Source organism: Enterococcus casseliflavus, assembly GCF_029215545.1.
GTDB lineage: Bacteria > Bacillota > Bacilli > Lactobacillales > Enterococcaceae > Enterococcus_D > Enterococcus_D casseliflavus.
Genome location: NZ_CP119393.1, coordinates 37,501 through 152,843, shown reverse-complemented (window position 1 = coordinate 152,843; position 115,343 = coordinate 37,501). Strand labels below are relative to the sequence as shown.

General features: G+C 42.0%; 94 protein-coding genes, 4 pseudogenes and 1 riboswitch (2 of these 99 only partly in view). Of the genes and pseudogenes, 18 read left to right on the top strand and 80 right to left on the bottom strand.

Annotated features, from left to right (window positions below; translation table 11 throughout):
- The 9 genes from P0G38_RS00705 to P0G38_RS00665 form a co-directional block, all read right to left on the bottom strand.
- Positions 1–116, bottom strand: partial view of an MFS transporter gene (locus P0G38_RS00705; protein ID WP_086338809.1) — the beginning only. The gene continues 1,072 nt to the left of window position 1, outside the view; only the first 116 of its 1,188 coding nucleotides appear in the window; the start codon lies at positions 114–116; its stop codon lies off the left edge, out of view.
- Positions 117–673: 557 nt separating this feature from the next.
- Positions 674–2,824 carry a hypothetical protein gene (locus P0G38_RS00700; RefSeq protein ID WP_275853631.1) on the bottom strand — a complete coding sequence of 717 codons (2,151 nt, stop codon included), beginning with the start codon at positions 2,822–2,824 and terminating at the stop codon, positions 674–676.
- Positions 2,817–6,317: a hypothetical protein gene (locus P0G38_RS00695; RefSeq protein ID WP_275853629.1), complete on the bottom strand. Its 3,501-nt coding sequence runs from the start codon at positions 6,315–6,317 to the stop codon at positions 2,817–2,819. Before P0G38_RS00695 ends, P0G38_RS00700 begins: the two co-directional genes overlap by 8 nt.
- Before the next feature lie 306 nt (positions 6,318–6,623).
- The gene (locus P0G38_RS00690) at positions 6,624–7,553 is read right to left on the bottom strand and encodes a ThiF family adenylyltransferase (protein ID WP_275853627.1); all 930 of its coding nucleotides are present in this window, start codon (positions 7,551–7,553) and stop codon (positions 6,624–6,626) included.
- Positions 7,550–9,124 carry an ATP-binding cassette domain-containing protein gene (locus P0G38_RS00685; protein WP_275853625.1) on the bottom strand — a complete coding sequence of 525 codons (1,575 nt, stop codon included), beginning with the start codon at positions 9,122–9,124 and terminating at the stop codon, positions 7,550–7,552. Before P0G38_RS00685 ends, P0G38_RS00690 begins: the two co-directional genes overlap by 4 nt.
- The gene (locus tag P0G38_RS00680) at positions 9,117–10,055 is read right to left on the bottom strand and encodes a radical SAM protein (RefSeq protein ID WP_159161213.1); all 939 of its coding nucleotides are present in this window, start codon (positions 10,053–10,055) and stop codon (positions 9,117–9,119) included. The genes P0G38_RS00685 and P0G38_RS00680 overlap by 8 nt, the downstream gene beginning before the upstream one ends.
- The gene (locus P0G38_RS00675) at positions 10,048–10,866 is read right to left on the bottom strand and encodes a hypothetical protein (RefSeq protein ID WP_159161214.1); all 819 of its coding nucleotides are present in this window, start codon (positions 10,864–10,866) and stop codon (positions 10,048–10,050) included. Before P0G38_RS00675 ends, P0G38_RS00680 begins: the two co-directional genes overlap by 8 nt.
- On the bottom strand, positions 10,850–12,136 hold the full coding sequence (locus P0G38_RS00670) for a radical SAM/SPASM domain-containing protein (RefSeq protein ID WP_159161215.1): 1,287 nt from the start codon (positions 12,134–12,136) through the stop codon (positions 10,850–10,852). Before P0G38_RS00670 ends, P0G38_RS00675 begins: the two co-directional genes overlap by 17 nt.
- 66 nt (positions 12,137–12,202) lie before the next feature.
- Positions 12,203–12,349 carry a hypothetical protein gene (locus P0G38_RS00665; RefSeq protein WP_159161216.1) on the bottom strand — a complete coding sequence of 49 codons (147 nt, stop codon included), beginning with the start codon at positions 12,347–12,349 and terminating at the stop codon, positions 12,203–12,205.
- Between the two features lie 260 nt (positions 12,350–12,609).
- On the opposite strand from P0G38_RS00665, the gene P0G38_RS00660 reads away from it, so the two are divergent.
- Positions 12,610–13,461, top strand: a complete 852-nt coding sequence (locus P0G38_RS00660) for an Rgg/GadR/MutR family transcriptional regulator (protein WP_159161217.1) — start codon at positions 12,610–12,612, stop codon at positions 13,459–13,461.
- A gap of 234 nt (positions 13,462–13,695) precedes the next feature.
- Here the strand turns inward: P0G38_RS00660 and P0G38_RS00655 are convergent, their stop codons facing one another.
- From P0G38_RS00655 to P0G38_RS00640, 4 genes are read right to left on the bottom strand one after another with little or no spacing between them, the layout of a single operon-like run.
- Positions 13,696–14,511 (bottom strand): carbohydrate ABC transporter permease, encoded by an 816-nt coding sequence (locus P0G38_RS00655; protein ID WP_008381786.1) that lies wholly within the window; start codon positions 14,509–14,511, stop codon positions 13,696–13,698.
- Positions 14,508–15,389 carry a carbohydrate ABC transporter permease gene (locus tag P0G38_RS00650; RefSeq protein WP_275853619.1) on the bottom strand — a complete coding sequence of 294 codons (882 nt, stop codon included), beginning with the start codon at positions 15,387–15,389 and terminating at the stop codon, positions 14,508–14,510. Before P0G38_RS00650 ends, P0G38_RS00655 begins: the two co-directional genes overlap by 4 nt.
- A 22-nt stretch (positions 15,390–15,411) precedes the next feature.
- A complete protein-coding gene (locus P0G38_RS00645; RefSeq protein ID WP_123834765.1) occupies positions 15,412–16,707 on the bottom strand; it encodes an ABC transporter substrate-binding protein in 1,296 nt (431 codons plus the stop codon).
- The gene (locus P0G38_RS00640; RefSeq protein ID WP_275853614.1) at positions 16,704–19,751 is read right to left on the bottom strand and encodes a glycoside hydrolase family 2 TIM barrel-domain containing protein; all 3,048 of its coding nucleotides are present in this window, start codon (positions 19,749–19,751) and stop codon (positions 16,704–16,706) included. The genes P0G38_RS00645 and P0G38_RS00640 overlap by 4 nt, the downstream gene beginning before the upstream one ends.
- Before the next feature lie 735 nt (positions 19,752–20,486).
- Here P0G38_RS00640 and P0G38_RS00635 point away from each other — a divergent pair.
- A pseudogene (locus P0G38_RS00635) lies at positions 20,487–20,615 on the top strand (helix-turn-helix transcriptional regulator); the annotation flags it as partial.
- Here the strand turns inward: P0G38_RS00635 and P0G38_RS00630 are convergent.
- Positions 20,598–20,831, bottom strand: a complete 234-nt coding sequence (locus tag P0G38_RS00630) for a helix-turn-helix domain-containing protein (RefSeq protein ID WP_016621137.1) — start codon at positions 20,829–20,831, stop codon at positions 20,598–20,600. The pseudogene P0G38_RS00635 and the gene P0G38_RS00630 sit on opposite strands and share 18 nt — an antisense overlap.
- A gap of 461 nt (positions 20,832–21,292) precedes the next feature.
- On the opposite strand from P0G38_RS00630, the pseudogene P0G38_RS00625 reads away from it, so the two are divergent.
- A pseudogene (locus tag P0G38_RS00625) lies at positions 21,293–21,709 on the top strand (ISL3 family transposase); the annotation flags it as partial.
- A gap of 631 nt (positions 21,710–22,340) precedes the next feature.
- Here P0G38_RS00625 and P0G38_RS00620 read toward each other — a convergent pair.
- From P0G38_RS00620 to P0G38_RS00600, 5 genes are all read right to left on the bottom strand, one after another.
- Positions 22,341–23,285, bottom strand: a complete 945-nt coding sequence (locus P0G38_RS00620; protein WP_275853609.1) for a hypothetical protein — start codon at positions 23,283–23,285, stop codon at positions 22,341–22,343.
- Positions 23,275–23,901 carry a hypothetical protein gene (locus P0G38_RS00615; RefSeq protein ID WP_275853607.1) on the bottom strand — a complete coding sequence of 209 codons (627 nt, stop codon included), beginning with the start codon at positions 23,899–23,901 and terminating at the stop codon, positions 23,275–23,277. The genes P0G38_RS00620 and P0G38_RS00615 overlap by 11 nt, the downstream gene beginning before the upstream one ends.
- Before the next feature lie 131 nt (positions 23,902–24,032).
- The gene (locus tag P0G38_RS00610; RefSeq protein WP_275853605.1) at positions 24,033–24,842 is read right to left on the bottom strand and encodes a hypothetical protein; all 810 of its coding nucleotides are present in this window, start codon (positions 24,840–24,842) and stop codon (positions 24,033–24,035) included.
- Positions 24,829–25,290, bottom strand: a complete 462-nt coding sequence (locus P0G38_RS00605; RefSeq protein WP_275853603.1) for a TFIIB-type zinc ribbon-containing protein — start codon at positions 25,288–25,290, stop codon at positions 24,829–24,831. The genes P0G38_RS00610 and P0G38_RS00605 overlap by 14 nt, the downstream gene beginning before the upstream one ends.
- 352 nt (positions 25,291–25,642) lie before the next feature.
- Positions 25,643–26,686: an XRE family transcriptional regulator gene (locus P0G38_RS00600; RefSeq protein ID WP_275853601.1), complete on the bottom strand. Its 1,044-nt coding sequence runs from the start codon at positions 26,684–26,686 to the stop codon at positions 25,643–25,645.
- On the opposite strand from P0G38_RS00600, the pseudogene P0G38_RS00595 reads away from it, so the two are divergent.
- Positions 26,634–27,244: pseudogene (locus P0G38_RS00595) on the top strand (site-specific integrase); the annotation flags it as partial. The gene P0G38_RS00600 and the pseudogene P0G38_RS00595 overlap by 53 nt on opposite strands.
- Before the next feature lie 480 nt (positions 27,245–27,724).
- On the opposite strand, the gene P0G38_RS00590 reads toward P0G38_RS00595, so the two are convergent.
- The 6 genes from P0G38_RS00590 to rplM all read right to left on the bottom strand — a co-directional run bounded on the left by P0G38_RS00590 (position 27,725) and on the right by rplM (position 32,970).
- Positions 27,725–29,044 (bottom strand): ATP-binding protein, encoded by a 1,320-nt coding sequence (locus P0G38_RS00590; protein WP_275853599.1) that lies wholly within the window; start codon positions 29,042–29,044, stop codon positions 27,725–27,727.
- 156 nt (positions 29,045–29,200) lie between these two features.
- Positions 29,201–30,700, bottom strand: a complete 1,500-nt coding sequence (locus P0G38_RS00585) for an RNA-directed DNA polymerase (protein WP_275855199.1) — start codon at positions 30,698–30,700, stop codon at positions 29,201–29,203.
- A 263-nt stretch (positions 30,701–30,963) separates the two neighbouring features.
- On the bottom strand, positions 30,964–31,278 hold the full coding sequence (locus P0G38_RS00580; protein WP_275853596.1) for a hypothetical protein: 315 nt from the start codon (positions 31,276–31,278) through the stop codon (positions 30,964–30,966).
- 271 nt (positions 31,279–31,549) lie between these two features.
- Entirely contained in the window at positions 31,550–31,849 is a 300-nt protein-coding gene (locus tag P0G38_RS00575) for a hypothetical protein (protein WP_275853594.1), read from the bottom strand.
- Positions 31,850–32,115: 266 nt separating this feature from the next.
- Positions 32,116–32,508 (bottom strand): 30S ribosomal protein S9, encoded by a 393-nt coding sequence (gene rpsI / locus P0G38_RS00570; protein WP_003128901.1) that lies wholly within the window; start codon positions 32,506–32,508, stop codon positions 32,116–32,118.
- A gap of 15 nt (positions 32,509–32,523) precedes the next feature.
- Positions 32,524–32,970: a 50S ribosomal protein L13 gene (gene rplM, locus P0G38_RS00565; protein ID WP_301280258.1), complete on the bottom strand. Its 447-nt coding sequence runs from the start codon at positions 32,968–32,970 to the stop codon at positions 32,524–32,526.
- Between the two features lie 406 nt (positions 32,971–33,376).
- On the opposite strand from rplM, the gene P0G38_RS00560 reads away from it, so the two are divergent.
- Positions 33,377–34,591, top strand: a complete 1,215-nt coding sequence (locus P0G38_RS00560) for an argininosuccinate synthase (protein ID WP_005230386.1) — start codon at positions 33,377–33,379, stop codon at positions 34,589–34,591.
- Positions 34,592–34,645: 54 nt separating this feature from the next.
- Positions 34,646–36,025, top strand: a complete 1,380-nt coding sequence (gene argH / locus P0G38_RS00555; RefSeq protein WP_275853588.1) for an argininosuccinate lyase — start codon at positions 34,646–34,648, stop codon at positions 36,023–36,025.
- A 40-nt stretch (positions 36,026–36,065) separates the two neighbouring features.
- Here argH and P0G38_RS00550 read toward each other — a convergent pair whose 3' ends face one another.
- Entirely contained in the window at positions 36,066–36,554 is a 489-nt protein-coding gene (locus P0G38_RS00550; protein ID WP_005230382.1) for a Dps family protein, read from the bottom strand.
- A 125-nt stretch (positions 36,555–36,679) separates the two neighbouring features.
- Between P0G38_RS00550 and P0G38_RS00545 the strand changes: the two genes are divergently transcribed.
- Positions 36,680–37,351: a prepilin peptidase gene (locus P0G38_RS00545; protein WP_275853584.1), complete on the top strand. Its 672-nt coding sequence runs from the start codon at positions 36,680–36,682 to the stop codon at positions 37,349–37,351.
- An 81-nt stretch (positions 37,352–37,432) separates the two neighbouring features.
- On the opposite strand, the pseudogene P0G38_RS00535 reads toward P0G38_RS00545, so the two are convergent.
- Positions 37,433–43,626, bottom strand: a pseudogene (locus P0G38_RS00535) (Spy0128 family protein).
- A 295-nt stretch (positions 43,627–43,921) separates the two neighbouring features.
- Between P0G38_RS00535 and P0G38_RS00530 the strand changes: the two are divergent.
- On the top strand, positions 43,922–45,337 hold the full coding sequence (locus tag P0G38_RS00530; RefSeq protein ID WP_115233008.1) for an AcpB/EbpR/MafR family transcriptional regulator: 1,416 nt from the start codon (positions 43,922–43,924) through the stop codon (positions 45,335–45,337).
- Between the two features lie 62 nt (positions 45,338–45,399).
- Here P0G38_RS00530 and P0G38_RS00525 read toward each other — a convergent pair whose 3' ends face one another.
- The 8 genes from P0G38_RS00525 to rpoB form a co-directional block, all read right to left on the bottom strand.
- Positions 45,400–46,299: a ketose-bisphosphate aldolase gene (locus tag P0G38_RS00525; RefSeq protein ID WP_005230365.1), complete on the bottom strand. Its 900-nt coding sequence runs from the start codon at positions 46,297–46,299 to the stop codon at positions 45,400–45,402.
- A 21-nt stretch (positions 46,300–46,320) separates the two neighbouring features.
- Positions 46,321–47,175, bottom strand: coding sequence for a class II fructose-bisphosphate aldolase (locus P0G38_RS00520; RefSeq protein WP_115233009.1), 855 nt, complete (start codon positions 47,173–47,175; stop codon positions 46,321–46,323).
- Between the two features lie 17 nt (positions 47,176–47,192).
- Complete coding sequence (locus tag P0G38_RS00515) at positions 47,193–48,272, bottom strand: PTS fructose transporter subunit IIC (RefSeq protein ID WP_010748879.1); 1,080 nt, start codon at positions 48,270–48,272, stop codon at positions 47,193–47,195.
- 46 nt (positions 48,273–48,318) lie between these two features.
- Positions 48,319–48,633: a PTS fructose transporter subunit IIB gene (locus P0G38_RS00510; protein ID WP_005230357.1), complete on the bottom strand. Its 315-nt coding sequence runs from the start codon at positions 48,631–48,633 to the stop codon at positions 48,319–48,321.
- A 16-nt stretch (positions 48,634–48,649) separates the two neighbouring features.
- Positions 48,650–49,147: a PTS sugar transporter subunit IIA gene (locus tag P0G38_RS00505; protein WP_005230355.1), complete on the bottom strand. Its 498-nt coding sequence runs from the start codon at positions 49,145–49,147 to the stop codon at positions 48,650–48,652.
- 2 nt (positions 49,148–49,149) lie between these two features.
- Complete coding sequence (locus P0G38_RS00500) at positions 49,150–50,616, bottom strand: BglG family transcription antiterminator (RefSeq protein WP_275853575.1); 1,467 nt, start codon at positions 50,614–50,616, stop codon at positions 49,150–49,152.
- Between the two features lie 244 nt (positions 50,617–50,860).
- Positions 50,861–54,511, bottom strand: a complete 3,651-nt coding sequence (gene rpoC / locus P0G38_RS00495; RefSeq protein ID WP_015510610.1) for a DNA-directed RNA polymerase subunit beta' — start codon at positions 54,509–54,511, stop codon at positions 50,861–50,863.
- Between the two features lie 87 nt (positions 54,512–54,598).
- Positions 54,599–58,216, bottom strand: a complete 3,618-nt coding sequence (rpoB, locus tag P0G38_RS00490; RefSeq protein WP_008381746.1) for a DNA-directed RNA polymerase subunit beta — start codon at positions 58,214–58,216, stop codon at positions 54,599–54,601.
- A 433-nt stretch (positions 58,217–58,649) separates the two neighbouring features.
- Here rpoB and P0G38_RS00485 point away from each other — a divergent pair, with 433 nt between their 5' ends.
- On the top strand, positions 58,650–59,612 hold the full coding sequence (locus tag P0G38_RS00485; protein WP_142974312.1) for a biotin--[acetyl-CoA-carboxylase] ligase: 963 nt from the start codon (positions 58,650–58,652) through the stop codon (positions 59,610–59,612).
- Between the two features lie 277 nt (positions 59,613–59,889).
- On the opposite strand, the gene menA is transcribed toward P0G38_RS00485, so the two are convergent.
- From menA to pplA, 3 genes are all read right to left on the bottom strand, one after another.
- The gene (gene menA / locus P0G38_RS00480; RefSeq protein WP_201705524.1) at positions 59,890–60,843 is read right to left on the bottom strand and encodes a 1,4-dihydroxy-2-naphthoate polyprenyltransferase; all 954 of its coding nucleotides are present in this window, start codon (positions 60,841–60,843) and stop codon (positions 59,890–59,892) included.
- 12 nt (positions 60,844–60,855) lie between these two features.
- Positions 60,856–61,932: an FAD:protein FMN transferase gene (locus P0G38_RS00475; RefSeq protein WP_005230331.1), complete on the bottom strand. Its 1,077-nt coding sequence runs from the start codon at positions 61,930–61,932 to the stop codon at positions 60,856–60,858.
- A 264-nt stretch (positions 61,933–62,196) separates the two neighbouring features.
- Complete coding sequence (pplA, locus tag P0G38_RS00470; protein ID WP_016608361.1) at positions 62,197–63,135, bottom strand: extracellular electron transfer flavoprotein PplA; 939 nt, start codon at positions 63,133–63,135, stop codon at positions 62,197–62,199.
- 270 nt (positions 63,136–63,405) lie between these two features.
- On the opposite strand from pplA, the gene P0G38_RS00465 reads away from it, so the two are divergent.
- The 4 genes from P0G38_RS00465 to P0G38_RS00450 all read left to right on the top strand — a co-directional run bounded on the left by P0G38_RS00465 (position 63,406) and on the right by P0G38_RS00450 (position 67,529).
- Positions 63,406–65,346 carry an NAD(P)/FAD-dependent oxidoreductase gene (locus P0G38_RS00465; RefSeq protein ID WP_005230327.1) on the top strand — a complete coding sequence of 647 codons (1,941 nt, stop codon included), beginning with the start codon at positions 63,406–63,408 and terminating at the stop codon, positions 65,344–65,346.
- A gap of 206 nt (positions 65,347–65,552) precedes the next feature.
- A complete protein-coding gene (locus tag P0G38_RS00460) occupies positions 65,553–65,960 on the top strand; it encodes a NusG domain II-containing protein (RefSeq protein WP_010748871.1) in 408 nt (135 codons plus the stop codon).
- Positions 65,961–65,970: 10 nt separating this feature from the next.
- A complete protein-coding gene (locus P0G38_RS00455) occupies positions 65,971–66,531 on the top strand; it encodes a Gx transporter family protein (RefSeq protein ID WP_005232987.1) in 561 nt (186 codons plus the stop codon).
- An 11-nt stretch (positions 66,532–66,542) separates the two neighbouring features.
- The gene (locus P0G38_RS00450; RefSeq protein ID WP_010748870.1) at positions 66,543–67,529 is read left to right on the top strand and encodes a polyprenyl synthetase family protein; all 987 of its coding nucleotides are present in this window, start codon (positions 66,543–66,545) and stop codon (positions 67,527–67,529) included.
- 163 nt (positions 67,530–67,692) lie between these two features.
- Here P0G38_RS00450 and gor read toward each other — a convergent pair whose 3' ends face one another.
- From gor to P0G38_RS00360, 18 genes are all read right to left on the bottom strand, one after another.
- Positions 67,693–69,039 (bottom strand): glutathione-disulfide reductase, encoded by a 1,347-nt coding sequence (gene gor, locus P0G38_RS00445; RefSeq protein ID WP_142973482.1) that lies wholly within the window; start codon positions 69,037–69,039, stop codon positions 67,693–67,695.
- A gap of 93 nt (positions 69,040–69,132) precedes the next feature.
- Positions 69,133–70,374 carry a peptidase U32 family protein gene (locus tag P0G38_RS00440; protein ID WP_008381725.1) on the bottom strand — a complete coding sequence of 414 codons (1,242 nt, stop codon included), beginning with the start codon at positions 70,372–70,374 and terminating at the stop codon, positions 69,133–69,135.
- 13 nt (positions 70,375–70,387) lie between these two features.
- Positions 70,388–71,308, bottom strand: coding sequence for a peptidase U32 family protein (locus P0G38_RS00435; protein WP_074536307.1), 921 nt, complete (start codon positions 71,306–71,308; stop codon positions 70,388–70,390).
- A 269-nt stretch (positions 71,309–71,577) separates the two neighbouring features.
- A complete protein-coding gene (locus P0G38_RS00430) occupies positions 71,578–74,058 on the bottom strand; it encodes an ATP-dependent Clp protease ATP-binding subunit (protein WP_275853561.1) in 2,481 nt (826 codons plus the stop codon).
- A gap of 5 nt (positions 74,059–74,063) precedes the next feature.
- Positions 74,064–74,531: a CtsR family transcriptional regulator gene (locus P0G38_RS00425; protein WP_005230319.1), complete on the bottom strand. Its 468-nt coding sequence runs from the start codon at positions 74,529–74,531 to the stop codon at positions 74,064–74,066.
- Positions 74,532–74,755: 224 nt separating this feature from the next.
- Positions 74,756–76,753, bottom strand: coding sequence for a Stk1 family PASTA domain-containing Ser/Thr kinase (gene pknB / locus P0G38_RS00420; RefSeq protein WP_074536309.1), 1,998 nt, complete (start codon positions 76,751–76,753; stop codon positions 74,756–74,758).
- A complete protein-coding gene (locus tag P0G38_RS00415) occupies positions 76,750–77,490 on the bottom strand; it encodes a Stp1/IreP family PP2C-type Ser/Thr phosphatase (RefSeq protein WP_275853558.1) in 741 nt (246 codons plus the stop codon). Before P0G38_RS00415 ends, pknB begins: the two co-directional genes overlap by 4 nt.
- A gap of 14 nt (positions 77,491–77,504) precedes the next feature.
- Positions 77,505–78,863 carry a 16S rRNA (cytosine(967)-C(5))-methyltransferase RsmB gene (gene rsmB / locus P0G38_RS00410; RefSeq protein WP_015510616.1) on the bottom strand — a complete coding sequence of 453 codons (1,359 nt, stop codon included), beginning with the start codon at positions 78,861–78,863 and terminating at the stop codon, positions 77,505–77,507.
- On the bottom strand, positions 78,853–79,806 hold the full coding sequence (gene fmt / locus P0G38_RS00405) for a methionyl-tRNA formyltransferase (RefSeq protein ID WP_275853555.1): 954 nt from the start codon (positions 79,804–79,806) through the stop codon (positions 78,853–78,855). Before fmt ends, rsmB begins: the two co-directional genes overlap by 11 nt.
- Positions 79,799–80,290 carry a peptide deformylase gene (gene def / locus P0G38_RS00400; RefSeq protein ID WP_005230314.1) on the bottom strand — a complete coding sequence of 164 codons (492 nt, stop codon included), beginning with the start codon at positions 80,288–80,290 and terminating at the stop codon, positions 79,799–79,801. Before def ends, fmt begins: the two co-directional genes overlap by 8 nt.
- Positions 80,291–80,300: 10 nt before the next feature.
- Entirely contained in the window at positions 80,301–82,703 is a 2,403-nt protein-coding gene (gene priA / locus P0G38_RS00395; RefSeq protein WP_275853553.1) for a primosomal protein N', read from the bottom strand.
- 128 nt (positions 82,704–82,831) lie between these two features.
- Positions 82,832–83,137: a DNA-directed RNA polymerase subunit omega gene (gene rpoZ, locus P0G38_RS00390; protein WP_005232977.1), complete on the bottom strand. Its 306-nt coding sequence runs from the start codon at positions 83,135–83,137 to the stop codon at positions 82,832–82,834.
- Between the two features lie 5 nt (positions 83,138–83,142).
- On the bottom strand, positions 83,143–83,757 hold the full coding sequence (gene gmk, locus P0G38_RS00385) for a guanylate kinase (protein WP_005230308.1): 615 nt from the start codon (positions 83,755–83,757) through the stop codon (positions 83,143–83,145).
- Positions 83,758–83,881: 124 nt separating this feature from the next.
- Complete coding sequence (locus P0G38_RS00380) at positions 83,882–84,163, bottom strand: hypothetical protein (RefSeq protein WP_275853550.1); 282 nt, start codon at positions 84,161–84,163, stop codon at positions 83,882–83,884.
- A 13-nt stretch (positions 84,164–84,176) separates the two neighbouring features.
- Positions 84,177–85,061, bottom strand: coding sequence for a YicC/YloC family endoribonuclease (locus tag P0G38_RS00375; RefSeq protein WP_128488222.1), 885 nt, complete (start codon positions 85,059–85,061; stop codon positions 84,177–84,179).
- Positions 85,062–85,088: 27 nt separating this feature from the next.
- Positions 85,089–85,304 (bottom strand): YdbC family protein, encoded by a 216-nt coding sequence (locus P0G38_RS00370; protein WP_005230288.1) that lies wholly within the window; start codon positions 85,302–85,304, stop codon positions 85,089–85,091.
- The gene (locus P0G38_RS00365) at positions 85,297–86,961 is read right to left on the bottom strand and encodes a patatin-like phospholipase family protein (RefSeq protein WP_074536315.1); all 1,665 of its coding nucleotides are present in this window, start codon (positions 86,959–86,961) and stop codon (positions 85,297–85,299) included. The genes P0G38_RS00370 and P0G38_RS00365 overlap by 8 nt, the downstream gene beginning before the upstream one ends.
- Positions 86,962–87,036: 75 nt before the next feature.
- Positions 87,037–87,753, bottom strand: coding sequence for a class A sortase (locus P0G38_RS00360; RefSeq protein ID WP_005230283.1), 717 nt, complete (start codon positions 87,751–87,753; stop codon positions 87,037–87,039).
- A 231-nt stretch (positions 87,754–87,984) separates the two neighbouring features.
- On the opposite strand from P0G38_RS00360, the gene P0G38_RS00355 reads away from it, so the two are divergent.
- On the top strand, positions 87,985–88,773 hold the full coding sequence (locus P0G38_RS00355) for a hypothetical protein (protein WP_275853546.1): 789 nt from the start codon (positions 87,985–87,987) through the stop codon (positions 88,771–88,773).
- 55 nt (positions 88,774–88,828) lie between these two features.
- On the opposite strand, the gene thiT is transcribed toward P0G38_RS00355, so the two are convergent.
- The 7 genes from thiT to P0G38_RS00320 form a co-directional block, all read right to left on the bottom strand.
- Positions 88,829–89,401 (bottom strand): energy-coupled thiamine transporter ThiT, encoded by a 573-nt coding sequence (gene thiT, locus P0G38_RS00350; protein ID WP_074934241.1) that lies wholly within the window; start codon positions 89,399–89,401, stop codon positions 88,829–88,831.
- 51 nt (positions 89,402–89,452) lie between these two features.
- Positions 89,453–89,554: riboswitch (TPP riboswitch) on the bottom strand.
- A gap of 181 nt (positions 89,555–89,735) precedes the next feature.
- Positions 89,736–90,710, bottom strand: coding sequence for a ribose-phosphate diphosphokinase (locus tag P0G38_RS00345; RefSeq protein ID WP_008381705.1), 975 nt, complete (start codon positions 90,708–90,710; stop codon positions 89,736–89,738).
- A 116-nt stretch (positions 90,711–90,826) separates the two neighbouring features.
- Positions 90,827–92,200, bottom strand: a complete 1,374-nt coding sequence (gene glmU, locus P0G38_RS00340) for a bifunctional UDP-N-acetylglucosamine diphosphorylase/glucosamine-1-phosphate N-acetyltransferase GlmU (RefSeq protein WP_275853541.1) — start codon at positions 92,198–92,200, stop codon at positions 90,827–90,829.
- A 179-nt stretch (positions 92,201–92,379) separates the two neighbouring features.
- Complete coding sequence (purR, locus tag P0G38_RS00335; RefSeq protein WP_005230273.1) at positions 92,380–93,204, bottom strand: pur operon repressor; 825 nt, start codon at positions 93,202–93,204, stop codon at positions 92,380–92,382.
- A 151-nt stretch (positions 93,205–93,355) separates the two neighbouring features.
- Entirely contained in the window at positions 93,356–94,186 is an 831-nt protein-coding gene (locus tag P0G38_RS00330) for a metal ABC transporter permease (protein WP_005230272.1), read from the bottom strand.
- A complete protein-coding gene (locus P0G38_RS00325; protein ID WP_005232967.1) occupies positions 94,159–94,839 on the bottom strand; it encodes a metal ABC transporter ATP-binding protein in 681 nt (226 codons plus the stop codon). Before P0G38_RS00325 ends, P0G38_RS00330 begins: the two co-directional genes overlap by 28 nt.
- Before the next feature lie 12 nt (positions 94,840–94,851).
- Complete coding sequence (locus P0G38_RS00320; protein WP_034696266.1) at positions 94,852–95,811, bottom strand: metal ABC transporter substrate-binding protein; 960 nt, start codon at positions 95,809–95,811, stop codon at positions 94,852–94,854.
- Positions 95,812–96,117: 306 nt separating this feature from the next.
- Between P0G38_RS00320 and P0G38_RS00315 the strand changes: the two genes are divergently transcribed.
- Positions 96,118–96,297 (top strand): hypothetical protein, encoded by a 180-nt coding sequence (locus P0G38_RS00315; RefSeq protein ID WP_005232965.1) that lies wholly within the window; start codon positions 96,118–96,120, stop codon positions 96,295–96,297.
- 176 nt (positions 96,298–96,473) lie between these two features.
- On the opposite strand, the gene ispE is transcribed toward P0G38_RS00315, so the two are convergent.
- The gene (gene ispE, locus P0G38_RS00310; protein ID WP_275853532.1) at positions 96,474–97,325 is read right to left on the bottom strand and encodes a 4-(cytidine 5'-diphospho)-2-C-methyl-D-erythritol kinase; all 852 of its coding nucleotides are present in this window, start codon (positions 97,323–97,325) and stop codon (positions 96,474–96,476) included.
- Between the two features lie 174 nt (positions 97,326–97,499).
- On the opposite strand from ispE, the gene P0G38_RS00305 reads away from it, so the two are divergent.
- Positions 97,500–97,907 carry an Hsp20/alpha crystallin family protein gene (locus tag P0G38_RS00305; RefSeq protein ID WP_275853531.1) on the top strand — a complete coding sequence of 136 codons (408 nt, stop codon included), beginning with the start codon at positions 97,500–97,502 and terminating at the stop codon, positions 97,905–97,907.
- Between the two features lie 55 nt (positions 97,908–97,962).
- Here P0G38_RS00305 and P0G38_RS00300 read toward each other — a convergent pair whose 3' ends face one another.
- From P0G38_RS00300 to P0G38_RS00290, 3 genes are all read right to left on the bottom strand, one after another.
- Positions 97,963–98,718 (bottom strand): DUF6681 family protein, encoded by a 756-nt coding sequence (locus P0G38_RS00300; RefSeq protein WP_005230266.1) that lies wholly within the window; start codon positions 98,716–98,718, stop codon positions 97,963–97,965.
- Positions 98,719–98,726: 8 nt separating this feature from the next.
- Entirely contained in the window at positions 98,727–99,161 is a 435-nt protein-coding gene (locus P0G38_RS00295) for a RodZ family helix-turn-helix domain-containing protein (RefSeq protein WP_275853528.1), read from the bottom strand.
- Between the two features lie 182 nt (positions 99,162–99,343).
- Positions 99,344–99,895 (bottom strand): hypothetical protein, encoded by a 552-nt coding sequence (locus tag P0G38_RS00290; protein ID WP_275853526.1) that lies wholly within the window; start codon positions 99,893–99,895, stop codon positions 99,344–99,346.
- Between the two features lie 124 nt (positions 99,896–100,019).
- Between P0G38_RS00290 and P0G38_RS00285 the strand changes: the two genes are divergently transcribed.
- Positions 100,020–100,532 (top strand): type 1 glutamine amidotransferase domain-containing protein, encoded by a 513-nt coding sequence (locus P0G38_RS00285; protein ID WP_010748853.1) that lies wholly within the window; start codon positions 100,020–100,022, stop codon positions 100,530–100,532.
- 135 nt (positions 100,533–100,667) lie between these two features.
- On the opposite strand, the gene P0G38_RS00280 is transcribed toward P0G38_RS00285, so the two are convergent.
- The 7 genes from P0G38_RS00280 to P0G38_RS00250 form a co-directional block, all read right to left on the bottom strand.
- Positions 100,668–100,967: a hypothetical protein gene (locus P0G38_RS00280; protein ID WP_015510628.1), complete on the bottom strand. Its 300-nt coding sequence runs from the start codon at positions 100,965–100,967 to the stop codon at positions 100,668–100,670.
- Between the two features lie 175 nt (positions 100,968–101,142).
- Entirely contained in the window at positions 101,143–102,291 is a 1,149-nt protein-coding gene (locus P0G38_RS00275) for a mannitol-1-phosphate 5-dehydrogenase (RefSeq protein ID WP_275853523.1), read from the bottom strand.
- A gap of 22 nt (positions 102,292–102,313) precedes the next feature.
- On the bottom strand, positions 102,314–102,751 hold the full coding sequence (locus P0G38_RS00270; RefSeq protein WP_005230254.1) for a PTS mannitol transporter subunit IIA: 438 nt from the start codon (positions 102,749–102,751) through the stop codon (positions 102,314–102,316).
- A gap of 15 nt (positions 102,752–102,766) precedes the next feature.
- Positions 102,767–104,539, bottom strand: coding sequence for a PTS mannitol transporter subunit IIBC (locus P0G38_RS00265; RefSeq protein WP_005230247.1), 1,773 nt, complete (start codon positions 104,537–104,539; stop codon positions 102,767–102,769).
- A gap of 312 nt (positions 104,540–104,851) precedes the next feature.
- Entirely contained in the window at positions 104,852–105,286 is a 435-nt protein-coding gene (locus tag P0G38_RS00260; protein WP_005230245.1) for a PTS mannitol transporter subunit IIA, read from the bottom strand.
- A gap of 12 nt (positions 105,287–105,298) precedes the next feature.
- Complete coding sequence (locus P0G38_RS00255; protein ID WP_005230244.1) at positions 105,299–107,329, bottom strand: BglG family transcription antiterminator; 2,031 nt, start codon at positions 107,327–107,329, stop codon at positions 105,299–105,301.
- Positions 107,310–108,992, bottom strand: a complete 1,683-nt coding sequence (locus P0G38_RS00250) for a PTS mannitol transporter subunit IICB (RefSeq protein ID WP_275853518.1) — start codon at positions 108,990–108,992, stop codon at positions 107,310–107,312. The genes P0G38_RS00255 and P0G38_RS00250 overlap by 20 nt, the downstream gene beginning before the upstream one ends.
- Before the next feature lie 200 nt (positions 108,993–109,192).
- Between P0G38_RS00250 and P0G38_RS00245 the strand changes: the two genes are divergently transcribed.
- Positions 109,193–110,488, top strand: coding sequence for an ISL3-like element ISEfa11 family transposase (locus P0G38_RS00245; protein WP_275853516.1), 1,296 nt, complete (start codon positions 109,193–109,195; stop codon positions 110,486–110,488).
- Between the two features lie 161 nt (positions 110,489–110,649).
- Here the strand turns inward: P0G38_RS00245 and P0G38_RS00240 are convergent, their stop codons facing one another.
- The 6 genes from P0G38_RS00240 to rsgA all read right to left on the bottom strand — a co-directional run.
- The gene (locus tag P0G38_RS00240; RefSeq protein WP_275853514.1) at positions 110,650–112,014 is read right to left on the bottom strand and encodes a C40 family peptidase; all 1,365 of its coding nucleotides are present in this window, start codon (positions 112,012–112,014) and stop codon (positions 110,650–110,652) included.
- 185 nt (positions 112,015–112,199) lie between these two features.
- Positions 112,200–112,709, bottom strand: coding sequence for a rod shape-determining protein MreD (mreD, locus tag P0G38_RS00235; protein ID WP_005230239.1), 510 nt, complete (start codon positions 112,707–112,709; stop codon positions 112,200–112,202).
- Between the two features lie 2 nt (positions 112,710–112,711).
- Positions 112,712–113,569 (bottom strand): rod shape-determining protein MreC, encoded by an 858-nt coding sequence (gene mreC, locus P0G38_RS00230; protein WP_034869542.1) that lies wholly within the window; start codon positions 113,567–113,569, stop codon positions 112,712–112,714.
- A gap of 142 nt (positions 113,570–113,711) precedes the next feature.
- Positions 113,712–114,344: a thiamine diphosphokinase gene (locus P0G38_RS00225; protein WP_194185753.1), complete on the bottom strand. Its 633-nt coding sequence runs from the start codon at positions 114,342–114,344 to the stop codon at positions 113,712–113,714.
- Positions 114,345–114,998 carry a ribulose-phosphate 3-epimerase gene (rpe, locus tag P0G38_RS00220; RefSeq protein ID WP_015510634.1) on the bottom strand — a complete coding sequence of 218 codons (654 nt, stop codon included), beginning with the start codon at positions 114,996–114,998 and terminating at the stop codon, positions 114,345–114,347.
- Between the two features lie 9 nt (positions 114,999–115,007).
- Positions 115,008–115,343, bottom strand: the 3' portion of a protein-coding gene (gene rsgA / locus P0G38_RS00215; protein WP_060791853.1) for a ribosome small subunit-dependent GTPase A. It continues 549 nt past the right edge of the window; only the last 336 of its 885 coding nucleotides appear in the window; its start codon lies beyond the right edge, outside the window — the gene reads right to left on this strand; it ends in the stop codon at positions 115,008–115,010.

Here is a 115,343-nt window from a genome sequence, read left to right as displayed (position 1 = left end):
GCAGAGTCCGTCCAGCTAAAAATAGAACTGATAATTGCCACAATATAAATGGTATCCCCGACATTCGCCACTGTTTGGCCAATGATCAATTGGGTAAATCCCTGATTCTTCTTCATTTGTTTTCCACCTTTACTTAGAAATAACGATTGCTCGTTTTTCTAGTTATTGATCGCCATTTGCTAAGTAAAGGATTTTATTTTGACTGATTCATTGTTCGGGCCCCCTCTATTTCTTGTGGGATAGTTTAATTTAGCTTTTCTAATCTGGTAACTTAATAATCTTCAGCGATCTCCATTATAAAACAACATAATAATCAACTAATTATTTTGCGATAACTATCAAGCTGTAGCATCATCTCTTATCTTTTCAACAAAAAAGGATTTTTATTTGCTTTAAAATATTTAATAGAAATATTTATATAGTCTGTTATGGAAAGGCTCTTTGCATACCCATGAAAATAGAAGATAAGCAATAAAATATTATTTATCTTTTGTTTTCTATATCTTATAATATCGGATTCGTTTCTTAATGACTTAGTTTGTGTATATTCATTCTTAAGTTATCGATTGACTGATAATTAGTTTTTGCTAACGTATATCTTCTTCAAGTCTTTATCACTTACAGATGCCACGGTTTAATAAGATATTCAAGGTATTTAGGTCTTTTAAACAAATTAGGACTTTTTTTCTGTATTTATTCTTTTCAGGTTATCAGTGTGTTCTCTAATTAGTTTAAATGGAAATGGATAGACTGTCATTGAACCATTCCTCACCATATCAAAATCAAATAACTTAACAATCTCTTTAAATTGTAATTTTGGGGTACCGCTTACTAAAAATTCTCTCATTCTTGTTGTCCTCGCTACAGGGCTATTCGATATATTATTAGCAAATCCCGCGAAGTAAAAAGTTAGCCCAGATGAATTTGAATCTCGAAATAAGTTGATATTTAAGAGATTTCTATAGACTTCTTGATATTCTACGGTTCGGATAGGTGGCCAAATATAATAACCTAGCTTATTATGAATCTCTTCATTTATTGCTTTGAAAATGGATGGGTTTCCCCTTAAATCATACCCTTCCTTAATTAGTCCAACTTTTTCAATATATCCTAACTTCAATAGATGCTCATAAAATAGCTTGCCCTTTTGGATGTTTGGATGATGCGGGTTTTCCTCTAAGAAGTCATAAACAACTTCCTTTAGTTTAGCAGTGCTAACATCCTTGTCTACAGTCTTAGTATCCAAAAGAATATCATGGATGTATTGATAATCTGCAATCGTTGTCATGTCTGTTTCATAGATCATAGCTAAAGAATGCTCATTTTTCATAACAAAACCTGCAACCTTGCTGTAATTTTCATACTTATCATAAGGTTTTTTTCGTTTGCATCGTAGATTTTCTAGCTTGACCAGCAGTGGAGAAACCCTGTTTTTCACGTTGTCTGAGGAGTAATAAATATATTCCAGCACTCCTCCCTTCGCTATCTTTAGTACACATAGTCCATACTCACTGTCTTGCTCTCGAACATAACAGCCAAAAGTCCAGATATCATCTGTGTTAAAAAAGTCTAACAATGTTAATTCGTTTAACTGCTTTTGATCATTTACTTCCTTTAATATAAGTTCGTGGAATAATTTAAATAACAGAGTTTCTTTTTGCTTCTCATTTGTACTCAAAAAATCAAAGTCCTCGATTGTAATGTGTTGGATAATTTTTCCAGGTTGCATCACTATATAAGGATCTTCTACATTTGATTCCTCTTGGAATTGGTAATACTCCAGATTATGAAGCAAAGCTATGTTATAGCCTTCTCGGACATCATCAGAATACTGGAAATGAATCTCTTCACATCCTTTCATTGTAGTTAATAATTCTAACGTTTTACTCAAAATATCTTTTGATTCAGAAGTTTTTACTAAATCAATCAGATAAATTGTTTTTCCTGAAAAATAATCTGTATATAATTTTTTGTTTTTATTACTCGCACGTTTTGCTGAACTATACGCAACATCATCCATTGTTGAAATGGTTACTGTCATATAATCAGACATATGGGTTTTCATTTCTTCCATGAATGAGTATAAAATCCCCGTTTTTGATTTAAGAAAATCTGTATGCGATTTTAAATCTAAATGGTTCACAGATGCTCTCATACTAGGAACTGCACGATTTGAAAAAACTTTCTCATTCATATCTATAGAAGCATTCTTTATTTGCTTCAATATGCCTTTCTTGTCTTCCCAAATATAAAATTTAGTAGTTTTTTCTCGATTAAACTCAGTTAATTTTGTAAAATTTCTCGCTCGTAATTTGAAGCGGTTATTTTCAAATAACGGTTCGATCATTACACCCATTATTGAATTTTTACGATGCCAACTGCCCTCTTTTTTGGGAAGAAAAAAACAAGTATGTCCATCAATCTGGCCCCAACCGTTTCTGTCACTTAACCTTGGAAGTATTCCAAGAATTAAGCATTTTAAGGGAAAAAAATTTTTTTCAGCGTCAGGATATCTCCCTTGATAGAAAACGTTATAACTTTTTGTTAGGAAAATATCAATTGGTATTTTCCCGAAAAAAACTGAAATTTCATCTAAAAAATCTGAGTTCTGATCGCTTTTCTTCAGTAGAAAGAATGCTTGACCTGATATTATTTTAAGATTGAGTACTTGCGACCAGTACAATGGAATTTTTGTGCAAACAGAGTTGAATTCTTTATGTCCTTCTTTATTGATAATCGTATAGAAATAAAAATCTTGGTCCAATCGTTCAAAATGAAACTGTATATTCCATTGATTATGATATAACTGCGCTTCTTTATTCACTTAGTTCCCCCCATATCATTCGTGCCTGTTTTTTTAATATACTTTGACCGTTTAGATCAATTAAACCAGCAATTTCAATAATTTTTTTGTCATTTGTCATATCAAAATGAAAATTTCCGCTAGTATCAATTAAATTAATTATCCACGCATGTTTCCCACCTATATCGCAAAATTTACTACGTACCTTTTCTCTTGACTCTTCCAGTGAAACTTCAAACGTTAAATTCCAATTTTTAAAGTCATAATAATTTCCTGAATCATCACGATAATCAAATAACTCAAAAGCTGCATCCGTTCTTATTTCGTGCAATGTCGTTTCCAATTCGGCTTCAACAATAAACTTCCCAGCTATCTCCCCGTAAGCTCCCTTAAGTATGGCTTGAAAGAAAATAGGATTTACCATAAATGGTGCTTCGGAAAATGTTTTAGAATAACCTTCTTCTTTAAACAACTCCTTCATTCTCGGATACTTCAAAAGTATAGGTAAATTAGTATTTTCTTTTGACACTCGAAAAATCGACTGTTCTTTCTTTCCTCCAAGCTTTTCCACTTCTAACTTTGTCTTTCCTAAGTAATAATTCCCATAATCATCTTTTGCATAATAGTAAGAGTCTGCCATTCCTCCAGGGCTCTCAATATAGGCACTTGCTAACTCGTCATTAGGTAAGTAGTCCAAGGTTGGGTTAGTCAAGAGTCTTCTTCGTATTAATCGCCACTCTTCTCGTGCTTGCTCACTGTGGTGGATACTTTTAAGAAGCTTATTTAGATAGTTAGCTGCATTTTTCATAACTAAATTGTTTCTTCTATTTCTTTGTACTTCGGCATCCACAACTGGTTCTAACCATTTTTCTTTTTTATGTGCTAGAACTGCTGCCATCTCAGGAGTTATGAGCTTGGTATTTAGACCTGATTCAGTAATGTTTCCGAGTAATTTCGGAGAGATCAAAAATAAGATACGATTGGATTTATTGGTTGTTCGTGTGATTCGACCAACAGCCTGAATAACTAGTTTGGTAGCTTTCAAACGGACACTTATTGTTTTAGAAAGTTCTCTAGTATTGAGCTTGCGCGATTGTCTTGTCGCATAAACTTTTAAAATACTATCAATAAGTTCATTTTTATAGCCTAGATCGATCTCACCTCCTGTATACAAATACTCAATTTCCAAAAGCAAATAAAGAACCTGCTTATTCAACATTTCCCATGGGACATCTACATTCAGATAGGAAAGTAGGTAAGTGATATTTCCTAAGTAAACACCATCAATATCTTTCATTATTGTTTGCAAATCATCTTTAGTAAGTGATGTTTCCATCCTAACAATAGCTTCGGGCTCACAAGCTTTGTATTGGAGATTTTGACCAGCTCCAGTAGTCGCATATGATGTCAATATATACAATTTTTCCCCGCCTGAAAGTCTAGTTAACATTTCTTCTTTTTTCTTCTCAAAGTGATCGCCCTTCAAAATAAAAATGCCTACGGTTATTTCATAATAAGCTACAAGTGCGTTGAAAATTTTTAATAAGATAGTTTCATCAAATTCAGGATGATTTTGTTTTGGTAATGCTGTTTGTAATGCTAGTATTGACTGGTATTGGGAAGAATTAATAAAAATACAAAACGATTCAACGACCTCCATGTATCGATCAGCAAAGTAAGAAGTCTCTTTCTCCTTGATTTGGCTTACTGCATTTTCGATATCTGTTGATATCTCAACGGCAAGTTTTTCTAATAATGTTTCGTCATCGACTTCCTTAAATTCAGAAATTATATTTTTTATTTTTCTTTTTGAAAATGGTTCATCAAAATATTTATCGAAACTATATGTATCAAATAAGATTCTGTTTTTTTCGTACAATGAATACTGCTGACTATATTCTTGCATTGTTTCTTGTGATATCAAATTTTTCTGTTGCGTTGCAATATGAAAATCTGTACCTAACTGTTTCTGTATTCTTCTTAGATCGTAGTTACCAAGTATAGTAGGAACCATTGCTGTTGCCGAAAGGCCAATCACTCGTGCGCGACTTGCCAATGAAACAATTGCTGATTCTGGAATATCATCAATACTTAAAATTTGGATCATCGTTTCAAAATATCTGCTATCTGAATCAACATATTCATACCAACGCATAGTTATTTTTGTTTCGTCAAAATAATAACTGTTATGATTCAGTTGGTTCGCTACTTTTCGATTCAACAAGCGCTTTATTTCATCCTCCGGAAAGTGGAACAGTCGATACAAAGACTCGATAGATTGATTTCTGGTCATGCGACTATCGTTTATGTTGCGATTCGCATTAGTATTGGTTCTTAAAATCTGTGCCCATTGTGTAACAGCGTAATGAAATTTTTCAACAAAGTTGTACAATATCTTTATTGTATTTAAAGGTTTCATCTGCACCCCGCTTTTTACCGACTCACTGTATTCTACTTTTGAAACAAAAGATAATTCCACTTGCTCTTTCTGTTCGTTAACAATGCCAGAAGTCAAATTATTTTCCGCATCATAAGAATAATGATTATCGCCATCAAAGAAAACGACTTTGACCGAATTGGTACCAGTATCTATGGTTTTATATGAAAGATCTAAGCGATTATCCTCATAAATTCCTTCTACTTCTTCAATTAACCCAGGAAATCCATCGCCTTTACCAACGAGAAAACCTCTATTCAATTCTTTATCATACTTTTGTATAATTTTTACGTTCCTAGGATTTGTTAAAGTTGAATGTATTCTTCTGAAGGAATCAAGCAAGTTGCTTTTAGACTTCATAGCAGATTCTACAATCTCATTTAGTAAAACTTGCTTCGTTTCATCAAACTCATCGATAACGATTGTGGCATCTTCTGTAAAATCAGAATTCATAAAAATAAAGCTCGCATCAACAATTGGATCAACAACTTGAATAAACTTTTTAACTGTCATAAAGAAAATACTATAGTTCCAAATATCGGCAGTTGGATATAAAGTTCTTAACCACGCCCACTCATCACTCCTGCTTACAATTTTTTGGCGTTCTTCCAATTTTGAGGGAAGATCGTGCAGTACTAATTTCTTTAGTTCTCTTCTAAATTCGGGTTCCAAATCTTCTCTAATAAAAGTATGCAACTGACGTTTTCTTTCGCCTGATTCATTCTTATACTCATTAATCGCATTTACTATTTTATGATAGATGTCTGTTTTATACTTATCAGGATATGCCAACATCTCATTTAAATTCTCTAACACAAAATCAACGTTCGATTTTACATGAAGCACTTCTTTCTTAAAACAGCACTCTCGACCATCAGATTTGTATAACGCTTTCATTTCTTCGGATGATAAATTTTTAATATTATTTGTTATGAAAATTTGCTTTTTATTTCCTGCTTTACTGTTACGATAAAGCAAATTTCTTGCCGCGTAGCTCTTTCCCTTTCCCGTAGGTGGATCGTATAAGAACAGTCCTCTACTATATTCCATTACCCCTTTTAGATCTCTATATTTCATATGACTCCCCCTATTCAATAATTATTCTAAAATTTTCAGCAAGATGTGCTTCTTGAAATTTGTATATTTAACTCTCCCCACAATGCTTCTTATTAAGCTTATTTCTATTATTTTACCAAACGTGATTTTTTATTCAATAAAAATAAGAAACTCATTGTTTTTAACAATATTTTTGAAAAAATAAACTTTTGGTCTGTGTAAGTATCTTAGTCTGTTATATCGACACACTCTCATAAAAATATGCAAATCCATTCCTTAATTTGAAAAAAAAATAAATAGTCTCCTAACATTCATTTTTTAGCCTTCTTAAGTACCACCTACAAATAAATTTTTCTTATAAAAATCAATGACAAAATTATTTTGATAGGAAAACGTATCTTCCCCAATAAAATAATGAATAATATCATAAGCAATAAAAGCAGCCGTAATCAAATTAGTTGGACAAAAAGATGCTTTCGGTATTTCAGATCTTATTTGACTTCTTTGTACGCTATATTTCGGCTTACGCATAGCATTAAAATGAATAATCCCAAAATTGATTCCTACTCCACCTTCTATACATGGAATATGTTGCTCTGAACAATATTCAGTTATTTTTTGAGGTAGCCCATTAGGTTGATCAATAGCTACGACAACTATATCTGGGTGTTGAATGTCTACACATTTCTTGAAATCATGAATGGTATTGATCTTTTTATCAATTTTTAAAATTTCTGAATCACAATAATATTCTTTGACCAATTCTTCGCACTTATCCGTTTTCTTTTTGCCAATATCACTTGGATAGTAAACCATTTGTCTATTCAAATTAGTTAATTCAACATGATCATAATCAACTAAAGTGTAGTTTTTTATACCCGAACATAATAACTGATGCAACACCATTGATCCAATTCCGCCTAATCCTATGATTGCAATGTGAAGAGTGCTCAAATACTCTTGCACTGCTTTAGGATTAACAGTAAAATCACTTAAATAGTAAAGTTGTCGATTTGTTATGGTTTCCTCATCCTCAAAAAGATAAGTTAACATCCTCATCTCATTTAATTTATCTATCAACAAACAATAGTCTGGATCCATTCTTTCCAGAACTACGGTGTCTACTCCTTCTATAAGAGATTCAACCATTTGTTCTATTCCTTCAAAATGCGCAATTTTCAAAGTTTCTCTATTAATAAAATAAAAAAAGTTTTTGTCTCTCTCGACTGTGATATGGTTTTTCAATCCAATTTTCATATACTTTCTCCAATAATCACTACATCACTAAATTTATCTAATACTAACTGGTCAAAATGATGCAAGGTTAGTAAAACTATTTTATCGTCAATCTTAAGCAAATAGTCCAGCACAACTTCCTCCATTACTTTGTCCAAAGCAGAAAAAGGCTCATCCATAATTAAAAATGACGCGTCTTTATACAAAGCTCTGGCAATTGAGACCATTTGCTTTTGACCACCACTAAGGGCGCTAACCTCTTTCGAGAAAAATTCATCCTGCTCATTAATAAACAATTTTTTTATCTTACGTAGTTTCTCTTCATTCACATCGCTAGAAAAGCCTGTAATGTTGTCGATTACACTACCGTTGTATAGTTTTATGTTTTGTGTCACGGCACTGATTTGAGAAAAATAGCCTTCTTTTTTCAAATGTTGGATGTTTTTACCATTAATCAAAATTTCTCCACGATATTTATTATTAGCCAGCATCAAAGCAGCATATATCGTTGACTTTCCGCTACCATTTTTCCCTATCATTGCATAAGAATTTCCTTTCTCCAAAATAAAACTATTTGGACCAACTTCTCGTTTGTTTTCCATAAGAAAAGTTACATTTTTCATTTCTACTTTATCTATAACAGAATGGAAATCCTCCCGCTTTTGTGAATCTTCTGATTGCAAAAACTCCATCATTTCTTGTCGAATTTCCTTTGAAGAGTAAATATCTGCTAGCGTATTGGAAAACCAGAAAATAGGTGTTGTAATTGTACCAGCAGCTTGTGTGATAGCAATCAATTCCGCAAAAGATAAGCTCTTTTGTGTAATGAGAATAGCACCAATGACATACATACCAATTTGTAATAGCCAAGCAAACGAATCATTTGAGACAGTTACGATTGACTTTTCTTTTTTTAATACAAACATTTTTTTTGCACTCTGTTCACTCGAAGAAGCAAACCGTTTTTCCAAAAAATTATCTAGAAAAAATACTTTTCTAATTATGGAGTGATCAAAAATATCTAGCAAAACGTCTGAGTTATTTCCCAAACTATCATTGTATTTCTTTTGAGAAGGGGATATCTTGTTTGACATTTTTTTCGAGACGAGTAACGAACAAACAGCAATAAGAATCAGATAGCACAGAATAATTTTGTTTAAAGAGAAAATAAGAATCGCACCAAAGCTAAATGACAAACCAAAATATATTAAACTAATCAATGAAGGAATATAATTATCCACGATTAAAGGGATGTCATTACTAAATACCTTGATTAGTTTTGAAACCTTTAATTCTTCTGTCACATGTTTAGCAGCTTTGCTGTAAAACAATTGATTTAACTCGTTTTGTGAACGAGAATAAAATTTAATTGAAAAATATTGTGAAAACCAATTAACTAGACACAAAAGAATCAATACACTCAGATTTATTGTTGTCAATCTAACCAGATCTAAAGCGTACTTACCTTCTGCGACAGACATATTGTATTGAATTAATTTTGATAAAATAGGACTATACGCTGAGTAACATACTAAAAAGAATATCGATAAGAAACCCAAATATTTATTTTTTTTCAATAAAAGTCTAAACATTATTTACCCCCAATATGTATCTTTTATACTGATCTTTCAACATTTGGTGCTGATCTATTACTCCATTTGGATTATCAATATTATTCATCTCATTATTCATCAATAGAAAACGATAGAAAGTAGATTCTTTTATTTTACTATCTAGCAATCCAAGCGAATAAATATCATTTTCTTCACTAGGTAGAGGAAAATGTGAATATATATCATTGTTTCCAATCCATAAAGTTCTAAATAAATTTGTAACTATCGGATTCAAATAGTGCTTCAGTTTTTCTCTTGTACATAGGGATGTATAAATGGGAATTTTAAAAAAATATTTTTGATATACTCTTTTTATTTCTTCAAATATCTTCTCATGTACTTCTATACCTTGTTCGATATGAGCTGCCTTACCATCTGGAATAACAGGATTAATTGTGATTGACTGTGCTCCTAAACTGATTGAAAGCAGATAAACAGCTTCTATTTCTGAAATATTTTTTTCAGAAACAGTCATTGTCGTAGAAAATGGGATTTTTTTAGGGAGATGTTCAAGAAATTTAACAGTCCTTTCATAAGCACCTTTCTTTCCACGCAAAAAATCGTGTGTTTCACTTTCTCCATCAATACTCACGACAAAATGACTTATATATTCGTTTTGATATATTTCTTTATCTAATGTAGTTGTGCCATTTGTTAATACTTGAACCGGCAAAGAAAAATTGTTTGTTACTTTCAAGAATTTATAAAAATCTGGATGGATTGTAGGTTCTCCCCCTGTAAGAATTACTTTCTTCAAACCATAGTCTTTTAATTCATTAATTTTGTTTTCAAAGTAACTAAGATCCATTTTATCTTTATTCGAATACTGAGCAGATGCAAAGCAGAAATTACAACGAAGATTACACCTGTTAGTAATTGGAAAAATAGCAGTTTCTACTATGTTAGGCATACTCAGCCCTCCAATATTTGATAAAATATTCTTTCCAAGGAAAAAACTCATACGGATAGTTCAGTATTTCCTCTGTAAAGATTTTTCCATTTATATTCAAATAATTTTCTTGACTATCATGCAGTAAATCCTTTAAATTGTCATACTTCAAATTACCAATATTACAGTCCGAGAAAATATAAATTCCATAATCAAATTTAAGGTATATATTTTTAGGTAATCCAGTTTTCTTCATATGGCATTCCTTCGCACTACAGGCACCTATATGACAAGGGTGTTGTCTAAGGGAATTCACATGTATATGATTATTAGATAATCGTATATTCTCGTATGGCATTTTAAATATCCATTCAAGAAAATTGGCATACTTATCAATGGCTATTTCATTTTTATAAAAAAAAGGATCAAAGATAATGACGTGTTGATTACAAATTATAAATTTCTCGATTTTATCTTTATCGTAATCCCGAGATAAATTTAATGGAAGGTTTATGAAAGATAAATTTTTATTATCTCGAAAACATAAATTTGGTTGGATCATTTCATAATCGAGCGTTAAGCTATAACTTTGGTTTCTACTCAAAATTGGCATATTTTGAAGATTTTTCAGGTTACATTCAATATTAATATTGTTTGAGGTAAATATATTTTTTAACTCAGCAAAGTTTAGGTTCACATTCCGAGAGTTTTTTATATTAATACTGGCAAAATTAAACTCAACCAAATTGCAAAGTTTTTCTTTGTCCTCATCTCTTTCAAGAAGTTCAGCTTCAATAGTTAAAATAGCATATTCTTCATCGGTAAATCTCATTTTTCCACTCCATCATCTCAGACTTTTCATTTTGATAAATACTACACATGATAGGATCAACTTCTTGAACATCCCCTAAAAAATGGTATGCTCGAGAACGACAACCTCCTAAGCATTGCTTTGAGTAAACACATTCTTGTTCAAATTTACAAGAGACATTTATATGCTTGTTTTTAAAGTTATGCATAATCGTTTCAAAAGAATCTTCTTTTAAATTCCCAAACCAAAATTGTTCATTGTGAGTTTTTCGCATAGATGGACAAATAGTTACATTGCCATGACTATCCACAAACAAAAAACTTTTACCAACACCACAATCGTTGGCATATATGCAAGCTATGTTACACTCTATTTTTTTACTTAAATCTAACTTATGGTCATTCAGAACAGCATCTACTGCAATTTGTTTATATTTAAATGAATTTTCCCACAATTCCGTTAAATTGTTTCTATTTCGCCCTCTTCCTGTAGGTATAATCACATCTGCTATATAGGGAACTTTTAAATCTAATTTTAAAAAGTTGATAATACTCTCGAGTTCAGTATCATCTTTGTTATCAATCATCATATTTACTCTTACTTCGATTGACTCATTTTTTAATTTTTTTATGTTTTTTATAGTAGTATTTAAAGCACCCGTTTTCCCTCTAAAAGCATCGTGTTTTTGGGGATCAATGAAATCGATACTAGTTACAATTTTTATACTGTACTTACTTAAAAGAGCCACTATCCTTTTGGGTAAGAACGTCAGATTAGTAAAGATAGTAATTTTGAATCCGTTTCTTCCTATATAGTCAATAATTTCCTCTATATCTTTCCTAATCAAGGGCTCACCACCTGTAATTTGAAAAATATAGCACCCTTGTCCTTTAGCGTTGTCAATTAAACCTTTTATATCACTATAAGATAAAGCATCCTCCATCAATACTGAAGATTCATTATAACAATGACTACATCTTAAGTTACATTTTTGACTAACTTCCAAAAAAATACGGTTCACACTATAATTTTCTTGGATAAAGACTATATCCATTTTTGTTGTGCAATATGAAACTAGAACTTCCTTTTGAATTAATTCATCTAGTACGTCTATTTTACGAAGATACTCTATAATCTCCTCTGTCATAATATGTTCATAACTTAACTCTATAAGTAAATTAAACATATCTTCATTCATTTTCTCTTTTTCTTCACTTATTTTATTGAACAAGAAAAAATTTTTATTGCCATATTCCTTTACCAATAAAAAGTTTGTATTAAACCAAAACATTGAACTCCTCCTCACAATTTAAAGAAAAGCCCACTATCTTTCGTATAGTGAGCTCCTTAAGCTTCATTAACTTCTGGTTGGGGCTCCACTACAATGACAAGTGCCACAAGTTATGATTGAAGCTTTGGGTTTCTGTGTATCAGATACGAATGCTGGGTTTACTTTTTTGAAAGTAAACTGTACTTTTGTTTCTTTTTTTACTTTCGTTGTCATAATACACACCTCCTTAAATTTTTGTTGGCGATAGATGTACACCAACTACCTTCAGATTAACAAGATTTTATTTTCCAACTACTTTCTGTAAAGATTAATCACTCTTTTACCCGCCAATTAACCATAATGTAAGACTAGATATACACAAAGATAGTATAATATGCATAAAATTCACCCTTTCTTTTTTTGAAAAAGCATATTACACTTTCTTTAGAGAAATTAATTTTGTACAGAGTACTCACTTTTTAAGGAGGTTGTTTATGAGATGGGATGCAGGAAGTATTTACAAAAAGATACGAAAGAGTAAAGGGTTAAGTCAAAACGAGGTTTGTGGCACCAGCATTTCTAGAACAACCTTGTCAAAATTCGAAAATAATAAACTTTCACCTTCCTATGACACGATGGTCTATCTGTTGTTGCAAATTGATATGAGTGAAGAAGAGTTTCAATTTGTATGTAATGACTTCAGCTATGATTTAAGGGATGAAATTATTACTCTTTTCTTTAGACAAACGTCGAACTTAGAAACTGCTCAACTTTTCAGGTTACTTGAAAAAGGAAATAAATATTTGAAAACAGCAGACGATATTTTTATAAGAAACTTGATGAAAATCATTCAAAGTCTCACTCTACTGACTAATGACCAGATTGAGCAAATCGATTGTTTACCAAAAATCATCATAAGTGATGTCTGGTCTAAATTGTCAAAAATGGATGAATGGTACTATAGCGAGCTTCGTCTAATTAATAGCTTTATGTATTACTTTCCGATAGAAACCGTCCTTTCGTTTCTTCCAAAACTGCTTGAAACGGTTGAAAAATATGAAAAATTTACCCCTATGATTACAATTAGACTATCTATTCTATTAAATGTAGGATTACTTTTGATTCAGAACAACCATAAAGAAGTTGCAATTCCTCTACTCAAAGAAGCAATCGATCTAGGAAAAGAAGCGAAACGATATGACTATTTGTCGATTGCCAAAGTACGTTATGCTATCTGCATAGATGATTACAAAATAGCTTGTGAAGGTTTTCTCTTGTTGGAAATGACCGAAGAAAACGATATTTTAGAGCATGTGAAAAAAGAATGGGCAGTTTTCTCTTCTTAATTAAATGCTTACCTATTTCCTTTTATGTACCGATGGACAAAAGACTGAACTAAGCAGAAACCAAAAAGCTATAACAACGTTGATATTCACTTTTTTCCGCCAACTGAAAGAAATTAGAGAAAAAGAGTAAACTCACAAAAATCGTGAATTTACTCCAAATCGATATACGGATCTTCTTTTATGGAATCAAATTTTCTAACGATGAGCTAGTCGTTTCTCGCATATAGCTTCTCCCTACTTCACCGATCCCAACATCCCAGCCACAAAATACTTTTGCAGCGAGAAGAAGACCACCATTGTTGGCAGAGTTGCGATCACGATTGCTAACATCATTAAGCCATAATCTGGATTATTGGCGGCGCCGATGGCAGAAATCATTAGGGGAAAGGTTTGCTTTTCTGGTGATTGAAGGGTGATCAACGGCCACAGGTAGCTATTCCAACTATTGATAAAGGTAATGATGGCAGCGGCCGCATAAGTTGTTTTCATGGTTGGCATGTATATTCGGAAAAACAAGCCTAGTTCCGACAGACCATCCATTCGCCCTGCTTCAAGCAGTGATTTGGAAAACATTTTTGTGTTTTGTCTGAAAAAGAAGATCAGAAATGCGGTCGATAATGTTGGCAAAATGACTGAAGCTACTGTATCGAGTCCGATAAAAGGAATCGTCGTTGAAAAGCTGCCGAACATTCGAAACAGTGGGATCATGGTGGCGGCAAAAGGCAACATCATCGACAAGAGCAAGATATTAAAAAGCATATTTTTTAATCGGCTTTGATAGATTTCAAATCCGTAGCCGGCCAACGAAGCGATCGTCACGGATAATATCGTCTGTAACAACGCAATCCTTGCACTATTAAAGAACACTTGTTTCAAGTCATAGGTTGCGACTAGGTTACGCCAGTTTTCTAGCAAATGGGTACTTGGCAATAGTTTGCCTTGCATGATATTTACGGTAGGATTGGTGATACTCACTAACATGAAATAAAAGGGAAAGGCAAACAGAATGGTAAAAACACCCAAAAATACATACGTGCCTACTTTTTTCATTTGTCCTCTCCTCCGATCTTAAATTGGATCATGGAAAAGAAGATGACCATGACGACAATGGCATAGGAAACTGCAGAGGCGTAGCCAAAATCTGGTGTATAGCGAAAAGAAAGATTATAAATATATTGGGAAATCGTCGATGTGGCATTTCCTGGTCCCCCTTGGGTCAAATTCATCGGTTCATCAAATAACTGTAGTGTGCCAATCGTTGAGGTCACGGCTGAAAACAAAATGACTGGCTTTAGCAAAGGGACGGTGATTTTAAAAAACTGTTTCGTTGGAGAAGCACCATCGATTCTAGCAGCTTCATAAATTGCTGGGTCAATGTTTTGCAAAGCCGATAAAAAGAAAATCATATTGTAGCCGGTCCAGCGCCAAGTGATGGCTAAAATGATAATGACTTTTGCCCAAAAGGGACTGGAGAAAAAGGCGATTGGCTCAGAGACAATCGACAGTCTCACTAAAAGGGCGTTCACCACGCCATTTGTTGCAAACAGTGATTTAAAGACCATGGAGTATGCGACTAATGAAGTCACTGCTGGCAAAAAAATGATCGTCCGAAACAGGCCTTTTAGCTTTAGGGTTTTCTGATTGAGCTGGACGGAAAAGAACATGGCCAACAAGACCATGACAGGCACTTGAAAGCCCAAAAAGATCAAGGTATTTTTCGTGGCTGTCAAAAAGGTTTGATCCGAAAACAGCCGCCGATAATTCGCTAGTCCGCTAAAGGTCAGCCCGTTACCGCTTCCTGATTGCAAGGATAATAGAAACGCTTGGATCATTGGATAAAAAGAGAAAAAGAAGATTAAGAGTGTCGGGATAGCAATAAATAGCCACCCCGTGATCACTCCTTTTTTATAAAATAATTTATTTTTCATCATACATGCCCCTCAGTCCGTGTTAATTCAATTGATTGTCAGCAATCATTTGCGTGTTTTTTAAGACTTCGTCCAAATCTGCTCCATTGACATAGTCCAAAAAGCCTTGATTCATGATGTCTTCCAACGCATATGTGTTTTTTCCAAAGTTTACCGAAGGAATTTCATTTGCCCAGTTCATGAAATCTTGATAGATAGCCTGATCGTCGAAGAAAGGATCTGGTGCATGATACGCATCTCCTTGTGAAGCGGGAACGTAGGAACCGATTGCTCCAACGGTTTGAATCAGCTCTTCGTAAAAGGCGATATTTTTGCCGAATACGTCAGCAATATAGCTCAGGGCTTCTTCTTTCCCATCAATGTCTAACACATAAATTGACGAGCCTCCGAGATTGGTCGCATTGACAGAACCTTCGATCGATTCTTGCTTGGGCACTGGAACGACTGCCCAATCGCCACTTTGGCTTTCTTCTGCTTTCACCGATGGAGTGATCCAGTTGCCTTGTAAAACGCCCGCTACTTCGCCGCTGTTAAAACCTGCTAACATTTGGTCCCAGCCATTGTGCGTTGTCATTACTCCTGAATCAAGCAGCATTTTCAAATCTTCAAGCCCTTGTTTCAAAGAAGGATTGCCGTCAATAAACGGCGTTTCACCATCCTCTGCGGTATACCAATAACCACTGGAATGCATCATCATTCGCAAATGTCCTAGATCATTCATATCGATAGACAGCAATGGTTTGCCAGTTGCTTCTTTCACACGGATCCCCAATTCATTAAAGGTTTGCCAAGTGATATTGGTGAAATCTGACAGTTCCAAGCCCGCTTCTTCAATGATCGATTTTCGCAAGTAAACGCCTGCTACCCCTGAATCAAACGGCATCCCATACTGCTCGCCATCGATCGAAGAAACCTCGATTTTGTAATCCATAAAGTCGTCAACATTTATATACTCAGTCAATGGAACGAAATACTCTGGAAACACTTCTAAAAAATTACGAGCGCGAAAATCTTCAATCAAGACGATATTAGGCAATCCTTGGGTACTGCCTGAACTAAAGATGGTATTCATTTTTTGTACGCTGTCTTGTTGGGAAATCTCGGTGACATTGATTTTGAAATCAGGGTTTTCTTCTTGATGGTATGATTCCGCCAACTCAAAGGCTGCGATATTGAATTTTGGGTCCCACGCCCAAATGGTGATTTCCTCTGCGCCGTTTTGATCGCCCCCCTCACGCTCTGGCGTATCGCTGCCATTCCCACAAGCAGCTAAGCCTCCTAGTCCTATCATTGCCATACATAAAGCTATTTTTTTCATTGTTTTGCTCCTTCCACTTTTTTTTGATAATTCATATGAAAATCAAAGGCAAATGCCTGATTTTGCAATAAATACTTCGGTAAAATACCGGGACCGCAACTGGCGCTTCCTAGTCCTTGCACCCCATAGTCAATGTTGACGGCAACTGCGTCGCTGGTTTCTAATTGATTGGTATGGGTCGCTTGTTCCAAATTGTTCTGGGTGTAGTGATGCACACTAAAATTCAGCGATTTGCTGGAAATAGTCAGTCCCGCTCCAGAAGGCTTAGACAAACGGAAGAATTTGGTCTTCATGCGGTTGCCATTTTCTTGCGGCCGCACATACGGCGTGTGCATCTCTGGAACGGTTCTTTCCCACCAATCGAAAAACCCGCTTTGGCAACTATCAGGATAGGTTTCATGCGGCCCAAGTCCCAGCCACTGCACGTTCTGATGTTCTTTATCAATCATCAGCTGCACACCGATTCGCGGTAGGGTTTTCGGTCCATTGCCAAACGGGGTTCCTTGGACTGCTATACGGATGTCGCCTGCCAATGAAAGACGATACGTAAAGAACAATTCAATTCCCCAGTCGAGGGAAATAGGCATTCTGTTGCGGTGAATCTCGACTTTTATTTCATCAGGGCGCTGTTCATAGGTAAACGCGAGCACACGCTCCTTTAAGTGGCGAATGCGAAACGCTTCCCATTCCTTGGCGATGCTTGCCGAACCAAACTCTTCACTGCCTAACAAGTCGTTGTCAGTCGGTGCCCGCCAAAAGTTCATTTCAAGCGGTTCAGTAAGCAAGGCTTGCCCTTCGATGATCCACTGGCTCAAGGTACCTGTTTTCTTATGAAAAACATAGGTCTGCTCAGCCAAAGTAATACTCAGTTCATCGGCCGTTTCTGAACAGTGAAAGGCATCCGCTTTGGGTATTTGTACGCTCTTTACTGATTGATCAATAATGGCTTGTTCCCAAGCAATTGCGTGATCTAAAGAAAAATCTGGCGCACTTTCTTCAAAGAAAAACAGCGTGACCACTGCCTGTGTTCTTCCTTCTAAATTCAGCATAGCTTCTTCTGGCAGAGAAATAGTTGTTTCTTCCTGAGGCAGAAGGTCGATTCTTGGCAACTCTTGTAAGAAAATCACCTGATCGTCTTCTTTGATTTGCAGGACTGGCTGTAAAGACGCTAAATTTCGAAAGTCGAAACGATTAGTGATGTGACAGGTCTGTTCTGAGAGCTGGAAGGTGATTTTGACAGGCTGAATCACTTTCTTATACTCAACCAATGCTGGCGATGGCGTACGATCTGGAAATAGCAATCCATCAATCACAAAGTTGCCATCATGGATTTCTTCTGCGAAATCACCGCCATACTTGTAGTACGTTTCACCAGAAACGTGATCTATACTCTTGATGCCATGGTCGATCCACTCCCAAATAAAGCCGCCTTGCAACCGAGGATAGCGATAAAACAATTTCAGATAATCACTCAATCCACCTGGACCATTGCCCATCGCATGGCCATATTCACATAAAATATGCGGTTGTGTTAGTGAAAGTTCCCCTTGTTCTGCCATTTCGCCAACAGATGTATACATAGTCGAAATGACATCAGATGCTTGGCACGCTTGCCATTCTCCCAAGGATTTCAAGTGCCGTGCTTCTCCTTCATAATGAACCAGACGACTGGGATCTAATTCCTTGATCAGCTGCGCCATCTTCAAATGGTTTTCCCCATAGCCAGACTCATTTCCTAACGACCAGAAAATGATCGAAGGATGGTTTCTATTTTTTTCGACCATTCTTTTTGCTCGGTCTAAATACGTTGGCAACCATTCCTCACTACTACTCAGTTCATTGATCCTTTGGGTGATATCCATCCCGTGGGTTTCAATGTCTGCTTCGTCAATGACGTATAACCCATAACGATCACACAGGTGATAAAACTTTGTGTCTGCTGGATAATGAGAACACCGTACAGCATTGATATTGAATGCTTTCATCATCTGCACATCTTGTTCCATCGTCTCAACCGTCAGACTTCTACCAGACTCACAATGCCATTCATGGCGATTGACACCCTTCAGAACCACCCGTTTTCCATTGATTTGGAAAATACCGTCAACTATGGAAATCTGTCTAAAGCCGACTTGGAACGGAATGACCTCCAACAGTTCCTCGCCTTGATACTGTTTCACCAAAAGATGGTATAGATATGGTTCTTCTGCGTTCCAAGGAATTATCTCTTCAATGGTTGCAGAAATCGTCCAATCTGCTTTTGCTCCTCGGTGGCGTCTCTCAGCTTTTTTTAAAACGGTTACATTTTCTTTGTTTAGCAATTCGATTTCTATCGTACGTTCTAACTGCTCTGGCGGTGCTTGTTGAAAGAAAAGCGAAACTTCCAAGATGCCATCTTTATATTGATTGCATAAATCTGCTTGGATCGTTACATTTTGAATCGACTGCGGCTTACGGGAAAACAAGTAGACTTCTCTAAAAATTCCGCCAAGCCACCACATATCTTGATCCTCGACATAGCTCATCGCGCTCCACTGCTTCACCTTTACACTAAGCACATTTTTGCCCTTTTGAAGATATGGTGTGATATCAAACTCCGATACCAAGCGACTACCGGTGCTGTAGCCAACATATTGATCATTGATATGCACCTCAAACACCGATTCCACACCTTCAAAGTGAAGCACATGCTCAAGATCAATGTCCTCCACAATAAATGCTTTTCGATAAAAGGCGGTTGGGTTCTCCATCGCAACAAATGGCGGATCAATCGGAAAAGGATACTGAACATTCGTATAGATCGGTTTTCCATGCCCTTGAAACTGCCAATGAGCAGGTACCTCTATTTTTTGTTCATATACAACTTGATTTTCAGTCTCACCCAAATAAAAATCCCATAGACCATTTAATGACTGATACCCAAAAGATGCCTGCGGATCTCCTTGCATAGCTGCTGCGACCGTTTCATAACTAAAAAAACTGGTTCGAGGCGACAAGCGGTTTTCATGTAGTATTGTTGGATTAAATATTTTTTCTTGGTACATAGCTTCCTCCTAATGTGTTTTTCGTACTTCTTTTGACAATCAACTGACTTCTCGCTATTTCTATTTCTTGGCATAGTGATATCGTCTAATCCAAAATGAATTAAGCGCTATCATAAAACCAAATCAGAAATTTCTAGCCGTGTGCATCTAATACCAAGCATATTTTTTCTGTACATCCACCTTAAAAACAACAGAACCTCTTATAGACGAATAGAAACCGAGGCTTGCCGACACTCTGTTTTAGAATTGGAATGCGTCAATCCCCTGTTATTTTAACTTCCCCATTTGAAACACAAAAAAAGGATTGGACGACTGTCCAATCCTTTTGACATAGCGAAATAAGCATAAGGCATCCTGCATAAAATCCCAGAAAATCTGCTTTTCCTACTAGAAAAAGAACAGAATATTAGGTACAATAAACAGGTCGATACCTTAGGGTATTGACTATGGCAACTTGATTAGTCAGTCCGATTGACTTTTCAAGGCCTCGTATTGGAGCGCCAACTCTGATACGGGGTGCCTTTTTTTATTCGGTTTCTATTCCCCTCTATTGTATAGAAACCCGTTTTGGAAAGCAAGACCAAATCTGAGGGAAATGATTTAATAACAGAAAAGATTTATGGTTTTTTGATGTTTTCTTATGCTTTTTGATGGATAATGTAATCGAGTGTGTACAATTTGTTATTATGCTGTAATCTCCTTGACCGTAGTAGTATTATCATATGGGGTGATTTTGTGTATCATAGAATTCGAGACTTACGCGAAGACAAAGACTTGAATCAAGAACAACTTGCTAAACTACTGAATATCAGCCAAACAACTTACTCCCCCTATGAGTCAGAAAAATTAGACATTCCTACTCAACTTTAATATCCTCGAGATATCATCAATCTCCAACGCATCTGCAATCCTTTCAATGTGTTCTAAATAAATTTTTTGTCTTTTTCCATTTGCCAAATTACTTAAATTTGATGGCTCAATTCCCGACAACCTTGCGAGTTCTCTTAAAGACATCTGACGTTCTGCTAATAAATCGTTGATTAGCACTTCCACTTTTCTATCACCTTCATTTTCGTTCATTTATATTTCCTCCTTGTGTTGTCTATATAAACATGGTATAGTACAATAATTTTAGATTGTTGTTCGTATAGACATGAAGTTTATAAATATAGAAGAAGGTACCCTTATGACATCGGAAAATGAAAATAAAGAATTACTGACAAAGAAGAATCAACCGATTAAAACCATTACTCAACAAGATATCAATGCGCTATAAACAACACATGAGCAACTTCGATCATGGTCATCGATGCTAGAGGTATTAATCAAATTATTTGATTGTAAAAAGAACCGATTAATAATGAAAAAATTACTAAAACTTACCATTTGATACGAAAAAGGTTCTACAATATTTAGTGTTGGTGGAAAATCTACGGATTTTCTACTGACACTTTTTTTGTAAAAAAAGATAGAAAAAGAGATAGCCTAACTAGTAGAATTTAGTCGTCTAAAACAAAACTACACCAAGAAAGGGTATCTCCATGGATCATTGTACTAAAAAATTGTTAGTTTTAACAGAAGAATGGTTAGAGACTATAGAAGAAGAGGGGTTTTGCACCAAACTTAGCTATATACCAAGTCATTGCCGTAAATGTGGCATCAAAAATGAAGGACAAACCATCAAAAATGGCTCCCACAAAACGAAGGTCCAACTTCTGCCTTATCGAGCAACCAAAACAGAATTACGCTTGGTACGTACGCACTTTTACTGTAAAGAATGTCAGTCGACATTCAATACTCAGACAAATTTGGTAGATGAAAACTGCTATCTTTCAAAGGAATTAAAGGTTAAAAATACCTTGGAACTGGCGAAGAATACAACAAGCAAAGAAACTGCCGATCGCTGTTTTGTCTCTGACTTAACCATCCTGCGTGTCCTGCACATCTGTTTAAAAACATAACCTACAGCTATCGAAATTTCTACAACTTTCGAGCGAAAATTCACCTCAGTCAAGGCTTAATCTTCCAAGTGAAATAAAAACCAGTTAAACACTCTGTCTAACTAGCTATAACTAAATTTTCAGTTGTACCTTTCTCTATAAATACAAAATGTTAAAGAGCAAAAAAAATACCCTCCAAAAGGAGAGTGTTTTGAAATCTTCGGTAAAAAGATTAACGTTTTGAAAACGGACAACCGTAATTTTTTAGATTCTCAATCTATAGGAATCCTTTCATATCAAGGATTAGGCAGTATTCATGTTACACCAAAATCGATAAAAAAGGATTTCTATAGACAATATTTGAACCAATTTGAACCACGATAGATGGTAGTTGAATACAATTTTTTTACTAGTTTGGGGAATTATTTCAAATTCCTTTTATTTCTTTAAGACCGTATTGTGTATTCCCTTAAAATCCAGTTGCATCTGATTTAAAACAAACCGCTTCAAATCAATGTTTCATACAAAAGCAAAACCTTGATGATTGTTAGTAAAACTTGTTCGAGAAGGTAAAAAGTATGGTAAAAAAATATTCGCCGGTATTCCTTACTTCATGTAATATTCAGCTTTCAGTAACTATTATTTGGGATTAAATAGTTATCTCGACATCACCAGAAATTAGTCTCTGCACAATCGCATTATGAATAATTCCTACAAAAGTTTTTGCGGTTTTATCCGTAACATATATTTCTCTTTCATTATCATTAAAGGAAACTCTAAATTCCTCATCTAGTTTATTGACCGCGCTCTTTATTTGATTTATTCCATATTGTGATTCATTTGGAGAGTACTTAGCCAGTCTTCTAACTGCTCTGGCACTGCTTAATAGCTGATTGGATACGTCCAAGCTATCTAACCCCCGAAACTTGTATCCTTCTTGTGATATTTTATAAGTTCCATCTTTAAATTTTTCAATCACTCTATTAGATTTTGCCTTAAGATTCTCATTTAACGTCAACATCTTTTCAAACCTGTTTACGTCGTAAACAAATAATGTTTTTGTTTCAATATTTAATCTAGCCGTTACAGTTGGTGGGATTTGTATGCCCTTTGGAATATTAAAAACAGTTGTGTCCTCTGTAATAGACAACGACATTACAGGTTTGTTCTTAATAACAGAATTTCTAGAAATTTCTAAAAAAAACAGAGACTCTTTTTCTTGAACGATCAAAAATTTAATGCCTTCATTTTCTTCAAAACTATCGATTATTCCCGTGTTAGAGCTTCTTAATGCCTTTTTAAACTTAATAACTTCATCCGTATTATTTTCTAACAAAGTTTCTATCGCCTCTTTGAATTCTATTAGATAACTATCTGAATTAATTCCCGAGAAATCGATCTTATATGGAATATCCTGAATTAATGAATTTTGATTATAATACTCCATATCGTTTTCATTTTCCATCTTTACTGTTAAATCTGCTTTAAAGGCCGAAAAAATTTTTTCTTTTTCTTCATCACCAGTCCGCAACTTGTGAATTTTATACAATTTTGTTTGTTTAGATGTACATACATATACCCTTTCAAGAAACACATTTTCCAACTCCATCCTTATCATACATTGTAATATAAATTTTAGAAGCGTTAACGTCACCGAGTTGATAAACTTTTAATTCCCTGTATCTTTTTGATTTAAACGAGAAAAAATATCTAGTATCGGACGTTTTATATAAATCAATCTTTAATATAACTAATAAAACATTAGGAAATATATCAGAACTCTTCATCACGAGAATATAAATTATTAATTGTAATGATATAAAAATAAGAATAGAAGATAGCGGTGATTTACCTAAAATAAAAACTGCAGGCAAAACATTTCCCAAAAGAAATGCTACCATACCACTATTTTTTTCTTCTACATTCCTTGAATCGAAATACTCTTTATCCGATTCAAACACTTGGTCAGTACTTGAATGGAAATATTGTCTCATAAGTATTTTTTTTAGTAAAAATGCACAAAAGAGAAGGAAAATAAATAACGTGAAAACAGCAAAAATTATTTTTACTTTTATTTCACCTTTGAAAATAGAAAAGGTAAGTATATATCCGAATTCCTTACCTAATTGCAATAAAAACAATAAATAGGAAGGAGCCATAGCTGTAATGAAATATAGAACTTTATAGTACAACCGTGTACCTTGAAACATATTATACCTCCTTCATCTTGGGCACTAATATTTCAACGTTCTCATTAAATTCACTCTATACTAAAGTTTGAGATATTCGGTAATATAGTATAGTAGATAAATATAGTTTTCCTTAAAAACAATTTGAGGTATTAGTTAAAAAAACCTGTAAAAATATCCATAATTTTTTGAATACCTTTCAACGCAACAACAGCTTCTGGTATGCCCTTAATAACTGTAGATAGAGTAGACATTGCTGTTTTCATAATGGATTTTTGGGGATTTGCTTTCTTTGACTCCGCCTCAACAATATTAAGATTTGCTAATAGCATTTCTTTAGTATCTTCATCAATATCAGATTCTTTCAAATTTTGGCGAACATCTACAATAAGTTTACTCAATAACTCTAAATCAGCACCATTATTCTGTGTCGCAATTAAACTACTGTTGTCGTTAGAAATATTTACTTGCGGATTACCGCCATTAATTGTAATCATAAACATATTCTCCTCATCAAATCCCATATCTGTTGAAATATCCATTAGGTAATCATCAATATTTGAAATAAAAGGTTGAACAACTCTATTTCCAAACTCTTCTACCATATCTTGAAATTTTTTCGAAGAAGTATATCCCCAACCAAGCATAGCAACGTCCATTTCGGGACGTTCAGAAATATACTTTAATATCTGATATATGGTATTAACCTCTTCCTCCGGTGTATCTCCAGTTTCCATAGTACCCTGACCATAACCGGAAGCTTGAATTAAATTAGATTCAAAATCCGGAATTTCTGTATAAAGACTTCCCACAAACTCCTTTATTATGGGTGTACTATCAATGTAGACAACAAACATTTTTATTATCGAATTTACTTCATTATAATGAGCGTGCATCACTCTTGATCCCAAACCTCTAAATCTTCTACTGACTTTTCTAAGCTCTTTTTTAGTTATCTCCATTTGTCATCTCTCCACAATACGGACAATAGCCGCCTTCAAATTTTAAACTTGGGGTAATTCTAGCTTGTTCATTACAACAATAATATTTTTTTAATTCCAAATTTTCTGTTTTTGAAACGATAGGATCAATAGGTTCGGGCTCAAGCTTTTTCCCAGCTTTAAATACAACAGGCCTTTTTTTGTATTTTTTTTCCATCCCTTTAAAAAAATCATTAAGCATATCGTAAGCAGCATTTGCAGCCATATTTTCTGCCAATTCAATTTCTTCTTTACCGATGAATGATTGTCCATGCAACCCACAGCAGGGACACCATTGCAAAATCTGAAAATCTTCTTGAATTGCTTTTCCAGACAATTTGAAAATTTCTCCACAGTTAGAACAAGTCCTTAGTATAAAACCCTCAGAATCCGCAGGAATAGAAAACCTAATTGTATCTAAATCATTCATAGTTTAACACTCCACATGTATTTTTAATTCAATAATACAGAATGTACGTTCGCTTTTCAAGTACCTAATCAATGGCCAGTTAAATATATCCTATAATTACAACTAATATGAGTTACCATTCAGGTATTCCAGAATTATTTCTTGGATTAGTCAATCCGCAAGAAGGGTGTCGCCTCAAGCGATTCACCCTTCTTGTGGATTTTGCCTGTTGCATAGTGGCGCGCCGCTATGCATGCCCCGTTCTAACAGGGGGCTAGCTATAAGCAGTAGATGCTTGAAATTTCCGATTAGACGCTGAGACATCAACCTTTTCACTGTCTCATTAACAATGATAGCGTCACAAACAGAGAGGTCAATGTTCCTTGTCGAAATATGCTACTATCTTTTCTAACTCAACCTTAAATGGATCATAGAGATTTATTTCATCATTCCTTTGATTAATGCTATAGGATTTCTTTTGATCATCATACTCATATCGAGCAACGTTTGCTGTATTGTCTTGTTCTTTGATTCCATAATAAAAAATTATCGATTCCTTCAACTCTACATCCAATAAAGGAAATTGACGGGTATAATAATCAATTTCTAGTTGAGGTCTCAAATCCGGTAAAGTATGAAGCTGTTCCTTTTGATGTTCTGAGAAAGTAAATGGTAAGTAGTGAACCCTATTTCCTTCCTTTTCAATATACACGTAAAAAATCGGTGCTCCAATTTCTTCATTTTTCATCTCTGATGCAATATACAGATTGTCATAACCGATAACTGGGCTGTAAATTAAATGGCTGCTCTTTTCTTCAACTAATGAACCTGAATCAATTATCCCTTGAATAAACTCAATGATTGTCATTTCATCATACAAATCAATTTTCTGCTGTTTCAAAAAAAGAATAATCTGCTGAACAAACAGTGGATTTAACTGTAAACGAAAATGATCGACTACAATTTTTGTAATGAATTCTTCTGGCGAACCATAAAGCAGCTCATTAGTTGTTATCTTTCCCAGAAGAGCAATTTTTTTCAGTTTATCTTCTTTAGGTAGATTGATGCCACGTTCCCAATTATGTACAGTCGTTTTTGGAGAGTTCCTAATTAGTTCTCCAAATTTATTATTATTTAAATCATAACAGACTATCTTAGCAACAACAATAGATGGATACTTTATAGTCGATAAAAATATACCGAGGGCGTATGATTGAAATGCGCTCCAATAAGTACTTTTCTTTATCTTTGAAAACCATATACTGAATGGATGGACTTGTGAATGGATTAGTATCGTAATAAACAAGAGTTGCTGTGAAAGAAACTCGTTTAGAGAAATAATGGTCTCAACAGAAACTCGCTGAACGGACTTTGCTAGTTTAGTTAAAACACGGGGGAAAGTTCTAGAAAAGCGCAACCGAACCTTGTCTATTACAGAGTTAAAAAAGCTACGGACTTATGTCATTCATCATACAGATAATGAATTTAATGTACTTGTGCTACTAGCTTTAGAAATTGGGATACGTCGTGGAGAGCTTTTTGGCATCCGGCCTGAGAACGTTTTCAAATATGGCATTGAGGTTCGGCGATCTATAAGTCCTACTTCTGAAGATACTTCATTAAAGACAAAAAACTCTAAGCGAGATGTTTCTATCAACAAGGAGGTCTATGAGATTTTACAGACCATCCCAATTAAAGAGAATGGCTACTATTTCGATCCTAACGGCTTTAATCAATCCTCTAGACTAGCGCAACTGCTAAAGAAGCTAGATATTCCAAAAACAACTTTCCATGGTCTAAGGGATACTTACGCTTCATTTCTTTTCTCACAAGATATTGATATCGCCTATGTCTCAAAACGCTTAGGTCACACCAATATCCAAACAACGCAAAATTATTATCTGCAATTAATGCCAGAAAAAAGCACCAGCAAGATGCTGATGCCTTAAATTTATTAAATTCTTTGTCGAGTTGATTTGAACCAACTTGAACCAAAAGACTCTTGTAAACGTTGATACAATAAGGAATCGATTAACGTTTTGAAACTGTGAAGCTTTACGAGCTTTCTTAAGACCTGGTTAAACAAATTTTTGTTTTTTAATGTTTTACACTGCTACAAACAGCGCAAAATTAAGGTTCTCTTATTCATGAAGTTTTACTAAGCTATATAAAATTATATTCTGTCATTACCTCAAATCATTACCACAACTTGGCGAGTTGGTTGATTGAAGAATAGCAATCACTTTTTCATTAAACCCTTAACCCTCTATCGTCCGGTGACCAAAATAGCGATATACCGGGTTTAAAGACATAGCGTCCGGTGAATCGTCCGGTAAAAGGTTCTAAAACTATGAATCTTATGAAACATCGTCCGGTGGTTAAAACGTTGATATAATAAGATTTATATTCTATCTTCCGGTAAATCGTCCGGTAAAGATAAAAAAATCAATTAAAATTAGCTAGCGTCAGTGGCTATCAGGTAATATCTAGTAGCTGGCCCTCGCCCCTCAGAACCAATTATGCCTGCTTTCTTCAAACTAGATAATAGTTCAGATGTGTAGCTTTTTTGCAAGTCTAGTGCATCTTGAATCTCTTGGCGGCTAGCAAGTTTCCCACCACTAAGATATTGAACAATCGAAATCATATTACGATTCAATTCCATAGTATTTAGCTTATAATTCATATTATACAAGACAACAGTAAATAAATTATGTGTTGCAATTAATTCTGGTTGACGCATAAACCCCTTATACAGAGAATAAATACGGCGAATTCCAGAACCGTAATTTTCAATATAGTTCATTTTATCCAAAGCATTTATCAAAATAGGATTCCGTTTAGCATTCGCTCCTTGTTTTATGTCCTCAACCGTTAATCCATCTGGAAGAGAGCCCGGTGAAGAAATCGCTAATCTATCATCAAAAATCTCTATTTTAATATCTGAACTCATAGTATAGTCTCGATGAACGAAGGCATTCATTATTGCTTCACGGACTGCATCAATCGGATAAGAATAATTCTCTATTCGCTTACCATTGTGTCCTAGAGTAATTTGAACCCTGTTACTTAGATGAATATATTGAATTGCATCATCAATTTGTTTTGCCACAGAGCCTGAAAATATTTTTTTATCTCGAAAAGTGACTACATCCAGTCCTTCATACACCGCTACTTTTGAAATAAATGGATTCTCATCGCTAACTATTAATGCAGCGTTATTGAATTGATCCTCTACCTTTTTCTTAAAATCCAACCCAATAACATCAAATTTTATTCCTTCTTTTGTAAAAGCCTGCTCGGCGTAATTAAAGGTTAAGTCATTCCGTTCAATTTTTTCGCTATCGAAAGAATTGGCAATATGCCGATTCATCATTCTTCTTATCTCCGAATCACTAGCACGTCTTTTCGAACTGCCATTACGTATATATACGCCTTTCCAGTTCATTCCTTCCCCGTCAGTATAATAATAGGGTTTATTGGAGCCCGCACTTACAGAAATTTTAAAAGGTGTACAATTAGGATCAACCAGAATTAAACCCGTAACTTCTGGCCTAAATGCACTGGCTACCCAATTACTTAATAGTTCTTCCCATTCTTTATATTGCTTACTCTTATTAGGAAGTTCAACTGGTATTCCATCATCACTAGCACCTAAATAAATCGTTCCGCCTGTATCGCTATTTAAAAAAGATACGATCTCTGCCTTTAGATGATTAGGCTTCTTGGGAACTGATTCCTTGTATTCTATGTTATATCCTTCATTAAGTTCAGTCAATTGTATCCCCCCCATAGTTATAAATTATAATTCAGCTTTATGTCACCCATTAATCACGAAATGTTTTTTATATCACTGAAATTTTAATTCATTTCAACAAAGTACTACGCTTCTATAACTAATCGATTTTAAAAAATTAGCATAGTGAATATTATATTATTCTTCATATTGCGAAATAAATAGCTCTAACTCTTTAGCTGGCGTAGTCAAGCTTAAATTCGAAATGCAAGCTTCATTAATTATTTCACTTTCATCAAATCCATCATTCAACCAATCAGAATTCCACAATGTGAATCCTTTAGGATCAGAAACTTTCTTACATAATTTTGCACTGTAAGGTTTCTCTCGTGAATGAATTAAAGAAAGCCTTTGTAACCAAATTTCAACTATATCAGTATTAGGAGTATTAACGAATTTTCTTAAGATTTTATCCAAGTATAAGTTGATTTCTTCTACAGCAATAAACTCAAAAAGCTTACCTAAAATCACAATACAAGCTTCCAAAGTTCTAGGATTCTTTTGCATTATATTAACAAGAATGCTAATCAATTGGTAGATATCATCTGGTCTTTTATTTAAAGTAGAAACTCTATGTGTGTAAACCTCACTTAGCGCTTTACTTAAGCTCCCACAATTTGGATATTTATCTCCTAAAAGCTTTACTTGTAACAAATGCTTTTGAAGACTAAGCTTAAACTTCCACTTATTATTATTTTTTTCTATAAAACTTGCATGCTTAAGATCCCAGTAAATCTTATCTGACTTAATTGCATCTAAGATTATATTATCCGATAAAAATGTTTTGTTTGAATTTAGCTTCAAATTTAAATCCGATAATACTTCAGATAATAATCTGATAATCACTTCGGCCTGGTCTTTTCGAACCGAGAAAATTCTGTAATCATCTCTGTAACGAAGTATTTTAAATTCTTCAATCCCCGCCTCTTCTATCTTGTTTAACAACATTTTATCAGCATATCCGAGTACTATTTCAGCTATAAAATCCATTAATACATTTCCTTGGGGTATACCATTCGTTTGACCGTTTTGCAAATATTGTATTTTAGAATCTATTAAATTTCCAATACCTTGGGAATTTTTTCTATGTGTTTTAGCCCATTCTTTTGAATGTAACGCCCATGGAATGGTATGTGTGTACATTGAACTATAGCAATCGGTAATATCTGAATGAATACAGTACTCATATTCCAATGCATAACCGATTTGTGCCTGTTCAAGATTTTCCCACCAATTTAAAATAGTTTCCGCAGTATCACTCTTCGAAGAAATCGATTCCACAGGAAGCGATATACATTCAATTCGCTTATCAGCTTGGAATTCTTCAAACTTATTTTTGATGTGCCTCCAATTATTTTGCTGTGTAATGACGTTTACCAAGTCTACATATACTATTGGATGTAATATTTGAAGAGGTCTCCAAGCGTAATTTCCATCTTTGTTAGCTAATATTCGATGATTAACGTCAACTGCTTCAGATAGCGACCTCTTATGTTTAACTAGTTCAGAAAATGGCTTGTCTTTTAATAAATCCACCGCTTTTCCTATAACTACTGATAAATTGATATAATTAGGCAAAGACGTCTTAAAAAAGCTTGCTGACTTTAATAAAAATTGTTTTGCTTCTTGATTATCCATTTCTAATATGCTTTTTCTAGTACTATTCAAATTCAAAATCTCCTAGATAAATAAAGTTGTAATACAAGAGTATACCCTAACGTTACATATCTCATTCATTATTATACCAGTATTTCTTCGCGACACATAAGGGTGTAACATAATAATTTTAAACGAAATGACTACAAGTAGTTATTGAAGCAAATCTCCATAAGACATCTGTAAAATCTTCTAAAAAGAAGCGTTAAAAGAAAGAATTTTTCTTCAACGCTTCTTTTATTGATTCAATTTGCTATATTACTTGAACGAATAATCTTATTTCTAAACTCTCGAAAAACTTCTTGTGGTTGATAATAATCTGTATCTATTTCAAATATTTCCGAAAACAATTCAAGGAACTTTTCTACTGAAATGATGATGTTACCATCTTCCTCTTGGCTATTTTTTATTATTTCTGCTTCTAATTCAAATAAATCTAGTGACGAACTAAAATCATAAATCATGTCATATTGAACAAAAAAATCAAGAAAAAGTTGCTCAAATTCTTTCTTATTTATCACTAGTGTTTCAAGCGGATCAACTTTATTTTCTTCAGCCATTCCTCCAATTTCCTCACTTTCATTTTCAAAAATCACAAAAATAATATTAACTTAAAAGCCACTAACAAAATAAGACTTACAAAGTAAAGGGTAATCCAACAAAATAACCATTCGCTCTACGTACTACGATTTGATATTCCTGTGTATCATTCGGTAATTCATAATAGTAATTTATTGTTTCTGCTTTGTCACTTTCAATATATTCTGGATTATCCAATATCATAGCATACTCTTAAAGTTCTTCACCATTCTTATTTTCAATCGACCATTGTTATGGACGTATCGGATTTTCTGTATCATTTTTTAATGTATAAGTCACTTGTAATACACGATCATGTTGTGCAAATTCATTTCTTTTTTCGGTCAATTCAATATTTTTAAATGTTAGTTCAACCGCATCTGCCTGATAAGTTTCACCTATTTTTAAATCATTTGTTACAATTTTTATTGGCTTTTCTTCTGGAAAATATCTGGCTTTAATTGTTAGATAACTTTCAAAAATAATCAATCCTAGTAGCACTAAAAGAATTCCTTTAACGAGCCACTGAAACGGGAAGTAAACTTTAAACATCTTTCCCCTCCTCCATTTTGTATTTATTTTTTGGAGAAAACGATAATTTTGATCAATATCATCCAAGAAACACAAGATCGATTGGGTCATAAAAATGCTGAAACTGCCCTTAACACTTATTCTCATGTTACTGAAAAAGCTCAACGAAATGCGTTAAAAAAATTCATTGCTTACACTGGTTTATAATATTGTTATTACCTTTCTCATTACCAGAACAAAAAAACACCCTCCAAAAGGAGAGTGTTTTGAAATCTTCGATAAAAAGATTAACGTTTTGAAAACTGTGAAGCTTTACGAGCTTTCTTAAGACCTGGTTTTTTACGTTCAACCATACGTGCGTCACGAGTAAGTAAGCCAGCACGTTTAAGAGCTAAACGGAAATCAGGATCAACTTGTAACAATGCGCGTGCGATACCGTGACGGATTGCACCTGATTGTCCAGCGTATCCACCACCATTTACGTTTACAAAAACATCGTATGAACCTTTAGTTTCTGTAACGCCGAATGGTTGGTTGATTACTTCACGCAAGTCTGCGTGTGGGATGTATTCTTCAACATCTTTTTTGTTAACAGTAATTTTACCAGTACCTGGTACTAAACGTACGCGGGCTACTGCATTTTTACGACGGCCAGTGCCGATATATTGAGCTTGTGCCAATGAAATTCCCTCCTATTAGATTAAGTTTGTGATGTCCAATACTTCTGGTTGTTGTGCAGCATGTGGGTGTTCAGCGCCAGCATAAACATGAAGTTTCATTCCTTGTTTACGGCCTAAAGTGTTTTTAGGAAGCATGCCTTTTACAGAAGTTTCGATCAAACGACGAGAATTTTTAGCACGTAATTCTCCAGCAGAGACTGATTTCAATCCTCCTGGGAAGTTTGAGTGACGGTAATAAATTTTATCGCTTGCTTTGTTACCTGTTAATTTGATTTTTTCTGCATTAATGACGATTACGAAATCGCCTGTATCCACATGAGGTGTGAATGTTGGTTTATTTTTACCACGTAAGACAGATGCTACTACTGCTGAAAGACGACCCATAGGAACATCTGTTGCATCTACTACGTACCATTTACGTTCTACTTCGCCTGGTTTGGCCATATATGTTGTACGCACAATTTTTTCCTCCAATTCAATTTCACGAATGTTTGACATACACTTGAGTTTCCGGGGCTCTTGTGGGGCAAACAATACCATATAACATAATACCTTCTATAAAGCCTAATGTCAACGTAATTCCGCCTCTTTTTGAAAATTTTCTCCATTCGTTTTCTGCCATTTTCTCTGAAAAGCGAAACTTGTTGTTGCAGGTTTCTAAAACTGAATACCATAATGAATATTATGTATAAAATTTCATTAACAAAGTGAGCATCCACTTCTTTTCCTTAACCACCGATAATAGTATAAAAACCTGATAATCGCCACTTTTATGTATAAATATTTAATTTTACCCTTGATTTATTATTTTTATTCTGATAAGATAGCTTCAATCACTTGAAAACACGCGGAAAAGGAGTTAATAAGTATGAAAGAAAAAGTAATATTGGCCTATTCTGGAGGATTAGATACCTCCGTTTCAATTAAATGGTTAACGGACCAAGGATATGATGTGGTGGCTTGCTGCCTAGATATCGGTGAAGGTCGCGACACCCAATCCATTAAAGACAAAGCTTTGGCAGTTGGCGCGATTGAATCTTATGCCATCGATGCCCGCGAAGAATTCGCCCAAGATTTTGCTTTGATCGCTTTACAAGGCAATACTTTTTATGAAAATTCTTATCCTCTTGTTTCCGCTTTGTCTCGTCCATTGATCGCCAAGAAATTGGTGGAGTTGGCATTAGCGACTGGCGCAACGACCGTCGCCCACGGCTGTACTGGTAAAGGCAACGACCAAGTTCGGTTTGAAGTAGCGATCGCCGCTTTAGCGCCTCACTTGAAAGTCATCGCGCCGGTTCGGGAATGGAAATGGTCCCGAGAAGAAGAGATTGCCTATGCGGCTGAAAAAGGAGTGCCGATTCCCGCTGATTTGGACAATCCGTATTCCATCGATCAAAACTTGTGGGGACGTGCCTGTGAGTGTGGCGTCTTAGAAGATCCTTGGGCAACGCCGCCAAAAGGGGCCTACGCTATCACGCAAGAATTAGAAGATACTCCTGACGTACCAACGATCGTTGAGATCACCTTTGATCAAGGGGTACCGACGGCCATTGATGGCGAAACGATGAATCTAGCAGAATTGATCATGAAACTGAACCGGGTGGCTGGCGAGCATGGCGTTGGTCGGATCGACCATATCGAAAATCGTCTGGTGGGAATCAAATCACGGGAAGTTTATGAATGTCCAGGAGCGATCGCTTTGATGACGGCTCATAAAGAATTGGAAGATTTGGTCTTTGTTCGGGAATTGGCGCATTTCAAACCAATCATCGAGCAGCAATTAGCCCAAGTCATCTATGATGGTCTTTGGTTCAATCCATTGACGGAAGCCTTGATTACCTTCCTGAAAAGCACACAAGTCTACGTCAACGGAATCGTGCGTTTGAAATTATTCAAAGGCAACGTCATTTGTGAAGGACGGAAATCTGAAAACAGCCTGTACGATGAAAACTTAGCAACGTATACTTCTGCAGATACCTTTGATCAGCATGCGGCTATCGGCTTCATCAAATTATGGGGACTGCCAAGCAAAGTGCACGCTGAGATCCAAGCACAACAGCAACTAACAGAAACATTGATTTAAGTATGCACGGCTGAAGCTGCCGCTTCAGCCGTAATCTTTTTTTGAGGTGAGAATATGGCAAAATTATGGGGCGGACGTTTCGATGGAAAAAATGAAGCATGGATCGATGCTTTTGGGGCTTCCATCACGTTTGATCAAAAGTTAGCAAAGCAAGACATTCTTGGCAGTTTGGCACATGTCAAAATGCTGGTCCATACGGGCATCATCAGTCAACCCGATGGCGAAGCGATCATTGACGGCTTGACCACGATTCAACAGCAATTAGCCGCTGGCGAATTGACCTTCACGATTGAAAATGAGGACATCCATTTAAACATCGAGACATTCTTGCATGAATTGATTGGACCAGTGGCAGGCAAATTGCATACTGCCCGTAGTCGTAATGACCAAGTGGCAACCGATATGCATTTGTATTTGAAAGAAGTCGTGCAAGACGTGATCACTTTGATTGCTGAGTTGCGAGAAGCGCTGGTTTTACAAGCCGAAGCCAACATCTATACCATCATGCCCGGTTATACCCATCTGCAGCATGCACAGCCGATTTCTTTTGCCCATCACCTCTTAGCCTATTACAGTATGCTGACGCGTGACCAAGAGCGTTTCAGTGAGAGTTTGAGCCGCATCGATGTGATGCCTTTAGGCAGTGCTGCTTTGGCAGGAACTACCTTCCCTATCGATCGTGCTTTCACTGCTCAAGAGTTAGGGTTCAGCAATATTTACAGCAACAGCCTAGATGCGGTCAGCGATCGTGATTTTATCTTGGAATTTTTAAGCAACGCCTCTTTATTGATGATGCATCTGTCTCGTTTTTGTGAAGAGCTGATTCTTTGGTGCAGCCACGAGTACCAATTCGTGGAACTGACCGATACCTTCTCCACTGGCAGTTCCATCATGCCTCAAAAGAAAAACCCTGACATGGCGGAGCTGATCCGTGGAAAAACAGGACGTGTCTATGGGAACCTCTTTGGTCTTTTGACGGTCATGAAGGGCTTGCCGCTGGCGTACAACAAAGATTTCCAAGAAGACAAAGAAGGCATGTTTGACAGCGCCGAAACCATCACGAAAAGCTTGCAGATCATGACGGGCATGATCGCAACGATGAAGGTCAATCAAGCACGAATGCAAGAATCCACTGAAAAGGATTTTTCCAACGCAACAGAATTAGCGGATTACTTAGCTGGCAAAGGCGTGCCTTTCAGACAAGCCCATGAGATCGTCGGCAAGCTCGTCAGTGAGTGTTTGAGCAAAGGCATCTATCTGCAAGATGTTTCCTTGGAAGACTACCAAGCGATCCATCCTGCCATCGACAGCGATATTTTTGAAAAACTTGATTCCTACACCGCCGTCAAAAATCGTCATTCTTATGGCGGCACCGGTTTTGATCAAGTGGCACAGCAAATTGAAGCCGCTAAAGCATTATTGGCAGGCCAGTAAAAAAACCAGCGAAGAATGCTCTTCGCTGGTTTTTTGTTGATTAATGACGTACGCGAGATTTCGCTGGATCGATCAATGGCGCTTCGCCTAAGTGCGCTTGGATCATCCAAATACGTTTTTCGATGGCTGTTTTGAAGCCGATGAAGATATCTTGGGTTGGATCGTCGCCTTCTTCACCAGATACTTCGATCCCTTTTTGGTATAAGTCCGCTAAGTAACGGTAGCCTTCCACCAATGTAGCTAAGCGTTCTGGAATCGTGCGGTCCCAGTTGCCGACTTCATCAGGGATTTGAGTGTGTTCTGCCATTTCACGCAAAGTTGAATATGGTGAACCGTCTAATGTAATCAAGCGTTCAGAAACTTCATCCAATTGCTCATTTAGATCATCCATGAATTCGTCCATCATTGGATGCAATGTCAAAAAGCCAGGTCCACGCATGTACCAGTGTGTTTGGTGAACGACCATAGCCATTTGGCTTAAATCAGCAACAAGTTGGTTTAATACTTCTTTTGTTTGTTCAAATTTCATAACGATTCCTCCTCTAAATTATCTATTTTAAGGATAATACGAAACAATTAAAAAGTACAACAAAATCATCTATTTGAGAAAATTTCTCACTCTCTTACGTATTTCTTTATGAGGGGGTACGAAAAATGACGATTTTCGTGTTTTTTTTAGGCGCTTTACTCGGCTTCTTTTGGCTTTTGCTCTTACAAACCCTGTTTTGGAATCTGCCAAAAAGTGATTCTCGTTCTCATTACCAGAAAGTGAACAAAGTTTCGGATAACCATTGGTTTTTTCTCCTTCCTACAAGATGGCTTTCACCCCCACTTTATTGGATCTTCGCTTGCATATGCTATGGCGGACTTTGCGGGGTTGCCTTTCATGCTTCAGAAAGCTTCCTGACCTTTGTTTGGCTGACCAGTGCCTTTTTACTCAGCTTGACCGACTTGATAGACTATAGCGTCTACCCGCAACTGCTGTACCCCGCCCACCTACTGCTAGCGCTGGCACAGTTTAGAAGCGGCGCTTCTTTTCAATGGCTGTCTTTAGGCTTGCTGGTTCCACTGGTCTTTTTTGTCTGGCAGGAAAAAATGGGCGGCGGCGATCTCTTAGTGCTGGCAGGTTGGAGCATTTGGCTAGCGCCAACGACCCTTTTGGCCCTCTTACTAGTAGCCAGCAGTCTTGGTCTCCTCGCTTTTTTTAGCTATCAAAGCATCTGGAAGAAACGATTGGCGCAGTTGCCCTTCGTTCCCTTCTTGAGTCTTGGTTTGCTGATTGTTCGCTTTCTAGTGTTTCATACTTTTGACGCTTTTTTTCTTTGAAGTGAAGAAAAACAGGACAGGAAAAAGCGGGACAAGTTGGTCTCATCCCGCTTTCTCTTTCTGCTCTGTTGCTTCTCCTGCCTATGATAACGGCGCCCGTTTTTTGCGATCAAGGTAGATGCCTACTGCGATCACTACTAACAACAGTCCCAAGACGACCCAACCAGCGGTCGTGGTGTCATTGGTTTTCGGTAAGTTGTCAGTTCCCGGCTTCGTTGTTTTGCCTTTTTTGACACGATTGTTGAATACCATGTCTGCCGTTTGCTCCGCTTCAGCTACTAATTTTCCTGCTTGATCTTTGACGGTGACCGTTACTTGATAGGTGGTTTCATCATAGATGATCGTGGCGTCGTTGCCAGCTTTTTCACGAATCGTGTAACGATGTTCCCCAGCATCGTCATACGTCAATGCATCAAAGGTAATCGTTCCATTTGCGTCATTGCGTTGGGTTTGCAGAACCTTTCCAGCTTCATCCACTAATTCAAATGCGAATTCGTTGGCTTGCAAGTTTCTACCCGTCAAGACTTTCTTCGCACTTAGTACGACACTGCCTGCTTGTGGTTGGTAGCTGTTTTCGAAGACTTGATCGCCTTCGTATTCGGCAACTGCCGTGAGCTGTCCAGCTTCATCCGTCACGGTCACAACTACCGCCAGCTCTTTTGTATCGTAAGTGATGGTACCGTCAGTTCCTGTTTTCTCACGAATGGTGTAGTGATACTCACCTGCTTTGTCATATGCAAGAGCATCGAAGTAGATCTTGCCAGTGGCGTCGTTGGCTTTTGTTTGAAGAACAGTTCCGTCTTCATTGACTAGTTCAAAATCGAATTCATTTGCTTGTAGCGTACGACCAGTTAAGACTTTCTCGGCACTTAGTACGACACTGCCTGCTTGTGGTTGATAGCTGTTTTCAAAGACTTGATTGCCTTCGTATTCCGCAACTGCCGTGAGCTGTCCGTCTTCATCCGTTACAGTGACAACTACCGCCAGTTCTTCCTATCGTACGTAATCGTGCCATCGATTCCTGCTTTCTCACGGATGGTATAGTGGTACTCACCTGTTTCCTCATAAGGGAGTGCGTCAAAGTAGATCTTGCCAGTGACATCATTGGCTTTTGTTTGAAGAACGTTCCCTTCTTCATCCACTAGTTCAAAATCGAATTCATTTGCTTGTAGCGTACGACCAGTTAAGACTTTCTCGGCACTTAGTACGACACTGCCTGCTTGTGGTTGATAGCTGTTTTCAAAGACTTGATTGCCTTCGTATTCCGCAACTGCCGTGAGCTGTCCACCTTCATCCGTCACAGTCACAACTACTGCAAGTTCTTTTGTATCATACGTGATCGTACTATTGTTGCCAGCTTGTTCACGGATAGTATAGCGGTATTCGCCCGCTTCGTCATATGCAAGAGCATCAAAGTAGATCTTGCCCGTGGCGTCGTTGGCTTTTGTTTGAAGAACGTTCCCTTCTTCATCCACTAGTTCAAAGGCAAATTCTTCTGCTTGTAAGGTACGACCTATCAAGACTTTCTCGGCACTTAGTACGACACTGCCTGCTTGTGGCGTATAGTCGTTTTCAAAGACTTGATTGCCCTCATACGTTGCTGTTGCCACCAGTTGCCCGTCTTCATCGGTGACTCTCACAACAACGCCAATTTCTTTCGTATCATAGGTAACGGTACTATCTGCACCAGCTTTTTCCCGAATCGTATAGCGGTATTCGCCGATTTCGTCATACGTCAATTCATCGAAATAGATTTGGCCAGTGGCGTCATTGCTTTTCGTCTGTACTACATCGCCTGCTTCATCGACTAGTTCAAAGGCAAACTCGTTGGCTTCTAACGAGCGACCCGTCAACACTTTCTCTACATTCAAGACCACACCGCCAGCTTTTGGCGTATAGTCATTTTCAAAGACTTGATTGCCTTCGTATTCGGTAACTGCCGTGAGCTGTCCGTCTTCATCGGTGACGGTCACAACTACCGCAAGTTCTTTTGCATCGTAAGTGATGGTGCCGTCAGTTCCTGCTTTCTCACGAATGGTGTAGTGATACTCACCTGTTTCCTCGTAAGGGAGCGCGTCAAAGTAGATCTTGCCCGTGGCATCATTGGCTTTTGTCTGAAGTACGTTGCCTGCTTCATCCACGAGTTCAAAATCGAATTCATTTGCTTGTAAGGTACGACCAGTTAAGACTTTCTCGGCACTTAGTACGACACTACCAGCTTTTGGTTGATAGCTGTTTTCGAAGACTTGATTGCCTTCATATTCCGCTACTGCAGTCAACTGCCCGTCTTCATCCGTGACGGTCACAACTACCGCAAGTTCTTTTGCATCGTAGGTGATGGTACCGTCAGTTCCTGCTTTCTCACGGATGGTGTAGCGGTATTCACCTGCTTTATCGTAAGGAATAGCGTCAAAGTAGATCTTGCCCGTGGCATCATTGGCTTTTGTTTGAAGTACAGTTTCTGCTTCATTGACTAATTCGAAGTCAAATTCTTCTGCTTTCAAATCACGACCGATCAGTACTTTCTCAGCATTCAAAACGACACTACCGGCTTTTGGCGTATAATCATTTTCGAAGACTTGATTGCCTTCATAGACTGCTTTCGCAATTAACTGGCTGTCTTCTTCAGTGACGGTCACAGTTACCTTTAGTTCTTTGTCTGTATAGGTGATGGTTGGATCGTTGCCGGCTTTTTCCCGAATCGTATAGTGGTACTCGCCAGGCTCGTTGTAAGTGATGGCGTCAAAGGTAACTTGACCGTTACCGTCATTGGTTTGCGTTAAAATCACAGAGCCAGCTTCATCCACCAGGTAGAAAGTAAATTCGCCGTCTTTCAACTCGCGTCCATCAAGCAGCTTCTGAACATTCAAGGCAAGGGTTGTTTCTTTGATTTCTCGCTTATTGGCTAGTTCAAAAACATAATTGACTTGCTCATCAGAAATAGTGAAGGTGTACTGAGTCGCATCTCGTTCGTATCCTTCTGGTGCGGTGATTTCTTGGATCATGTAATCGCCGTAGCGCAGATTGTCGATCCGATCAATGGCGTTGCCGTTTTCCATGATCTGATTGTTTTTCACCACCAGATTCGACAAGATGACTTCATAGGTGTTTTGCGCATTTTTGCGGCTTAATTGGAAAACTGCTTCTTCATCGATCCCTCGTTCTTTCGTGCCATCGGCATCGTATTTCACGATCGTCAAGGAGCCGTTTGTCCCAGAAGAGGTTCCGCTACCGTCTGTCGACTTGATGGTAACTTCTTTGGTCACTGTGTGAATTTCGATCTCACTACCCGTCAAATTGACACTATTGGCCACCCGTTCATTGTTCAAAATCCCGGGATCAAGCTGTGTTTGATAAACGATAAAGTACGGTTTATCAATCATTTCTTCAAAAGCGATCACTAACGATTGCGTCCCTGCGACCACATCCGAGGTGATTTTCGGATTGTCTTCGTTGATGAAGGTGACTTTTTCCCCTTTTTCCCAAGTGCCATTGTTTAAGACCGCTTCATACACCTCTACGATCACGTTATCGTCGGCATCGCGTAAAAAGGTGTGCTGATTGTAGTTGATGGTATCGGTGACTACCGCATTGTGGATTTTGCGACTGTCAGCGTTGATCATGATTTCCCAATCGAGCAACCGATTGTTCTCGGCATTCTGGCTGCCGTTTTTCATCAACCAGTCCGTTTTCGCGGACTTGTCGACTTGGCCATCGGCAGTCAAGGTTGTGTCATTGTCCGTCAATGTGATGGTATTTTTGTAGGTAAATACCTCTTCAGCTGCTTCGGTTGCCAAGAAGACCGCCAGTGTTTCAGACGTTTCTTTCAGCAAGGTGATCGTAACTTTCTTCGTATCAGGATCATAGGTGTAGATGTAATCCTCGTTCTCCACCAATTGTTCTTTCAGTGCTCTGACTTGCGTCGTATACCCAGTTACTGTGACCGTGTAAAGCGCCAAGTCCTTCAAGGTTTGGCCTTCTTGCAGCTGGTCCGTGATGGTTGCATCTTTATTGATTTTTTCTTTGTACGTATTGAATAGCCCCATCCAATAGACTTGATCGCTCGAAGCGGTCTGCTCATCAAAAATGGTTCCTAGGTCTCGATTAAATACGGTTTTAATCGCGGTGGCGACATCTTCGCCTTCACCAATAAATAGTCCGTATTTCAAAGCATTTTTTAACCAACTGGTGTCCATCCATGTATTGGTTTCAGAAGCTTCCGTGAACGTATTGCCGGCTTCGTCTTTATAATGGACAAACGCTGCATTACTAAAACGTCCGGTAGAGCTGCCCGGTAACGTACCCTGTTGCACGATATCAAAGCTGGTTTTGAAGTTGACAGTGATCGTTGCCGAAGTCGTTTGGTACGCCCCCTGCAGCTTGATGCGAAAACCCGTCTCAAGTTCCTTCGTTGTGCCGTCCGTCAGTGTTTTCGTTTCTTTGATCCGCTCCAGCGTATAGTCGGTATCAAGAACCAAAGGCTCGGTCACGCCGCTCGCCGTCACTACCAGCGTATCCGCCAACAAGGCCAGTGCGCTGCTGTTTGCGCCAGAGATCAATTGATAGCGGTCTTCGATGATCAGGTCGCTAACTGTTTGCTGATTCGTATTGGCATCAATCTTCCATGCGACAGTCTTCGTCTCATAATCTTTGGTGCCAGCTGTTTTCACGACACCAATCGTTTTGGTTGGCGTCACGATCCCACTGCCCGTCAACGAGGTATTTTGATTGTCGCGGACCGAAGCGTAGTTGTAAATACGGGTATCGGCTAAAACCGATTCATACAGCTGGGTATCGTATTGAATCTTGTAGTAACCAGCTTTTGCAAACGTGATACCAAAGCGTACGATTTCCCCCTCTTTGTCCAGCTGGTACGTCCCATCAAAGGACCAATCTTCTGCTGGAATCGAGTTACCATCTTTGTCTGTGATCACCAAAGTCTCTGGCACAAAAAAGTGCAGGGCTTTTTCAGGATCCGTTCCTGAATAGGTCTGATCCAAAACTTTGGCTTGGTCTTTGTCCAATGTGACGGAAATTTCCCATGACGCACGTTTCGTTTCTTTGTCATACCCTTTAAACCGTTTGTATTCTGATTGTTCATCATAGGTCACCGTTGCTTCTGCGGTTTTTTCTGTAAAATCACTGCCGTTGATTGTTGCCGTGTTTTTGAAAGAAGAAGCCGTTGGATCAGTGACCGCACTATTGATGACGATGCGGACCGGTTGATCGACGGTTTGATTGAAGGTAAACGTGTTGTTGACGCTGTTAAAGGTATATAAGCCATCGGTACGAACCCACTCCTTGGTAGCTTCATCGTACAAGTAGCCCGTCGAGGTACTATAAGATAAGCCTTGGGGCATCTTATCGGTGATCACCACATCGTGCAATTCACGACTGGTTTGGTTAAAAATAATTTCCCAGACCACTGAACCGCTGGAAGTCACATTACCAGTCTTAATGATATCGACTTCATAAATCGGCAATGTAATGATGATCTCATGACCATCTTCATCGTAGATCCCAGTATGAATCGTCACTTCTTCAGTAACAGTACTCACACTTAATTCCGTGATCAGATCAATGGTTCCCGAACGATTGGATAATGTCTGTGCGGCCTCATTAAACGTGACAGTCAATGTACCATCATGATCCAAGGTAAAGGTTCCGATCGATTGTCCGCCAGAACGAGTCAATTCGCCGCTAACGGTATTATGAATGGCAAAATAGTCTGGCAATTGATACGTATAATAATCGCCTGCGCGAATTTCTTCCGTGTCTGCTAACGACCAGTCAAAATGGATTTTGATGTTGCCGTTATACATCGGTGGATTTTCGGCAGTGAAGGGTTGATCGTTTAAGTCAGTGATCCGAACATTATCAAATAGCTGCACGCCCCGTTCATTTAGGTTGGCACTAAGATTCTCCGCGGTAGCCGAAGCTTCCGTTTCCGCCTCAGCATCTGGTGCTCGCGGTTGAATACTGTTTTGATTCAATGTCGAAGATGCTTGGGTTGCTTGACTTTCACTAGGGACGGTTGCTTGTTCTTCTTCTGCTTGACTCATTTCTGACTGAACTGCTCCCGCTGTCGATGAATCCGTAGGTGCTTTTTCCGTATCGATCGTTCCGGTCTCAGGTTCGGTACTTTCCAGCGTTTCAGCCGTTCTTTCGGTACTTTCGGTTGCGTTGATTGCTTCTGCTAGTATGATCGTTGGTTCACAAAAAATGGAGCCAAGCAAGACTAGCAAACATATATAGATAGAAAATTGTTTTTTCATAATTATTCATTCCTTTTTTATTGAAATTTTTTCAATTGATTTCGGAAGCGCTCGACGAATAACATTGTTCAACAGTGAGCAAGATATCCCAACAAACAACTGCTTTTTGCCTCCTCCCCATGATTCAAAAATTTTGGTCTTTGCTACTTGTATCAAACGTATTACTACTATTCCACACTTCTATTTTCCCAAAATTTTGGGGTGGGATGTATTCAAAAAAAATACAACACGCAATTTTTTTGAATACATGTAAAAACGTGATACTATTTACTTAAAAGGGGGCTCAGGGGCAATCATGTTACGGAAATTGTTATCATCTACAACACAAAAGAAACTACAGCTGATTGAGTATTTATTAGACGATCAGGGGACGAGTCTTCACGATTTGGCAGTGAAATTTTCCATTTCAATGTCTGCAACAAAAACCTATATCGCGGAAATCGACAATGAATTTTCGTTTCTGGACTTACAATTTGACGATTATTCAGCTGTTCGCCTACACTTGCATCCTTTCGCTACTCGACTAGACGTATACAGCCAGTTTTTAAATCGCTCGTCTGCGTTTCAATTGTTAGAACTACTCTTCTCATCAAGTTTCACTAGTTATGACATGCTGGCACTAGAATTAAATTTAAGCAAGTCATCGATCATTCGTTTGATCAAGAGGATCAATTTGGTTCTGGCACCGTATGATTTCTTCATCGCAACCAAACCCATCCAGTTAAAAGGAAATGAAAACAATATTCGCCAATTTTTTCTGATTTTCTTCTTAGAGAAGTACCAGTATGAATTTGTGGATGCCAACATTAACCAAGAGCAGGATTTCTTGAAGATCGCCCGTATCATGGCTGCTGCGACACCCTTAAAACTTTATTTTTCCGACATCAAAAAAATTGCCTTTGTAATCTATATCAACACGAAGCGCGATCGCTTATACGCTTCCAATCCCAATGGGAACCACATCGAATATTTCTTAGAAAAAATCGATTTAAGCGAATTTACTGGCTACAGTCGTGCTTACGTCGAGAAAATGGTCGGCTATATCACAACCCATATCGGTCAAGACCCCGCTGTCTTTCGCGAGACCAAACAAGAGTTTTATCAAATGACCAAGCGTATATTTAAAAAATACAACTATCATGAAGCCAATTTTGAAGAGAAGTTGGATGCCGTCGTCTTTTCCTATTTTCTTGGAATCAACTTGCAGGTTCCTTACTGCATCTTGGATGATCGCTTTGCTCGTTTTGTCAATAACTGTGATTTGGTCCAACAGACAGTCAATCAAGACATCGTTCAGGTTTTGACCCATTCGAATTTGCCAATCATTCGACCAAGTACGATCAATTACCTAATTTATATTTTCCATACCTCTTTTCCAAATTTCGCCAAAGAAATCATCGATACCCACGCTGACTTTCGCTTAGCTTTGTTTTATGATACAAATAGTTACCATACGGAATTTATCCAGACGAAAATCCAACAGTTTATTCCTTATCAGCTAACAATCACGATTTTAAATCCTCTGGACTCGTTTTCTCTGACCAAACTGGACGAGACTTATGATTTGATCATCGGCAATCTGACCCCCTCCTGCAGAAAAAATTTGTTTCATTATGCAGACATCAACCTGACTTCGAATGACTTGGCGTTTATCGCTCGGCAGATTCAGGAAAAGGGGATTCGGATGCTGCAAGAAAAGAATGCGCAATAAAAAAACCTCGAAAAGCCGCAATTTAGCGATTTTTGAGGGTTTTTTTGTTGTTTATTTACTGTTTAATTTTGCTCACTACGCCATGGCTGGACGTTTTGCTGGCGATACAGAGCTGCTTTCCCAATTGCATTGAAGAGGGTCATTTTTTGCGTAACCACTGCTTTGGCTGCCTCAATACATTCTGGGTAAATGGCATTTGGATCCCACAATTCCGTTTCTGCTAAGATTTGGCGGCATTTTTTATAAAAGGCGTATTTATAGTCAGAGGAGATATTTACTTTTTGGATACCGATTGCCACGGCCTGAGCGATTTCTTCATCGGGATTGGCCGATCCACCATGCAACACTAATGGGATATCGACACGATCTTTGATTTCTTGCAAGACATCCATTTTTAATTCCGGTTTGATATCTTTCGGATAAATACCATGGGCAGTTCCAATCGCAACTGCTAGTGTATCAATGCCTGTCTTCTCAATGAATTCTTGTGCATCTTCTGGACGAGTATAAATCACTTCGGAGACGCCCCCTTCCACGGAGGTTCCCGTATTGCCGATCGTTCCCAGCTCGCCTTCGACAGATACCCCAATCGGATGGCAAATCTCGGTAATCTGTTTTGTCAGAGCAATATTTTCTTCAAAAGGCAGCAACGACCCATCGATCATCACTGAGCTGAACCCGCAATGGATCGCCCGCATAATACTCGCCAGACTGTCGCCATGATCCATATGGATCACGATTGGCACAGAACTGTTTTTCGCTCTGGAAACCGCATAGTGGAAAAATTCATCCTTTGTAAAGGCCAATTCTGTTGGGTGGACCGCAATGATGGCTGGTGCATCGTTTTCTTCCGCTGCTTCGATAACGACGCGTAAGAAGTTACTGTCTGCGACATTAAAGGCACCAACAGCAAATTGATTTTCTTTGGCAACGGTCAGTAATTGTTTCATATTGATCAACATATAAGTGTGCTCCATTCTTTTTTAAAGTGATTTGTTTTTTGATCCAGATAATTCGATATACTCTTTAACGACTGCTTTTCCTGCTTCGATGGTTTGGTGGATCAGGGTCGGATAATCGCTCTCGGGACAAGCATCCAGCTGTTGGTGTAGGGCATTTCTTTGGGCTTTCATAAAATCAGCCCCTACATTGATTTTATTGATTCCTAGTGCCACGGAACGCAAGATATTTTCTCTGCCGGCTCCCGAGCCACCATGTAAAACCAGCGGCAGGTCAGTGGCTTCTTTGATGGTTTGAACGATATCAAAGCGAAATGCCGGGCGGTACCCTTCTGGATAATCCCCATGACTGGAGCCGTAAGAAAGAGCGAGACAGTCGACCCCGGTTGCTCGAATAAAATGGATGGCTTCCTCTGGATCGGTATACATCCCATCGCTGGTATACTGATTCCCAGCCACTGCTCCCATGTCCCCAACTTCTGCTTCGACACTGGCATTATAGGCTTGCGCAAATTGCACGATCTCTTTGGTGATGGCGATGTTTTTTTCTAAAGGATGCATAGAGGCATCCATCATAACGCTTGAGAACCCTTCGTGGAGACATTGTTTGACGAAGGCGATATCCTGTCCATGATCCAGATTGATGGCAACCTCCACATTGACATTTTCCGCCATTCGAACGATCGGCTGGGTTAAGTAGCGATAATCCAGATGGGCCTTTAAATGGTCTTGGAGCAAGTCGACTATAATGGGTGCATGTGATTCTGCCGCGGCATCGATTACAGCTTTAGCGGTTTCCAAGTTAAAACAATTGATCGCCATAACCGCATAGTTTTCTCGATTGGCTTTTTGCAGCATCTCTTTCATTGATACATACATTTTCTTCGCTCCTTCTCTTAAGAAATTTCAATCGACGAAAAGTCAACGTCTTCTTCCTCTTCCACGATCGGCGTTTCAACGGGTGCCTTTTTCAAGGCAAACAGCAAAACACCGGTAATGGCAGAACCAATCAGTAGCGCAATGGTAAATTTCAGTGGATCCGTCATGGCAGGAATGATGAAGACCCCACCGGATGGTACTGGTGAACCGACACCCCAAATCATACTTAGACCACCGCCGACGGCTGCTCCGACCGTACAAGAAAAAATGACGCGAAACGGATCAACGGCAGCGATCGGGATCACCCCTTCTGTGATCATACAAAGACCCATTGGAAAAGCGATCTTGATGTTGTCTTCTTCTTCCGTAGAATATTTGGGTCGGCGTAAGAGACGAGAGAGAACCCAAGAGATCGTAACACCAAATGGCGGCACCATTGAGGCTAAAATTTTCACGGCTTCGGGTTCTTGAATGCCTTCCAGTAATAGCCCATCAGCAAATAGCGAGGCGACTTTGTTGACGGGGCCGCCAAAATCAAAGGCAGCCATACCACCGACAATCGCGCCAAATAAGAAATTTCCCGAGCCTTGCAGATTCGTTAAGAAGGTAGTCAACGCCTCAGTAGCCCACACGATCGGTACACCGATGACGAAGAACATCAAAGCACCAACGATCAGTGTCGACAAGACCGGTACGATCATCATTGGCATCAGACCTTGTGCCCAACGTGGTACTTTAAGGTTTTTTACTAAGAATAAGACCAGATAACCTGCGAGATAGCCTCCTAACATTCCCCCTAAAAAGCCTGCACCAATCGCATTGGCAATCAGTCCCATAAAAAGACCAGGAGCGATTCCTGGACGATCGGCAATGGAATAGGCGATCGCGGCAGCGATCACTGGCGCCAGCAGTCCCATCCCTAAAACCCCCAGCGAGACCAGTGCATCCGGGATCGTATAGGCAGCATCGTAATTTTCAATGACCGTGCCGTTGGCAAGATTGCCGATAGCGATTAAAAGCCCAGCTGTTACAACGACAGGTAGCATATACGAGATGGCGGTTAAGGCATGTTTTTTCAACTGCAGCTGTTTCATCATTTGTTTCATCCCCCTTTGAATTTAAGTCGTTAAAACATTCGTTGATTCATCCCTGATTTAATTTTTCTTCAATTGTTTCAAGCAAACGCTTAGGCGCTTTGATCACCATACTAGTGGGAATTTCTACTATTCGCTTGCCTTCAAAACGGTCTCTGCCGCCGATTTTGATATCTGCCGCAATAATGACAACATCGGCTGCTTGAATAGCTGCTTCCGTCAATTCACTTTCTGTCCCGATGGTTCCTTGGGTTTCGATATGGACTTCATGACCAAGTTCTTTCGCAGCTGTTTCGATTTTTTGCTTAGCGATATACGTATGAGCGATGCCTGAAGTACAAGCAGCTACACCAACGATTTTCATCTCTTCTCCCCCTTTCTTAGTTTTCTGCCATTGGATCTTTAGCAAGCAAGGCCATCATTTGATCCTTTGTCCCTGACGCAACGAGACGATCAATAAACGATTCATCCGCTAGTAGCATCGCTACTTTTTGCAGCAGCTTGATATGCATCGTATTGGCATCGGTATTTTTGACTGCAAACAAGATGATTACTTGAACGGGCGCTTCATCGATGGACTCCCATTCAAGCGGACGCTTGGTTTTTCCGATCACTAAGGAAGTCTTTTTCACACTGTCTGACTTTCCATGTGGGATTGCTAAGCCATGTCCGATACCGGTCATTCCTTCCGTTTCTCGGGCAAAGACATCTTGGGTGAACCCTGCTAAATCGGTAATTATTTGGTTTTCATATAAAAGTTCAGACAGTTCAGTGATCGCTTCTTCTTTTGAATTCGCTTCCATTTCCATCTTGATAAGATTGGGATTGATTACATCTGCGATGCTGAACGTTTGGATCGTTTGGCTTTCGTTTTTCATCTTTACATCTCTCCTAATAGTTGTTTGACTCGCTTTTCATCCTGTTTGGTAAATACCGAATTGACTAAAATCGTCGGCACCTGCGTTTCTACTGGCAAATTAATGGTGGTTAAGATCAAATCGATATTCTGGTAGTCTTGCGCATGCTTTCGGTACATACGAGCGGAAAGCACATCCACGATATCCAGTTCAGGAAATGCCCGTTGGACTTTGACTTTCAGCAGCTCAGAAGTCCCTACGCCGCTGCTGCACATGATTAAGACTCGCTGTCTGCGCCGACGAATGACTTTAAATTTCACAAAATACAGCACCAAGAAACCAATCTCGTCTTCCGATATGGGATTCGTTCCATAGGTTTGCTCCACTTCCTTGCTGACTTGTGCCACTTGCTCAAAAATCCTTGGGTACTCCAGTTGGATGTCACTTAACAGGCCATTTTTCACGATAATTTTATTCTTTAGCCGATAGAGCATCGGCTGAATATGGCAAAGTAGATCGGTCTTGTCTGTTTGCTGGTTCAATTGAATACCCAGTGCTTTTTCCATCTGCTTAGTAAAAAACTCCGTGATTTCGCTGGCTTCTTTTGTCAGATTGGTCATTGCCAAGGGTTTGTTTTCCACTCTGGAAGACACTAAATACTGGTAGAGATAAAATACCTCACTTTCTGGCAGCTCCGTCACGAGATAGGCATTGATTTTTTCAATCACTTGTTGGGCAATTTGATAAAACTCTTGGTGCTGTTCAATCAAATGCTGTTCTTCCTCATCTAAGCCCTCAATAAATTCTTCGCGGTCAATTTCTCCTTCTCTCATTCGTAAAATCAGAATATACAGATGCGAGAAAATATTCATATTGTAAGGATACGCAATACTGTTCGCGAGTTTTCGCTCAATAAATTCAAGAATTGAGGTAATAAAGTTGATATCAAAGGCATTGATGGGATATTTTTGCGTAACCATTTCTTCATTCCACACATGGGTCTTCGTAAAGAGATCATTGACACAGCGACGGATATTTTTTTCGGTACCAATCACTGAAATTCTCTTATCGGATCGGATCAACTGGAGTTCAAAGTACTGAAAATATTCCGAAAGACGATTGATATCACTACTTATCACTGCTTCACTCAAATAGTAAGGGGCGAACAGCTCTTTGATCATTAAACGCTTCGGTGATTTAAACAATAAATGCAGTGCAATCGCATGACGCCGCTCAAGCGGCTCATCATTTTGATCCGTTTCTTGATTTTCAATCGTGCCTTTGAGATACGCTTCATAGTCCAAACAAAATCCTTTGCCGATTTCAGACCGAATGATTTCTGAACCAGCAGCCTCATTGATCCGTTTGATCGTCCGATAAATGGTTTTTGTTGAAACCTTAGCAGCTGTGGCTAGTTCATTAGCGGTCAAATTCATCCCCTGTATCATAAACTGCTCAATCAAACGTGTTTCTCTCTTGCTCAGCTTCATACTGTCTCCCTCCGTATCTTTACTATAGTCCTCTTTGGCTCGAGTATTTCTTAATCGATGTCCACTGATTTGGACATTTCAAAAAGAACGCTTTCATTAATCGTCCCAAATGCCCTTTTTCTAGGATGAAAGAAGGACGCATTCTTTTTCGTGATATTTCCTTTTGCTAAACAAAAAAAGCTTGCCATTCCGAAGAATGACAAGCTTTTCCGTCACACTGAGTCAATCAGGTGCTGGGCATTGATTAGTTTTGGCTGTTCAATGCGTCTTCAGCAGCCATTTGTGCTTCGATGTCTGAGATGCTGTAGACATTTTCGCTGGCAACTGTTACTTCTTTTGGTTCCATTTCACGGTAACGAGGCATACCAGTACCAGCTGGGATGATCTTACCGATGATAACATTTTCTTTCAATCCAAGAAGTGGATCTTTCTTGCCGCGGATCGCTGCATCGGTCAACACACGAGTGGTTTCTTGGAAGGACGCAGCAGACAAGAAGCTGTTGGTTTCCAAGGATGCTTTCGTGATCCCTAATAGGACTGGACGGCTAGTTGCAGGAACGCCGCCGGCTACCAATGTGTCGTAGTTGCGGTCTTTAAAGTCGGCGATATCCAACAATGTTCCTGGCAAGATGCCTGAATCACCTGGATCCATGACGCGGACTTTACGCAGCATTTGACGAACCATTACTTCGATATGTTTGTCGCCGATTTCTACCCCTTGCATACGGTAAACGCGTTGAACTTCCCGTAATAGGTAGTTTTCAACCGACAAGACATCGCGAACTTGTAACAGTTGTTTTGGATCGATCGATCCTTCCGTCAATGGCGCACCACGATGGATAAAGTCGCCTTCTGCTACTTTCATCCGGGCAGTATAAGGAACGGTATACGTACGCGTATCGGTTTCCCCTTTGATGGTCACTTCTTTGGTCCGAGTTGAAGGGTCTTCTGAGATATCGATGACTTCTCCGGTAACTTCGGTAATGACCGCTTGTCCTTTCGGATTACGGGCTTCAAAGATTTCTTGGACACGAGGGAGACCTTGCGTGATATCGTCTCCGGCAACCCCGCCGGTATGGAAGGTACGCATGGTCAACTGAGTACCAGGTTCACCGATTGATTGGGCAGCGATGGTACCGACTGCTTCCCCAACTTCAACTTCAGAACCAGTGGCTAAGTTGCGGCCATAACAATGTTTACATACACCATGTTTGGTGTTACATGTGAAGACAGAGCGAATGGATACTGTTTCGATGCCAGCGTCCACGATGGCTTTAGCTAAATCTTCAGTGATCAATTCATTGACCCCTAGAAGGACTTCGCCAGTTTCAGGATGGATCACTGATTTACGTGTGTAACGTCCAATCAAACGTTCTTCTAAGGATTCGATGATTTCGTTTCCTTCGCGAATTGCTTGAATGTCTAAACCACGGTCAGTACCACAATCGTCTTCACGGATGATGACATCTTGGGCAACGTCAACTAAACGACGTGTCAAGTAACCGGAATCGGCTGTTTTCAAGGCGGTATCGGTCATCCCTTTACGGGCACCATGGGTCGAGATAAACATTTCCAAGACAGATAGACCTTCACGGAAGTTTGAGATGATCGGCAATTCCATGATTCGTCCGTTAGGCGCGGCCATCAATCCACGCATCCCAGCAAGCTGAGTAAAGTTGGAGATGTTACCACGGGCACCGGAATCAGACATCATGAAGATTGGGTTTTTCGCTTCCAATGATTCCATCAGTTTTAACTGAATTTCATCTTTGGCTGCATTCCAAACACCAATAACTCGTTCATAACGCTCGTCATCGGTAATCAAACCACGACGGAATTGTTTCGTGATCGTTTCTACTTGTTTGTGGGCATTGTCGATGATGTCATGTTTTTCGTGCAAGTTCATGATATCAGCGATACCAACGGTGATACCTGCCATTGTTGAATGGCTGTAACCTAAGTCTTTCATGCGGTCAAGCATGCGTGACGTTTCAGTGATGCGGAAACGTTTGAAGACTTCTGAAATGATGTTTCCTAAGTTTTTCTTCTTGAATGGGCCCACAAGCTCTTGTTCTTTAATGAAGGCAGGCACATCTGTACCAGCTTCAATAAAGTACTTGTCTGGTGTTTGAACCGTCAAGTTGTAGTCAGTCGGTTCGTTCAAGAATGGGAATTCTGGCGGCATGATCGAGTTGAAGATCACTTTACCTACCGTTGTTACCATCAAACGTTGTTTTTGTTCAGACGTGAATGGTTTGTCCCCTAAAGTGTTTGGATTGATGGCGATCCGTGTGTGTAAATGCACGTAGCCATTGCGCCATGCCGTAACTGCTTCGTCCATGTCACGGAAGATCATGCCTTCCCCTTCACGGCCTTCTTCTTCCATCGTCAAGTAGTAGTTTCCTAGGACCATATCCTGAGATGGCGTTACAACTGGTTTTCCGTCTTTTGGATTCAAAATGTTTTGAGCTGCTAACATAAGCATACGTGCTTCTGCTTGCGCTTCTTCGTTCAATGGTACGTGAACGGCCATTTGGTCTCCATCGAAATCGGCATTGTAGGCTTCACAAACAAGTGGGTGCAAACGAATGGCACGGCCTTCAACTAAGACTGGTTCAAATGCTTGGATACCTAATCTGTGAAGCGTAGGTGCCCGGTTCAATAGCACTGGATGTTCTTTGATGACATCTTCTAAAACATCCCAAACTTCGTCTTCTTGACGTTCGATTTTGCGTTTGGCATTTTTGATGTTTGACGCGATTTCACGAGAAACAAGCTCCCGCATCACGAATGGTTTGAACAATTCGATCGCCATTTCTTTTGGCAGACCACATTGATACATTTTAAGGAATGGACCAACGACGATAACTGAACGACCTGAGTAGTCGACCCGTTTTCCTAGCAAGTTTTGACGGAAACGACCTTGTTTCCCTTTCAACATGTGAGAAAGAGATTTCAATGGGCGGTTCCCTGGTCCTGCAACTGGACGGCCGCGACGACCGTTATCGATCAAGGCATCGACTGCTTCTTGCAGCATCCGTTTTTCATTTTGAACGATGATGTTTGGTGCATTCAAGTCTAACAAGCGTTTCAAACGGTTGTTACGGTTGATTACACGACGATACAAGTCGTTCAAGTCACTTGTGGCAAAACGTCCACCTTCTAATTGCACCATTGGACGCAAATCAGGCGGGATAACTGGGATAACGTCCATGACCATCCAGCTTGGTTTGTTTCCTGAAGCACGGAATGCTTCTAAGATGTCCAAACGGCGGATCGCACGGGTCCGTTTTTGACCAGTTGCGTTTTTCAATTCTTCTTTCAATTCAGCAACTTCGCCTTCAAGATCAACGCCATCTAATAATTGTTTGATGGCTTCGGCACCCATCGCTGCTGAAAATTCTTGACCGTATTGGTCACGTTTTTCACGGTATTCCCGTTCAGTCAATAGTTGTTTTTTCTCAAGGCTGGTGTTTCCTGGTTCAATCACTACGTAAGAAGCAAAGTAGATGATTTCTTCCAATGCACGTGGGCTCATGTCTAAAACAAGACCCATCCGTGAAGGAATGCCTTTGAAGTACCAAATGTGTGATACTGGTGCTGCTAGTTCAATGTGTCCCATGCGTTCACGACGCACTTTTGAACGTGTTACTTCCACGCCGCAACGGTCACAAACGATGCCTTTATAGCGGATCCGTTTGTATTTGCCGCAAGCACATTCCCAGTCTTTGGTTGGACCGAAAATACGCTCGTCAAACAACCCTTCGCGTTCAGGTTTTAACGTACGGTAGTTAATGGTTTCTGGTTTTTTTACTTCACCATAAGACCAGCTTCTGATTTTTTCAGGAGAAGCCAAACCGATTTGCATACTTTCGAATTTATTTACATCGATCAAAAAAGGTTCCCTCCATTTCATTTCATGGACATATCCGATAGAACGGGGGCTATTTCCGCTAGTGGCGGAAATAGCGAGGGCCGTCTATTATTGCAAGCGATCTTCTGCTGTCTCGATTTGTTGGTTCAACGCGTCGGCGGCATTTTTAGCTTCTGTTTGTGCTTTTTGTTCTAATTCACGGGCTGTTTGTTGCTCCGCAAATTTTGTTAAGGCATCAACGGTGATCAAATCATCATCGTCATCATCCATATCACGTAGTTCGATCTCTGCATCATCGATATCTAGGACACGCATGTCTAGACCCAGTGATTGCAATTCTTTTACTAATACGCGGAATGATTCTGGTACACCTGGTTTTGGAATTGGTTCCCCTTTGACGATCGCTTCGTATGTTTTCACACGACCAACCACGTCATCTGATTTGTAGGTCAAGATTTCTTGCAAGGTGTAAGCAGCACCGTATGCTTCCAGTGCCCAAACTTCCATCTCTCCGAAACGTTGTCCACCAAATTGGGCTTTTCCTCCCAATGGTTGTTGAGTAACCAATGAGTAAGGTCCAATGGAACGGGCATGCAATTTATCATCGACCATGTGGGCCAATTTGATCATGTACATGACACCAACGGAGATGCGGCCATCAAATGGTTCGCCGGTACGTCCGTCGTAAAGCACTGTTTTGGCATCGCTGGCCATTCCTGCTTCAGCAACCGTTGCCCAAACATCTTCATCGCTGGCACCATCAAAGACTGGTGTTGCCACGTGAATGCCTAGTTGACGCGCAGCCATTCCTAAGTGTAACTCTAATACTTGTCCAATGTTCATCCGAGAAGGTACCCCTAATGGGTTCAGCATGATGTCGACTGGTGTGCCATCTGGTAAGAAAGGCATGTCTTCTTCTGGCATAATGCGAGAAACGACCCCTTTGTTTCCGTGACGTCCGGCCATTTTATCCCCTTCATGGATTTTCCGTTTTTGAACGATATAAACGCGAACCAGCATGTTCACACCTGGTGACAATTCATCGCCAGCTTCGCGGGTAAAGATTTTGACATCGTGGACGATTCCGCCGCCGCCGTGAGGCACGCGTAGAGAAGTGTCACGCACTTCGCGGGCTTTTTCACCAAAGATTGCGTGCAATAAACGCTCTTCTGCTGAAAGTTCCGTTACCCCTTTTGGCGTGACTTTCCCAACAAGCAGATCGCCATCTTTGACTTCCGCACCAATGCGGATAATCCCCATTTCGTCTAGGTCTTTCAATGCGTCTTCCCCAACGTTCGGGATTTCGCGAGTGATTTCTTCAGGTCCTAATTTTGTGTCGCGGGCTTCTGATTCATATTCTTCAATATGGACAGAAGTGTAAACATCATCTTTCACCAAACGACGGCTCATGATGATGGCATCTTCATAGTTGTACCCTTCCCAAGTCATGAATGCGACTAAGACGTTTTGTCCTAGTGCCATTTCGCCTTGTTCCATAGATGGGCCATCTGCTAAGATGTCGCCTTTTTCGACTTTTTCACCAAGTGCCACTAATGGACGTTGGTTGTAGCTGGTTCCTGAGTTTGAACGACGGAATTTGGTAACAGAATAAACGTCCAATGCGCCATTGTCACGACGAACGCGCACTTCGGCTGCGTCCACGTATTCTACGATTCCATCATGTTTACATAACAAAGCAGCTCCTGAGTCATGTGCTGATTTGTATTCCATACCAGTACCAACCCAAGGTGCTTTCGGATTGATCAATGGTACAGCTTGCCGCTGCATGTTGGCACCCATCAAGGCACGGTTGGAGTCATCGTTTTCCAAGAAAGGAATACATGCGGTTGCGACTGCGACTACTTGTTTTGGTGATACGTCCATGTAGTCGACTTTATCGATCGAAACTTCCAAGTTTTCAGAAGTAGCACGCGCCATAACAACGTCGTTTACGAAAGAGCCGTCTTCATTTAACAAGCTGTTTGCTTGGGCCACAACGTAGTGGTCTTCGGTATCGGCAGTCAAGTAATCGATCTTGTCAGTAACACGGCCTGTTTCGCGGTCAACTCGACGGTATGGTGTTTCAATGAAGCCATACTTGTTGACTTTGGCATAAGAGGCCAAGCTGTTGATCAACCCGATGTTTGGTCCCTCAGGCGTTTCGATCGGACACATACGGCCATAGTGGGAATAGTGAACGTCTCGGACTTCATAGCCGGCACGGTCACGGGTCAAACCACCAGGTCCTAAGGCAGATAGACGACGTTTATGGGTCAACTCACCCAGTGGGTTTGTTTGGTCCATGAACTGTGACAACTGAGAAGAACCAAAGAATTCTTTGATACTTGCGACAACCGGACGAATATTGATCAATTGTTGCGGTGTCAAGGTTTCGGTGTCTTGGATCGACATCCGTTCACGCACGACACGCTCCATCCGAGCAAGCCCGATCCGGAATTGGTTTTGCAATAATTCACCAACAGAACGAATCCGACGGTTTCCTAAGTGGTCGATGTCATCGACATTGCCAATGCCTTCCATCAAGTTGAAGAAGTAGCTCATTGAAGCAATGATGTCTGCTGGACGAACCGTACGTGTAGCAGTATCTGGATAGCCATTACCGATCACGTTGACTTCTTGTTCTGGATCTTTTGGTGAAAAGACTTTGATGACTTGGACGGTCATTGGTTCGGTCACGACCCCATCTTCTGATGGATAGTACGTTACACTGTTTAGGCCATTATCGATAAATGCGCCTAGTGTTTCCATGACTTGGTGAGTCAAAACAGTGCCTTTTTCAACAATGATCTCGCCTGTTTCAGGGTCAACCAAGGTTTCTGCTAAGGTCAAGTTCAATAGACGTGTTTTCAAGTCTAATTTTTTGTTTACTTTGTAACGACCAACATTTGCTAAGTCGTAACGTTTTGGATCGAAGAAACGTGCGTTCAGCAAGCTACGTGAGCTGTCTGCTGTTTTTGGCTCGCCTGGACGAAGACGTTCGTAAACATCTTTCAATCCTTCTTCGGTACGAGAATCGCTTGCGTTTTTATGCAAGTCTTTTTCGATCGTGTTGCGCAATGATTCACTGTCGCCGAAAATTTCAAAGATCGTGTCATCAGAACCAAACCCTAGGGCACGGACTAAGACCGTCAAAGGAATTTTACGGGTACGGTCAATCCGTACGTAAGAGATATCTTTGGCATCAGTTTCCATTTCTAACCACGCACCGCGGTTAGGGATAACAGTTGAACCAAAGCCTTCTTTGCCGTTTTTATCGACTTTGCCATGGAAATATACACCCGGAGAGCGGACCAACTGAGAAACGATAACCCGTTCTGCCCCGTTGATGATAAAGGTTCCTTGTTCAGTCATTAATGGGAAATCACCAAAGAATACTTCTTGGGATTTGATTTCCCCGGTTTCACGGTTCGTCAAACGCAAAGTAACATGTAATGGTGCCGAATAGTTTGCATCATGGGCACGTGCTTCTTCTACTGTATACTTTGGTTCTTTCAATTCATAATCCACAAATTCTAGGGACAAGTTACCGTTGAATCCTTCGATTGGCAAAATATCTTCAAACATTTCTCTTAGGCCCTCATCTAGGAACCATTGGTAAGAGTCGGTTTGAATTTCAATCAAATTCGGTAATTCTAATACTTCACTGATCCGTGCGAAACTTCTACGTTCGCGATGCTTTCCGTATTTTACTACGTGTCCAGCCAAGCTCTTCACCTCTTCATAAAGTCTTTCAAAAAGGCTATCCGATTATTTACAAAACTGTAACAAATATTAAATATAGGTTACAGAAAGCATTTTTTGCGGCTTTTAGGCAAAAAAAAACCAAAAATAGAACGGATGCATTGGGCATTTTCTACTTTTGTTTCCTTATTCCTAAGCCGAAACGGACAATATTTCGTTTCTGCTTTTTTCGTTCAGATAGTTTTTGCAACTCCTTATTATACAGATGAAGTACTTTTCTGTCAAGCTTTCATTGGAAGTTACAATGCTTTTCTGACGCACCCATTTCCTAAGATTTTCTAAAGAAAAAAACAAGGCTGGTGAGGACTGTTTTTCGTAAGAAACTACTTTGCTTTTTGCCGATTTCTTGCTATGCTAACGAAAACGTTACACGTGAAACATTAGGAAGGATATCCTTATGACGACAAAAGAAAAAATACTGACCTTATTACAAAAAGAAGATACTGTACTGTCCGGAGAAAAACTAGCCCAAGCCTTGTCGATCTCTCGTACAGCAGTCTGGAAAGCCATTAAAGAACTTGAGAAAGAAGGCTATCATTTCGAACACTTGGCCAACGGCTATCGCTTTGTCTCCGCTGACCGCTACGATCAAGCAGCACTTGCAGCCGCCTTGCCGATGATCCCCACGATTCAAATCAAGGATGCTGTTGAGTCTACTATGAAAGAAGCCAAGATCGCCGCTTTGGACAGTGGACTGGCAACCCCCGCCCTTTTTTTGACCGAAACGCAAACAGGCGGCCATGGCCGCTTCGAACGACCGTTTTTCTCACCGAAAAAACAAGGGATCTACATGAGCTTGCTCTTAAAACCCAACCAAGCGTTTCAAGAATTGCCGCAATATACCGTTTTGGCTGCGGTGGCAGTCGCAGAAGCCATCGATGCCCTTCTAATGAAGGAAACGGCCATTAAGTGGGTCAACGATCTGTACTTAGATGGAAAAAAAATCTGCGGTATTTTGTCTGAAGCAACCAGTGACTTTGAAACAGGCCGCATTACCTCGGTTGTGATCGGTATCGGCATCAGTTTTTCGATTCCGCAACAGCAGTTTCCAGCAGAGATTCGGGAAAAAGCGACCTCACTATTTCCTGGTGAAGAGTATCCAACCTTTTCTCGGGCAACCTTGATCCAAGAAATTTGGCGTCGGTTCTTCCAATTATTGGCAAAGCTGCCTGACATGGATTATATGGCCCGCTATAGGCAGAAATCCTTCGTTTTGGGCCGCACCGTTCAGTTTACACAACAAGGTGTGACCTATGAAGGAATCGCCAAAGACATTACTAACACCGGTGAATTAGTGGTGGAAACAGCAACGGAGCGCAAGGTGCTTTCTTCTGGAGAAATCAGTTTGGAACGGTATTGATGCTGCTTTCGTAGGTAACCAGTCACAGCAAGCGTAAACACAAACACTCCATAAACAGACCTGCTTATTCCGAGGGGTTAAATAAAAAGCAACCTAGGCAGCTCCCAAACAAACTTTACTGCTACGATCAATTTCGCGGAAAAAGTGAGCCTCATCTTTTCATAATAAGTATCATGCTCGTTCTTTTATCATGTCTTTTCTACAGTTTTTATGCGCTATTTCATTCCCCACATAAAAAAGATCGACCTGCTCTTTCAAGAGCGGGTCGATCTTTTTTTTAAAGCAATTGCCACAACAGACAGAAAAGCAAGCCTAAGGCATAGCTGCTGTTGAATAAAATCATGTTCTTAATCGAATAGCCGAAACTACGTGGGTGGGGCAGGCTGGCTTGATGCTCTTTCAAATTTTGGTGGATTTTCGGCAGTGTCAGAAACACGAGCAAAATCGGCCATTGGAAGAGACCAAACAAGAGACCCAATAAAATAGCGGCGTAGGAAGCCACCATCATTCCTTGAAACAGACGGATACCTGCTTCGCGACCGATGTAGTACACCAGCGTGTAGCGGTGATTTTCGATATCGGCTTCCAGATCCCGTAAGTTATTGGCTAACATGATGTCAGCAATTGTGAAAATCAATGGTAAGGATGCCAACACGATGGCACACACGGCCCAGAGGTTCCCCACTAAGCCAAAGGTTCCGTTCGCAAAATCCAGTGCCAGATAAAACACTTTTTGATCAATGGTATTGATATAGATCGTGATGGCAAAAATCCCTAATCCCATCGTTACGCCGCTGAACACTTCGCCTAAAGGCATCCGCGATAACGGAATGGGGCCAAAGGTATAAAAGACCCCGATAAAACAAACCACCAGCCCCATCACTAGCAGCAGCCAGCCGGTAACAAAGGTCAAGTAAAGACCGATCAGTAAGGTTCCTGCCAGCATCGCAAAAATCAGATTGCGAACAGTAGCTTCTGAGATGTTTTCGCGCCCGATCACATTGTGCTGGTATTTGTAGGTTTCTGATTTGGCTTTTTTGAAATCCATATAATTGTTGATGGACGTCGTCGTCAAATCAAACAGCAGCATCCCCAGAAAAAAGATTGCGGTATTCAACGGATGAAATTCATGAAAATACACCAACGAGAACAATACACCCATAATGAAGGGGAAGACACTGGCCACTTTGGTACGGATCTCCACTACTTCTAAAAACACTGAAAGAGACATCTTTCACTCCTCCTATTCTAAATCCGCACGATCACCCATCGTGTAGCCTGATTCCTCTGAAAGTTCAAAGGTATCTTTGATACCGTCGGTTACATACACTTTGTCTTCTTTTGTGATAAAGATCGCATCGGTACCCTTTTCGGTATGTTGTTCGATATAGGCTAAGCCTTCCTTGACCCCTTTATCAAATGCCACCGTAGTTAACCCATCGCCATCGATGGATTTGTCGGTGATGACAGTTACACTTGCTACATCGCTATCGTAAGGATAGCCAGTCTCAGAATCAAAAATATGGTGATACGTTTTGCCGTCTACTTCTAAGTAGCGTTCGTAGATCCCTGAAGTAACTACTGTTTTATTGGTTTCTTTGATACTGCCGATAATCGAGCCGCGAGATTTGTTTGGATCTTGGATTCCGACATTCCATGGCTCATCTGCACCGCGGTTGCTATGACCTAACACATAGACATTCCCGCCCAAATCGACGATCGCGGAAGTCACGCCATTGTCCTTCAGCACTTTGACGACTTCATCCGTGATGTAGCCTTTGGCGATCGCCCCAAGGTCAAGGATCATGTCCTTGTCTTTTAAATACACCGTGTGGTCTTCGTCGTTAAACTCGACTTGTTCATAATTGATATGTTTCAACGCTTCATCGATCTCAGATTGCTCTGGCTTGCGGGCATCATCAAAGCCGATTCGCCACAATTGGGTGATCGCACCGATGGCCATATTAAAGCCGCCTTCTGATTTCACACTATAATCATAGGCTTCTTTCAACAAATAATAGATATCATCTGAGACCTTCACTGGCTTGATGCCAGCTTGCGCATTGATTTCATCGATCTCTGACCCTGCTTGGTTGATGGTGATTTTATCGCCTAACTCTCTGATGCGGTCAAAGGCAGGCTTCATAGCGTCCTCTTTGCCTTCATCATAAATGCGAATCCGAGTATACGTGCCTAATAAAAATTCTTCTTGAAAATATGGTTCTTCTCGCAGCGTCGTTGCTTCCTGATCACTGCCACAGGCTGCCAACATTGTGCCTAAAAAAACAAACATCAGAAAAAACGTTACTTTCTTTTTCATGATTTTCCTCTTTTCTATTGTCTTCAACCTTCATATAATAGCCTTTTTTTGGCAGAATGAAAAGGGGCATTCCGTGATTCCTCAACGTATTTTAGGAATCCTTAATCGAACCTTTTCTTCTTTGTAAAAAACAGTTCTTTTTTAAAAAAACCTTCCCACCAGATTGCTTCCTTTTGCACGAACTTGCCTTTGTGACCTTGTTGCCCACGAAAAAAAGACAGCACTCAAAACGAATGCTGTCCTCTTAATAGAAAGAAGTTGTGATTATTCAGTAACGAAGTTATCCACTTCGATTGTTGTTTGGTCGCCTTTTTCAGCGGCATTCAACAATTGTTGTGCATAGATAACAAAGCTGTGGAAGCTGTGGGTTGCCCCTGAAACAACATCCATGTCTGCCACAGAGCCGTCTTCGGCATTGACTGCAGAAACAAAGGCTTCATTGAAGTTTGGAATGAACTCTTCTGGACTTGTACCAGATTTTGCTTCCATGTTTTCGTTGTATGATGCATCATCTTTTTTCGACTCGCCTGCTTCGTTTAGGTAGTCGTAGTTTGATTCAGAGATTTTGCCGTCAGCTACAGTCATTGAGAAGACTACGCGGTAACCGTTTGAGTAGTTCTTTTCTTCTAATGTATAGGTTCCGTCTTTCAAGTCTGCACCATTGTCGATTTCAATGGTTTCCGTGTTGCCTGCTTGCGCCGCTTGAATCAATTGTTGTGCATAGTTTTGGAAGGAATCAAAGGAATGAGTCGCGCCAGAAACTACTTCGATTGAAGAAGGGCTTTGTGCGGCAACTAACTCTTCATTGAATTTAGGAATAAATTCTTCTGGGCTGATGCCTGCTTTTTCTTTCATTGTTTCATTGTATTCCGTGTTTTCTGTTTTTGATTCGCCATCCGCATTGACGTTGTCATATTTTGATTCAACGATTTTGCCGTCTTTGACTGTGATCTCAAATGTGACACGGTAGTCGTTTTTATAGTTCTTTTCTTCTAAACGATACGTACCATCTTGCATTGGCTCGCCTGCAACGACGGTTGCTTCTGAGCTTTCTGTAGTTGCAGAATCGCTTGCAGAAGTTTGTGATGTACTTTCACTAGTTGACGAAGAACCTGTATTGTTGTCGTCTGCTCCGCATCCCCCTAACAATAATGCTGCGAATGAAAATACCGCCATACCTACAATCAATTTCTTTGCTTTCATAATTATCCACCTTTTACTTGTTTATTTTCCCCACAAAAAAGTTTGTGATACATCTAACATTGTAAAGTAAATTTACGAGATGTCAACCGCTTCCTTTCCGCTTTTTCAATAAAAAATGACTTATTTTTTGATTTTCGCAAGTTTTCACGAATTTCAGGAAATATGCGTTTTTTTCATCAGAATCGTTAGACAAATGAACCATTTGTCTATATAATAGGAACGATTGTGTAATTATTATCATAGATTATTTTTATTAAGGAGAGATTTGCAATGGCAAAGAAAAACATTGTCGTTGTCGGTGCCGGTTATGCAGGCGTTTCTGCTACGAAGTACATGGCAAAGAAATTGAAAAAAGACAATGATGTTGAGATAACATTGATCGACCGTCACTCTTATCATACGATGATGACTGAACTGCATGAAGTCGCTGGAGGACGTGTAGAACCTACCGCAATTCAATATGACTTGCAGCGCTTGTTCTCACGCAAGAAAAATGTTCGTTTAGTAACCGATACAGTAACTGGGATCGATAAAGAAAATAAAACCGTCCAAACAAAATTAGGCAGCTATTCATTTGACTACTTGATCTTAGGGATGGGTGGCGAACCGAATGACTTCGGTACACCTGGTGTCAAAGAAAATGGCTTTACTCTATGGTCATTTGACGATGCTGTCCGCATTCGCGAACACATTGAAAAAACTGTCGCAAAAGCAGCGATCGAACCAGATGCAGCATTACGTAAAGCAATGTTGACGTTTGTCGTTTGTGGTTCTGGATTTACTGGGATCGAAATGATCGGTGAACTGATCGATTGGAAAGATCGTTTAGCTTCCGATTATAAATTGGACCCAAGTGAAATCAGCTTGAAAGTCGTTGAAGCAATGCCAACGATCTTAAACATGCTTGATCGTAACGATGCAGCCAAAGCAGAACGTTACTTGAAGAAAAACAATGTTGATCTTGTCTTGAATGCACCAATCGTTGAAGTTGCACCTGACCACATCAAACTAAAAGATGGTTCAACGATCCCAACCCACACATTAATCTGGACTGCCGGCGTCAAAGGAACTAGTGATGCTGCTGATTTCGGTTTAGAAACAGCCCGTGGTTTCCGTCTAGTTGCCAATGAGTACATGGAAGCAAAAGGCTACGAAGACAAAAACATCTATATTATTGGTGACTTGGTTTACTTCGAAGAATTCCCGAATACACCAACACCACAAATCGTGCAAGCAGCTGAACAAACAGGTCACACTGCAGCAACGAACATCGTTTCAGCCATCAAAGGCGGCGAAAAACATAAATTCAAAGGAAACTACCAAGGATTTATGGTTTCCATCGGTGCCAAATGGGGCGTGGCGAACTTATTCAATAAGATTCACCTGAGCGGTTTCTTAGCGATCATTATGAAACATATCGTTAACTTGAAATACTTCTTTGATATTCGTTCTGGTTACTACATGTTCCAATACTTGATGCATGAAATCTTCCACATCAAAGATGACCGGACAGTCGCTCGTGGTCATACGTCTCGTTACGGAAACGTCTTGTGGAGTGTTCCGCTTCGTATTTTCTATGGTCTTGTCTGGTTCGTTGAAGCTTTCAAGAAAATTTTGGGTACGAATGGGGAAGTCTTCAAACCTGGTACATGGTTTGGTGAAGGTTCTTGGTTCCAAGGCAACAGCGTTTTCCCTTGGACTTGGGAATATCAAACAGTCGCTGATGCAGCAAGTGGTGCTAGTGAAGCAGCCGATGCAGCAAGTGCCGCTAGTGGTGCCGGTGAAGCAGCCGATGCAGCGACACAAGCCGCACACTTCGGTTTGAGCTATGCCTACGGTGAGCAACCAATGATCGTGATTGAAAAATCACCTGACTGGTTCACAAAAGTTATGCAATTTATCATGCCAAACAATGACGTTGCCATGTTCTTCCAAAAATTCATGGTCTTCTTTGAAATTGCTTTAGCTCTTGCATTGATGGCTGGTCTCTTCACTTGGTTAGTAAACGCAACGACTATCGTTTTAGTGTTGACTTTCTGTATGTCTGGTATGTTCTACTGGGTAAACATCTGGTTCATTCCAGTTGCATTTGCCTTGATGAACGGTTCAGGACGCGCAGTCGGTTTAGACCGTTGGGTAATCCCATGGTTGCAACGTACCCTTGGAAAATGGTGGTACGGTACCCCTCGCTCCTTATATGGCAATAAATAAGCCAGCAAAATAGAATACCTGTACGACTTCATGAGACTAAGACATTCTGATTTTCAATCAGTGTCTTGGTCTCTTTCCAAGTACAGAACTTTTTCTTGATCGTCCTTGCACAGAAATCGGTGGATTATTGAGGATTCAGCTAGTAGAATCTTGTCTTCTTATGCTAGAATGAGACACATCACATGAAAGAACAGGAGTCTTTTTTGATGAAACTAAAAGAATTTATCCGCGATGCCCATTTAAAACCATGGGATGGCGTCATCATACTTGTTTTGATCCTCAGCTCTTTTTTACCGATTTTTATTTTTGGCCAGACGCAAACAGCGGACAAAGAAGCCGTCTTGCGGGTCGATGGGACAGAAATCAAGCGTTTTGACTTAGTTGAAGGTCAAAAAACGTACACCTATCTTTATGAAGATGAAGATGGCGATACCAATTTACTGGAGATCGAAGGGGATCGGATCCGAATCAAGGAAGCCGATTGCGGCGACCAGATTTGTGTCCGCCGTGGCTGGGCTAGTAAAAATGGGGAAACCATTGTCTGTCTGCCTCATAAATTGGTGATCGAAATCCAAGCCGCAGATGGGAGTGAGACCGACGATCTAATCTATTGATCGTTTGCTTATGAGTCGATTACAACGAATAATTTTCATCTCACTGCTGGTCGCCCAAGGGGTCGTGATTGGTTTAGTTGAAAATATGATCCCTTATCCATTTGCCTTTGCGCCTGGTGCGAAACTAGGTTTGGCAAATTTAATTACCATTATTGCTTTGTTCACTATGCCGAAAAAAGACAGCTTTCTCTTGATTTGGCTAAGACTGATCTTAACGACGTTACTAGGAGGAACGGTTTCGACCTTCTTATATAGTATGAGCGGTTCCTTACTGAGTTACTTTGGGATGTCTTTGGTGAAACAGTTGGGGCCTAAGCGTGTCAGTATCATCGGCATTAGTGCGGCCGGCGGTTTCTTGCACAACGTCGGACAGCTGATCACTGCCTCATGGATCGCTCAATCATGGAGCGTGATGCTCTACTTGCCGGTCCTATCTTTCTTTGGGATCTTGTCCGGGATCGCTATCGGGATCGCCGCCAACTACTTGCTGCGCCGTGTCGAAACACTGCGCCGTTTTCAAATTGATTATGAACGCCAGACCAAAGTCAAATGGCGCTCGGATTCAGAATAAAGGAGTTAATTATGAAACTTCATTCCATGTGGCAAGAGTATCCAGCACTGCAAGCTGACTTATCTGCCTCCTTGCAATTGATGGAAAAATCATTAAAACTAAAAAACAAAGAGGTCGAACAAGCGATCCTGTCCATGATCCATTCAGGTGGGAAACTGCTGCGTCCTGCTTATCAGCTGCTCTTTTCTGCTTATGGCAGCGACAAAGATCGCGAAAAAGCCGTCGCATTGGCGGCCTCGATCGAAATGCTCCACACTGCCTCGTTGATCCACGACGATATCGTCGATCATGCGGACACCCGCCGCAAGCTGCCGACCATTCGTTCCGAATTTGGCAACGATGTCGCTGTCTATGCTGGTGATTACCTCTTCGTCTGCTGCTTTAAATTGATGGCGGATTATGCTAGCTCCATGAAAAGCTTGCAGATGAATTCCCGTAGTATGGAAAAAATCCTGGCCGGTGAATTAGGACAAATGAGCAAACGATACGATTTGTCCGTCACTGTCGAGGATTACTTAGAAAACATTCGCGGCAAAACCGCTGAGTTGTTTGCTTTAAGCTGCTTCATCGGGGCTTACGAAAGCGGCACCTCCTTGCGCTTTGCCAATCAAGCCCGTGAGATCGGTGAAGCCATTGGCCTTGCCTTTCAAATCATGGATGACGTCTTAGATTACAGCCAAGATGCGGCTGCTTTAGGAAAACCCGTATTGGAAGATGTTCGGCAAGGCGTCTATTCCCTGCCGCTGTTGATGGCATTGAAAAGTGACCGCCAACAGCTGCTCCCATTGCTGGAAAAACAAGACGCCATGACGGACACCGACACCCACGAAGTCTATCGGATCGTCCAAGAAAGTGCTGGGATCGAGGAAGCCAAGAAACTCGCAGCCGACTATACGAAAAAAGCTTTGCAGGCGATCCAGAAATTACCTGAGACCAAAGATGAAACCAAAACGTATCTTTACCAGATCACTGCTCAGATCCTAGGGCGTCAGAACTGATCAAGGATCTAGCAAAAGCCCAGCAGCTGGGATCATCCTGAAATAAGTCCCCAAGGTTAGATTTTTGATCTACTTTTGGGGACTTTTTAGTTGATAGCTAGAATTTTATACGCAAAAAAAAGCCTCAACGGACAAATCATCTGTCCGTTGAGGCTTTTTTCTATTAACGCATCGTCACAAATTCTTCTGACCCCGTCGGATGAATGGCCACGGTTTGATCGAAATCTGCTTTCGTAGCACCCATTTTGATGGCTACAGCGAAGCCTTGCAGCATTTCATCGACACCGATCCCGATGCCGTGCAGACCGATGATTTTTTCTTCTTTTCCTAAGCACACCAATTTCATCTCACATTTTTGGCGATACTCATTTAAAGCAAAGTACATCGGTGTAAAGCGCGAGCGATACACCTTTATCTGCTCTTGGCCGTATTTTGCCAAGGCTGCTTCTTCGGATAAACCAATCGTGGCAATCGGTGGATGAGTAAAGATGACCGTCGGCACTAAGTGATAATCCAAGTACGCATCACTTTGACCGTTGAACAAGCGTTCAGACAAGCGACGACCGGCGGCGATCGCAACCGGGGTTAAATCCAATTTTCCGATGACATCGCCCACCGCAAAAATCGAGTCAGCTGTGGTATTTTGATATTTGTCCACAATGATAAACCCTTTTTCATCCAATTGGACATCGGTGTTTTCCAGACCTAACTTATCCGTATTCGGCACGCGACCACCAGCAAAAAGGACGCAATCGCCGGTCAAGGTTTCGCCATTTTCAAAGTGAACGAGATACTCGTCACCTTCTTTAATGATACGAGAGGCCACGTAGCCTGCATAAGTTTCGATTCCTGATTCTTGGTACATCTCCACGAGATTATCCGCAAGCATCTTGTCAAAGGTTCGTAATGGCCGCTCTTTGCGGTACGCCCAAGCCACTTGGCTGCCCAGCTGCTGGCTGACACCGCTGATTTCGGCTGCGATGTAGCCTGCCCCTAAGACGACCATACGCTTTGGTGCTTCTCGCAACGCAAAAAAACCATTCGAGTCAATGGCGTACTCACCGCCGGGAATATTCATCGCGCTAGGTTTTCCACCGGTGGCAATCAAAATGTTTGTTGCATGGTAGTTTTCCCCATTGACGGTAACCGTGTGGTTATCCACAAACTGTGCATAACCGTGGATAACTTCTACATTGTTGCTGTCTAAGCCTTTTTGATAGGCTGTGTGTAAAAAATCAATGTATTTTTCACGGTTATCCACAAGCTCAGTAAAATTAAATTTATCCACATGTGGATAAATGCCGTAGCTAGTTGCGTCCCGTTTGATCATTTCTAACATCTCACTAGCTTGCCACATGACTTTTTTCGGTACACAACCGACATTGACACAGGTGCCGCCTAATTCATTGCCTTCAATCAATAATACTTTGGCGCCGTGCATCCCTGCCCGATTGGCTGAGGCGATTCCGCCGCTGCCGCCACCAATTACTATGTAGTCGTATGTTTCCATATTTGTTGTTTCCTCCTTAAGATTGTCTATGTTCTCATCGATCCTTTTTGGCTGGATTGATTCAACAAAAAAAGCCGAGAGAAACTCTCGACCTTATTTTTTCTTCCGAATCATGTCTCCGACTTCCACCGGTTCTTTGACCGGCATCGTCAACAGCATCATAGGATTTGGTGCACGATCGATGGATTCACCGTCTTCATTATACATGACTTCGACGGTTTGGTGAAAGTGATGGAATCCGGGACCGTAAAATTCGATTTCATCGCCAACGGAAAAGTGGTTCCGTTGCCGAATCGTAGCTGTTTTTGTTGCCGGATCATACGCCATGACTTCCCCAATAAATTTGTATTGCGGAATTTTCCGACGCGGACCAAACAACTGCTCATTTTCACTTGGGGTATCGTAGTAAAAGCCTGACGCAAGCTCTCGCTGCGCAACTTTCCACAGTTCATCGATCCATTCTTGTTTGCAGACATAGTTCTCTGGATCGGCCATGTAACTGTCCACGGCTGCTTTATAAACGTTCGCCACGGTTGAAACATAGTGGATCGATTTCATGCGGCCTTCGATTTTGAAACTATCCACGCCGTTTTCAATCAAATCCGGGATATGTTCGATCATCGACATATCCACAGCACTCATGGAAAACTCTTCTTCCACTGTCCCGTTTTTAGTCAAACTGTTTCGTTCCGTTGCAAAGGGCATGTCAAACAGATCATATTTCCAGCGGCAAGATTGCGAACAGCCGCCGCGATTGGCGTCTCGCATCGACATATGATTGGACAAAGTACAACGGCCAGAATAAGAAATACACATGGCGCCATGAATAAAGGCTTCGATCTCCACGCTAGTATTTTTGCGGATCTCAGCAACTTCCTCCATCGACACTTCTCGGGCGAGAACGACCCGTTCTAGGCCTTCTTCCCGCCAAAATTCCAATGTTTCATAGTTCGTGGCACTGGCTTGGGTGGACAAATGGATCGGTAGACCTGGCGCTTCTGTTGCGCAGATCTGGATCAAAGCGGGATCGGAAACGATCACTGCCGAAATACCGACATCTCGCAATTCCCGAAAGAATTCCCCTGCACCTTCTTGATTGCCCTCATGGGTCACCATGTTGGCTGCTACATAGACTTTTGCGTTGTGGGCTTTGGCAAAAGCCACCCCTTCCGCCATTTCTTCATAGGTAAAGTTTCCCGCGCGACTCCGTAGACCATAGGCATTGCCGCCGATATAGACAGCGTCAGCGCCATAGTGGATCGCTGTTTTTAATTTTTCTAACGTACCAGCTGGTGCTAACACTTCTGGTCGTTTCAATGCTTGTTTAACGGTCATTTGTTCTTGCTCCTTACTTGATATCGTCAGGATCGATGGCATAAAATCCAGTGTCTAACCCACGTTCTGCTGGATGAAGTTGGGCAACTTGTTCACTGAGCACAGCTGCTTGCTCTGCTTGCCACTCCCCACTTTCTACAAGGCTCTTGGCTTGGGCAAACAGTTTAGCAATAGACACAAAGGCAGCCCCTCGTGTATAGATTCCGTCCAGCTTCCAGGTTTGAAAGCCTGTTGCGGCTAATTCCGCCAGTTGCAGCAGCAGATTGATGTCGTTATTGGCAAAAATGTGCGTGCCGTGGCTATCTTCATAAATGGAATAGTGGGTTTCTTCTTTTTTTGGTTCGGATAAAAACAACCCACGGTCGTGGTTCTTTTCTTCCGATTGTTGGGTATAGTTATAATAATTTTGTAAAAGCGGACGCTTCGATTGGTGAATGCAGGTCGCACCATAAACCAATACTTCCACAGGAATATTTAGTTGCGGTGCCATGATTTTCATTTCCTCGAAAGGAACTTCTCGCGCTAAAACGGCTGCCTTTGCTCCTTTTTGTCCCCAAAAATTGATTTGACGAGCGCTCGTTACTAAGGTTTCCCCTGCATAGATAAATGGCAAGGCACATTCTGGATTTTGCTTCATGCGGTAAATGATCCCAGGATCTCCGAGAGCGATTTGATCGGCTTGATTGGTCTTCAGAAATGCTAGGTATTCTGGAATCCGCTTCATTTTTTCTGGATGCATGATGCCATTGACTGCGATCGTCACTTTCTTTCCAGCTTCGTGGGCCATGTCGATCAGTCTGATTTGCTCTTCACGAGAAAAAGAGGCCGGTAGGCGCAGCCCGAATGTCTCTTCTCCAAAAAACAATGTATCAACATAAGGGATGAGCTGCTGTGCTTGCTCGATCGATTCCACCGTGGCGATAATCTCAACCATAATACTCCTCCTTTTTTCAACTCATTCATAGTATCACACAGCAGGATTCTTTCCAAGAGGTCTCGTTACTCTTTTTTTCACGAATATCGCTTTTTCCGTTAATCAACCGTTGTCATAAAGCTATTTAAAAGGATATTTTTTTGTGAATCATCAATCATAATCAGTGGAGACTTCTTGATCACTACTAGACATAGCAAGACAAAAAAGCGACGTTTCTATGGATGCCGATTACTCGACCATAGAAACGCCGCTGCCGTTATTGGCTCGACTTAAACTTGTTGCAAGACCCGCGCTTGTCCCTCTTTGACATTGAGGGTGATCGATCCTTTTGAAGCACCGATCGTCACTTTGTCACCTAAATGAATTTGTCCTGATAGGAGTGCTTCACTTAAACGGTCTTCAACTTCTTTTTGCAAGGCCCGACGAATCGGCCGTGCCCCATATTCTGGATCAAAACCAGCTTTGCCGATCACATCGATGGCAGATGGCGTGATCTTCAATTGGATGTCTTGGTTGCTTAACCGTTTGATGATCGCTTTGCTCATAATCTTCACGATCTCGTGGATCTCCCCTTCACCTAAGGATTGGAAGACCACTGTTTCATCCACACGGTTCAAGAACTCTGGACGGAAGGCTTTTTTCAGCTCTTCTAAGATCCGTTTTTGCATCGCTTGGTGATCTTTCGTTAAATCAGTGACATTGAATCCAACGCTTTTTTCTTCGCGGATTTGTTGGGCACCGATATTAGAGGTCATGATCAAAATCGTGTTGCGGAAATCGACCTTCCGACCTTTGGCATCCGTCAAATGACCATCATCTAGCACTTGCAAGAGGATATTGAAGACATCGGGATGGGCTTTTTCCACCTCGTCCAATAAGATGACGGAGTAAGGTTTTGAACGGATTTTTTCCGTCAATTGCCCACCTTCATCGTATCCGACATAGCCTGGCGGTGAACCGATCAAACGGCTCGTGCTGTATTTTTCCATAAATTCGGACATATCGACACGAACCAAGGCATCTTCACTACCAAACATCGCTTCTGCTAAGGCTTTGGCAAGCTCGGTTTTCCCGACACCGGTCGGGCCTAAGAACATGAAGGAACCGATTGGGCGGTTGGGGTCTTTCAACCCACTGCGGGCGCGGCGGATCGAACGAGCGACTGCTTTGACCGCTTCTTCTTGGCCAACTACCCGTTGATGCAAGATCTTTTCAAGATCCAACAAGCGTTCGCTTTCTTTTTTCTCCATCTGCTGCAAAGGTACACCAGTCCATTGGGAAACGACCGTAGCAACATCTTCTGCAGTAACACTATCGGCATAGCCTGACGCTTCTTTGACTTCCATAAACGCCACTTCCGTCAGTTGTTGGGTCAATTTCTTTTCCTTGATCCGCAGACGAGCTGCTGCTTCAAAATCTTGCTGGCGAATGGCTGCTTCTTTTTCTTCGATCAAGTTAGCGATCTCGTTTTGTAGATCTGCCAATTCCGAACTTTCATCGGTTTTGTCTAGACGCACTTTGGCTGCTGATTCATCCATCAAATCGATGGCTTTATCTGGTAATTGGCGCGAATTGATGTAACGTACGGACAATTGCACAGCGGCGTGTAACGCATCATCAGAAATTTCCACCCCATGATGTTCTTCATAACGAGGACGCAAGCCTCGTAAAATTTCTTCCGCTTCTTCTGGTGTTGGTTCGTCGACTTGCACCCGAGCAAAACGGCGTTCTAACGCAGAATCTTTTTCAATGTATTTTTGGTACTCATCTAGCGTTGTGGCACCGATGGTTTGCAATTCTCCACGGGCTAAGGCTGGTTTCAGAATATTCGAGGCATCAATCGCCCCTTCGGCTCCGCCGGCCCCGATCAGTGTATGCAATTCATCAATGAATAAGATGATTTGACCATCTTGATAGATCTCATCGATAATTTTTTTCATTCGGTCCTCAAATTCCCCACGGTATTTCGTTCCGGCAACTAAAGCCCCCATGTCCAGCATCATCAAGCGTTTGTTTTGCATGTCTTCTGGGACTTCCCCACTGATGATTTTTTGGGCTAAGCCTTCGGCGATCGCGGTTTTCCCAACACCAGGTTCCCCAACGAGAACAGGGTTGTTTTTGGTCCGACGGCTAAGGATCTGGATCAGCCGTTTGACTTCTTTGGCACGACCGACAACAGGATCTAGCCGTTTTTCACGAGCTAATTTGGTCAAATCACGGGCTAAGGAATCCAAGGTCGGTGTTCCTTGCTGCGCTTTGGCTTGGGCTGGACGACGACGACCAGCACTTCCGTTGGTTTTGCTTTCATTGAAGCCCATTTTTTTCTTCAAAAGCTGACGCATTTTCGCGAGACTCAAGCCGAGATTCAGCATGATTCGTGAAGCCAAAATGTCTTCGTCTCTTAATAAGCCTAATAATAGATGTTCGGTACCGATCTGTGGTGCCCCTAAACGCTTGGCCTCATCCCCTGCATAAGCAAATGTATGTTTTGCTCGTGGTGAATACGCGAGATAGGCGTTTTCTGGGTATTGACGAACGGTGCCGTACCCTGTTAAATGCTCGATTTCTTCACGAATATCGTTTTCTGTGATATTCATTTCCCGTAACGTTTTGCCAGCGATCCCGTTTTGTTCAATGACCAGTGCCAATAGAATATGTTCAGAACCTACTGCTTGGTGCTTAAAGTATTTTGCTTCTTCTTGGGCGATAGCCAAAACGGCTTTCGCGCGTTGGGTGAATAATTCATCCATCTCTTTCACTTCCTGTCTTCGTAACTTAATCGTTCTAGAATTGCATGGAGCAAATCAGCTCGTGTTCTATTTTCATAAGGAGAACGTCCTAGAACTGCTTTCGCGATGACGGTCAACAATAAATTGCCTTCTCGCTTGGACAGGATTCCTTCCTCATAAAGTTTCTGGATTATTGCATATGCATCTTTTTCCGAGATGGTTTCATCGAATAATTGATTCATTTCTTTTAAGTAGTGGTGGCTATCAGTAATTTTGACTTTCTCGATCCGAATATAGCCGCCCCCGCCGCGTTTGCTTTCAACCGCATAGCCTCTTTGAACGGTAAAGCGGGTATTGATCACGTAATTTATTTGTGAGGGCACGCAGTTGAACAAATTTGCCATTTCTGCGCGACGAATCTCAATGGTTTCACTGTCTTCAAGAATTTTCTTCAAATATGCTTCAATCAAATCGGAAGTGTTGTGATGACTCAATTCATTCCCTCCCTTGACTAATTCTGACCTTCATTATACCCAATTTTTGAATCCTTGGAAAGATGTACGCTTGCACAAAAGGAAGGTCTAAAGGAAATTTTAAAGACACTTATCCCTCGCTTCAGCTTTTTAGCTACAAAAAGAAACAAGCAGCTCGTCGGGGAACAAAAAGAAAATTCTTTGGTCCCCGTAGGCTGCTTGTTCTTCTAACATAAACGTTCATCTTATTGCGTACTTTCTGAACTACTTTCACTCGTTGACGAGCTGCTGCTTGAGGAGGATGAGCTGCTTGACGAAGAAGAATCCTGTGGTCGAGGACCTCTGGAAACCGTCACGGTGACAGAACTTCCTACTGCTACAGAAGTACCTGCTCCCGGCGTAACGCGCACTACTTCTCCAGCAGGCACAGAGTCGTTATAATCAGATTCTTGTTCTATCGTATACTGCAATCCTGCTTCATTCAAATCTGCTTCTGCATCGGCTTGGCTTTTGCCAACGATTCTTGGTACATTGACCATTTCTTGCCCGCTGCTGACAGTTAATGTAATGATGGTTCTGGAAGTCACAACGGACTCGCCACTCGCTGGTGCTTGACCAATGATCGTACCTTCCGGTTGGCTACTGGATTCGTAAGTGACATTGATTTGTGAAAGGCTTACCCCGCGAGAAGTTAATGCTGCTCGTGCATCTGCCTCTGTCATACCATAATAGTTGTCCATTGCGAAGCTATCTGGTCCGGAGCTGACCTTAAAGGTGATTTCGTCTTCTGCTGGGGAAACTTCCCGCCCTGCTGCTGGTGATTGACTGATAATATCCCCTTCGTCGACATCATCTGACGACTCTAACTCTTCTTTGATTCTGTCTTCATCAAAGCCCAAATCGATCAATTCTTTTTTGACATCATCGAAGGAACGACCTTCATAGTCATCAAGGGTGATTTTCTTCGTTCCGCTACTGATGTAGAGAGTGACGACGGAATTCTTTTTGACTTCATTGCCTTCTGGGGGATCGGTTTTGACGACATTGCCTGCTTCGACTTCATCGTCTTCGATTTCTTCCACCTCGTCTGCTACTTTCAAGCCGGCGGCTTCTAGCTCGGCACGGGCAGCTGCTTCCGTCTGACCACTGACTTCAGGAATCGCCACATCTCCTCGACCACCGCCGAATAGGAAGTAACTGCCTATCCCTAACAGTGCGATCACCATAATGATGGGCAGCAACAGCCAGCGTTTGCGTTTTTTCTTTTTCGGTTGCGCTGGTTCTTCGGCTTGATCCGCAACCTCATCTTCTACGGGTTCCTCCACTGGCGGCGTTTCGACTTGGGCTGCTTCCACTGGAGTCAGCACTCTCGTTTCATCCATCAGGGCATGAGGTTCCCATCTCGGTTCATTGAGGCGGTCAGGAGACAACACGGTATCGAGATCTGCCCGCATTTCATCGGCGGTCTTGTAACGATCCGCCGGTTCTTTGGCGGTCGCCTTCAATACGACGTTTTCCAGCGATTGCGGAACATTTTTGTCATAGATCCGAATCGAAGGGATCTCATCTTGGAAGTGTTTCAAGGCGATCGTTACGGCTGATTCGCCATCAAAGGGTACTTTGCCGGTTAAAATTTCATAGAGGATAATTCCAATCGCATAAATATCTGATTGATTGGTGGCCATACTGCCTCGTGCTTGTTCTGGTGAAAGATAATGCACCGAGCCTAGCATCGAGTTGGTTTGGGTGATCGATGTTTCTGATAAGGCGATCGCGATCCCAAAATCGGTGATTTTCACCACGCCGTCTTCATTGATCAGCACATTTTGGGGCTTTAGGTCCCGGTGAATGATGCGGTGCTGATGGGCCAATGCCACCGCTGATAAGATTTGTTGGATGATATCAACGATCTGCAAATAAGGTACGGGATAGTGCGTTTGGATATAGCGCTTGAGATCCATCCCTTTGACATATTCCATCACCAAAAACTGCATGCCGTCTTCTTCGCCGACATCATAAACAGTTACGATGTTGGGATGAACCAGCTCAGTCGCCGCCAATGCTTCTCGTTGAAAGCGCCGAATCGCACTTTGGTCGTTTTGGAAGTCAAAACGAAGCACTTTGATTGCCACTTCACGGTCTAAGATCAAGTCATGCGCCAAAAACACATTTGCCATTCCGCCGCTGCCGATATTGCCGATGATTTTGTATCGGCCGTTTATCTTCTTCCCAATTTCGATCATGGGCGCTCTCCTCCAACTTTAATCAATAATACCGTGATATTGTCGACACCGCCGCGTTCGTTGGCTTGATCGATCAATGATTGCACTGCTTCTTCTAGCACAGGGGTTTCTTGGATCGTTGCTGTGATCTCTTCATCTGAGACCATGTTGGTCAATCCGTCTGAACACAGCAGCAAATAATCCCCGTCTGCAATAAAGTGGATCGCCACATCGACTTCGACTTCGCTTGGCATGCCGATCGAGCGGGTCAAAACGTTTTTGCGAGGATGATTCAAGGCCATTTCTGCCGTGATTTGTCCCGACTTCACCAATTCATTGACCAGTGAATGGTCCTCTGTGATTTGGGTCAGCACTTGATTGCGTAAAAGATAGGCACGGCTGTCCCCGACATTGGCGATCGTAAACTGGTCGCTTAATAAGGCCACGGCAATGATCGTGGTGCCCATGCCGCTAAGTTCTTCTTGTTCTTGTCCTTTTTGGAAAATCACTTGGCTTTCCGCTTGGATTTTTTGGATCAGCCATTGGGCAGTTTTTTCACTGTCTGTCAGCTCTGTCTGTTCCCAAGCGGTGCCGATCTCACTGACTGCTTGACGGCTAGCGACATCTCCGGCTCGGTGGCCCCCCATGCCATCGGCAAGCAAGGCCAATGTCACATTGGCTTTATTTACATAGGTTGCTGCAAAATCTTGGTTTGTGTTGCGACGTTTGCCGACATCTGTTTGAAAACGAATCTCCAATTTCTTTCACCTCGTTACTTTTTGCGTAGACAACTGATAAAAAAGCCATCTGTCATAAAATCTTGCGGATAGATCGTCAACATATCCTCTTGAACCGCTTCGGCTGCCAGCGGTCCTACCGCAAGAGGCATTTGCTCAAATTCAGGATGGTCAGCGAGAAACGCTGCCACGACTTGTTGATTTTCTTCCGCTAGAATCGTGCATGTGCTGTAGACCATTATACCCGATTTTTTCAGGGTTGGGGCGGCACTTTCCAAAATCTCTCGCTGAATCTGCGGCAAGCGTTGGAAATCGGCTTCCGTCTTGCTGTATTTGATGTCCGGTTTACGGCGCATCAACCCTAATCCAGAACAAGGGGCATCCACTAAGATGCGATCAAATTGTTCGGGTGCAAAGGTTTGAGCCGTCTCCCGCGCATCCATCACGCGGGTCTCCACAACTGCTTCGACGCCTAAACGTTGGGCATTTTGCTGAATCAGCTTAACCTTATGGGCATGGATATCCAGTGCTGTCACTTTGCCGCCCTCTGCGGCAGACAAGAAGGCAGCGATATGGGTCGTTTTGCCTCCTGGTGCGGCGCAGGCATCCAGTACTTGATGGTCTCGGGCTACTTGTAAAACGGGGGCAACCAGCATCGAACTTTCATCTTGGATCGTCAGTAAACCTTCTTTGTAGAGGGACGAGCCCGCCATAAAGCCTTTGTCAGCCACAACCCCATAAGGGGAAAGCTCACTTGGTCGTGCGTCGATGCCTTCTTCTTGTAGCCGTTCGATCGCTGCTGCTTGCGAGATGCGCTGCAGATCGATACGACCACTGGCATGATTGGGTTCAAATAGGGCATAACCCAGCTCGCTAGTTTCTTCGATCCCAATTTGTTTGACTAGTTTCTTCGTTAGCCACAGGGGCAAACTGATTTCCGTTGCTAAACGTTCCATTGGGTCTTTGATCAATGCCAAGTCTGGCACTCCTTGTCGTTGGATCGTGCGCAGCACGCCATTGACGAACTTACCAGTCCCCGGATTGCCTTTGGCTTTCGCAATATCCACGGCTTCATGAATGATGGCATGGGCGGGTACTTTATCGAGATACAGCATCTGATACAAGGAAAGCCGCAGCAGCGTTTTGACCCACGGGTCGACTTTGCGGGCATTTTTAATAAACCGGTCCAAATAATAATCCAATAAAAGCTGACGACTGATGGTGCCGTACACCAATTCAGTCAATAAGCGACCGTCTTTGTCATTTAAGCGCCCTTGATTCATCAATTCCCGCAGCAGTAGATTGGAATAAGCGCCGCCTTTTTCGATTCGCAACAACGCTTCTAGTGCCACAAAGCGCACTGTATATTGTATGTCTCCAAGATTACGCTTCATAGGTACCTACCTGATCCCCTTTTTGAATCTGTTGTCCACTGCCGTTTAAGAATGCGGCAATGTCTTGTCGGCCTTTTCCAGCTGGCTGCAATTCATCGATAGCCAATACCGTGCCTTCCCCACAAGCGATCAGCAACGTTTTTTTCGTCCGTTCAATGATCGTTCCTGGTTGGGCTGTCGTCGTTTGCTCCAGCGGTGTCACTTGCCAAAGTTTCCAGCGGTTGCCATTTTGTGTCGTAAAGGCGATCGGCCATGGTCGCATGCCTCGGACTTGGGCATCGATTTGCACCGCCGTTTTCTGCCAGTCGATGGCTTCTTGTTCACGGCTGATATTTGGTGAAAAGGTGACTTTTGCTTCTTCTTGCGGGACAGGCTGCAGCTCTCCTGACAAGATTTTCGGCACAGTTTCCAGCAGCAAGTCTTTGCCTAATAGGCTCAACTTATCAAACATCGTCCCCACATCATCTTGTGCCGTGATCGGCAAATGAGCTTGAGCAAAAATACCGCCAGCATCCATTTTTTTGATCATTTCCATGATGGTTACACCCGTTTCTTGCTCCCCTTCCATGATGGCATAATGCACAGGTGCTCCGCCACGGTATTTCGGCAGTAGGGACGCATGAACGTTGATAGCGCCATGCTTTGGTACTTCTAGTAAAGCACTAGGTAAAAATTGGCCGAAAGCTGCCGTGATCAGCAGATCAGGTGCCAAAGCTTGAATCTGCTCCATTTCTGGTGACCCACTGATTTTTTCTGGTTGTAAAACCAACAAGTCATGCTTCATCGCCGCTTCTTTGACGGGGGTCGGAGTGATGGTTTTTTTGCGACCGACGGGACGATCCGGCTGGGTCACGACTGCTGCCACTTCATAGCCGGCTTCAAGCAAGCCTTCTAAAATTGGGACGGAAAACGCCGGGGTACCCATAAAGACGATTTTAGTCATTTTCATGTTCCTCCATATACTTTTCTAAGTCTTCTTCAGGAATGCGTTCGACGAGCTTGTCGACAAACAGCACGCCATTTAAATGATCGATCTCATGCTGCATCGCACGCGCCAAGTAGCCGAATGCTTCCACTTCCATTTCTTCTCCTTCTCGGTCGAAATAGCGGACAGTGATCTCGTCTGCTCGTTTGACGGTCCCAAAGGTGTGGGGAATACTCAAGCAGCCTTCCACATCAAGGGATTCACCAGAAGAAGCGATGATCTCAGGGTTGATCATTTCAAAACGATCGTCTTCTTCGACTTCCACGATCGCCACTTGCAGGTTTTTGCCGACTTGCGGTGCGGCAATACCGATCCCGTCGTGGGCGACCATTGTTTCATAAAGGTCGTCTAGTAGCTGAACGAGTTCATCGGTAATTACTTTGACGGGTTTTGCTTGCCGACGAAGACGTTCATCGGGGGTGATAATAATAGGATAACGCATATTTTCTCCTCTAAATAAAATTCAACGGCTCTTGGTCAATCGACACGTACAATCCTTTGCGCTGATCGATTTGACTTTGATCCAACAGACGGGTCAACAAAGCAGGTAGCTGCGGTTCATTTTTGTATTTAATGATCAATTGGTAGTAATAACGGTTTTTCACCCGCAAAATCGCACTTGGTGCCGGACCCAACAAAATACTTTGCGGTGACAGCTCCTGCTGCAGATCCCGCGCGATCGCAAACATCTTCTGAGCGGCGACTTGCTCTTCGGGATGGCTACAGGTGATTTTGACGGTGAAATAATACGGTGGATAGCCGCTTTGGTGTCGCATCCACATCTCTTTTTGATAGAAATCTTCGTAGTCTTGCGACTGCGCCAATTGGATGGCGTAGTGCTCAGGGTTGAATGTTTGGATCACCACTTCGCCGGTTTTTTCTGCCCGACCTGCCCGACCACTGACCTGAGTCAACAGCTGGAACGTCCGTTCACTCGAACGAAAATCTGGCAAATTCAAGGCGGTATCGGCATTCAAGACCCCTACCAGTGTGATATCAGGGAAATCCAAGCCTTTGGCGATCATTTGAGTCCCTAACAAAATATTCGCTTTTTTCTCCCCAAACAAGGTCAAGATTTTTTCATGGGCGCCTTTTTTGCGGGTGGTATCGACATCCATCCGTAAAACCCGCGCTTCGGGAAACAGTTCCTTCAACTCTTCTTCCACTTTTTGCGTGCCCGTTCCGTAATAACGAATCTTGTCTGCATTGCAGTTGGGGCAACGATGGGGGATGTGTTCTTCATGTCCGCAATAATGACAGCGCATCGTTTTGGTATCCATATGCAGCGTCAAGGAGATGTCGCAATTTGGACAGGGCAAAACATACCCGCAATCGCGGCACATCACGAAGGAAGAGTAGCCGCGCCGATTCAGCAGCAAGACGATCTGTTCTTTGCGGGCCAATCGGTCTGTAATTTTTTCCTGTAACGGACGAGAAAAGGTTTGATACTTTTTATTGGCAAATTCGGTACGCATATCCACGACTTCGATCTGCGGTAATTGCGCACTGATTTTTGCCCGCTGATTCAATTTCAATAAGCGGTAGACCTCTTTTTGCGCCCGGGCACGAGATTCCAATGACGGCGTCGCACTGCCTAACACCACTGGACAGCGATGGTACTGGCTGCGCCAAATCGCTAAATCTCTCGCATGGTAACGAGGGGCTTCATCTTGCTTGTAGGAGGCTTCGTGCTCCTCATCGACGATGATGACCCCGATGTTTTTCAACGGAGCAAAAATCGCCGAGCGGGCGCCAACCACCACCTGCGCCTCCCCACGTTCGATCTTACGCCATTCATCGTATTTTTCACCTTGGGACAAGCCGCTGTGTAAAACAGCCACTGCGTCGCCTAGACGGCTTTTAAAGCGTTCGACCATTTGCGGAGTCAACGCGATCTCTGGCACGAGCATGATCGCGGTTTTGCCTTGTTTCAGCAATTGGGCGATCGCTTGCAGATAGACTTCTGTTTTTCCACTGCCGGTGATCCCTTCCAGTAAAAAAGTCTGTGCCTCTTGGTTATCCGCACAAGCAGTGATTTGCGCTACTGCAGCTGCCTGTTCTTCATTTAATTCAAGCGGGACCGTTTTTTGAAATTGACGGTCTTTGTAAGGATCACGGTAGGCTTCAACTTCCGTAAAGGTCAGCCAACCAGCTTCTTGCGCTTGGTTCAAAGCCGCGGTGGAAATCCCTTGTTCGGTAAAAAAGGAAACCGGCAAGCGGGCTTCCTCTGTCAAAATCTGTAAGATTTCCAGCTTGCGTTTGGCCCCTTTGCGCAGCTGTAGCTGGACGGCGGGGATTTCTGCTGGATCGATCTTGCGTTCAATGTAACGGGTCATTTTCGCTTTGTTTTTATTTTTCACGAGATACTGCAATTCAACTACTGCGGATTCCCGCAAAGGCTTCAACTGCGGCAACAGCCCGGCACTTTCGGCGTCTTGCCAGCTGAGGATGCCATTTTTGGGAAAAAATTCTTTGATGGGATGATTTCCTTCCAGCAAAACGATCTGCTTTTGGTACTCGGCTTTCATCACACTAGGCAGCATCGTCTGCAAGCAAGTGATCTTAAAGGCAAAGGTCGTTTCCTTCATGTAGTCGGCTAATTGGAGAAGTTCTTCATTGACGACAGGCGACAAATCCAACAAACGAACGATTGGTTTTAAGGTCTGCTGCGGTTCGGCAACTTCTGAAAGGCCGACGACGAACCCTTGGATATGGCGGTCACCCTTGCCAAATGGCACTTCGACCCGCATCCCTGTCTCAATGGCGGCTTGTAATTCTGATGGGATCAGATAGGTAAAAGGCTGATCGGTCTGCATCGTGGGAACATCCACGATCACTTCTGCTATGTACGCCATTTCTTCTCCTCCTTTTAGGTTCTATTTTACTAAATGGGTGGGGGTTTGTCTGTACCCCTTACAAAAATTTAACCATCATCATTCAAAAGAAAAAGCCAGAACACAGGCGTGCTCTAGCTTGCTTTTGTCTATAGCTTTTGTTCGTCGCGGATACGCGCTTCTAATTCTTTTTGTTCTTGGTCTTTTTGCGCTTTGCGCTCTTCTTGTTCCATTTTCAAGCGGGCACGCTTGATTTCTGGATGCGGATCATTAACGACTAATTCCGCTTCGATTTCTTCAAGTGCTTGACCCACGCTTTTCACTGAATCAAAGTTTTCTAGTGTTGCTTGCGCACCGGCATCAAGTTCATGCGCCCGTTTGCTTGCTAAGATCACTAATGAATATTTTGAATTGACACGATCCAACAAAGAATCGATTGAAGGTTTTAACATCATATTTCTTACAGCTCCTCTAACATTTTGATATAGGTTCCGATCACTCGGTCAACGCGAAAATGTTCACTCGAAATAATTTCGCGAATTCGTTGGACTGCCTTAGGTACTTCATCATTGACAACGGCATAATCATATAAAGCCATCATTTCGATTTCTTCACGGGCGACACGCATCCGTTCATCGATCACTTCGGCAGAGTCGGTTCCTCTTCCTGTAATACGAGAGCGTAATTCTGCCAGATCAGGTGGCGTCAGAAAAATAAACACACCATCGGGAACTTTGTCTTTTACTTGTTTTGCCCCTTGCACTTCGATCTCTAAAAACACATCTTTTCCTTGATCCAGTGTTTGTTGGACATAAGATAATGGGGTTCCATAATAATTGCCGACATATTCGGCGTATTCCAGCATTTCACCGGCTTCGATCAAGGCTTCAAATTCTTCACGCGTGCGGAAATAGTAATCGACCCCTTCCACTTCCCCCTCGCGTTTTTGACGAGTGGTCATTGAAACGGAATATTGAAAATCGTTGTCGTCACTCTCAAAAATTGCTTTGCGCACGGTCCCTTTCCCTACTCCGGAAGGTCCTGATAAAACTATAAGTAATCCTCGCTCTGACATAATGACGTCCTTTCACTGACATTTGCTTAACGTCTATTTTGCACTTTTTTTCAGCAACTTTCAAGAACTACTTTATTATAATGGGAATTTCATGAAATTGCTAGTCTACACTTCGGCCGCTTTCTTAAAAGCCCATGTTGCTTAAGGTATTGATGACCCCTGCCAATTCGTCTTTAGCGGTGATCGCTTTTTCAGTAGGATCCGTCACTTCTTGGCAATCGATACGTACGATGTACCGACGATTTAAAGAAACAGCTACGCTATCAACTAATAGATGGAGAAAATCTGGCTCGATGGCTACACAGGCATCTTCCCACGCAGAGAAATTCTCTTTGTCAGAAGGAATACTGCGCTTGATGACATTTTTTCCGCTTAGTTCGTGAAAGGTGATATCGTAATATTTCATTGGTTCATTCCTCCTACTCGATGTTTTGAACTTGTTCTCTGATTTTTTCAATGATCGTCTTCATTTGGACGACACTGTTTTTGATTTGGATCGGACTTGATTTTGAGCCAATCGTATTGACTTCTCGGTTCATCTCTTGGATCAAGAAATCCAGCTCTCGACCTATCGGTGTCTCAGCTGCCAGCAGCTCCGTCATCGTCGTTAAATGGATACTTAAACGATCCAGTTCTTCGTGGATATCGCCGCGTTCTAATAAAATCGCTAACTCTGTCAGTAAACGATCGCGATCGACTTCTTCCCCTAAATAAGCAGTCAGTTTCTTTTCAAAGCGCTCTTGGTAGTCCGCCTCATAGAGGCCCACGAATTGTTTGAGTTCTGTCAGCTTTTCCTGCAGCTGTCGCTGGTTTTCTTGCATGATCTGCAAAATACCTTGCCCTTCCACCCAGCGGCTTTGATCGATCGCTGCCAGCGCTTGATCTAATGCTTCCATCACGCCATCGGCCAAGGTGCTTTCTTCTGGCTCTTGATCCGAGATCGTTAGAAAGGCCTCATGGAGCAGGAATTGTTCCAGCAATGCTGCTTTTGGCAGCTCTGCTAGGTCAAAACGGTCTTTGGCTTCGGTATCGATTTCCTGCATGAAACGTTCCAGCAAGTCCCATTGGATCTCGATCTGTTTCGTATTTGCGGTTTTTTCTTTTAACGTCACATACAATTCGATTCGTCCTCGCTGGAGGGTCTGCTTGATCGACTGCCGTAAAGCACCTTCTAGAGGATTCAATTGTTTGGGCATTCGCAGCTGCAGGTCCAAAAAGCGCTGATTGACACTTTTGATCTCAATTTCGATCTGCACATCTGGCGTTTCTGCACTGCCTTTGCCAAAACCAGTCATACTTTTCATTTGATCACTCCTCACCGCTTTGCTTTCTTACATGGAAAGCAGGGCTTTTTTAAGTTCTGCAAATTCTTCATTGGATAAGGTCACGCCTTTGCCCATCTTCTCGTGCTCTGGGCCCCAATCTCTCAGATCAAATTTTGGCGGGCGCCCATTCCAGCTCACCAAATTCAATTCTTTGCGCCAGCCTCTTTGATTTTCCGAAAGCACGGCGATCTCTTCAACGATTTCATACGAAAATTTATCCATTTTCTGCTCCTTTCAAAAGATAGTGACTATACGCTGCCATTAAAGCAGTCAGCGGGTAACGCCGACGAATCTGCTGAAGGGCGGGCAGATTCAATTGCTGCGTCCGATAAAAAAAGAAAAAGCGGTTTTGCTCGGACAAGACAAAAAAACGGTCGCGATAATAGCTCAGCCACTCGGTGATCGACCAGGCATCGGCTTCTTCCACTGCCTTTAGCGCAATTTTTTCAGCTAAAGCCGTTAGAATCGTTTCCTGCTCATAAATCACTGTAGGCGCTAGATACAATACTTTCGCGGTACACTCTATCAGTATACGCCCCCACTGCTCAAATGGCACATCCTGTTGATAGAATTTACGCATTTTTTTCCAAAATTCTTTTTTCTTTAGTTCCTGATAAAGCAGCGGGTCTGTCTGGCGCAGCTCCTTCAAAAAGCCCCGCCATAACGGCTGAAAATCAACCGTCCTTTCAAAGGTATACCAATGGCCTTGGTATTTGCCGAACACTTTCAAGGTTTCCAAATAGCCTAAGGTCATATTATCCAGCGAACGCTGGGCATCAAAAACCAAAAAGCTGCCTAAGGACCAAGGAGACCCCAACGAAAGCTGCGCAGTTTCTTCCGTCACAACCGTCCTTTTATTGATGCCAGGTCCTTGGACATCCACGGTGATACATTCCGTTGCCCCTTGCTGGACAGCGACATCGATGGGCAGGTTGTTGCGATAGCCGCCATCGATGTAATAAGCGTCGTTAATTTTTTGCGCCTGCATCGCTGGATAAAATGAAGCGGATGCCAACAACCAATGCAGATTTTCCTCTACTGCGGATGGATCAAAGGCATAAACCGTCTCCTTGAAATCGGGCAGACGAGTCGTACAGATCAGCAAACGACAAGCAGTTTGGCTGAATTTTTCTTGATCAAAGGTCTTTTGCAAAAGCTTTGCCAACGGTTCGGTACTGGCACCGTTGCTTTTGACCGCTTCGCGGACCAGCGAATTGGCTTGATTCATCAAATCTCGCAGTGTTTGGGCACGTACCGAAGCAAGCGGATAGTGCAATACTTGCTCGTTAGAGATATTTGCCCATAAATCGACGGCCGCTTCCACATCGTTCATTAAAATCAAGGCGCCATTCAAGGCACCGACGGAAGTTCCCGTAATCCATTCAAAGGTGATGCCCCGTTCTTGCAGCGCTTGCCAAACACCAATTTGATACGCCCCGTGAGCACCGCCACCGCCTAAAACCAGCGCCGTCTGATAAGCTAGCGCTCTTTGATACCCTTGAGGGACCACCTGATACCCTTGCTGGATAAACCACTCAGCCAAGGGGGTTCGATGAGGAAGTTGCCACGAGACAGCTGCTACAAAACGACTGCGAGCAAAGCTTTCTGTCACGGCTAGCAGTTGTTTCCAAGTAAAATCGGCGGCTGCTTCCACCAGCAGATTGGTGATAGTCAGTGTCTTTTGGTCAAAATCAAACTGCCCAGCAAGGTAAAAACGTCCGTAACGGCTGTCGATCTGCCAGCCCTGCTGCGCTATATCGGCTAGAAAGGCTCGTCGCGCTTTTGAATGCGACTCAAAAAAGGAAAAGACGAGTCGGCTTTCTTGAAACCCTGCCCTTTGTGCAAGAAAATCGATCGAAGTCAGTTTTTTCACTTTCATCAAGACGCCTCCTCAAGCAAAAAAGAATAGACGAATGACACGCCAGCTGCCGTACCACTCGAGCTATTCTTTTGATTAAAATGTTCGTTGTGCCATGTTGAATGCCGCCAGCATCTCATCCGTTGCTTCGTCGACAGGCGTTACAGATTCCAGATCACCTTGGATCACACGACGGGTGACACCGCCCATTTCGCCACAGGTGATCAGCGTGATCATTTTACGGCCTTCCACTTCGTCAAGCAAATAGACATCGGTCGGGTCGACCCGCACAGAAGAAGTCGCGGTATACGTGTAAATATTTTCCAGATCGGTCACATAGATAGCCGCTCCGATGGCGACATCATCCAATGGCGTAAACAAAAGCTCTGGCGATTGAGCGCGATGGCTGGCTAGTGCGTAATTGCCTTCCCCCATTTTTTGGGTGGGACTTAACGTACCAGCACCATACAGCAAGGCCTCGTTGGCCAAGCCTTTAAAAATCGGCAGATTGATCCCCACACTAGGAACCGCCACGCCGCCGATCACTGGTAAGGCTTTGTTGCTCAGCTGCGCCCGTAAGACTGCTTCTGAACTCGCCGGCTCCACGGCATCAAAATCAAAGGTCGCTTCCGCTTCCATATTTTTTTCCACATCACTGCGATCAATGGTGCCGACTGCGTATGCTTCACCTGTTTGTTTAATAAAATAATTTTTGATTTGATTATTAAAAATCAATGCTAAACCAATCAATAACAGCAAAAGCAAAAAGAGATTGCTCAGCCAATTCGAAAGTCTGCGTTTCTTTTTTCTCATAGGTTTTCGTCTCCATTAGTTTCTTCTTTTATCATACCAAAATCCTCATAAAGACGCCAATTTTGGCCAGTTTTTTTACGAAAAGACAAGATTTGCCTTTTTATGTCGAAAAAGGGAACTTAAAAATTGTTTTTTCTGTTATTTTGTAATATAACTTTAAACGAAAAGATACAAGCAATTTTCAGCGCTTTGTTGTAGAATGAACTTAGTATATAGGAGGGATCGATCGGCATGTCTAACACGATTTACGTACATATTGATACAACCAGCAATGCCGTCTTGACCCGCGGGCTTGCCCCCCAAGATTTTAACAAGAGCATCGTCCATCAGCCCAAGAATTTGCTCTTGCTTGATCCTTCCAGTGATTTCGGCGAATTCGACGGTCATACGGGCTTAAAAGTGATACGCGGAATGGAAGACGTCCAACTGTTTTTTCAGCAGGTCAACAAAGGTCGTGTTGCCGAAGAAATGAAGTGGATCGATTTTAATGATTACGAGATGGTCAAAGAATTGACGCCTTTAGAGATCTCCGAGTTGTTATATTTTGGCCACATGAAGACACACCTCCACTCCCCTTTCTTTTACAAACTGCAAAATAACTTTGTTTTCTTTGACTTAAAAGATGCACGTTCCCGCGTTTATTATCGCTATTTAGATGAATATTATCGGATCTTGGCGGATCGGATCACCCACATCGTCTTAGAAAAAATCAATGATCGCCTCTCCTTTTTTAAAAAAGCAACACCGGTGGAAAAGCTCGATTTTAATTTGCTGAAAGAATTGCGGGGAATCATGCAAGAAGGCATCGTCTTTTGTCTAACACAAGAACAATTGATCGACAGAACCTATACGATCCCGATCTATCTGTCAGAAGATGCTGGCTTAAAAAACACGCTGGTCAATCAAAAAGAGCTGGATCAAATCGCTGTTTTACGCTATTCAGCCAGCAAAAAAAGCTGGTCGTTGGAAATCGACCAAGAAGATCTAGCGTTTGGCTTTATCGACAAAAAAATGTCTTGATGCTTCTCTTTCTCAAAGAGCATCAAGACATTTTTTGATGGTTCCATTTCTAAAACTAAACTTTCGGGACAAATAATTTCGGGGCTGCCTTGACTAAGAGACCTAGGACGACCCCTACATAAACGATATTGATAATGACCGATGATCCATTAAAGATCAAGGAATACAGATACGGACTTTGTCCTGGCGGTGCGTACATTCCCCAGACAAAGACCCCAGCCCAATAATGCCAAAACCAACGGCTGATCACCGCCACGATGCCCCCTAAGACGACATACCACGTAACGGTTTTGCTGTTTTGACGGATCGCTTGCTGGATTTTATTAGCAAACAAGCCGCCCATCCCGCCAAAAGCAAAGGCAAAGGGGTATTCAAAGATGATCTGTGGAACGGTGATAAAGTTACGCATGGCGCTACCAATCAAAATATTCAGCAAGCCCCACATAAATCCAGCCGTCATTCCCGGCAGCACTCCGCGACGATACGAATACAAGACCAAGGGCACGAGACCTAGAGACAAGTCGATACTGGAATTGGCTGTCTGGATCGGGATATACGACAAGACGACCCCAATCGCAGCGATCATCGTTCCTTCCGTCCACACCTGCAGCGACATTTTTCGTTTCAAAAAAACTCCTCCTTTAGAATCATCACAATTCACAAAGGAGAAGTGTTGGACACTTCAACTCGTCACAATTCCTACGTTCGCATGATCGAAACAGGTACGAAGGGTTTAGAGTACTCTCATTCTCAGCCTTTGCAGACTCCCCTTTGTGATTAGATTCTATTTTATTTTTTGCTTGCATTTCGCAAGTCACTTTCAAGAATACCATAAATTGGTGAAAAGAAACATGACTGCGATCGTTTTTTCTAAAAACATCCTGAAACTCCTCAGAAAAAAACAACCAATGAGCGGTTAAAGACCGACCATTGGCTGTTGTTCTCATGCTTATGAGGCACGATTAAATTGATAATTTTGATTCAAACAGTGGACTTACTGGTTTGTTCTCATGGATTCGTTTGATCGCTTCGCCCATCAAGGCACCAACACTGATCTCATCGATTTTTTTCGACTTACGGTCTTCTGGCAAGTAAATCGAATCTGTCACAACTAGATGCTCAATGGCCGAATCTTCGATCCGTTCCAAGGCCGGTCCTGACAAGACAGGGTGAGTACATGAGGCGTAAACACTTTTGGCACCTGCTTGTTTCAACGCATTCGCAGCCAATGTGATGGTACCCGCAGTATCGATCATATCGTCGATCAAGACACAAGTTTTGCCTTCAACATGACCAATGATATTCATGACTTCCGCTACGTTGGCTTTCGGACGACGTTTGTCGATGATCGCGATTGGTGACTTAAGAAACTCAGCTAATTTACGGGCACGAGTCACGCCCCCGTGGTCTGGTGAAACGACGACGACGTCATCGCCTTGAATGCCTCTTTCCAAGAAGTAGTTGGCGATCAATGGTGCACCCATCAAGTGGTCAACTGGGATATCAAAGAACCCTTGAATCTGTGAAGCATGCAAATCCAGTGTAACCATGCGGTTCGCACCGGCTTTTTCGATCATGTTTGCTACAAGTTTTGCGGTGATTGGTTCTCTTGATCGCGCTTTGCGGTCTTGTCTTGCATAACCATAATAAGGCATTACTACATTGATCGTCTTCGCACTGGCGCGCTTCAAAGCATCGATCATGATCAGCAATTCCATTAGGTTATCGTTTACAGGGCTGCTGGTTGATTGAATCACGTAGACGTGGGCACCACGAATACTTTCTTCAATATTCACTTGGATTTCACCATCGCTAAATTGTTTGACTGAACACTTACCTAATTCAACACCTACTGCAGCTGCGATTTTTTCCGCCAAAGGACGATTTGAGTTCAGAGAAAAAATCTTCAATCTTGGATCAAAATAATGATTTGACATGAGAACCTCCACTTTCTTTGCGTTCATCTAGAAAAAAATGACTCCTTTTTACTAGAATCTTCTTCCTAATAAATAGTAGTCATTTTTCCTTAAGAAATCAAGTCATTTCGCTATTTCTAATTTAGATAAGGTAACTTTTTCGCGTAATCCGCTTTATTTTCCTGACGGGCGCGGGCAATCGCCATACTGTGTTTAGGAACATCTTTGGTGATCGTTGAGCCAGCAGCGATCATCGTTTCCTCTTCGATGGTCAAGGGCGCAACCAGATTAGACCCGGAGCCGATAAAGCAATTGTCCCCGACAGTCGTTTTGAATTTGCTCTTGCCGTCATAATTAACAAAGACTACACCGCAGCCGACGTTAATGTTTTTGCCTAAGGTCGCATCGCCCACATAAGACAAGTGTCCGACTTTGGTGCCTTCACCAATCGTCGCATTTTTGACCTCCACAAAGTTCCCGATATGGGCATGGGCCAAAATTTCCGCATTAGGACGAAGATGGGCATTGGGACCGACATCGGCGCCATCATGAATGATGCTCTCCTCGATCGTCGATGCCTTGATCGTCACTTGGTTGCCGATCTTGCTGTCTTCAATTTCAGAAGCTGCCGTAATGACACAATCTTCTCCGATCGTCGTCTTCCCTTTGATGGTGACACCGGCTTCGATCAAGGTATCTGAGCCGATCACAACGCCTTCGTCGATATAAGTCGTTGCCGGATCGATCAAGGTCACGCCGTTTTGCATGTGCTGACGATTGATCCGCTGACGCATCAAGCGATTGGCTTCGGCTAAAGCGATGCGGTCATTGACTCCTAATGATTCATGAAAATCTTCGGTTTGATAAGCAGCGATGATTTTGCCGTCTTCCTTTAAGATCTCGATGATATCAGTCAAGTAGTACTCCCCTTGGGCATTGTCCGTATCTAATTTTGCCAAGGCGTCAAATAACAATTCATTATCGAAGCAATACGTCCCTGTATTGATTTCTTGGATCAGCGCTTCTTCGATCGACGCATCTTTTTGCTCAACGATTTTCTCCACGATACCGACACGATCCCGCACGATTCGGCCATAGCCTGTTGGGTCTGCCGCTTGCGCCGTTAAGATTGTCGCCGACGCATTTTTCCCTTGGTGGTAATCGAACAAGTTATTCAAGGTTTCCGTCGTCAATAACGGTGTATCCCCACTGATCACTAAGGTCGTCCCTTTTTTGCCTTTTAAAAACGATTCGGCTTGAACGACAGCATGGCCTGTACCCAATTGTTCGGCTTGTAAGGCATAGTTGGTGCGATCCCCCAGTTGCTCTTTGACCATTTCTGCCCCGTGACCGACGATCGTCACGATCTCTTCAGGATTTGTTTCCACCACTCGATTCATGATGTGCTCCACCATTGGTTTGCCACAAACAGGATGTAACACTTTATATAACTTCGATTTCATGCGCGTGCCTTTTCCAGCCGCTAAAATTATTGCAAAACGTGTGTCCACGTATTCCACTCCTATCAATCTGAACGATTTTTGTTCATTGAATTTCCTATAAACAGTTTAGCCCAAGTACTTGTAAATTTCAACGATTTAAGGAATCCCCACCTAGACCAATCAAAAAAAAGACTGGCGGCCGCCGTTTAAAAAACAGCTGCTTGCGCCAGTCTAAGAGCCACAAAAAATCAGGCTTTTTTCTCAAAGTAATTTCCCGGTACTACCGAGATCGTTTTGGTCTGGGTATCGACATCTTCAACATACAGCAGAGAACTGTAATCGCTGATGGCCCGCTTGCCTTTGAATTTCGTTTCGGCAAAAACCGTAATACCGACTAATTCGGCTTCAAATTCTTCAATCAAGCTCTTCATCCCATTGACCGTGCCGCCGCCTTTCATAAAGTCATCGACCACCAATACTCTAGAGCCGCGCTTTAAGCTGCGTTTGGATAATTCCATTTTTTCGATGCGCTCTGAAGAACCAGAGACATAATTGACACTCACGGTCGAGCCTTCAGTGATCTTGGAATCACGACGCACGATCACGAAGGGAACATTCAAGTAGTAAGAGACTGCTTGAGCGATCGGCACTCCTTTAGTAGCAACGGTCATCACCGCATCGATTTGTTCGCCTAAATATTTGGAAGCGATGATGCGGCCGACTTGGCGCAGCAATTCCGGTTCGCCTAATAAGTCAGATAGATAAACATAGCCGCCAGGCAACAAACGGTCTTGCTCAGACAAGCGTTCTGCCAGCCCTTCGACGTACGCATACGCTTCTTCTTCAGAAATTTCAGGCACAAAAAAAACACCGCCAGCAGCGCCTGGCACGGTATCAAGAATGCCTGTTCCTCGTTCTTTAAAGGTCTTTTTGATAATAGATAAATCTTCGCTAATCGATGATTTTGCAGAGGCATATCGTTTAGAAAAGAAGGACAATGAAATCAATTCATGGGGATGATTCAACAAGTAATGTGTCATATCGATCAGTCGTTCACTTCGACGTATTTTCACACCGGACAACTCCTTTAGTTTATTCGCCTTATTATAAGGCTTTTTCGGGATAAATGCGAGCATTATCTAAAATATTGCTTATATTGTTCGGTTTTGATTAGAGTTTAAAAAAAAGAAACGAAAATTCTTCGTTTCTTTTTCATAAAGCCCTTTATTTTAGGCGTTGTTTTCGTTGGACGAGGATCACGATGCGTTTGATCAAATTGATCACTAAGAAAAGAGCGATAAAAACCAGCGTGATCGTCGCTCCCGGTGGTGTGTCCAAATAAAAGGAACTGGTCAAACCAGACATCATCCCAATCATGCCGATCACGACACTGATCAAAATCACGGCATTGAAGCTCTTGCCTAAACGCATACTGATGGCAGCTGGTAAAACCATGATCGCAGAGATCAACAATGCACCCGCAATCGGGATCATCATGGCGATTGCCACCCCCGTCAAGACATTAAAGAGCATCGACATCACTCGCACAGGCAAGCCATCGACATGAGCGGTATCTTCATCAAAGGTCAAAATGTACATGGGCCGTTTGAATAAGAAGAATAAAGCAAAAACGACTAAAAACAAAAAGCCTAAGATCCAGACTTGTTCTTGTGTGATCGTAACGATCGACCCAAACAAATACGATTGGATACTCGTTGCGGAGTTCCCCCCGCTAAGGTTCATCAAGACGAGGGCTAACGCTAAGCCGCCAGACATCAAAATGGCGATCGAGATCTCTGAATAACTGCGGTACAGTGTTCGCAAGTATTCCAAAATGATTGCGGCAATGACTACGATCAATAGCGTCGTCAAACTCGGATTTAGATTTAGAAAGAAGCCTAGTGCCACCCCTGCTAAAGAGACATGGGACAGCGTATCAGCCATCAATGACTGTCGCCGAATCACTAGAAAAACCCCCAGCATCGGTGCGATACCAGCAATAAAAATCGCCGCAAGAAAAGCTCTTCTCATGAATTCATATGAAAGCAACGCCATGGTGAATCCTCCTTCCGCACTAAACGGATCTGACGGTCCGCGTATTCTTTGATATCTTCGTGATCATGGGTGATCATCAAAATCGACTTGCCGTGGTCATGAGCATTGTGCCGTAGCAGTTCATAAAACAGATTGCGAGATTGTTCATCCATCCCCGTAGTCGGTTCATCTAAAATAAATAAATCAGGGTCCGTGGCAAAGACCCGTGCCAAGCTGATCCGCTGCTTTTGGCCACCGGACAACTCGCCGATCCGTTTATGACGCACGTCCCACATCCCGACGGCATCTAATGCACGGCGGACATGTTCATGGTCTCGTTTCGTCAAGCGCTTGAACCAGCGATCTCTTGGGTAGCGGCCCGATTGGACCAATTCCAAAACGGTGCTGGGGAACCCGACGTTAAAGGAAGCAATCTGCTGAGGAATGTAGCCGATGCTTAATTTTTCACCAGCAGCATTTTTGGTCGCCAAGGTGACTGCTCCTTTAGAAGGTTTCAACAAACCAAGGGTTGCTTTGATCAAAGTAGATTTTGCCGCCCCATTTTCGCCAGTCAAAATCACGAATTCGCCGTCTTCGACAAAGTAGGAAATGTCTTCCAAGACGGGCTCATCATCATAATAAAAGGTCAAATCTTTTACATCGATATAACGCACGCAGGCGCCTCCTTAGTGAATACTTTTTTGTAATGCTGCCAAATTGTCTTCCATTACAGACAGGTATGTTTCGCCATTATCCATCTGCTCTTGCGTCAAGCTTTCTAATGGATTCAAGACCGCCAGCTCCACTCCTGTTTCAGACGCTAAGGTCTCAGCCACCTTCGATGACGCGTTTTCTTCAAAATAGATAACTTTGACTTGTTTTTCTTCTACATATTCTTTCAGCTCAGCCAACCGACTTGGCGTTGGTTCTTGATCGGGTGAAATGCCCGAAATCGATTCTTCGACTAAATCATACTGCCGTGCCAAATAGCCAAAGGCTGCGTGCTGCGTAACGAAGGTTCGTTGGGTCGCATCCTTTAACGCCGCTTGGTAGGCTTCATCTAAAGCAGAAAGCTTTTCGATATAGGCAGCTGCATTTTCCGTGAAAGTTGCCTTTTGCTCAGGAAACTTCGCAATCAAGTCATCGCGGATCGTTTCTACTTCTTGGATCGCTAAGACTGGGTCGGTCCAAACATGAGGATCGTACGTATGATCATGGCCTTCATGGCTGTCTTCGCTTTCGTGATCATGCGCGTCATGATCTTCCTCCTCTGTGCCTTCCACCAACTGAATGTTTTTGGCCGCTTCGATCACGGCTGTTTGCTCAGGATCGACGGAATCCGTCAAACTAGCGACCCAAGTTTCTAGCTCAGGACTATTGTAGACAAAGGCATCTGCATCCATGATTTTGGTCATATCTTTGGCACTTGGCTCATAGTCATGGGGTTCGGTTCCTGCAGGGATCAACAAGGAGACCTCTGCTGCGTCGCCTACGACTTCTTTCGTAAATTCGTACATTGGATAAAACGTCGTGACGATCGACAGCTTCTCTGTGTCACTCGATTGGCTTGTCGCTTCTTGCTGCCCACAAGCGCCAAGAAGCACGCCCCCTAAAAGGAGTGCTGTAGTAAGTAAGATTTTTTTCATCGGGATTTCCCCTTCCATTTGCTGGCTCTTCTTTTTATTTTAAAACGGAACAACTCCGTTTTGTTAGCAAAAGTTACTCTATCAAATGATTTCCGGTTCGTCAAGACAAATCGTACGTTTTACGATTTAAAACTTTTATTTCGAGATAAATCGGAAAACATAGGAGAAAACGTTCATTTGAAGCGGATTCTTCTCTCAGGAACTTAGCCATATTTTACGCCATTCGCCATGCGCCCCTGCTGTACCAGCTTGAAAAATTAGAGAGTATGTAGGATAATAACCTAAAAGCACTTGGAGGAAACGAAGATGAACGAATTTGTAACTGTGCCGCCAACTGTAAACAACAGCGAACTGCTGAATCGAATCGATTTACCAGAAGATCCTGCATCGCAGCAAACCGAAGAAATCCGTAAAACGATCGACAAACCATTGTACGAAGAAGACAAAAAGAAAAAATCCGCAAAGAAGCAGCACCAAAAAGAATAGCCTTTGCTTTAGGTAAAGAATCAGACCCCGACGCCTTTTTTTCGTCGGGGACTTTTGTGTAGGGCAGCTTCTAGATGCTTCCTCCCTACCTCAGCTGCCTTTTTCTTCGCTATATGACTGATTTTTATCGAAGGAACGAAAAAACACAGGCACTTCCTGCCTGTGTCTTGACTCATTCATTTCAATGTACGTACAAGATAAACCTCGTCGCAGAACCCTTTTAAGGCATTGTAGACCCGCTGTGCCCGTGAATATTTTTGACAAAGAGCAAAAACAGTCGGTCCGCTGCCGGTCATCAAGGCAACATCGGCACCATATTTCATCATGCGATCTTTGATCTGTTGGACGATCGGATATTTGGGGATCGTGATGGCTTCTAGGCTATTGCCCATGGCAGCGATCATAGCCGAGTAGTCTTCGGCTAAGACGGCGGCCGACAATGCTGCGATATCTGGATGGTGCAGTTGGTCCAGCTCAACTTCTTGAAAGATTTTCCCCGTTGAAACACTCAGACGAGGTTTGACTAAGATGACCCAACATTGCGGCATCGGCCGCAGCGGCGTCACCAGCTCCCCTTTTCCTGCAATATGAGCAGTGGTCCCATACAGACAATAGGGAACATCAGTGCCAACTTCCATACCAATATCGATCAGCTCTGCCATGGAGAGATCCAAGTCCCAAAGGCGAACCATCCCCCGCAGCGCTGCCGCACAATCCGTACTGCCACCACCTAACCCAGCTGCCACCGGGATATTCTTGGTGATGCGAATACGAATGCCTTTTTTGATACCATAGCGTTTTTTTAAAATACTGGCGGCCTGATAGACATTATTGCGTTTATCGATTGGTAAAAAAGCTTTGTTGGTTTCTACAATGATCTTATCTTCTGCTATCTCTTCCATTATCAGACGGTCGGCTAGATCAACACTAGACATCACCATTTCCAACTCATGGTAGCCGTCTGTTCTTTTCCCTAACACATCGAGACCGAGGTTGATCTTAGCTGGCGCTTTTTCAATAATCTCCATCTTCATTCATCCAATCATCTGATAGTTATTTAGTTCTATCATAGCAGATTCTTATAAGATAGTTGAGTGATTTCTCTTGTTTTTATGATTGTTGCCATTTTGGTTGCCCTTTGGCTTGGTTCCTCGTAAAATAGAGGTACCAACTCAATGGATAAAAGAAAGCGGGGGAACCACATGGCAAATTTGATTCCAAGAGATTTAGCAGGCGGCGAAGAACTATTAGGCAAATTAATGAACAGTTTTTGGCAAGAACGACAAATGAACACGGACATTAAAGAATACGAAGACAAGTATCTCGTTCAAGCAGATTTACCCGGCATCAAGAAAGAAAACATCCGCGTCAGTTACGTCAACAACACGCTGACGATTTCAGCGGCTCAAACAGAGACCACGGAAACCGAGGAGGATTTCGGACATTATTTGCGCAAAGAACGCTCTAGCAGTGCCTATCAACGGACCTTCACCATCACAGACATTGATGACGAGTCCATTAAAGCAGTGTTTGAAGACGGCGTTTTGACCCTGACGTTACCAAAAGCCAGCTACAAAGATGCACCCGCAAAAAATATCCCAATCGAATAACCGAGATACCAAAAAGGCAGTCCCTTCAGAGAACGCTCTGAGAGGACTGCTTTTCTTATTTGCGTGCTTGTCGTCGATACGCCTGTCTTGAGGTCTGTGGTTCTTCTTCAGAAATCTCTTTTTTGACGTACAATTTCAAACTGTATGGTTCATGGTATTTCACATCATTTTTGATAAAATCACCGCCAGTGATAAATAAACCCACTGGCTCTAAAGGTTGTTTGCCTGTCCATTGGATCGTGCCGACTTTCGTCATCTCCGTGTAGCTAGTACCGATCTGCAATGCGTACTCATTTTCCCCTTGCTGTTTAACAAAATAGTAAGGATACAAGGTGTTTTTCGGGATCGTAAAGCCGTTGGATGACGGTTTGATCGCCAATTCTTCTTGAGCGATCAAGGTCTGCAAATGATTCGCCAATACCAGCTGATAGTCTTCTTCAAAATGGATCACCGCTTTTTCAGTCGTCAAACGATCAATGTCGGTGGTGCTGATGGTTTCTCCTTCAATATTGAAGACTTCGTCTGGTAAAACTTTGACAAAGGCCTGTGTGACATCGAACTTCATATTTTTGTTTAAGAAATAATAGAAGATATTCAGTACCCAGAAGTAGACTAAGACCAAAAAGCCGACCGTATAAAGGATCGCTTGAAAATAGTTTTGGTTCGCAAACATCCCGTAGACGATCCGCAAAATATACGCCGTTGGAATGATACTGAGGATGGTATAGGCACGGTTCAAATATTTAGGACTGATATCGAGATAGCCCAAAAATTTATGGATGCCGTTGATTAAATCTAAAATAAGCGTCATTTTCTCACCTACTCATTTCCTTGATTCTCATCCATGATCCCTTGTGGATCTGGCGTGGTCTCTTCACTTGAAGAAGGTGTTTCCTGATTGTTTTCTGATGGTGCTGGTGAAACATTGGCATCGCTTGATGGCGTCGTTTCTGCAGGCACCGAAGAAGACGGAGTCGTTGCTGGGTCACTGCTGGATGACGGTGTTGTCTGCTGGTCATCGTTCGTCGGTTGTGAGTCCGTGCTAGCAGGTGTCTGATTTTGACTGTCTTCTGTCATAGAAGAGGGTGTGCTTTCACTTGGTGCTTGTTCGGTCGTTTCTGTCGTCTCTGTCGTTTCCGTCGCACGACTTGGTTGGCGGTAGCTGCCTGAATTCACCACGCCGGTGGCAGTGGCAATGATCGTTGATATCGTTAAAAGTGCAATTGGTTTTAAAATAGGCGGGACTTTTCGCATGATTCTCATCCTTTTCTTACCCGATGTTGCCCATTGGCAGCCTCGGTTCCTTCAGCCTCTTCTTACCTTTATAATCGTTTCTGACAAAAGGGTCAAGATTCCAGAGGCTTCTGTCGCAGGATTTAAAAAAAACTAAACATGTAACTGTTTTCACAAAAAAACAACGACGGCAGTTGCCGCCGCTACACAAGGTATTCATAAAACTTTTCAAAGGTCAGCCGCAACGTGCCATGGTAATCCCGTAAAAGGGCGGGCAAAGCGATCACTTCTTCATGTAGGATCGGGGCATCGATTTGGATCACCGCTTCTTCCTCATCCAGATAATAAGAACTAAACAGTTCATCATCAGCAACTTCTTCTAGCTGATTGGTCAGCTCTTCATAAAACTTTTCTACGATCGGTTCTGCCAACTCATCAAAGACTGGCTGCAAGGCTGCTTCTACAGCTGGAAACGGCTGCGCGAGTAATTGCTGTCCGCTGAGGGAATGGCGGGTATTCTCATAGGTCAAATAAAGCAGGTCGAAATAATCCTCTTCTTCCCCGATCGCTTCTAGCGTCAAAAGGGCTTTTTCTACCAATGAAACCAAGGCCGAGGATACCTCCTGATGCATCACCGCATCAACTTTTTCAAATAATTGCTGTTTCTCGATGACAAATGTTTCTTCCATAAAAGTGAATTCCGCTTTTTCAAAGCAAAGGGGGGTATCAGAGATAAATAGTTGGATCGTTGCCATGGCGTTGCCTTCTTTCTTTTTCAAGCTGCGGACAAACAGATGATTTGTCAACAGCGAAAATCTTCGTTAGCATAAATAATAGCAGGTGAACAAATTGTTCATCAAGTAATAAGGAGGAGATCGAATGAGTAAAGTTGCTGTTATTGTCACTGATCTAGTTGAAGATGTTGAGTTGACGTCACCAAAAGAAGCACTGGAAGCGGCTGGACACGAAGTAGTCGTTATTAGTAATGAAGGCGCCGAGACCGTCGAAGGCAAACAAGGTGGAACATTTACCGTCGATGCGACCATCGATACGATCGATCCTGCAAGTTTTGATGCTTTGTTGATCCCAGGCGGTTTCTCCCCTGACCAATTACGGACCGATGAGCGCTATGTGTCATTGACGAAAGACTTTTTGACATCTGATCGTCCCGTCTTTGCCATTTGCCACGGCCCACAACTGTTTATCCAAACAGGACTGACAAAAGATTTGACCTTGACGGCTTATGATTCTGTGCGACCAGATTTAGCCTACGCAGGTGCCACCGTCAAAGATGAGCCCGTCGTGATCGACGAAACCTATCGGTTGATCACCAGCCGAAACCCAGATGATCTAGATGCCTTCAATCAAGCCATTACCGAGGCATTGAACTAACCACGAATAAGACTTGGTTTCTTAGAGAAAAAAAGCCGCCAGTTGCAGCGTTCGATCCTTCGTATCGATCGAGCTGCAGCTGAGCGGTTTTTTCTTGCGTAGCTTTTCAGTTTTCAGTGAATGGCTCTTTCCCCGTTACTCGTCAGAGGGCAGCTCAAAACCATCGAAAGTCTCGCCATCATAGTAGCGCAATAATTCTTCCGTCGATAATAAGGAAGACGTCATTTCTTCCTGTGTCTCATTGGCCTCTCGAAGTTGGGCAAGGTAAGCCGCATAGGCTTCTGCCAACTGCCGATAAACAGCTTGCCGCGAAGTTCCTTCTGCTTGGATCGTCGGCAATTCACGGATAAAGGCCCGATAGACGGGGCGGTTTTCCTGCCATTCGATCGGCAACTCAATTACTTGAAGCTGGGCTTCTTCAAACCATCGTTCCATCGCTCTCCCTCATTTCTTTTCTTATTATCGTCAAGTTAGCAGCAAAGGTCAATCGGTGAGCAAAAAAATACAGAACAAGCGTTGAAAGAAATTGCCGCATCCGCAAAAGCTCGCTTGTTGGGCTAGCTTTTACGGATGCGGCAATTTATTTGCTTGTTCTGTGTGTTACTCGTTTTTATGCGGCAACATACGCATATTTTTCAATGTTTTGTCGGATCGTTTCAATCATGTCTTCATCTTGTAAGCCAGTGATTTCTGCAATGACTTCCGGTAGTGATTTTTCATCCAAAAGTGCTTGCAATTGTTGGCTTTGCTCATCTTCCGGATCTTTGTAGTTGAAGATCATGCCGATCGTTTCATAGAGATGATCTGGCTGCATGTTGCGTTTTTCTAACTCAAGGACTGGTCGGATAAAGCGTTCTTCGGTCCCTAATTTGCGGACAGGTGTCCGTGCCACCCGAGTGATAGCATCGGAAATGTGCTTGTTTTTAAAGCGTTGGATGATTTTTTCGATATACCGTTCATGTTCTTCGGGATCAAAGGCCCACTTCTCAATTAAAAGCCGCCCAGTTTCTTCGAGAACGGATTTTAATTGGATCACCACTAAATGGTCCTGCATCGCTTCATCGATCGTCTGGTAGCCTTGGAGGGCGCCTGTGTACGCTACCGTAGCATGACCCGTATTGACACTGAATAATTTCCGTTCAATATACGGTTCCAGGTTCGCCACATAATGGACCCCTTGCAGATGGATCGAGGATTTCATCCCTGACTCTTGGATCACCCATTCGCAAAAAGGTTCTACTTGAACGAATAAGGGATCTTCATGGTGCTGCAGCGGTACGATACGGTCCACCGCTGCATCTGGAAAACCAACCGTCGCTTCTAACGCGGACCAATCCGCAACGTATTTTTGCACTTCGCTTTTTAAAAAGGTCGATCCACCGATCATGTTCTCACAGGCGATCACATCAATGGCTGGCTTGTCTGGGTATTGCTGACGTGCTTCTAAGCCTTTGGCGATCAGCTCAGCGATATGCGGCAAAATGTTGGGACCAATGGCGGTCGTAAGGATGTCTGCCTCGGCGATCGCTTGGATCACCGCTTCTGGTTCTTTGGCATTGTTTAATCCCGTCACATGCTCGATGTGGATCTGTTCTTGGGTCTCATCGGCTAATTCGATGGTATACCCTTGTCTTGCTTTTAAGGCGTCAATGATCGTTTCATTGACATCAATAAATGTGATTTCAAAGTTGTTGGCAGCCAATATCTCGCCGATAAAGCCGCGACCAATATTACCTGCACCAAAGTGAACTGCCTTCATGTCTTGTCTCCTCCTTAAATCCTTATGCTACGGTCAAACTTTGGGCGATTTCTTCTTTATCTAAGGCATCCGCCAATTCGACAACGTTATCGATATCGCTGCAAAAGAGGGCGATTTGTTGGACCAATTGCAGGTGATCTTCCCCTTTGCCCGCGATGCCGAAAAGGACGGTGACGATTTTTTCTTCGTCCGCGGTACCGAAATTCACGCCATCAGGTACTTGCACGATACAGATACCAGATTTTTTGACGTATTTTTTGGCTTCATCCGTGCCGTGAGGAATCGCAATAAAGTTCCCCATGTATACTGAGAGCATCTCGTCACGCTCAAGCATGGCTTCGACGTATTCTTTTTCCACACAGCCTGCCGCCAGCAATTTTTCGCCGCAGTAACGAATGGCTTCTTCTTTGGTCGCAAATTGTTTGTTCAATTCAATCATGTCTTTTTCTAATACTTGCATTCGGCTCATCCTTTCTTAATTCGCTGCTTTGATCGATGCTACGATCCGTTGATAGTTCGTCGTTCCCATCAAATTATTGACAGATAGGTGGATCGCTTCTGGCGCTGACGTTTGCGCTTGCGGCGTTAGGGCTTCTTTTGTGATCACCAGTGAAGAGGCGTTGGCATGGAGATCATTGATATGGCTTTTTCTGATTGGCATCGTCAGAGCTTCTTTGGCTAAAAGATCTTGGAAAACTTTCTGAGCCATCGTTGCCGAACCTTTGCGATCATCGTGGGCCAAAATGATTTCACTGACTTGCTTAAGGTCATTGGCGGAAGGAACATCTACCTGATTGCCTGCTTCAGACTTTTTTGCTGACTCCCCCGCTGTCTTAGTCCCTGACAATGTGGCTACGATTTCATCGTACCGTGGAGAGTTCAGGAAATTTTCAACCGCGACAAAGGTCGCATTTGGCGCTTTTTGTTTGGCACGTTCTTGCAATTCTTCTTGAGTGACGATCAGCGTATTGGCATCGTCCGTCAAATTGTTGATGGCGGAATTCGAGACATTTTGTGGAAGACCCGCTTCTTTGACTTTTTTCCGTAAGATCGATGCCCCCATAGCACTGGAGCCCATGCCTGCATCACATGCGAAGATGATACGATTGATGCCAGTCATTGGTTGAGCCGCCAAGCCTTTTGAGCTAAGTTTTGCTGCTTGCGTTTGTTGTACTTTTTCTTCAAAATTATCCACCGTATCCTTCGCATCCGCTTTCAAGATCGCGGCAGCGACGATAAAGGATACGCCTGCTCCTACGGCAATTCCCGCTAAGACAGAAACGACACTCATCACCGAGTTGAATGGCGTCATTGCTAAGATCGCAATGATCGAACCTGGTGAAGCAGGTGCCCGTAAGCCTGCACCTAGCAATTGGAAGGTAAAGCTTCCTGATACACCGCCGGCAATCACTGCTAAGAACATCAATGGTTTCATCATGACGTATGGGAAGTAGATCTCATGGATCCCACCGATAAAGTGAATGATGATCGCTCCAGGTGCCGAAGATTTCGCTGCTCCTTTTCCGAAGAAAGTGAAGGCTAGCAAGACTCCTAAACCAGGTCCAGGATTGGCTTCTAATAAGTAAAGGATCGATTTCCCAAATTCGCTGACTTGCTCAGTGCCTAATGGTGTCAAAATTCCATGGTTGATAGCATTGTTTAAGAATAAGATTTTTGCTGGTTCAATAAAGATATTGGCTAATGGAATCAAGTGGGCATTGACGATCACTTCGACCCCTGCTGCCATTGCTTCTGTCAAGGTGTTAACAACTGGCCCGATTGCTACAAAGCCCAGTAATGCTAAAGCAAAACCGATCAAACCTGATGAAAAGTTGTTGACCAACATTTCAAAGCCAGCGCGAACTTTGTCTTGGAAGATCTCGTCAAATTTCTTGATGACCCAACCGCCTAAAGGACCCATGATCATTGCACCCAATAGCATTGGGATATCCGTTCCGACGATGACCCCCATCGTTGCGATCGCCCCAACCACGGCTCCGCGGTCACCAGCAATCACTTTCCCGCCAGTATACCCGATCAAGATTGGGATCAAATACGTTAGCATTGGACCGACCATCGTTGCAAAGGCTTCATTTGGTAAATACCCATCTGGAATAAATAATGCCGTTAATACACCCCATGCAATCAATGCGCCGATATTCGGCATCACCATACTCGACAACGTACTGCCTAATTTTTGAACTTTTGCTTTGACTGATGATTTGGCTGCTTTTTGTGTCTGTTCCATTTTTTTCTCTCCTCTCGTCTGCTTACACCCTTATTGTAGGCGCTTCCCAAAAAGCTCGAAAGTCGTACTTTGGCACAAAAAACTGTGCCAAAACTTGTAGCCAAACGGATAGAACAAAAAAAGGCGAGCAGCCCCTGCACTCGCTTATTTTTGTTATGTTTCACGTGGAGCATTTTTTTGGATTTTGCCAAAACGCAAAAAAAACGTGTACCCGCTCCTTCTACACAAGGTAGAAAGAGCAAGTACACGGAGGCAGCTCATTCATTTATTTCGTTCGCTGCTCTTGTTGCAAGCCAGCCTGCTGCTGATCGCTTATTCTTCTGCCAGCAAAATCTGTTGGATCTCTTCAACCGATTCGGCATCACTAAGCACCCGAACATTCTGCATATCAGAACAAAAAAAGGCGATTTCTTGCAAAACAGCTAATTGCTGCTCTTTCAGGACGACTACGAAAAGGATCGTAGCGATTTTAGGCTGCTCCTTCGTGCCGAAGTCGACGCCATCAGGCACTTGGATCAAAAAGAGTCCTTCTTCCTTGATCCATTGCTGGGCTTCTTCTTCCGCATGGGGCAATGCCACAAAGTTGCCGATGTAAACACCTGTTTTTTGATGGCGACGCAAAAGGCTTTTGACATAGGGCAAGGAAACGATCTCCTGGTTGACTAAGTACTCGCCAATTTTTGTCAGAGCCTCTGTGGCATCGGTAAAGTGTTGATCCAACAAAATCCGCTCCTGTGGAATATACATCGCTGATCCCTCCTATTGTTTTACTTCTTCAATCAAGAGCGAAGAGAGCAACTGATAAATAATCGAATCATTGCCGGAATTAAAAATCTCCGTATTTAGATCATTCATAATAATCGAACCACTGATTTTTCCTAACATCTGAGAGCTTGTTTCATTGATAGGATAGGGCGCCAGCATGACTAATAAACGGGTAACAGCGATTTCTTTTTTATCCATCGCTAAAAGGGGCAAAGGTTGTTTCAAGTCGAAAATACGAAAAACTGGTTGCAGGATCGCCGAGCTCGCCGCGTGAAACAAGGCAAAGTGAGTGTCAGGAATGCCCACTGGCGCTTGGAAGTAGCGCCGTAAGAGACGATCAACGACTTTCTCACGATCCAAAACAACATGCTCATCAAAAGACGTCAGCACCAGCTGCAACGTTTCTTCCAAGTCCGCTGGGTTATCAATGGCTTGCACTTGAAACAGCGCCAATAGCTGGTTAATGGCTTCGATAAAAGCCAAGACCGCTTCATAGGATTCCTCTTTGACCAAAGCAGAGGGTGCTTTTTTTGCGGAACGTTTTTTCTGACTAATGGCTTGGAAGGCCTTCTTCAACTCTTGAATATCTTCTTCTAGCAGGATCGGTGAAACGAGTTTGTACTCTCCTTGATACCCTGGCAGCAAGGAAGTCGAGATCACCAAGTCATAGGTCTCCTCGATATTTTCCCGTTTGACATCTCCCACTCGAAAGAAGGTGATTTGATTGATAAAGGGAAAATGTTTCCGCAGCTGCATCTCTAATAAACTGATGGAGGCTAATCCGCTAGGAGAGATCCCTGCAATATTGACTTCTAACACTTTCGGATTTTTTTCCAACGAATTGGCAAAATGCAGGACCATATAGGCGATTTCTTCTTCCGAGAACTGCTGCTGCGGAAAGACCTGTGGCAGATGATTGCGAATCCCGCTGGCGATCTCGACATACTGGTTCATGATTTTTTCTAGGATAGGGTTGTTCAAATGATCTTCTTCTAAAATAGCCCGCGTCATCACTCCTGAGATATGGGTCAGCAGCATTTTATACAAGTTCGTATCTTCATAAAACGCCACTTCCGTTTGCTCACTGACCAATTCGATCAAGCGTTTCACACGATAAGCCAAGTCAGTATCAAAATTGTCATCAAAAAAATCACGATCAAAGGAATTAGCAAAATCACCTAGTAACACGGCAAAAAAGACGATTTCGTTGATGGAATAAAGCAGTTTCGTCTTTTCGGCGATCTGAGCAAAAATCTTTTTCGCCACCTTCAGCAAGTCTTTGTTGATCTGACTCGGGTACGTCTCTTCTTCCACCGTGTAGCCCAAAGCTACCCGATCCATGGCTAGCGCCAGCATCAAGACGATAAACGCCAATTTGCGGTCACTAAGTTCCTTGAACTGCGGCTCGATGGTTTCTCGAATCAGCCGCTGGGCTAGCAATAGATGGTCACGGGACAGAAATTGAAAAATAAACGGGGCTTCATCATCGGTTTCCAGTAAATGGAAAAATTGGTACTCATTGATCTCCATCACTAGTGTATTGGCTGTGATCAACCGCCGATATTTTTCGGAGCCTTCGATCTCATACCCTTGATTGCGCACGATCCTTAACGGCAGCCGTGCGAGACTTTCTTCTAGCTGTTTGATATCTGAAAAAAACGTCGTATTGCTGATTTGGTAGCGATCCAAGAAGAAATGACTAGATACAGGTTTCGTGGCGGTAGTCAGTTGCAGCAAAATACGATGTTGTCGCTCACTAGCCGCGAATTCTTGATCGGTATCTGCCATAATGGCTTCTTGCAATTGGCGAATGCTCGTTTCTGATGCAAAAATTTGGAAATGACCACGACCGACCTTCTCTAAGGTAGCTCCTACTGTTTCCAGCGATTTTTCTAAATTAGCCAGTTCACGGTACACCGTTCGTTTACTGACTTTTAAGACTTGCATCATGCGATCTAAAGAAACTGGACCGGTACTATTCATCAATTCCGTTAATAAAAGTGTTTCACGATTGGTCAAAAACATAGTCGACTCCTTCTGTCAGTAACTGACGATACGCATCTGTCGTCAATAAATCATCCACCACCAGCAAAGGAACATCTGGGATCAGGCACTTTTCTGCAAGTTCTTTCGGGAGGATATAGATTGCCGTAGGGTCAAGAGCTTGTCCTTCATACGCCATTTTTTTGATGGTCAAAGACAGCGCTTGTTGGCGGGCCATTTTGCTTAGTATCTCCACTGCCATCGTTTGTGAACCGCGTTTTTTTCCAGTATACAAAAAGATGATCGTTGAAAATCCTAACGAACTTGCTGCCTCGGTTTGCAGCGATTTTTGCGGATCCTGTTCTCTTCTTTGTAATTCTTTAATCAGCGGGGCATACTCATCTGCCGCCAAAAAATTATCTAACACATAATGCTGTGCGTGTGGTGTCTGCTTTTGGGCAATAGCTGCTAATTCCCGTTGGGTGATCACCAAAAGCGCGGGATCATCGATCACACGATAAATCGATTGATAGCGGACAGGAAACGTTAGCTGGGCTTCTTGTAATTGTTTTTTTAGTATGCTGGCACCAATCGCACTGGACCCCATCCCTGCGTCACAGGCCACGACAATCTCCGTGACTTTCTTCATTTTCGGCATCTTACGCTCCTCATTTTCTGTATTGGACTTCCGTTTTAACAGCACACTAGCGATCGCAAACGATACGACCGTACTGACGATAATCCCAGCTAAGACACCTAGGATCATAGACGGCGGTGTATTGAGTAAAATCGCTAAGATCGAGCCCGGAGATGCAGGCGCTCTTAAGCCTACCCCTAAAAATTGGAAGATCAGCGTGCCACTGAAACCACCAACGATCGGACCGAGCAACACCCAAGGATCGAGCAGAACAAACGGGAAATACACTTCATGAATCCCACCAATAGCCTGCACAAAAACGGATGCTGCGGCATTCGTTCGGTTTCGCTTTGAACCAAAAAAAAGATACGCCGCTAAGACCCCTAATCCTGGACCGGGGTTGGCCTCGATCAAAAATAAAACCGACTGACCATTGAGTGCCGCTGCTTCGATCCCTAGCGGTGTAAATAGACCATGGTTGACAATATTATTAAAAAACAAAACCTTCAATGGTTCTACAATGATATGAATAAAGGGCAAAACGTTTTGCTGAACAAAATAATCAACGAGCTGATAGCTGCCGAGACTGAACCAATTAAAAAGCGGCGCCAATAGGAAGTAACTGCCTAAAAAGAGGAGTCCGCCAAACGCACCTGCAATAAAATTGCGCACCAGCATCTCATAGCCACTTTTGACTTTGTTCACGATCGAATCACTGCGGTACAATAGCCAGCCCGCTAGCGGCCCCAGCAGCATCGCCCCAAAGACCTGGGGAATATCCGTTGCGAGAATAGCCCCTAAGACCGCCACTGCTCCTACGACCCCACCTCGTTCAGGCACCAACATCTGCCCACCTGTATAGGCGATCATGAGGGGCAGCAGCACAGTCAAGACCCCTTGTTCCATTTGCTGGATCACTTGTTGATCGACTGAGAAAAAAGGCAACAGGAATGAAATCAGCATCCACGCAATAAAAATACTTAAATTCGGCATCATCATGCGAGAAAGATAATTCGTATAAAACTTAACCGTTATCATTTTTTCTCTGGAAGACGAGGTCTTGTTCATTTTATCGCTTCCTTTCTCTTCTCTATTATAAGATGTTCTGGCAAGACTGAAAACAAAAAAAGCAGGCTCTATAATTTATGGGACTGATGAATCAGAATTGATTCTTCAGCCCCATTTTCATTTTAGGTATTAAAAAACATATCGTTCTCTAGTATGATTAAATCACCACAAAATAAACAACTGAGAGGACGATATGCTATATGAATGATTCTATCAAAAAAATGCTGAGAATAATAGAGAAAGATTTGATGATTACAGAGGTCTCTTACGAGACCCTTCAGAAGAAAAAGACGTTGGTCGTCGATGCTGTTCTCTCGCCTACTCCTCGTGCTTGTAGAAGTTGTGGTTCTACTGTGGTAGATGGAAACGGGAAAGCAATTATAGTGAAAAATGGGAAGAAGGAAATGATTGTCCGTTTTGAACAATACAATCATATGCCTTTGGTTATGCGCCTAAAAAAGCAGCGCTATACCTGTAAAAACTGCCGAACCCATTGGACGGCTCAAAGTTATTTTGTCCAACCCAGACATTCAATCGCAAATCATGTGAGATATAAAATTGCTTCTTTACTGACTGAAAAAGTATCTTTATCTTTTATTGCGAAAAGCTGTCAGGTATCTTTGACCACCGTTATTCGTACATTGAAAGAGTTTAAAAGCTATTTGCCAAAACAATCTAAGAAGATTCTCCCAAGAGTATTGATGGTTGATGAATTTCGTTCGCATGCTTCCATAGAAGATAAAATGAGCTTTATTTGCGCAGATGGCGAAACAGGCAAATTAATAGATGTTTTGCCTACGCGTAAATTACCCCGATTAACAAGCTATTTCTCAGGTTGTACCAATCCGGAAGAAGTAGAATTCTTGGTGACAGACATGAACGCCGCCTACTTCCAGCTCACCAAACGTGTTCTGCCAAATGCGAAAGTAGTGATTGATCGGTTTCATATTGTCAAACACATGAATCAAGCGTTCAATGAGTTGCGTATCCGTGAAATGAATGAACTTCGTAAAGCCGGACAGAAAAGCCAAGCAGAAAAACTGAAAAAGAACTGGCGCTTTTTGCTAAAAAATCGTGCAAACATCAACCATTATGAATACAAAACATGGAAAAGTTTCCGAGCGCCAAAATACCCATTTCTTACTGAAGCAATGATGATTGATCGATTGCTTGAGTTTTCTGCGCCCCTAAAGGAGGCGTATCCCTTTTTTCATGAATTAGTTGAAGCCTTTCGAGACAAAGACCCTGACTTATTTTTCTCCTTATTGGCAGAACTTCCCGAAACGTTAGATGACGGCTTTCGAGAAAAGCTTCAAAACCTTCTGACCTATGAAGAAGGCATCACCAACGCAATGATCTATCCTTATTCCAATGGAAAAATAGAAGCGAAGAATACCCACATAAAGACAATGAAACGAGTATCCTACGGATTTAAATCATTCGAGAACATGAGAATTAGAATCTTTTTGATCAATCAATTAATCAATGTAAGATAACAAAAAAATCTGAGCCAGAATGTGGTTCATTCTGACCCAGATTTGATTTTACACAACTCATCAGTCCTTATTGACAAAGAGCCAAAAAGCATACGTTTTTTAAAACAGAAATCAAAAAAAGCTGACGTAAAACGCCAGCTTTTGAAATAGCTTCAATTGATTTAGTTTACGCGTACCGCGAAATCTGGTGAGTAATAAGAGTAACTGCTAACAGAAACATTTTGACCTGGTGTTGGTGCATGAACGTATTGTCCGTTACCCATAGCGATCGCCACGTGGTGTGTGCTTCCGCGGCTACCCCAGAATAACAAGTCACCAGCTTTTGCTTCATTGATCGAGATCACCGTACCAGAAAATTCTTGTGCGTAAGTTACCCGTGGTAATGAGATCCCAACTTTAGCAAATACATATTGTGTAAAGCCAGAACAGTCAAAGCCGTCTGGTGTCGTACCACCCCATACATAAGGAGTACCAATGTATTTCATTGCTTCTGCTACGATTGCTGAACCGTTGACCGTTTGTGCGGGTGCAGGAGTATTGCTTGCACCATTGCCGCTATTGTTCGATCCTTGGTTGTTATTGCTATTGTTATTGTTGGCAGGAGTCGATGGTGTCGTATTTGTTGAACCGCCACCTTGTGATGAACTGCCTTGTGTGTTATTAGTCGTAGAACTAGAATTTGTTGTAGCGCTTGGTGTTGTTGAATTTGATGTTGAAGAGTCACTAGACGCTGCTGCTTCCTGAGTAGCTGCTTCAGCTGCTGCCGCTTCTTGAGCCGCTGCCTCTTGTGCTGCTTGTTCACGAGCGGCTGCTGCCGCAGCTTCTTCTGCAGCGATGCGTGCTTGTTCTGCTTCGTATTCTTCTTTTTGTTTTTCTAAATCAGCTTTTTCATCTTCTTTAGATGCTTGTTGAACAGCCAATTCCGCTTGTAAAACATTTAAATCGGCTTGTTTGGCTTGTAGATCCCCTAATTGTGTTTCTAATTCAAATTGGTTCGCTGCGATTTCTGCCAATTTATCGTCGTTTTCCGCTTTTTTCGCTTCAACTGCTTCTTGGTCTGCCTTTTGTTGATCCACAAGATCTTTGTTAGCATTGACGATCGTCGTCATTGCTTGCACACGGCCAATAGCATCTGTTAAAGAGTCAGCTTCTAATACTGCATCAATAAAGTTCGTGCTTTGACCATTGACTTGAACGTCACGGGCTTGTTTTTGGATCGCTTCTTCACGCTTTTCGATTCTGACTTTCAAATCAGCAATTTCTTGCTTCAACTTTTCAGAATCCGCACGCAAATCACCTTGTTGTTGCAACAAAGTTTGGGCTTTTTCATTGATTGCAGCCACGTCGCTTTCAAGTGCTGCTACTTGTGACTGGATGCTCGCTTGCTGGTTTTGCAAGTCAGAGATCTCTTTATTTTTTTCTTCAATTTTATTGTCAAAATCTGATGCAAAGACAAGTGTCGGTGCTGCTGCAGAAGTAAGAACAATTGAACTTACTAACAATAAAGATAAAATTCGCTTTTTCACTCTTCATTCCTCCGGCTGTTGCTTCCCCTAATATGGTTTTTTTATGTATAAATGCTTAAGAATACCTAAAGTCCCTCACGATAGTGTGATTGTAACACAGCCGTATGTCAGAGAGATAAAAGGAATATTACAAAAACATTTCAATCGCTGTTGTTTTTATACAGTCAAACGCAAAAAAAACGAAGCTATTCGTCTTTGAATAGCTTCATGAATGGAACGACTAAAAGGATAAACAAAATGATGTTCAATAAAAGCGTTGGTGCTAAAAAGCGGGAAACGAAGAATGACGTGCTAACTGAGGCGATCTTAAATAGCAACTGGACGCCCAACGTCACAACTTCTAAGCTTGTAACAAAGATGATCATTCCGAAAAACATGGTAAATACATTTTGATAAAGCGTATTTTTCAAAATATACATGATCCACACGATCAAGGGAAACGCCACCGTGTAGATGCCGATCACACCGACATAATACACGTCATAAAGGCAACCGATCACAAGCGCCGTTGTGATCAAAAAGTTTTTCGGCAAATACTTCGCGCCACATAAAAGGGCGATCAATAAAAGATGCGCACTGGCGATATAATTGTCTTGGGTCCATTTTTCTAAAAAACGCGTCAGTTGTCCATCTGCCAACATCATCAAAAAGAAGACGCCCGCTGCCAGGTATTTGATGTAGTCATGCTTTTTCATGGCTATTCCTCACCTGCCAAGCGTTTGATAATCGTTACTGCTTGAATATCATACATTTGGGCATACGGTTTTACAAACACTTGGGTATCAAGACCAAACTCATCTTTGGTGGTACGGATCACTGTTCCGATCGCTAAGTCGGCAGGCGAGTTTCCTCCTAATCCAGAGGTCTGCACGACATCGCCTTCCTTCAGCTCATTGTCCCCTGTCAACTGGGTAATGACCAAGGAACGTTCTTTTTGATCGTAACTACTTAGAATCCCAAAGTTTGACCCATCTTCGCCGCTGATCCGAACCGGATAGTGGTTAGAATTCTGGTTTTCAGAAGTCAAAAGTTCAATTTTAGAAGAAGCTGCATTGACTTCTACCACACGACCAATCAAGCCTTTTTGCGACATGACCGCCATGTTGACCTCAACGCCGTCTCTTGAGCCTCGATCCACGATCAGCATATCTTGCCAAGTATCAGGTGACCGATTGATGACATTGGCGGAGATCCGTTCATAATTCGTCAAGGTCGCATTCAGCTCTAGCTCTTCTTTCAAGGCATCGATTTCTCTTTGCGCATTGTCCTTCGCTTGTTCCAATTCATCAAAACTGTCCAATTTCTCTTTTAAACGTTCATTTTCTTCATACGTCACAAACAAGTTTTTGACTGAATTCGCACCATTTTCGATCCAACGAAAAGGCGCCGTAATCACTTTATCGATAAAGCCAACGGAGTCATTGACCGTTGATTGCACAACATTGGTGGAGTTTCCCGCAGCTCTGCGGGCGATCGTCACGCTTAATACGGTGACAACTAAAATCACAATAATCAATGTGATGATAATATTTTTATTAGGATTAAACTTTTTCACAAAGACACCTCAAATAATTCCAAACTGTAGTTCCAATTTTACCATTAATACCCTGCAAACAAAAGCTAAGTTGACCGTCTTAATGTTTTTTTTGTAATTATGTTTCTGAAATTTTCAACAAAAAAAAGAGACGTTCCGTCTCTTAATCACAACTTTGAATGACTGCTATCATCCCGCTGCTAAAGGAAAAACCTGCTGTTTGTGTCAGAAATTCATTGCTGGCATAAGAAGTTGGGTACGGCACTTGGACGTTTTCTAATAAATACTTGCTACCTGTCAACGTCAAATCTGTTACCGGCGTCAAACAGCAATACGCCAAATACTGCATCTCGGGTTCTTTTTCTAATTGATAGGTGCCTGGTAAAAAGAACTGAACGACATTTTGACGATCTAAAAAACGCAGATTTGGGGCAAATGGACGAAACCGATCTTCTAAAGGCAGCCATAGATTGGCTAAAAGATGGTCGAGACGTCCTCCTGTTACACCAATCAAGTCGATTTGCGCTTCTGGATAGCGACGCAACGTCTCCACCAATGCCAATTGGGTATCTGTATCATCTTTTTCAGCAGGGGCTTGGATCACTGTGTTGACTTGTTGTTTGACCGCTTGCAGTTCGGCTGCGGTCAAAGAGTCGAAATCACCGATTGCTAGATTGACTGGCCGTTGGTGCTGAAGCAAAAACAATGCCCCGCGATCAATCCCAATGTATTTGTCATACGTCATCAGCGGTGGCCAATTTTCAGGGCGCCCCCCTGCTGCTAACAAAATCTTCATTTATTGCAAAGCTTCTTTCAAGGCTCTGATTTGTGCTGCAGGTTCATCGGCATCGTAAATATAGCTTCCTGCTACGAAGACATTTGCACCTGCTTCCAGGCAACGTTTGGCTGTCTCAGGAACGATCCCGCCATCTACCTCGATATCATAATGGTAGCCTTTTTCTTCTTTTAAAGCAGCCAGTACCGCAATTTTTTCTAGTGATTCTTCAATAAAGGATTGCCCACCAAATCCAGGATTGACCGTCATGACTAACACTTGATCACACATAGATAAAACATGTTCAATGGCTGATACTGGTGTGCCTGGGTTGATGACGATTTCTGCTTTGACATTTTCTGCCACAATCATTTGGATCGCACGATGGATATGAGGTGTTGCTTCCGCGTGGATCCCAATGATATCTGCCCCAGCTTCTGCGAAGGCATGGATATACTTTTCTGGTTCGGTGATCATTAGGTGAACATCCAACGGCAGTTTGGTAACTGGGCGAATCGCTTTAACGATGTTTGGGCCTAAGGTAATATTAGGGACGAAATGACCGTCCATCACGTCTACGTGAATATAATCTGCGCCATGGCGCTCTACCAGCTCAATGTCTCTTTGAAGATTTGCAAAATCGGCACTTAAAATAGATGGTGCTAGTTTTATCATGCTTTTCCCTCACTTTTTCTTCTTTTTATAAACCGGACGTCGGTTTTCAATCTCTTCTAAAAATTGCACGTAATTCTTATAACGAGTCTCGGCAATCTCATTTGCTGCAACCCCCTGCTTAACTGCACAATCAGGTTCATTAAGGTGCCTACATTCCCTAAAACGACAGTTGGCAGCTACCGCTAAAAAGTCAGGAAATAGTTTGGGTAACTCCACCGCTTCGATTTCCAAAAAGTCGATCGAACTAAATCCTGGTGTATCGGCAACCAATCCATCACAAATCGGCAAGAGCTCCACATGACGGGTCGTATGTTTCCCCCGCCCGAGAGATTCTGAGATCACTCC

Coding starts and splice junctions, on each gene's coding strand:
- argH (WP_275853588.1), top strand. CDS start 34,646: ATGGCAAAATTATGGGGCGGACGTTTCGATGGAAAAAATGAAGCATGG.
- P0G38_RS00365 (WP_074536315.1), bottom strand. CDS start 86,961: ATGAAAGTGAAAAAACTGACTTCGATCGATTTTCTTGCACAAAGGGCA.
- pplA (WP_016608361.1), bottom strand. CDS start 63,135: ATGAAAGCAAAGAAATTGATTGTAGGTATGGCGGTATTTTCATTCGCA.
- P0G38_RS00270 (WP_005230254.1), bottom strand. CDS start 102,751: ATGCAAGTATTAGAAAAAGACATGATTGAATTGAACAAACAATTTGCG.
- P0G38_RS00500 (WP_275853575.1), bottom strand. CDS start 50,616: ATGAAGCTGAGCAAGAGAGAAACACGTTTGATTGAGCAGTTTATGATA.
- P0G38_RS00520 (WP_115233009.1), bottom strand. CDS start 47,175: ATGTATGTATCAATGAAAGAGATGCTGCAAAAAGCCAATCGAGAAAAC.
- P0G38_RS00695 (WP_275853629.1), bottom strand. CDS start 6,317: ATGAAATATAGAGATCTAAAAGGGGTAATGGAATATAGTAGAGGACTG.
- P0G38_RS00660 (WP_159161217.1), top strand. CDS start 12,610: ATGAGATGGGATGCAGGAAGTATTTACAAAAAGATACGAAAGAGTAAA.
- P0G38_RS00280 (WP_015510628.1), bottom strand. CDS start 100,967: ATGGAACGATGGTTTGAAGAAGCCCAGCTTCAAGTAATTGAGTTGCCG.
- rsmB (WP_015510616.1), bottom strand. CDS start 78,863: ATGAAGCGTAATCTTGGAGACATACAATATACAGTGCGCTTTGTGGCA.
- P0G38_RS00550 (WP_005230382.1), bottom strand. CDS start 36,554: ATGAAATTTGAACAAACAAAAGAAGTATTAAACCAACTTGTTGCTGAT.
- P0G38_RS00665 (WP_159161216.1), bottom strand. CDS start 12,349: ATGACAACGAAAGTAAAAAAAGAAACAAAAGTACAGTTTACTTTCAAA.
- P0G38_RS00430 (WP_275853561.1), bottom strand. CDS start 74,058: ATGGATGAATTATTCACCCAACGCGCGAAAGCCGTTTTGGCTATCGCC.
- P0G38_RS00515 (WP_010748879.1), bottom strand. CDS start 48,272: ATGATGAAACAGCTGCAGTTGAAAAAACATGCCTTAACCGCCATCTCG.
- P0G38_RS00265 (WP_005230247.1), bottom strand. CDS start 104,539: ATGGAACAGACACAAAAAGCAGCCAAATCATCAGTCAAAGCAAAAGTT.
- fmt (WP_275853555.1), bottom strand. CDS start 79,806: ATGACTAAAATCGTCTTTATGGGTACCCCGGCGTTTTCCGTCCCAATT.
- menA (WP_201705524.1), bottom strand. CDS start 60,843: ATGTCTCTTTCAGTGTTTTTAGAAGTAGTGGAGATCCGTACCAAAGTG.
- P0G38_RS00260 (WP_005230245.1), bottom strand. CDS start 105,286: ATGTATATTCCACAGGAGCGGATTTTGTTGGATCAACACTTTACCGAT.
- P0G38_RS00575 (WP_275853594.1), bottom strand. CDS start 31,849: ATGTTTAAAGTTTACTTCCCGTTTCAGTGGCTCGTTAAAGGAATTCTT.
- P0G38_RS00275 (WP_275853523.1), bottom strand. CDS start 102,291: ATGAAGGCAGTTCACTTTGGTGCAGGTAATATTGGTCGCGGCTTTATC.
- P0G38_RS00545 (WP_275853584.1), top strand. CDS start 36,680: ATGACGATTTTCGTGTTTTTTTTAGGCGCTTTACTCGGCTTCTTTTGG.
- P0G38_RS00525 (WP_005230365.1), bottom strand. CDS start 46,299: ATGTTGATCAATATGAAACAATTACTGACCGTTGCCAAAGAAAATCAA.
- P0G38_RS00655 (WP_008381786.1), bottom strand. CDS start 14,511: ATGAAAAAAGTAGGCACGTATGTATTTTTGGGTGTTTTTACCATTCTG.
- P0G38_RS00355 (WP_275853546.1), top strand. CDS start 87,985: ATGTCTAACACGATTTACGTACATATTGATACAACCAGCAATGCCGTC.
- P0G38_RS00530 (WP_115233008.1), top strand. CDS start 43,922: ATGTTACGGAAATTGTTATCATCTACAACACAAAAGAAACTACAGCTG.
- P0G38_RS00585 (WP_275855199.1), bottom strand. CDS start 30,700: ATGGATAATCAAGAAGCAAAACAATTTTTATTAAAGTCAGCAAGCTTT.
- pknB (WP_074536309.1), bottom strand. CDS start 76,753: ATGATCGAAATTGGGAAGAAGATAAACGGCCGATACAAAATCATCGGC.
- P0G38_RS00615 (WP_275853607.1), bottom strand. CDS start 23,901: ATGTTTCAAGGTACACGGTTGTACTATAAAGTTCTATATTTCATTACA.
- rpoZ (WP_005232977.1), bottom strand. CDS start 83,137: ATGATGTTAAAACCTTCAATCGATTCTTTGTTGGATCGTGTCAATTCA.
- P0G38_RS00300 (WP_005230266.1), bottom strand. CDS start 98,718: ATGACGCTTATTTTAGATTTAATCAACGGCATCCATAAATTTTTGGGC.
- gmk (WP_005230308.1), bottom strand. CDS start 83,757: ATGTCAGAGCGAGGATTACTTATAGTTTTATCAGGACCTTCCGGAGTA.
- P0G38_RS00645 (WP_123834765.1), bottom strand. CDS start 16,707: ATGAAAAAAATAGCTTTATGTATGGCAATGATAGGACTAGGAGGCTTA.
- P0G38_RS00580 (WP_275853596.1), bottom strand. CDS start 31,278: ATGGCTGAAGAAAATAAAGTTGATCCGCTTGAAACACTAGTGATAAAT.
- P0G38_RS00460 (WP_010748871.1), top strand. CDS start 65,553: ATGAAACTAAAAGAATTTATCCGCGATGCCCATTTAAAACCATGGGAT.
- P0G38_RS00455 (WP_005232987.1), top strand. CDS start 65,971: ATGAGTCGATTACAACGAATAATTTTCATCTCACTGCTGGTCGCCCAA.
- P0G38_RS00630 (WP_016621137.1), bottom strand. CDS start 20,831: ATGAACGAAAATGAAGGTGATAGAAAAGTGGAAGTGCTAATCAACGAT.
- P0G38_RS00605 (WP_275853603.1), bottom strand. CDS start 25,290: ATGAATGATTTAGATACAATTAGGTTTTCTATTCCTGCGGATTCTGAG.
- P0G38_RS00360 (WP_005230283.1), bottom strand. CDS start 87,753: ATGAGAAAAAAGAAACGCAGACTTTCGAATTGGCTGAGCAATCTCTTT.
- P0G38_RS00680 (WP_159161213.1), bottom strand. CDS start 10,055: ATGCCTAACATAGTAGAAACTGCTATTTTTCCAATTACTAACAGGTGT.
- P0G38_RS00640 (WP_275853614.1), bottom strand. CDS start 19,751: ATGTACCAAGAAAAAATATTTAATCCAACAATACTACATGAAAACCGC.
- gor (WP_142973482.1), bottom strand. CDS start 69,039: ATGGAAACATACGACTACATAGTAATTGGTGGCGGCAGCGGCGGAATC.
- rpe (WP_015510634.1), bottom strand. CDS start 114,998: ATGATAAAACTAGCACCATCTATTTTAAGTGCCGATTTTGCAAATCTT.
- P0G38_RS00225 (WP_194185753.1), bottom strand. CDS start 114,344: ATGAAGATTTTGTTAGCAGCAGGGGGGCGCCCTGAAAATTGGCCACCG.
- P0G38_RS00650 (WP_275853619.1), bottom strand. CDS start 15,389: ATGAAAAATAAATTATTTTATAAAAAAGGAGTGATCACGGGGTGGCTA.
- P0G38_RS00610 (WP_275853605.1), bottom strand. CDS start 24,842: ATGGAGATAACTAAAAAAGAGCTTAGAAAAGTCAGTAGAAGATTTAGA.
- P0G38_RS00370 (WP_005230288.1), bottom strand. CDS start 85,304: ATGGATAAATTTTCGTATGAAATCGTTGAAGAGATCGCCGTGCTTTCG.
- P0G38_RS00450 (WP_010748870.1), top strand. CDS start 66,543: ATGAAACTTCATTCCATGTGGCAAGAGTATCCAGCACTGCAAGCTGAC.
- P0G38_RS00670 (WP_159161215.1), bottom strand. CDS start 12,136: ATGTTTTGGTTTAATACAAACTTTTTATTGGTAAAGGAATATGGCAAT.
- def (WP_005230314.1), bottom strand. CDS start 80,290: ATGCGTTATCCTATTATTATCACCCCCGATGAACGTCTTCGTCGGCAA.
- P0G38_RS00295 (WP_275853528.1), bottom strand. CDS start 99,161: ATGCGAAAAGTCCCGCCTATTTTAAAACCAATTGCACTTTTAACGATA.
- P0G38_RS00255 (WP_005230244.1), bottom strand. CDS start 107,329: ATGTTTTTGACCAATCGTGAAACACTTTTATTAACGGAATTGATGAAT.
- mreD (WP_005230239.1), bottom strand. CDS start 112,709: ATGAAAAAGCATGACTACATCAAATACCTGGCAGCGGGCGTCTTCTTT.
- priA (WP_275853553.1), bottom strand. CDS start 82,703: ATGGCGTACATAGCAGAAGTGATCGTGGATGTTCCCACGATGCAGACC.
- P0G38_RS00475 (WP_005230331.1), bottom strand. CDS start 61,932: ATGAAAAAGAAAGTAACGTTTTTTCTGATGTTTGTTTTTTTAGGCACA.
- P0G38_RS00465 (WP_005230327.1), top strand. CDS start 63,406: ATGGCAAAGAAAAACATTGTCGTTGTCGGTGCCGGTTATGCAGGCGTT.
- P0G38_RS00485 (WP_142974312.1), top strand. CDS start 58,650: ATGACGACAAAAGAAAAAATACTGACCTTATTACAAAAAGAAGATACT.
- P0G38_RS00685 (WP_275853625.1), bottom strand. CDS start 9,124: ATGTTTAGACTTTTATTGAAAAAAAATAAATATTTGGGTTTCTTATCG.
- P0G38_RS00250 (WP_275853518.1), bottom strand. CDS start 108,992: ATGAACAAGACCTCGTCTTCCAGAGAAAAAATGATAACGGTTAAGTTT.
- P0G38_RS00675 (WP_159161214.1), bottom strand. CDS start 10,866: ATGAGATTTACCGATGAAGAATATGCTATTTTAACTATTGAAGCTGAA.
- P0G38_RS00560 (WP_005230386.1), top strand. CDS start 33,377: ATGAAAGAAAAAGTAATATTGGCCTATTCTGGAGGATTAGATACCTCC.
- P0G38_RS00345 (WP_008381705.1), bottom strand. CDS start 90,710: ATGTCAAATCATTATTTTGATCCAAGATTGAAGATTTTTTCTCTGAAC.
- P0G38_RS00380 (WP_275853550.1), bottom strand. CDS start 84,163: ATGAAATATTACGATATCACCTTTCACGAACTAAGCGGAAAAAATGTC.
- ispE (WP_275853532.1), bottom strand. CDS start 97,325: ATGGAGATTATTGAAAAAGCGCCAGCTAAGATCAACCTCGGTCTCGAT.
- P0G38_RS00375 (WP_128488222.1), bottom strand. CDS start 85,061: ATGAAAAGTATGACTGGTTTTGGCAAAGGCAGTGCAGAAACGCCAGAT.
- P0G38_RS00305 (WP_275853531.1), top strand. CDS start 97,500: ATGGCAAATTTGATTCCAAGAGATTTAGCAGGCGGCGAAGAACTATTA.
- P0G38_RS00290 (WP_275853526.1), bottom strand. CDS start 99,895: ATGGCAACGATCCAACTATTTATCTCTGATACCCCCCTTTGCTTTGAA.
- P0G38_RS00510 (WP_005230357.1), bottom strand. CDS start 48,633: ATGAAAATCGTTGGTGTAGCTGCTTGTACTTCAGGCATCGCTCATACG.
- P0G38_RS00440 (WP_008381725.1), bottom strand. CDS start 70,374: ATGACCGTTAAACAAGCATTGAAACGACCAGAAGTGTTAGCACCAGCT.
- P0G38_RS00320 (WP_034696266.1), bottom strand. CDS start 95,811: ATGAAAAAAATCTTACTTACTACAGCACTCCTTTTAGGGGGCGTGCTT.
- P0G38_RS00690 (WP_275853627.1), bottom strand. CDS start 7,553: ATGAAAATTGGATTGAAAAACCATATCACAGTCGAGAGAGACAAAAAC.
- P0G38_RS00285 (WP_010748853.1), top strand. CDS start 100,020: ATGAGTAAAGTTGCTGTTATTGTCACTGATCTAGTTGAAGATGTTGAG.
- P0G38_RS00435 (WP_074536307.1), bottom strand. CDS start 71,308: ATGGTTGAGATTATCGCCACGGTGGAATCGATCGAGCAAGCACAGCAG.
- P0G38_RS00330 (WP_005230272.1), bottom strand. CDS start 94,186: ATGGCGTTGCTTTCATATGAATTCATGAGAAGAGCTTTTCTTGCGGCG.
- P0G38_RS00245 (WP_275853516.1), top strand. CDS start 109,193: ATGAATGATTCTATCAAAAAAATGCTGAGAATAATAGAGAAAGATTTG.
- P0G38_RS00315 (WP_005232965.1), top strand. CDS start 96,118: ATGAACGAATTTGTAACTGTGCCGCCAACTGTAAACAACAGCGAACTG.
- P0G38_RS00505 (WP_005230355.1), bottom strand. CDS start 49,147: ATGAAAAACGAAAGCCAAACGATCCAAACGTTCAGCATCGCAGATGTA.